The sequence below is a fragment of the Marinobacter salinexigens genome, assembly GCF_008370345.1.
Classification (GTDB): Bacteria; Pseudomonadota; Gammaproteobacteria; order Pseudomonadales; family Oleiphilaceae; genus Marinobacter; species Marinobacter salinexigens.
The window spans coordinates 402586-516856 of the sequence record NZ_VTUU01000001.1 but is presented as its reverse complement, the minus strand read 5'-3'; the positions used below and the strand labels follow the sequence as shown (position 1 = coordinate 516856).

The 114271-nt window shown below is 56.5% G+C and carries 109 protein-coding genes (2 of these 109 running past the window's edge); 53 read left to right on the top strand and 56 right to left on the bottom strand.

Features of this window, described 5'->3' with window-relative positions:
- From metF to FWJ25_RS02415, 4 genes are all read left to right on the top strand, one after another.
- On the top strand, positions 1-322 hold the 3' end of the coding sequence (metF, locus tag FWJ25_RS02430; RefSeq protein WP_149598646.1) for a methylenetetrahydrofolate reductase [NAD(P)H]. It extends 548 nt beyond the left edge of the window; the window shows 322 of its 870 coding nt (coding positions 549-870); its start codon lies beyond the left edge, outside the window; its stop codon occupies positions 320-322.
- 238 nt (positions 323-560) lie between these two features.
- Entirely contained in the window at positions 561-1319 is a 759-nt protein-coding gene (locus FWJ25_RS02425; RefSeq protein ID WP_149598645.1) for a transporter substrate-binding domain-containing protein, read from the top strand.
- A 91-nt stretch (positions 1320-1410) separates the two neighbouring features.
- Complete coding sequence (locus FWJ25_RS02420; RefSeq protein WP_149598644.1) at positions 1411-2082, top strand: amino acid ABC transporter permease; 672 nt, start codon at positions 1411-1413, stop codon at positions 2080-2082.
- Between the two features lie 13 nt (positions 2083-2095).
- Entirely contained in the window at positions 2096-2842 is a 747-nt protein-coding gene (locus FWJ25_RS02415) for an amino acid ABC transporter ATP-binding protein (protein WP_149598643.1), read from the top strand.
- A gap of 52 nt (positions 2843-2894) precedes the next feature.
- On the opposite strand, the gene FWJ25_RS02410 is transcribed toward FWJ25_RS02415, so the two are convergent.
- Positions 2895-3383 (bottom strand): DUF2505 domain-containing protein, encoded by a 489-nt coding sequence (locus FWJ25_RS02410; RefSeq protein WP_149598642.1) that lies wholly within the window; start codon positions 3381-3383, stop codon positions 2895-2897.
- Positions 3384-3547: 164 nt separating this feature from the next.
- Here FWJ25_RS02410 and FWJ25_RS02405 point away from each other — a divergent pair, with 164 nt between their 5' ends.
- From FWJ25_RS02405 to FWJ25_RS02390, 4 genes are all read left to right on the top strand, one after another.
- Positions 3548-4897 carry an adenosylmethionine--8-amino-7-oxononanoate transaminase gene (locus FWJ25_RS02405; protein ID WP_149598641.1) on the top strand — a complete coding sequence of 450 codons (1350 nt, stop codon included), beginning with the start codon at positions 3548-3550 and terminating at the stop codon, positions 4895-4897.
- Between the two features lie 16 nt (positions 4898-4913).
- On the top strand, positions 4914-5648 hold the full coding sequence (locus tag FWJ25_RS02400) for a 16S rRNA (uracil(1498)-N(3))-methyltransferase (protein ID WP_149598640.1): 735 nt from the start codon (positions 4914-4916) through the stop codon (positions 5646-5648).
- A gap of 277 nt (positions 5649-5925) precedes the next feature.
- A complete protein-coding gene (locus tag FWJ25_RS02395; RefSeq protein WP_149598639.1) occupies positions 5926-7155 on the top strand; it encodes a DUF445 domain-containing protein in 1230 nt (409 codons plus the stop codon).
- Positions 7156-7262: 107 nt separating this feature from the next.
- Positions 7263-8306: an HDOD domain-containing protein gene (locus FWJ25_RS02390; RefSeq protein ID WP_149598638.1), complete on the top strand. Its 1044-nt coding sequence runs from the start codon at positions 7263-7265 to the stop codon at positions 8304-8306.
- Here FWJ25_RS02390 and FWJ25_RS02385 read toward each other — a convergent pair.
- Entirely contained in the window at positions 8288-9646 is a 1359-nt protein-coding gene (locus tag FWJ25_RS02385; protein ID WP_149598637.1) for a YihY/virulence factor BrkB family protein, read from the bottom strand. The genes FWJ25_RS02390 and FWJ25_RS02385 overlap by 19 nt on opposite strands.
- 200 nt (positions 9647-9846) lie before the next feature.
- Between FWJ25_RS02385 and FWJ25_RS02380 the strand changes: the two genes are divergently transcribed.
- Complete coding sequence (locus tag FWJ25_RS02380; RefSeq protein WP_149598636.1) at positions 9847-11100, top strand: OmpP1/FadL family transporter; 1254 nt, start codon at positions 9847-9849, stop codon at positions 11098-11100.
- Between the two features lie 80 nt (positions 11101-11180).
- Here FWJ25_RS02380 and FWJ25_RS02375 read toward each other — a convergent pair whose 3' ends face one another.
- Complete coding sequence (locus tag FWJ25_RS02375; RefSeq protein WP_149598635.1) at positions 11181-12116, bottom strand: D-2-hydroxyacid dehydrogenase; 936 nt, start codon at positions 12114-12116, stop codon at positions 11181-11183.
- A 73-nt stretch (positions 12117-12189) separates the two neighbouring features.
- Here FWJ25_RS02375 and tmpT point away from each other — a divergent pair, with 73 nt between their 5' ends.
- From tmpT to FWJ25_RS02355, 4 genes are all read left to right on the top strand, one after another.
- A complete protein-coding gene (tmpT, locus tag FWJ25_RS02370) occupies positions 12190-12843 on the top strand; it encodes a thiopurine S-methyltransferase (protein ID WP_149598634.1) in 654 nt (217 codons plus the stop codon).
- Between the two features lie 530 nt (positions 12844-13373).
- On the top strand, positions 13374-15296 hold the full coding sequence (locus tag FWJ25_RS02365) for a PrkA family serine protein kinase (protein ID WP_149598633.1): 1923 nt from the start codon (positions 13374-13376) through the stop codon (positions 15294-15296).
- Between the two features lie 26 nt (positions 15297-15322).
- The gene (locus FWJ25_RS02360) at positions 15323-16612 is read left to right on the top strand and encodes a YeaH/YhbH family protein (protein ID WP_246166650.1); all 1290 of its coding nucleotides are present in this window, start codon (positions 15323-15325) and stop codon (positions 16610-16612) included.
- Positions 16609-18168 (top strand): SpoVR family protein, encoded by a 1560-nt coding sequence (locus FWJ25_RS02355; protein ID WP_149598631.1) that lies wholly within the window; start codon positions 16609-16611, stop codon positions 18166-18168. The genes FWJ25_RS02360 and FWJ25_RS02355 overlap by 4 nt, the downstream gene beginning before the upstream one ends.
- A gap of 11 nt (positions 18169-18179) precedes the next feature.
- On the opposite strand, the gene FWJ25_RS02350 is transcribed toward FWJ25_RS02355, so the two are convergent.
- From FWJ25_RS02350 to FWJ25_RS02340, 3 genes are read right to left on the bottom strand one after another with little or no spacing between them, the layout of a single operon-like run.
- Positions 18180-19529: an ATP-binding protein gene (locus tag FWJ25_RS02350; protein ID WP_149598630.1), complete on the bottom strand. Its 1350-nt coding sequence runs from the start codon at positions 19527-19529 to the stop codon at positions 18180-18182.
- The gene (locus tag FWJ25_RS02345) at positions 19529-20200 is read right to left on the bottom strand and encodes a winged helix-turn-helix domain-containing protein (protein ID WP_149598629.1); all 672 of its coding nucleotides are present in this window, start codon (positions 20198-20200) and stop codon (positions 19529-19531) included. The genes FWJ25_RS02350 and FWJ25_RS02345 overlap by 1 nt, the downstream gene beginning before the upstream one ends.
- Positions 20197-20571 (bottom strand): PepSY domain-containing protein, encoded by a 375-nt coding sequence (locus tag FWJ25_RS02340; protein ID WP_246166630.1) that lies wholly within the window; start codon positions 20569-20571, stop codon positions 20197-20199. The genes FWJ25_RS02345 and FWJ25_RS02340 overlap by 4 nt, the downstream gene beginning before the upstream one ends.
- A 152-nt stretch (positions 20572-20723) precedes the next feature.
- On the opposite strand from FWJ25_RS02340, the gene FWJ25_RS02335 reads away from it, so the two are divergent.
- The gene (locus FWJ25_RS02335) at positions 20724-21185 is read left to right on the top strand and encodes a PepSY domain-containing protein (protein WP_149598628.1); all 462 of its coding nucleotides are present in this window, start codon (positions 20724-20726) and stop codon (positions 21183-21185) included.
- A gap of 168 nt (positions 21186-21353) precedes the next feature.
- On the opposite strand, the gene FWJ25_RS02330 is transcribed toward FWJ25_RS02335, so the two are convergent.
- From FWJ25_RS02330 to FWJ25_RS02315, 4 genes are all read right to left on the bottom strand, one after another.
- Positions 21354-22712, bottom strand: coding sequence for a TrpB-like pyridoxal phosphate-dependent enzyme (locus FWJ25_RS02330; RefSeq protein WP_149598627.1), 1359 nt, complete (start codon positions 22710-22712; stop codon positions 21354-21356).
- Between the two features lie 36 nt (positions 22713-22748).
- Positions 22749-24836, bottom strand: a complete 2088-nt coding sequence (locus tag FWJ25_RS02325; RefSeq protein WP_149598626.1) for a TonB-dependent receptor family protein — start codon at positions 24834-24836, stop codon at positions 22749-22751.
- 183 nt (positions 24837-25019) lie between these two features.
- Positions 25020-25751 carry an LrgB family protein gene (locus FWJ25_RS02320; RefSeq protein WP_149598625.1) on the bottom strand — a complete coding sequence of 244 codons (732 nt, stop codon included), beginning with the start codon at positions 25749-25751 and terminating at the stop codon, positions 25020-25022.
- Positions 25744-26118 (bottom strand): CidA/LrgA family protein, encoded by a 375-nt coding sequence (locus FWJ25_RS02315; protein ID WP_149598624.1) that lies wholly within the window; start codon positions 26116-26118, stop codon positions 25744-25746. Before FWJ25_RS02315 ends, FWJ25_RS02320 begins: the two co-directional genes overlap by 8 nt.
- Before the next feature lie 233 nt (positions 26119-26351).
- Here FWJ25_RS02315 and FWJ25_RS02310 point away from each other — a divergent pair, with 233 nt between their 5' ends.
- Positions 26352-27764, top strand: a complete 1413-nt coding sequence (locus FWJ25_RS02310; RefSeq protein WP_149598623.1) for a WS/DGAT/MGAT family O-acyltransferase — start codon at positions 26352-26354, stop codon at positions 27762-27764.
- A 29-nt stretch (positions 27765-27793) separates the two neighbouring features.
- On the opposite strand, the gene FWJ25_RS02305 is transcribed toward FWJ25_RS02310, so the two are convergent.
- The gene (locus FWJ25_RS02305; protein ID WP_149598622.1) at positions 27794-28426 is read right to left on the bottom strand and encodes a TetR family transcriptional regulator; all 633 of its coding nucleotides are present in this window, start codon (positions 28424-28426) and stop codon (positions 27794-27796) included.
- Positions 28427-28617: 191 nt separating this feature from the next.
- Between FWJ25_RS02305 and FWJ25_RS02300 the strand changes: the two genes are divergently transcribed.
- Positions 28618-29721: a ferredoxin reductase gene (locus FWJ25_RS02300; RefSeq protein WP_149598621.1), complete on the top strand. Its 1104-nt coding sequence runs from the start codon at positions 28618-28620 to the stop codon at positions 29719-29721.
- Positions 29722-29772: 51 nt separating this feature from the next.
- Entirely contained in the window at positions 29773-30864 is a 1092-nt protein-coding gene (locus FWJ25_RS02295; protein ID WP_149598620.1) for a fatty acid desaturase family protein, read from the top strand.
- Here the strand turns inward: FWJ25_RS02295 and FWJ25_RS02290 are convergent.
- Both FWJ25_RS02290 and FWJ25_RS02285 read right to left on the bottom strand, forming a co-directional pair.
- Entirely contained in the window at positions 30852-31289 is a 438-nt protein-coding gene (locus FWJ25_RS02290) for an Rrf2 family transcriptional regulator (protein ID WP_149598619.1), read from the bottom strand. The two genes, FWJ25_RS02295 and FWJ25_RS02290, sit on opposite strands and share 13 nt — an antisense overlap.
- A gap of 30 nt (positions 31290-31319) precedes the next feature.
- On the bottom strand, positions 31320-31688 hold the full coding sequence (locus FWJ25_RS02285) for a YbaN family protein (RefSeq protein WP_149598618.1): 369 nt from the start codon (positions 31686-31688) through the stop codon (positions 31320-31322).
- Between the two features lie 182 nt (positions 31689-31870).
- Here FWJ25_RS02285 and moaA point away from each other — a divergent pair, with 182 nt between their 5' ends.
- Positions 31871-32860: a GTP 3',8-cyclase MoaA gene (gene moaA, locus FWJ25_RS02280; protein ID WP_149598617.1), complete on the top strand. Its 990-nt coding sequence runs from the start codon at positions 31871-31873 to the stop codon at positions 32858-32860.
- Positions 32861-32899: 39 nt separating this feature from the next.
- On the opposite strand, the gene FWJ25_RS02275 is transcribed toward moaA, so the two are convergent.
- The 15 genes from FWJ25_RS02275 to FWJ25_RS02205 all read right to left on the bottom strand — a co-directional run bounded on the left by FWJ25_RS02275 (position 32900) and on the right by FWJ25_RS02205 (position 51919).
- The gene (locus tag FWJ25_RS02275; RefSeq protein WP_149598616.1) at positions 32900-33481 is read right to left on the bottom strand and encodes a nitrous oxide reductase accessory protein NosL; all 582 of its coding nucleotides are present in this window, start codon (positions 33479-33481) and stop codon (positions 32900-32902) included.
- A 14-nt stretch (positions 33482-33495) separates the two neighbouring features.
- Entirely contained in the window at positions 33496-34326 is an 831-nt protein-coding gene (locus tag FWJ25_RS02270; RefSeq protein WP_149598615.1) for an ABC transporter permease, read from the bottom strand.
- Positions 34323-35255 (bottom strand): ABC transporter ATP-binding protein, encoded by a 933-nt coding sequence (locus tag FWJ25_RS02265; protein ID WP_149598614.1) that lies wholly within the window; start codon positions 35253-35255, stop codon positions 34323-34325. The genes FWJ25_RS02270 and FWJ25_RS02265 overlap by 4 nt, the downstream gene beginning before the upstream one ends.
- Positions 35255-36520 (bottom strand): nitrous oxide reductase family maturation protein NosD, encoded by a 1266-nt coding sequence (locus tag FWJ25_RS02260; RefSeq protein ID WP_149598613.1) that lies wholly within the window; start codon positions 36518-36520, stop codon positions 35255-35257. Before FWJ25_RS02260 ends, FWJ25_RS02265 begins: the two co-directional genes overlap by 1 nt.
- A 223-nt stretch (positions 36521-36743) precedes the next feature.
- Positions 36744-38639: a TAT-dependent nitrous-oxide reductase gene (nosZ, locus tag FWJ25_RS02255; protein WP_149598612.1), complete on the bottom strand. Its 1896-nt coding sequence runs from the start codon at positions 38637-38639 to the stop codon at positions 36744-36746.
- 61 nt (positions 38640-38700) lie between these two features.
- A complete protein-coding gene (gene nosR / locus FWJ25_RS02250) occupies positions 38701-40830 on the bottom strand; it encodes a transcriptional regulator NosR (RefSeq protein WP_149598611.1) in 2130 nt (709 codons plus the stop codon).
- Between the two features lie 139 nt (positions 40831-40969).
- Complete coding sequence (locus tag FWJ25_RS02245) at positions 40970-41371, bottom strand: ribonucleotide reductase subunit alpha (RefSeq protein WP_149598610.1); 402 nt, start codon at positions 41369-41371, stop codon at positions 40970-40972.
- A gap of 30 nt (positions 41372-41401) precedes the next feature.
- A complete protein-coding gene (locus FWJ25_RS02240; protein WP_149598609.1) occupies positions 41402-41788 on the bottom strand; it encodes a putative zinc-binding protein in 387 nt (128 codons plus the stop codon).
- Positions 41789-41829: 41 nt separating this feature from the next.
- Entirely contained in the window at positions 41830-42579 is a 750-nt protein-coding gene (locus FWJ25_RS02235) for a Crp/Fnr family transcriptional regulator (protein ID WP_149598608.1), read from the bottom strand.
- 312 nt (positions 42580-42891) lie between these two features.
- Complete coding sequence (locus FWJ25_RS02230; protein WP_149598607.1) at positions 42892-43698, bottom strand: peptidylprolyl isomerase; 807 nt, start codon at positions 43696-43698, stop codon at positions 42892-42894.
- A 60-nt stretch (positions 43699-43758) separates the two neighbouring features.
- Complete coding sequence (gene narI, locus FWJ25_RS02225; RefSeq protein ID WP_149598606.1) at positions 43759-44436, bottom strand: respiratory nitrate reductase subunit gamma; 678 nt, start codon at positions 44434-44436, stop codon at positions 43759-43761.
- A gap of 19 nt (positions 44437-44455) precedes the next feature.
- Positions 44456-45196 carry a nitrate reductase molybdenum cofactor assembly chaperone gene (narJ, locus tag FWJ25_RS02220; RefSeq protein WP_149598605.1) on the bottom strand — a complete coding sequence of 247 codons (741 nt, stop codon included), beginning with the start codon at positions 45194-45196 and terminating at the stop codon, positions 44456-44458.
- A 10-nt stretch (positions 45197-45206) separates the two neighbouring features.
- Positions 45207-46784: a nitrate reductase subunit beta gene (narH, locus tag FWJ25_RS02215; RefSeq protein ID WP_149598604.1), complete on the bottom strand. Its 1578-nt coding sequence runs from the start codon at positions 46782-46784 to the stop codon at positions 45207-45209.
- Entirely contained in the window at positions 46781-50521 is a 3741-nt protein-coding gene (locus FWJ25_RS02210) for a nitrate reductase subunit alpha (protein ID WP_149598603.1), read from the bottom strand. The genes narH and FWJ25_RS02210 overlap by 4 nt, the downstream gene beginning before the upstream one ends.
- Positions 50522-50650: 129 nt before the next feature.
- The gene (locus FWJ25_RS02205) at positions 50651-51919 is read right to left on the bottom strand and encodes an MFS transporter (protein ID WP_149598602.1); all 1269 of its coding nucleotides are present in this window, start codon (positions 51917-51919) and stop codon (positions 50651-50653) included.
- A 151-nt stretch (positions 51920-52070) separates the two neighbouring features.
- On the opposite strand from FWJ25_RS02205, the gene FWJ25_RS02200 reads away from it, so the two are divergent.
- The 3 genes from FWJ25_RS02200 to ubiT all read left to right on the top strand — a co-directional run bounded on the left by FWJ25_RS02200 (position 52071) and on the right by ubiT (position 55279).
- Positions 52071-53930 carry a histidine kinase gene (locus FWJ25_RS02200; RefSeq protein ID WP_149598601.1) on the top strand — a complete coding sequence of 620 codons (1860 nt, stop codon included), beginning with the start codon at positions 52071-52073 and terminating at the stop codon, positions 53928-53930.
- A gap of 20 nt (positions 53931-53950) precedes the next feature.
- Positions 53951-54610 carry a two-component system response regulator NarL gene (gene narL, locus FWJ25_RS02195; protein WP_149598600.1) on the top strand — a complete coding sequence of 220 codons (660 nt, stop codon included), beginning with the start codon at positions 53951-53953 and terminating at the stop codon, positions 54608-54610.
- 90 nt (positions 54611-54700) lie between these two features.
- The gene (gene ubiT / locus FWJ25_RS02190) at positions 54701-55279 is read left to right on the top strand and encodes a ubiquinone anaerobic biosynthesis accessory factor UbiT (RefSeq protein WP_223163211.1); all 579 of its coding nucleotides are present in this window, start codon (positions 54701-54703) and stop codon (positions 55277-55279) included.
- Between the two features lie 57 nt (positions 55280-55336).
- Here the strand turns inward: ubiT and FWJ25_RS02185 are convergent, their stop codons facing one another.
- From FWJ25_RS02185 to ubiU, 9 genes are all read right to left on the bottom strand, one after another.
- The gene (locus FWJ25_RS02185) at positions 55337-55525 is read right to left on the bottom strand and encodes a hypothetical protein (RefSeq protein ID WP_149598599.1); all 189 of its coding nucleotides are present in this window, start codon (positions 55523-55525) and stop codon (positions 55337-55339) included.
- A gap of 10 nt (positions 55526-55535) precedes the next feature.
- Entirely contained in the window at positions 55536-55853 is a 318-nt protein-coding gene (locus tag FWJ25_RS02180; protein WP_149598598.1) for a cytochrome C oxidase subunit IV family protein, read from the bottom strand.
- A 27-nt stretch (positions 55854-55880) separates the two neighbouring features.
- Positions 55881-56513: a cytochrome c oxidase subunit 3 family protein gene (locus FWJ25_RS02175; protein ID WP_149598597.1), complete on the bottom strand. Its 633-nt coding sequence runs from the start codon at positions 56511-56513 to the stop codon at positions 55881-55883.
- A gap of 125 nt (positions 56514-56638) precedes the next feature.
- Positions 56639-57127 carry an iron transporter gene (locus tag FWJ25_RS02170; RefSeq protein WP_368732299.1) on the bottom strand — a complete coding sequence of 163 codons (489 nt, stop codon included), beginning with the start codon at positions 57125-57127 and terminating at the stop codon, positions 56639-56641.
- 76 nt (positions 57128-57203) lie between these two features.
- Entirely contained in the window at positions 57204-58394 is a 1191-nt protein-coding gene (locus FWJ25_RS02165; RefSeq protein WP_149598596.1) for an FTR1 family iron permease, read from the bottom strand.
- Positions 58394-58819: a hypothetical protein gene (locus tag FWJ25_RS02160; RefSeq protein WP_149598595.1), complete on the bottom strand. Its 426-nt coding sequence runs from the start codon at positions 58817-58819 to the stop codon at positions 58394-58396. Before FWJ25_RS02160 ends, FWJ25_RS02165 begins: the two co-directional genes overlap by 1 nt.
- A 34-nt stretch (positions 58820-58853) precedes the next feature.
- A complete protein-coding gene (locus tag FWJ25_RS02155) occupies positions 58854-60287 on the bottom strand; it encodes a 4Fe-4S binding protein (RefSeq protein WP_149598594.1) in 1434 nt (477 codons plus the stop codon).
- Between the two features lie 117 nt (positions 60288-60404).
- The gene (locus FWJ25_RS02150) at positions 60405-61295 is read right to left on the bottom strand and encodes a U32 family peptidase (RefSeq protein WP_149598593.1); all 891 of its coding nucleotides are present in this window, start codon (positions 61293-61295) and stop codon (positions 60405-60407) included.
- Positions 61296-61306: 11 nt separating this feature from the next.
- On the bottom strand, positions 61307-62302 hold the full coding sequence (ubiU, locus tag FWJ25_RS02145; RefSeq protein ID WP_149598592.1) for a ubiquinone anaerobic biosynthesis protein UbiU: 996 nt from the start codon (positions 62300-62302) through the stop codon (positions 61307-61309).
- Between the two features lie 288 nt (positions 62303-62590).
- Here ubiU and FWJ25_RS02140 point away from each other — a divergent pair, with 288 nt between their 5' ends.
- Both FWJ25_RS02140 and FWJ25_RS02135 read left to right on the top strand, forming a co-directional pair.
- Positions 62591-64618: a methyl-accepting chemotaxis protein gene (locus tag FWJ25_RS02140; RefSeq protein WP_149598591.1), complete on the top strand. Its 2028-nt coding sequence runs from the start codon at positions 62591-62593 to the stop codon at positions 64616-64618.
- 100 nt (positions 64619-64718) lie between these two features.
- Entirely contained in the window at positions 64719-66776 is a 2058-nt protein-coding gene (locus FWJ25_RS02135; protein ID WP_149598590.1) for an autotransporter outer membrane beta-barrel domain-containing protein, read from the top strand.
- A gap of 59 nt (positions 66777-66835) precedes the next feature.
- Here the strand turns inward: FWJ25_RS02135 and FWJ25_RS02130 are convergent, their stop codons facing one another.
- From FWJ25_RS02130 to hemN, 3 genes are all read right to left on the bottom strand, one after another.
- Positions 66836-67558, bottom strand: coding sequence for an anti-sigma factor (locus tag FWJ25_RS02130; protein WP_149598589.1), 723 nt, complete (start codon positions 67556-67558; stop codon positions 66836-66838).
- Positions 67555-68097 carry a sigma-70 family RNA polymerase sigma factor gene (locus FWJ25_RS02125; RefSeq protein ID WP_246166649.1) on the bottom strand — a complete coding sequence of 181 codons (543 nt, stop codon included), beginning with the start codon at positions 68095-68097 and terminating at the stop codon, positions 67555-67557. The genes FWJ25_RS02130 and FWJ25_RS02125 overlap by 4 nt, the downstream gene beginning before the upstream one ends.
- A gap of 175 nt (positions 68098-68272) precedes the next feature.
- Positions 68273-69691 carry an oxygen-independent coproporphyrinogen III oxidase gene (gene hemN / locus FWJ25_RS02120; protein WP_149598588.1) on the bottom strand — a complete coding sequence of 473 codons (1419 nt, stop codon included), beginning with the start codon at positions 69689-69691 and terminating at the stop codon, positions 68273-68275.
- A gap of 233 nt (positions 69692-69924) precedes the next feature.
- On the opposite strand from hemN, the gene FWJ25_RS02115 reads away from it, so the two are divergent.
- Both FWJ25_RS02115 and FWJ25_RS02110 read left to right on the top strand, forming a co-directional pair.
- Complete coding sequence (locus tag FWJ25_RS02115; RefSeq protein WP_149598587.1) at positions 69925-71457, top strand: cryptochrome/photolyase family protein; 1533 nt, start codon at positions 69925-69927, stop codon at positions 71455-71457.
- A gap of 58 nt (positions 71458-71515) precedes the next feature.
- Complete coding sequence (locus FWJ25_RS02110) at positions 71516-72805, top strand: transporter substrate-binding domain-containing protein (RefSeq protein ID WP_149598586.1); 1290 nt, start codon at positions 71516-71518, stop codon at positions 72803-72805.
- Here FWJ25_RS02110 and FWJ25_RS02105 read toward each other — a convergent pair.
- Positions 72747-74435, bottom strand: a complete 1689-nt coding sequence (locus FWJ25_RS02105; RefSeq protein ID WP_149598585.1) for an HAD family hydrolase — start codon at positions 74433-74435, stop codon at positions 72747-72749. The genes FWJ25_RS02110 and FWJ25_RS02105 overlap by 59 nt on opposite strands.
- A gap of 118 nt (positions 74436-74553) precedes the next feature.
- On the opposite strand from FWJ25_RS02105, the gene FWJ25_RS02100 reads away from it, so the two are divergent.
- The 3 genes from FWJ25_RS02100 to FWJ25_RS02090 all read left to right on the top strand — a co-directional run bounded on the left by FWJ25_RS02100 (position 74554) and on the right by FWJ25_RS02090 (position 76989).
- Positions 74554-75408, top strand: coding sequence for a cytochrome c oxidase assembly protein (locus FWJ25_RS02100; RefSeq protein ID WP_149598584.1), 855 nt, complete (start codon positions 74554-74556; stop codon positions 75406-75408).
- The gene (locus tag FWJ25_RS02095; RefSeq protein ID WP_149598583.1) at positions 75405-75995 is read left to right on the top strand and encodes an SCO family protein; all 591 of its coding nucleotides are present in this window, start codon (positions 75405-75407) and stop codon (positions 75993-75995) included. The genes FWJ25_RS02100 and FWJ25_RS02095 overlap by 4 nt, the downstream gene beginning before the upstream one ends.
- A gap of 64 nt (positions 75996-76059) precedes the next feature.
- Positions 76060-76989 carry a cation diffusion facilitator family transporter gene (locus FWJ25_RS02090; protein ID WP_149598582.1) on the top strand — a complete coding sequence of 310 codons (930 nt, stop codon included), beginning with the start codon at positions 76060-76062 and terminating at the stop codon, positions 76987-76989.
- A 34-nt stretch (positions 76990-77023) separates the two neighbouring features.
- Here the strand turns inward: FWJ25_RS02090 and FWJ25_RS02085 are convergent, their stop codons facing one another.
- From FWJ25_RS02085 to FWJ25_RS02070, 4 genes are all read right to left on the bottom strand, one after another.
- The gene (locus tag FWJ25_RS02085; RefSeq protein WP_246166629.1) at positions 77024-77491 is read right to left on the bottom strand and encodes a MerR family transcriptional regulator; all 468 of its coding nucleotides are present in this window, start codon (positions 77489-77491) and stop codon (positions 77024-77026) included.
- Positions 77492-77780: 289 nt separating this feature from the next.
- Positions 77781-78452 (bottom strand): copper resistance protein B, encoded by a 672-nt coding sequence (locus FWJ25_RS02080; RefSeq protein ID WP_438616551.1) that lies wholly within the window; start codon positions 78450-78452, stop codon positions 77781-77783.
- A gap of 68 nt (positions 78453-78520) precedes the next feature.
- Positions 78521-80296 carry a copper resistance system multicopper oxidase gene (locus FWJ25_RS02075; protein ID WP_149598580.1) on the bottom strand — a complete coding sequence of 592 codons (1776 nt, stop codon included), beginning with the start codon at positions 80294-80296 and terminating at the stop codon, positions 78521-78523.
- A 79-nt stretch (positions 80297-80375) separates the two neighbouring features.
- A complete protein-coding gene (locus FWJ25_RS02070; protein ID WP_149598579.1) occupies positions 80376-80933 on the bottom strand; it encodes a cupredoxin domain-containing protein in 558 nt (185 codons plus the stop codon).
- Positions 80934-81131: 198 nt separating this feature from the next.
- Here FWJ25_RS02070 and FWJ25_RS02065 point away from each other — a divergent pair, with 198 nt between their 5' ends.
- From FWJ25_RS02065 to FWJ25_RS02050, 4 genes are read left to right on the top strand one after another with little or no spacing between them, the layout of a single operon-like run.
- Complete coding sequence (locus FWJ25_RS02065; RefSeq protein ID WP_149598578.1) at positions 81132-81791, top strand: response regulator transcription factor; 660 nt, start codon at positions 81132-81134, stop codon at positions 81789-81791.
- The gene (locus FWJ25_RS02060) at positions 81784-83112 is read left to right on the top strand and encodes an ATP-binding protein (RefSeq protein WP_246166628.1); all 1329 of its coding nucleotides are present in this window, start codon (positions 81784-81786) and stop codon (positions 83110-83112) included. The genes FWJ25_RS02065 and FWJ25_RS02060 overlap by 8 nt, the downstream gene beginning before the upstream one ends.
- Positions 83113-83136: 24 nt before the next feature.
- Complete coding sequence (gene cadR, locus FWJ25_RS02055) at positions 83137-83619, top strand: Cd(II)/Pb(II)-responsive transcriptional regulator (RefSeq protein ID WP_149598577.1); 483 nt, start codon at positions 83137-83139, stop codon at positions 83617-83619.
- A 54-nt stretch (positions 83620-83673) separates the two neighbouring features.
- Positions 83674-84321, top strand: a complete 648-nt coding sequence (locus FWJ25_RS02050; RefSeq protein ID WP_149598576.1) for a cation efflux transmembrane domain-containing protein — start codon at positions 83674-83676, stop codon at positions 84319-84321.
- Here the strand turns inward: FWJ25_RS02050 and FWJ25_RS02045 are convergent.
- Entirely contained in the window at positions 84318-85235 is a 918-nt protein-coding gene (locus tag FWJ25_RS02045; RefSeq protein ID WP_149598575.1) for an AEC family transporter, read from the bottom strand. The two genes, FWJ25_RS02050 and FWJ25_RS02045, sit on opposite strands and share 4 nt — an antisense overlap.
- A 190-nt stretch (positions 85236-85425) precedes the next feature.
- On the opposite strand from FWJ25_RS02045, the gene FWJ25_RS02040 reads away from it, so the two are divergent.
- The 6 genes from FWJ25_RS02040 to FWJ25_RS02015 are packed head-to-tail and all read left to right on the top strand — an operon-like array spanning position 85426 to position 90978.
- Positions 85426-85875 carry a c-type cytochrome gene (locus tag FWJ25_RS02040; RefSeq protein WP_149598574.1) on the top strand — a complete coding sequence of 150 codons (450 nt, stop codon included), beginning with the start codon at positions 85426-85428 and terminating at the stop codon, positions 85873-85875.
- A 10-nt stretch (positions 85876-85885) separates the two neighbouring features.
- Positions 85886-87301, top strand: a complete 1416-nt coding sequence (locus FWJ25_RS02035) for a cbb3-type cytochrome c oxidase subunit I (protein WP_149598573.1) — start codon at positions 85886-85888, stop codon at positions 87299-87301.
- A gap of 57 nt (positions 87302-87358) precedes the next feature.
- Entirely contained in the window at positions 87359-88309 is a 951-nt protein-coding gene (locus tag FWJ25_RS02030; protein WP_149598572.1) for a 4Fe-4S binding protein, read from the top strand.
- 12 nt (positions 88310-88321) lie between these two features.
- The gene (locus FWJ25_RS02025; protein WP_149598571.1) at positions 88322-90145 is read left to right on the top strand and encodes a nitric oxide reductase activation protein NorD; all 1824 of its coding nucleotides are present in this window, start codon (positions 88322-88324) and stop codon (positions 90143-90145) included.
- Positions 90146-90147: 2 nt separating this feature from the next.
- Positions 90148-90726, top strand: a complete 579-nt coding sequence (locus tag FWJ25_RS02020; RefSeq protein ID WP_149598570.1) for a cytochrome c oxidase subunit 3 — start codon at positions 90148-90150, stop codon at positions 90724-90726.
- A 12-nt stretch (positions 90727-90738) separates the two neighbouring features.
- Positions 90739-90978, top strand: coding sequence for a cytochrome C oxidase subunit IV family protein (locus FWJ25_RS02015; RefSeq protein ID WP_149598569.1), 240 nt, complete (start codon positions 90739-90741; stop codon positions 90976-90978).
- A gap of 173 nt (positions 90979-91151) precedes the next feature.
- Here the strand turns inward: FWJ25_RS02015 and FWJ25_RS02010 are convergent, their stop codons facing one another.
- The 5 genes from FWJ25_RS02010 to FWJ25_RS01990 form a co-directional block, all read right to left on the bottom strand.
- Positions 91152-91526 carry a hypothetical protein gene (locus FWJ25_RS02010; protein ID WP_149598568.1) on the bottom strand — a complete coding sequence of 125 codons (375 nt, stop codon included), beginning with the start codon at positions 91524-91526 and terminating at the stop codon, positions 91152-91154.
- Entirely contained in the window at positions 91492-92280 is a 789-nt protein-coding gene (locus FWJ25_RS02005) for a CbbQ/NirQ/NorQ/GpvN family protein (RefSeq protein WP_149598567.1), read from the bottom strand. Before FWJ25_RS02005 ends, FWJ25_RS02010 begins: the two co-directional genes overlap by 35 nt.
- Positions 92277-93047, bottom strand: a complete 771-nt coding sequence (locus FWJ25_RS02000; RefSeq protein WP_188093546.1) for a PhnD/SsuA/transferrin family substrate-binding protein — start codon at positions 93045-93047, stop codon at positions 92277-92279. Before FWJ25_RS02000 ends, FWJ25_RS02005 begins: the two co-directional genes overlap by 4 nt.
- Complete coding sequence (locus FWJ25_RS01995; protein ID WP_149599046.1) at positions 93037-94188, bottom strand: cytochrome D1 domain-containing protein; 1152 nt, start codon at positions 94186-94188, stop codon at positions 93037-93039. The genes FWJ25_RS02000 and FWJ25_RS01995 overlap by 11 nt, the downstream gene beginning before the upstream one ends.
- 121 nt (positions 94189-94309) lie before the next feature.
- The gene (locus FWJ25_RS01990) at positions 94310-94657 is read right to left on the bottom strand and encodes a c-type cytochrome (RefSeq protein WP_149599045.1); all 348 of its coding nucleotides are present in this window, start codon (positions 94655-94657) and stop codon (positions 94310-94312) included.
- 223 nt (positions 94658-94880) lie between these two features.
- Here FWJ25_RS01990 and FWJ25_RS01985 point away from each other — a divergent pair, with 223 nt between their 5' ends.
- The 10 genes from FWJ25_RS01985 to trhA all read left to right on the top strand — a co-directional run bounded on the left by FWJ25_RS01985 (position 94881) and on the right by trhA (position 103998).
- On the top strand, positions 94881-96605 hold the full coding sequence (locus FWJ25_RS01985; protein WP_149598565.1) for a nitrite reductase: 1725 nt from the start codon (positions 94881-94883) through the stop codon (positions 96603-96605).
- A gap of 26 nt (positions 96606-96631) precedes the next feature.
- Positions 96632-97096 (top strand): AsnC family transcriptional regulator, encoded by a 465-nt coding sequence (locus tag FWJ25_RS01980; RefSeq protein ID WP_149598564.1) that lies wholly within the window; start codon positions 96632-96634, stop codon positions 97094-97096.
- The gene (gene ahbB / locus FWJ25_RS01975; protein ID WP_149598563.1) at positions 97093-97632 is read left to right on the top strand and encodes a siroheme decarboxylase subunit beta; all 540 of its coding nucleotides are present in this window, start codon (positions 97093-97095) and stop codon (positions 97630-97632) included. Before FWJ25_RS01980 ends, ahbB (FWJ25_RS01975) begins: the two co-directional genes overlap by 4 nt.
- Positions 97616-98107, top strand: a complete 492-nt coding sequence (locus tag FWJ25_RS01970; RefSeq protein ID WP_149598562.1) for an Lrp/AsnC family transcriptional regulator — start codon at positions 97616-97618, stop codon at positions 98105-98107. Before ahbB (FWJ25_RS01975) ends, FWJ25_RS01970 begins: the two co-directional genes overlap by 17 nt.
- A complete protein-coding gene (gene ahbB, locus FWJ25_RS01965; RefSeq protein WP_188093545.1) occupies positions 98082-98615 on the top strand; it encodes a siroheme decarboxylase subunit beta in 534 nt (177 codons plus the stop codon). Before FWJ25_RS01970 ends, ahbB (FWJ25_RS01965) begins: the two co-directional genes overlap by 26 nt.
- Positions 98616-98628: 13 nt before the next feature.
- Entirely contained in the window at positions 98629-99825 is a 1197-nt protein-coding gene (gene nirJ, locus FWJ25_RS01960; protein ID WP_149598561.1) for a heme d1 biosynthesis radical SAM protein NirJ, read from the top strand.
- A gap of 11 nt (positions 99826-99836) precedes the next feature.
- Entirely contained in the window at positions 99837-100673 is an 837-nt protein-coding gene (cobA, locus tag FWJ25_RS01955; protein WP_149598560.1) for a uroporphyrinogen-III C-methyltransferase, read from the top strand.
- A 43-nt stretch (positions 100674-100716) separates the two neighbouring features.
- Entirely contained in the window at positions 100717-102243 is a 1527-nt protein-coding gene (locus tag FWJ25_RS01950; RefSeq protein WP_149598559.1) for a nitrite reductase, read from the top strand.
- Positions 102244-102514: 271 nt separating this feature from the next.
- Positions 102515-103225 (top strand): Crp/Fnr family transcriptional regulator, encoded by a 711-nt coding sequence (locus FWJ25_RS01945; RefSeq protein ID WP_149598558.1) that lies wholly within the window; start codon positions 102515-102517, stop codon positions 103223-103225.
- A gap of 107 nt (positions 103226-103332) precedes the next feature.
- Positions 103333-103998, top strand: coding sequence for a PAQR family membrane homeostasis protein TrhA (trhA, locus tag FWJ25_RS01940; protein WP_149598557.1), 666 nt, complete (start codon positions 103333-103335; stop codon positions 103996-103998).
- Here the strand turns inward: trhA and FWJ25_RS01935 are convergent, their stop codons facing one another.
- A complete protein-coding gene (locus FWJ25_RS01935; RefSeq protein WP_149598556.1) occupies positions 103999-104562 on the bottom strand; it encodes a Yip1 family protein in 564 nt (187 codons plus the stop codon).
- Positions 104563-104939: 377 nt separating this feature from the next.
- Between FWJ25_RS01935 and FWJ25_RS01930 the strand changes: the two genes are divergently transcribed.
- Entirely contained in the window at positions 104940-106571 is a 1632-nt protein-coding gene (locus FWJ25_RS01930; RefSeq protein WP_149598555.1) for an MFS transporter, read from the top strand.
- Between the two features lie 64 nt (positions 106572-106635).
- Here the strand turns inward: FWJ25_RS01930 and FWJ25_RS01925 are convergent, their stop codons facing one another.
- The 3 genes from FWJ25_RS01925 to FWJ25_RS01915 all read right to left on the bottom strand — a co-directional run bounded on the left by FWJ25_RS01925 (position 106636) and on the right by FWJ25_RS01915 (position 109828).
- The gene (locus FWJ25_RS01925) at positions 106636-107697 is read right to left on the bottom strand and encodes a DUF2157 domain-containing protein (protein ID WP_149598554.1); all 1062 of its coding nucleotides are present in this window, start codon (positions 107695-107697) and stop codon (positions 106636-106638) included.
- A gap of 122 nt (positions 107698-107819) precedes the next feature.
- The gene (locus tag FWJ25_RS01920; protein WP_149598553.1) at positions 107820-109322 is read right to left on the bottom strand and encodes an MFS transporter; all 1503 of its coding nucleotides are present in this window, start codon (positions 109320-109322) and stop codon (positions 107820-107822) included.
- Between the two features lie 44 nt (positions 109323-109366).
- Positions 109367-109828 (bottom strand): universal stress protein, encoded by a 462-nt coding sequence (locus FWJ25_RS01915; protein ID WP_149598552.1) that lies wholly within the window; start codon positions 109826-109828, stop codon positions 109367-109369.
- 277 nt (positions 109829-110105) lie between these two features.
- Between FWJ25_RS01915 and FWJ25_RS01910 the strand changes: the two genes are divergently transcribed.
- The 3 genes from FWJ25_RS01910 (at position 110106) to FWJ25_RS01900 (ending at position 112892) form a co-directional block, all read left to right on the top strand.
- The gene (locus tag FWJ25_RS01910) at positions 110106-111458 is read left to right on the top strand and encodes an MFS transporter (protein WP_149598551.1); all 1353 of its coding nucleotides are present in this window, start codon (positions 110106-110108) and stop codon (positions 111456-111458) included.
- 105 nt (positions 111459-111563) lie between these two features.
- On the top strand, positions 111564-112019 hold the full coding sequence (locus FWJ25_RS01905) for an EVE domain-containing protein (RefSeq protein ID WP_149598550.1): 456 nt from the start codon (positions 111564-111566) through the stop codon (positions 112017-112019).
- A 48-nt stretch (positions 112020-112067) separates the two neighbouring features.
- On the top strand, positions 112068-112892 hold the full coding sequence (locus FWJ25_RS01900) for an ion transporter (RefSeq protein WP_149598549.1): 825 nt from the start codon (positions 112068-112070) through the stop codon (positions 112890-112892).
- A 15-nt stretch (positions 112893-112907) separates the two neighbouring features.
- On the opposite strand, the gene FWJ25_RS01895 is transcribed toward FWJ25_RS01900, so the two are convergent.
- Positions 112908-113285 (bottom strand): SirB2 family protein, encoded by a 378-nt coding sequence (locus FWJ25_RS01895; RefSeq protein ID WP_149598548.1) that lies wholly within the window; start codon positions 113283-113285, stop codon positions 112908-112910.
- Between the two features lie 127 nt (positions 113286-113412).
- Here FWJ25_RS01895 and FWJ25_RS01890 point away from each other — a divergent pair, with 127 nt between their 5' ends.
- Positions 113413-114271 carry the 5' portion of an NnrS family protein gene (locus FWJ25_RS01890; RefSeq protein ID WP_149598547.1) on the top strand. 326 nt of this gene lie beyond the right edge of the window, so the window shows 859 of its 1185 coding nt (coding positions 1-859); its start codon is at positions 113413-113415; its stop codon lies off the right edge, out of view.

Sequence of the window (114271 nt, the reverse complement as noted above, 5' to 3'; positions counted from 1 at the left end):
TGTAGACCGGCTGGAAAAGATGGGCGTTACCATTCCGGTGGTGCCCGGCATCATGCCCATCGTCAACTTCTCCAGCCTGGTACGCTTCTCTGACATGTGTGGCGCGGAAATCCCCCGCTGGATCCGCAAGCAACTGGAAGCCTACGGTGACGACACCGACAGCATTCGCAAGTTCGGTGAAGAAGTCGTGACCCAGATGTGTGAAACGTTGTTGAAAGCCGGTGCACCCGGCCTGCACTTCTACACATTGAATCAGGTAGAACCGAGCCTGAGCATCTGGAAGAACCTCGGCATCAGCGACCGCGAAAAAATCGCATTCTGAGCGCCTCCCAAACGGCCAGAGTCCGCACTCTGGCCGTTTTTCTAACACCCCAAAGCACTACGTCCGGCCTTCCACTCCCCCCATCCAAGCGCTTGATTTCCTGAAATTCTCATAGCATTAGTCTATGGTATACGGGGTGTAGTCCCATTAACGCTCCCTGGAAATCATCGTCACCAGCAGTGTTTTCCGGCTTGCCTTACCCGGCAGATGGAGCCTCACAAAAAGCAAAGGAGAAAGCATGAGCACGAAATGGCTAAAAACCGTTGGCGCCAGCCTGGCACTCACCGTTGCAGCAGGAACCGTCAGCGCAGAGACCCTGCGCGTGGTTACTGACCCGAGCTTCGTACCCTTCGAAATGATGGATCAGGAAACCGGTGAAATGATCGGTTTCGACATGGAAATCATCCGTGAAGTCGCAGATCGTGCCGGTTTCGAGATTGATCTCAACACCATGGACTTCAACGGCATTATTCCGGCACTGCAGACCGGTAATGTCGACATCGCTATCGCCGGCATCACCATTACCGACGAGCGGGAGAAAATCGTCGATTTCTCTGATCCGTACTACGACTCCGGCCTCCGCGTTCTGATCAGCCAGAACGACAACAGCGTAAAGGCATTTGAAGATCTGGAAGGCAAGAAAATCGGCACAAAAATCGGTTCCACCAGCTATGACTACCTGGTGAAGAACCTGGAAAAAGACGACGGCGTAACCCCCTACCCGGGTAGCTCCGATATGTACATGGCGCTGATGTCCGGTGCTGTGGACGCTGTTTTCTATGACGCCCCGAACGTGGGTTACTTTGCCCGCACCAAGGGTAAAGGCAAAGCCAAGACCGTAGGCCCCCTGTATGAAGGCCAGCAGTACGGAATTGCGCTGAAGTCAGGCAGTGAGTGGGTTGACGACGTTAACTCAGCCCTGGCCTCCATGAAGGAAGATGGAACCTACAAAACCATCTACGAGAAGTGGTTTGGCCCGATGCCGGAAGGCATGTAACGGCCACCGGATACATCCGGTCAGACTCTTCGATCCGGGGCGCACGCGCCCCGGTCGTTACTGACTCCAATTCCCTTCGGAGATCCTCACTGTGGAATTCCAGTTTCAGTTCGACTGGCAATCAGCCATCGACTCAATACCTTTCCTTCTCAAGGGTATTCCCTATACCCTGCTCATCTCGTTTGGCGGCCTGCTTATCGGCTTTGCACTAGGCATTCTTTTTGGCCTGCTAAGCATCAACAAAAAGTGGTTCCTGCGTTGGCCCGCCACGGCGTACATTGAAATTTTCCGGGGTACGCCGATCCTGGTCCAGGTGCTTTTCATCTTCTACGGCCTGCCCGATCTGGTCGGCGGCCCCATTGACCCCCTGACCGCCGGTATCGCTGCGATCGCCCTGAACTCAGGCGCCTACATCTCAGAAGTGGTGCGGGGTGGCGTTCAGTCCATCGCCAAAGGCCAGACCGAAGCCGGCCTCTCTCTGGGCCTGTCCAGAACCCAGACATTCTGGTCCATCATCTGGCCCCAGGCCTTCCGCCGCATGATTCCACCCCTCGGCAACCAGGCTATTGTCAGTATCAAGGATACCTCCCTGTTCTCCGTCATCGGCGTGGGCGAACTGGTTCGCCAGGGACAGATCTACATCGCCAACACCTTCACCGCCTTTGAGGTGTATTTCGTGGTTGCGATCCTGTATCTGGCCATCACACTCTCATTGTCGCTGATGCTGCGCATGCTTGAACGGCGCGGACTTGGTTCTGTCTGAAGGAAAGGTACCCATGACTCATATTGTTGAAATGAAGGGCATGAACAAGTACTTCGGCAAACTGCATGTCCTGAAAGATATCGACCTCACCGTCGAAAAAGGCGAAGTGGTGGTGATCATCGGCGCCAGTGGCTCCGGTAAATCCACCCTGATCCGCTGCGTGAATGGACTCGAAGAATTCGAGTCCGGCCGCCTTGATGTGGATGGCCATGCCCTCGCACCCAAAGGTGGCAATCAGAAAAACCTGAACGAGATCCGCAAGGAAGTCGGCATGGTGTTCCAGCAGTTCAACCTGTTCCCCCACCTGACGGTGAAAAAGAACATCATGCTGGCCCCCATGAAGGTAAAGAGCACTGCCCAGACCGTGGCGAACGCCACCGCAGAGCGCCTTCTGGAGCGGGTCGGCATTGGCAACCAGGCCGACAAGTACCCGAGCCAACTATCCGGCGGTCAGCAGCAACGCGTGGCCATCGCCCGGGCACTGGCTATGGAACCCCGGCTGATGCTGTTCGACGAGCCTACCTCGGCCCTTGATCCGGAAATGATCGGGGAAGTGCTGGACGTAATGCGTGAACTGGCAAAAGAAGGCATGACCATGATGGTCGTCACCCACGAAATGGGCTTTGCCCGCGAGGTGGCCGACCGGGTCATCTACATCCACGAAGGCCAGATCGTGGAACAGGGCAAACCCGACGACGTGTTCGACAACCCGGAAAGCGAGCGCACCCAGGCGTTCCTGTCCCGGGTGCTTGGGCACTAGCAATCTGACTCCGCCGGGGACGGAATCACATTCCGTCCCCCAGGGCACTGCGCTACAACAACTCGCAGGTGGTTTGATATTCCCGCTCGATCTTGATGTTTGAATCATCCGCCAGGAAGCGGGCAATCTTCTTGCCCAGTAGCGGCACATCACAGCGTACATCCAGAATCACGTGGTTAACACAGGTGTCTCCCTGGCCCTGAAGTTTCATCATGCCTTTGATCTTGGCGGGCACACTCTGAATGTGTACGCGAAACTCACAATGCCACTCGTCCTCACTTTTGCGGACCCAATGCTCTTCTTGCCGCACATGGTTCCACTCACGGTGAAAGCTCGAGAGTACCCCGGGAACATCAATGGATGAGCCCATTTCCCGTTCAATAACCAGCTTTCCGGAGCAATCATCCCGGAAAATCTCGGTTACACGCACATTCCGTGCGCCCAAACGCTCATTTTTGTCCAGAATGTGCTGCTCACTGAAGAATGCGCCCAGAACCCGGTCGAGGTCCGCCTGATACGCGTGTTTCTGTTCGAGTTGCATGACTGATCTCCATTTGTTTAACCAGAATTCTGCGACTCAAAGCGCCTCCCATCATTGGCCCGCCAATCAGCGACAAAAGGCACGGTGGTCAGATACCGCTGTTAACTGTAATATCCACTTCGGTTAACAGCGATACATTCCCAACAGCCAGACCGGAGACCAACATGCGAAACGCCGATCTCGTCGCCCGCGATCTCAAATCTGTGTGGCACCCCTGCACCCAGATGAAAGACCACGAATCCCTGCCGCTTATTCCCATCAAACGTGGGAAAGGAGTCTGGCTGGAAGATTTCGAGGGTAACCGCTACATCGACGCGGTCAGTTCGTGGTGGGTCAACCTGTTTGGCCACGCAAATCCTCGTATTAACGCAGCCATCCAGGAGCAGATTGGCCGGCTTGAGCACGTTATCCTGGCCGGATTCAGCCACGAACCCGTGGTTAACCTGTCGGAACGGCTTATCGAAGTCACCCCGGAGGGACTCAACAAATGCTTCTACGCAGACAACGGCTCATCAGCCATCGAAGCTGCGCTGAAGATGAGCTATCACTACTGGAAAAACCAGGGAAAACCGGGCAAGAAAAACTTCGTCAACCTGTCCAACAGCTACCACGGAGAAACCCTTGGGGCTCTGGCACTCGGTGACGTGGCCCTGTACAAGGACACCTACCAGCCGCTGCTGATGGAAGTGCTCACCGCTCCGTCCCCGGATGCCTACCATAAGGAAGCCGGAGAAACCGATGAGGAATACGCCCTGCGCCAGTTCGAGGCCATGGACAAACTCCTCGCGGAAAAGCACGATGAGATCTGTGCCGTGGTTGTCGAGCCTCTGATCCAGTGTGCCGGTGGCATGCGCATGCATCATCCCATCTACCACACCAAACTGCGCGAAGCCTGTGATCGCTATGGTGTTCACCTGATCGCTGATGAAATCGCTGTGGGCTTTGGTCGCACCGGCACCCTCTTCGCCTGTGAACAGTCGGGCATCACACCGGACTTCATGTGCCTCTCCAAAGGGCTGACTGCCGGTTACCTGCCACTGTCCGTCGTACTGACAACCGATGACGTGTACAACGCCTTCTACGACGACTACGAAACCCTGAGAGCCTTCCTGCATTCCCACAGCTACACCGGCAACCCGATTGGCTGCGCCGTTGCCCTGGCGACCCTGGACATCTTCCGGGACGACAACATTATCGAGAACAACCGCAGACTCTCCGCCTGCATGGCCGACTCCCTGGCACACCTGCAAGACCACCCAAACGTGGGAGACGTCCGCCAGCACGGCATGACCATGGCGGTGGAAATGGTAAAAGACAAAGCCAGTAAAACCCCGTTTGCCTGGCAGGAACGCCGGGGTATCCGGGTATATCAGCACGCATTAACGCGAGAATCCTTGCTTCGCCCCCTGGGTAATGTGGTTTACTTCATGCCGCCCTACGTCATCACCGAAGAGCAGATCAGACACCTGGCTCAGGTGGCCACGGAGGGCATCGACATTGCCGTTCGGGACTGAAGTAAGGTAACCACTCATGCGCATACCCAGGATCTACACTGACTCACCACTGGCGGAAGGATTCACCGCCGAACTGGACGAAAACGCCGCCCAGCACGTGGGGCGGGTACTGCGCATGCAACCTGGCCAGGAACTCCGCCTGTTTAACGGCGACGGTCAGGACTATCCCGCCACCATCACCGTGGCCGGGAAAAAGAACGTGGAAGTCATGGTTGGCGCTCCCGAAGCCAACCACACCGAATCACCTCTGGAAATCGTCCTCGGGCAGACCCTCTCCAAGGGGGACCGCATGGACTACGCCGTCCAGAAAGCGGTGGAAATGGGCGTTACACGGATCGTGCCCCTGAGTACCGAGCGCTGTGACGTAAGACTGAAAGGCGACCGCGAAGACAAACGCCTTCGTCACTGGCAATCCGTCGCCATCAGCGCCGCCGAACAATCCGGCCGCGCCCGGGTTCCTGACATACTCCCGGTAATGACCGTGGAACAGTGGCTGGAAAACAGCCGTGACTGTGACCTGAGACTCGTCCTCCACCACCGCACCGAACAATCCCTGCAATCCATGGACAAACCCGCCCGGGTTGCCCTTATGATCGGCCCCGAAGGCGGCCTCTCTGCCGATGAAATCGCCCAGGCGGAACAAGAAGGCTTCCTCCCCGTCGCCCTCGGCCCCCGCGTACTGCGAACCGAAACCGCACCTGTCGCGTCTATAGCATTGTGCCAATGGTTATGGGGCGACATCGGCAACTGAGGCGTCATCGACCGTGACGCCGGAATTTACCGGCATGTCAGTCATTGACAGAAAACCGCCCTGCAAACATTATCCGATTTCATTAAGAGTCTTTGGAAAGGCAACGCCATAGTATAGGGCGAGCCTTGGGATGCTGTTTTCGAAAACTGTGCGGAGCCAGGGATGGCGCAGCTCAAGCGCCACATGGATGTGCCGCCAGGAGCGGGTTTTCGAAAACAGCATCCCAAGGCTCGCAAACTCCAGGACCAACAAAAAAACGACAACGCGCGAGTACCAGATGACAAGCCTGTTCACGAACCCTGAATTCTGGCAATACCTCAGCATCCCCGTCATTGCTGCCCTGATTGGCTGGAGCACCAACTGGCTCGCCATCAAGATGACGTTTTATCCCCTGGAATTCATCGGCAAACCACCATTGCTGGGCTGGCAGGGCATCATCCCCTCCAAAGCCCGGAAAATGGCTGCCATCAGCGTAGACGCCACCATCTCTAAAATTGGTACCGTCGACGAGATTTTCCAGCAGATCGACCCCAAAGTCCTCGCCACCTACATTATCCATTCCGTCGACCCTCGCATAGAAGAATACGTTGACGAAATGATGCTCCGGGAATATCCGACCTTCTGGGAAAACCTCCCTACGTCCGCCCGGAAAATGGTCTACGAGCGAGTCCGGAAATCCACCCCACAACTGGTCGACAACCTGGTGGACGACATTTCCGAGAATATTGAAGACCTGCTCGACATCAAAGGCATGGTCATTGAGCGCCTGGCCAAAGACAAACAACTGCTGAACCGAATATTCCTGGAGTGTGGCGAAGTCGAATTCCGCTTTATTGTAAATTCCGGCCTGTACTTCGGATTCCTGTTTGGCCTCATCCAGATGGGCGTCTGGTACTTCTACCAGAGTTGGTGGGTGCTGCCGTTCTTCGGCCTGCTCGTTGGCTATGCCACCAACTGGATTGCCCTGAACGTAATATTCCGCCCCTTACATGCGAAGAAAGTCGGGCCCTTCAAAATTCAGGGACTGTTCCTCAAGAGGCAACCCGCCGTCGCAGAGTCCTTCTGCCACATCGTCACACACGAGATTCTGACCGTCGGCAATATCATCAATGCCATCATGGAGGGCCCCAAAGGTGACCGGGCCCGCAACATGGTCAAGAAACACATTAAACCACTGGTGGATGAAACCACCGGCATGGCTAAAGCCCTGACCCAGGTTGCCTTTGGCCCCACCGGATTCGCCACGCTTAAAAGCCAGGTTGGCGAAAAGGCGATCGAAATTTCCCAGACATCCTTCGACAACCCGGTCTTCGAACAGGACCGGGCCCGAGCCGTTGAGTCCATCATGGTGGAACGGATGATTGCCCTATCATCAGAAGAGTTCCAGGACCTGCTCCGCCCTTGCTTCCAGGAAGACGAAATCAAGCTCATTCTGGTGGGCGCTTTCCTCGGCATGGCCGCGGGTATCGGGCAGTTGGTCCTGGTATTCGGGCAAAGCCTGGGTTGAGCAGTCCGGGGATCAAGCCGGTTAGCATCTATAAAATAGTGTAGCTAATTACTATACTGCGTTGAATTGGATGCATTACCCACGACTGATCGGCCCGGAGGCATCGGATGCCAGGCTTTTTTTCCTGGATTTCAGGCCTGTTTGCCAGCAAGCCCGCGAAACCATTAGCAAAAGAAACACGACTCTTCAATCCCGCAGGCCACCGTCAGGAAGCCAACGCGGATACGAGTCATCAGCTCGCCCGGCAACTGGAAGAGCATCTGTTCTGCTGGCTACTTGATGCAGAGCCGTCCGACATTCGTAAAGACTCGAGCACTGCCACCGCAATACTGGATGAGCTGCTCAACCGGTTGAACAACAGGCACATGGAGGAGCTGCCCCGGCAGCCTCTCAGCTTGCCGATGCTGATGCGGGCGCTGTCCGACGAAACCACCGACCGCCAGGAGCTGACCGACATTATCCTGCGAGATCCAGCGCTTACCGATCAGCTTCTCCAGATTGCCAACAGCCCCTATTTCCGCACCAGTGAACACACCATCGAATCCGTAGATCAGGCCGTCTTCATGCTGGGGATCAACGGCATCCGCAATGTTATTTCCGCAGCCATAATGCGACCGATGATGGCCGCCCGGAACAGCCGGGAGGCGCTTTTCGCGCAACGGGTCTGGCGCTGGGGATTAACCTGCGCCCGATCCTCAGAACAGATTGGCAGGTTGCAGGGCGCAGACAGCAGTTCCCTGTTCATGGTGGGACTGTTGCCCGCACTCAGCTACATCATTGTGTACCGGGAACTCCAGCGCATCAGCAAGGTTCTCCCGGATGGTACACCACCTGGCCCTGCACTGATCCACCATGCTATGGCACGCTATCACTGGACGGTTTGCCAGCTTCTTGCCAACGAGTGGAGCCTGCCCCCGAAGTTCCATGCCTCACTGATGGCGGCTGAACGTCCGGTGCCCGGCATGCAGCACACACCGCTGGCCGACGGCATGGTCATCGGTACCCGGGAAGTGCTTCGTCACGCCCGGCAGCGCAACCTCAGTGATGAGGACCTTGCCAGAATCGTCCAGCTGCCGCCAAGCCAGATCGAGCAGATTCACGGGATAATCAAAACCATGCTGCAGAATAACAGTCAGTCATCCTCGGCCTGAGCCGCAAGTTCGGCACCCATTCCTGAGGCAGCACTGGCGTTCGGGTCCCGTAGCAGTTCAGAAAATGTCACCGTCAGACCGGAGCTGGTAACCTGTAGTCGCTCCATCGGCACACCTCGGGGCAGGCGATCCACAATCCGGTCTTCGTCCCTGCGAACCACCCGTAGCACGTCTTCTACGGTAATGCGGTCAAGGGTTCTCCCCGGCACAAGGTGATCCCCATTCCGGCCCGCCAGGCTCAGCAGGCCGGCGCGAATGAGTTTATCGCTCACCCCTCGCGTCACCTCCCCTGGCACCCGCATCTGGTGTTCGAGAACTTCCTGCTGCGGTGCCTCCTCCCCGTCGTGGAACGGCTTGGCCACCAGCCACATCAGCGCGATTGCCACTTTTTCCTGGAGTTCCGGCGCCAGCTGCACCTCCCGACGCTTGGAGACAGCCCCCGGGTTTTGCAGATAGAAGGCCAGGCTGGCCCCGAGCAACAGAATCATCCAGTTCAGGTAAGTCCAGATCAGCAGAATGATGCCAATGGCAAAGCTGGAATAGATCGCGGCGTATTTTGCAGAGCCCGCCACAAAGGAGGCGAACAACATGCCCCCAGCCTGCCATGAAACACCTGCAATCAGACCGCCCACAAAGGCATAGCGAAGCTTGACCCGCGTATTGGGCATGAAGACATACACAAACGTGAAAGCGCCCACCACCAGGAAAAACGGCGTAAAGCTGCTCACAGCAACAATCAACGAACCAAACGGCTCGATTTCAAGCAACGCCTGAACCGCCGTCGAGGAAAAGATCGTGGCACTGACCCCGATGGCCGACACCATCAGTAGCGGGCCGACCATGATCACACTCAGGTAATTGCTGAACCGCTGGCTCATCGACCGCATATCCGGCACACGCCAGATCATATTGAACGACCGTTCGATCTTCTGCAGCAGCGACACTACCGTGTAGACCAGCAGTGCCAGACCCACCGAGCCGAGGACCCCCACCTTCATGTTATCCACGAAACCGAGAATCTTTTCCGCAACCTCGATGCCCTGGGGGCCCATCGGCTGAAAAAACTGGAACAAAAACGGTTCCATTCGCTGGTGCACCCCCAGCGCTTTCAACACCGAGAAGCTGAGTGCGAGCAAGGGCACAATGCTGAGCAGCGTTGTATACACCAGACTCATGGCGTGCAGGGTAAGCTGACCACTGACAACATCCCGGACCATGGCGTACGCCGTCCTCCCCACTTTGTATAGCCATGTCCATGGCCAACTCGAAGGCGGGTTAGGGTTGGAGAGGATCCAGTCTTCAGCGGCCTGAAGTCGTTCTTTCAGTTGGGAAGAAGCCACGCAACATCCTGTGTGTCAGTGTTTTATACAGGTTATCAGCCAGATACCCGGCAAAACAGAGTATGGCTGATTGGTATTTTTTTGCGAGGCCCAATAAGACAATATAACCATATCAACTTTTGTAACTTCTTTTTATAACCGAATTCCTGTATAAAAGTGCGCCATATGAATGACCCACTTTTACTTACAGGTGTTCCATCATGCGTTTGACGCTCCCTCTCGCTATCGCTGCAGCCACTGCACTGGCACCGACAGCCGCGTTTGCGACCAACGGATACTTCAGCCACGGATACGGCACCATCAGTAAAGGCATGGCAGGCGCAGGCACGGCCCTGTCTCAGGACAGCATCACTGCAGCGACCAACCCCGCCGGTATGGCCTTTATTGGCAACCGCGTGGATGGCGGTTTCGAGATCTTTTCCCCGCGACGTGAATATACCGTCGATGGTAATCCGGCCCAGGGCGATATGTTTCCCCTGCAGCCCGGCACCTATGAAAGCAGTCGGGATGGGTTTGTCATCCCTCACTTCGGTTTTAACACTCAGCTGTCAGAGGTCACCACGTTCGGTGTATCCGTCTTTGCCAACGGCGGCATGAACACCGACTATCCGGGTGGAACCGGCGGTCCTTTCTACGGTGGTCGCACCGGGGTGAACCTGGAGCAGCTGTTTATTGCTCCTACCTGGTCCTGGGAGTTCAGTGACAACCAGGCCATCGGGGTATCCCCGGTGATTGCCTACCAGCGTTTTGAAGCCAAGGGCCTTCAGAGCTTCAGCGGATTTTCCTCCGCCCCCGATGCAGTGTCCAACAACGGCACTGATGATGCTTGGGGCTATGGGTACCAGATCGGCTGGCAGGGCGAGATCACCGATACCCTCCGCGGCGGTGTCAGCTGGCGCAACATCCTGAAGATGAACGAATTCGACAAGTACCGCGGCCTGTTCGCGGAACAGGGTGATTTCGACATTCCGCAGATGTTCAATGCCGGGATCGCCTGGTCCGGGATCGAAAACCACTGGTTGTTACTGGACGTTCAGCACATCCGCTACAGCGAGATCAACAGCATCGGGAACCCGCTGCTGCCCAACCTGCAAACCGCCCAACTGGGTAGCGATGACGGTGCAGGCTTTGGCTGGGATGACATGACCATTGTGAAGCTTGGCTGGCAATGGCAACAAACTCCGGAGCACGCCTGGCGTGCGGGCGTAAGCTACGGCGAGAGCCCGATTTCGGACGAGGATGTTCTGTTCAACATCCTGGCCCCGGGCGTTCAGGAGTGGCACTTTACGGGTGGATTCACCCATCAGTTCACGGACTCCCTGGCATTGTCTGGCATGGCTTTCTACTCGCCGGCCAAAGAGGTTTCCGGAGCGAACCCTCTGGCCCAGAACCAGATCATCACCGTGGAAATGTATCAGGTAGGCGCCTCGGCCAGCCTCGGCTGGACCTTCTGATCGTCCTGATCGCGTAAACAACAAAGCCCCGGTAAACCGGGGCTTTGTTGTTTCTGGCCAAGGCGTTTTGTGTGCGCGACTCAGCCAACCGCAGCGAGATTCTTCGCGGTGATGTCTGCAATACGTTGCCTCGCTTCCCGGCTTGCCCAGGCTGAATGCGGGGTAATGATCAGGTTGGGAATGTCATCCGCCAGCAGAGGGTTACCGTTGCGTGGAGGTTCCTCGGTAAGCACGTCAAATCCGGCACCTCCGATTTCTCCCGCCCTGAGCGCATCCGCCAGCGCCTGCTCGTTCACCAGACCGCCGCGGCTGGTGTTAACCAGCAGGGAATCCGGCTTCATCATTTTCAGTTCCCGCTCGCTGATCATATCCTTTGTGTCGTCGGTCAGCAGACAATGAAGGGACAGTACATCCACCTGCGGCAACAGTTCATCCAGCGGGATACGCGGGTACCCGTCGACGTCACCCGCTTCCTGGCCCGGGCGGGCCCCCAGCACGACTTTCATACCGAAAGCCTCAGCCCGCTCGATCACACCTTTACCCAGATCGCCGTAACCCACAATACCCAGCGTCCGGCCTTCCAGCTCCAGAATCGGGTGATCCATCAGGCAGAACATATCGCTCTTGCCCCAGCGGCCCGCTCGCACATCCCGGTCGTAGTCCAACAAGCGTGTCGCCAGCGCCAGAATCAGAGCCATGGTGTGCTGGGCAACAGTAGAACGACCATAATTGATGACGTTCAGGACCTCGACACCGTGGTCCTTGGCCGCAACCTTGTCGATGTTATTGGTGCCGGTTGCTACAACCGCAATCGTCTTGAGTTCAGGGCATTCTTCGAAGTGTTCCCGACCGAGGACCACTTTATTGACCAGAACGGTATCAAAGCCCTTGATGCGCTCCAGCACCTCATCCGGCGCCGTTTTCTCATATTTCTTCAAGCCCCCGGTGACGTCTTCAATGGAAGACAGATCAACATCATCACCAAGTGTTTTCGCATCTAGGAATACCGCTTTCATACTTTCCTCCTGAGTTCAGACCGGGACAGATTAGGGTAGACTGGCATAAATAAACAAGTAGGAGGTGGATATCATGGAACATGAATTCTGGCATGAACGGTGGGCCAAATCGGAAATCGGCTTTCACGAAGGGTCCGTTAACCAGTTTCTTTATGACCACTGGCCAACCCTGGCCGGACATTCCACCGACGCCGTTTTCGTTCCGCTCTGTGGTAAGGCCCACGATATGTGGTGGCTCAACGATCGCGGCCACCCGATTATCGGTGTGGAACTGAGCGAGATCGCGTGCAAGGATTTCTTCGAAGAAGCCAGTGAAAAAGCCAACGTTCACCCCGGCGAGCCCTTCACCAAATTCTCCCACGATGATCTCGAACTCTGGTGCGGCGACTTTTTCCAACTGGTTCCCGATGACCTGAAAAACATCCGTCTGGTCTACGACCGCGCTGCCCTCATCGCCCTGCCTCCGGAGATGCGGAAAAAATACGTCGACCATCTGACAGCGGTCATTCCAGACGGCACGAAAATCCTGCTGGTGACCCTCGACTATAAAACCCGGATCAGCGCTCCGCCGTTCAACGTCAGCGACGAGGAGGTGATGGAGCTCTACGGTGACGATTACGACATTGAGCATGTCATTACCAATACGATCGAGAATGACCACTTGTTTGCCAAGCGGCGGGGGCTTGTTGGCGGGACTGAGAGTGTATTTCGGTTGACCAAGCGGTAGGCGTTACGGCTATCGCTGAGCGGAGTTACGGCTGTTACGGGTGGTAGGTCTTTTGAAAAGGCTTGTTGAAACTCGCTTCGCTCAGACAAACAAGCTTTTAAAAAGACCTACCACCCATACCAGCCTTGACCGGGCTAACAACTTGGCCTGCTGTTTACCCATTTCAAATCCGGCGTTTTCCCGGATGCCTGATCGGAATGTATGGGGGTACTCTCTGGAAATGGTTGTTTGTCTGAGCGCAGCGAGTTTCAACAACCGTTTCCAGAGAGTACCCCCATACGTTCCAGCCCCCACCAAAAACAAAAAAACGCACCCCATAACATATTTTAATGAACCTAATACACACACCGGCTGTCTATCTTTCCGAGCGTGAACTAAGCTCAAATTAAACGAGCCGCCGGACGGCTTGTCGTAAGTATCCATAACTTCCACCCATGACCAAACCAGAGCCGCCCGGAACGGCGGAACCGATGCAACGGGGATATTGCGTGAACTGAGAGCGACTTAAGAGAGCAAGCGAGGGGCCATCTATGAGCATCGTGCAGCATTTCAAAGATCGGTATGAGAGTACCCAGGAAGAAGAATACACCCTGGAGGAATACCTGGAGATCTGCAAAAAAGATCAAACGGCTTACGCCACAGCCGCTGAGAGAATGTTGATTGCCATCGGCGAACCAGAACTCATTGACACCTCCCGTGACCCCCGCCTGTCACGCATCTTTTCCAACAAGGTCATCAAAAGCTACCCTGAATTCTCCGAGTTCTACGGCATGGAAGATGCTGTGGAGAATATTGTTTCGTTCTTTCGTCATGCCGCTCAGGGTTTGGAAGAGAAGAAGCAGATTCTCTACCTATTGGGGCCGGTTGGTGGTGGTAAATCATCCCTGGCAGAGAAGCTCAAGGCGCTCATGCAGAAGGTGCCGTTCTACGCTATCAAGGATTCGCCGGTCAACGAGACGCCGATGGGGCTGTTTGACCCCAAAGAGGACGCCCAGATTCTTGAAGAGGAATATGGCATCCCCCCCCGTTACCTCAAGTCCATCATGTCACCATGGGCCGTGAAACGCCTGCACGAGTTTGGCGGCGACATCAGCAAGTTCCGGGTGGTCAAGAAGTATCCCTCGGTGCTGGATCAGATCGGGGTTTCCAAGACTGAGCCCGGTGATGACAACAACCAGGATATTTCGGCCCTGGTGGGTAAGGTCAATATCCGGATGCTGGAGGACTTTTCGCAGGATGATCCGGATGCCTACAGCTTCAGTGGTGGCCTGTGTAAGGCCAACCAGGGGTTGATGGAATTTGTCGAGATGTTCAAAGCCCCTATCAAGGTGCTTCATCCGCTGCTGACAGCCACTCAGGAAGGCAACTACAACACGACCGAGGGCATGGGCTCGGTGCCGTTTGATGGGGTCATTCTGGCTCACTCCAATGAATCCGAGTGGCAGACGTTCCGTAACAACAAGCACAACGAGGCTTTCCTCGACCGGGTCTATATCGTCAAGGTGCCTTATTGTGTTCGGGTTTCCGAAGAGAAGGAAATCTACAAGAAGCTGCTGAGTAACAGTTCCCTGTTGGGTGCTCCCTGTGCGCCGGACACTCTGGACATGCTGGCTCAGTTTTCAGTGCTGTCGCGCATCAAGGATCCGGAAAACTCCAGCGTATTCTCGAAGATGCGGGTTTACGATGGTCAGAACATCAAGGATACCGACCCGAAGGCCAAATCGATTCAGGAGTACCGGGATTCCGCCGGTGTGATGGAGGGCATGGACGGGCTCTCAACCCGTTTTGCATTCAAGATTCTCTCCAAGGTATTCAACTTCGACACCAGCGAGGTCGCTGCCAACCCCGTTCACCTTCTGTATGTGCTGGAGAAGCAGATTGAGCAGGAACAGTTCCAGACTGAAATACAGGAGAAGTACCTGCGTTTCATCAAGGAATACCTGGCCCCTCATTATGTTCAGTTCATCGGCAAGGAAATCCAGACAGCCTATCTGGAAAGCTACAGCGAATACGGTCAGAACCTGTTCGATCGCTACGTGACCTATGCCGATTTCTGGATACAGGATCAGGAATACCGGGATCCCGAAACCGGCGAAATTCTCGACCGTTCGTCCATCAATGACGAACTGGAGAAAATCGAGAAGCCAGCTGGCATCAGCAACCCGAAGGATTTCCGCAACGAGGTGGTTAACTTTGTACTGCGGGCCCGGGCCAACAATCAGGGCCGGAACCCATCCTGGCTCAGCTACGAGAAGCTGCGCAGCGTGATCGAGAAGAAGATGTTCTCGAACACCGAGGATTTGCTGCCGGTCATTTCCTTCAACCCGAAAGCAAGTCAGGAAGACCAGAAGAAGCACAAGCAGTTCGTCGAACGGATGGTCGATCGAGGCTACACGGAGAAACAGGTACGCCTGCTGGCAGAGTGGTACCTGCGTGTTCGTAAGTCCCATTAACGGCCAACGGGAGCAGTACCATGGGCATGACCCACATTGTCGACCGGCGACTGAATGGTAAAAACAAAAGCGCGGTGAACCGGGAGCGGTTCCTGCGCCGTTACCGGCACCACATCAAGAAAGCGGTGTCGGATGCCGTCCAGCGGCGTTCCATCACCGATATCGAACGGGGGGAAAGCGTCAGCATTCCCAGCCGGGATATCGACGAACCTGTTTTTCACCATGGTCAGGGCGGGCGCCGGGAAGTCGTCCATCCCGGCAACCAGGAGTTTTTGGCGGGTGACAGCATTGCCAAGCCGCCAGGCGGCGGCGGGCAGGGCCAGGGGGATGGCCAGGCCAGTCCCGATGGCGAAGGCATGGACGAATTCGCCTTCCAGATTACTCAGGAAGAGTTTCTGGACTTCCTGTTCGACGACCTTGAATTACCCAATCTCGCTCGCAAGAAGCTCAAGGACACCGAAGCCTTCAAGTACGTGCGCACAGGCTTTACCACTCAGGGTGTACCAGCCAAGTTGGATGTGGTGCGTTCGCTGCGTGGGGCACACGCCCGCAGGCTTGGCCTGGCCGGGGCACGGCGAAAGAAAATCAAGGAACTGGAAGCACAACTTGCAGCGCTGAAGTCGGCACCGGATGACCTGGATGCAGCCTTCAGTCACAAAGACCAGATCGAGGTACTGGAAGCGGAAATTGCCCGCCTGAAAGCCAATGTGCGCCGAATTCCTTTCATTGACGAAATCGACCTTCGGTACCGGCAACATCAGAAACACCCACAACCGGCCACAAGTGCGGTGATGTTCTGTCTGATGGACGTGTCCGGCTCAATGACCCAGATGCATAAGGACATCGCAAAGCGCTTTTTTATCCTGCTTTATCTGTTCCTGAAAAAGAACTACAAGAAGATCGATGTGGTCTTCATTCGCCATCACACCAGCGCCAAGGAGGTGGACGAGGAAGAGTTTTTCTATTCCCGGGAGACTGGTGGCACTATCGTGTCGAGTGCCCTCAAGCTGATGCATAAGATCATCGAGTCCCGTTATTCCCCATCAGAATGGAACATCTACGCTGCCCAGGCCTCGGACGGCGACAACTGGAATGACGACTCGCCGGTGTGCAGCAAGATCCTGGCAGATCATGTTCTCCCGTTGGTTCAATACTATTCTTATGTGGAGATTACGCCCCAAGACCACCAGATGCTTTGGTACGAATACGAGAAGATCCTGGAGCGTTTCCCCCAGAGCTTTGCGATGCAACAGATAGCGGATGCCGGTGAGATTTACCCCGTATTCCGTCAACTGTTTGAGAGGAAAGCCGCATGACTGATATTGCCGATCGCCCGAGCACGCCCGACAGTGATCAGCCAAGGGCCAGTGAACCCATATCCACCAGCTCTGAGTGGACATTCGAGCTGATCCAGCAATACGATGACGAGATCGCAAAGTGTGCCGCCGAATTCCGGCTGGACACTTACCCAAATCAGGTCGAAGTCATCAGTGCCGAGCAGATGATGGACGCCTACAGCTCCGTGGGCATGCCCGTGGGCTACCATCACTGGTCTTTCGGCAAGCAATTCCTGAGTACTTCCAAGGGTTACCAGCGAGGCCAGATGGGGCTGGCTTATGAAATCGTGATCAATTCCAACCCCTGCATCGCTTACCTGATGGAGGAAAACACGCTGCCCATGCAGGCCCTGGTGATCGCTCACGCCTGCTACGGCCACAACTCCTTCTTCAAGGGCAACTACCTGTTCCGGACCTGGACCGACGCCAGTGCCATCATCGATTACCTGGTTTTTGCCCGACACTACGTAGCCGAGTGCGAAGAGCGTTACGGCGTGGATGCGGTGGAAGAAATTCTGGATTCCTGCCACGCGCTCATGAACTACGGCGTAGACCGCTATAAGCGCCCTGCCCCCATCTCAGCAGTGGAGGAGCAGCGAAGACAGCAGGAGCGGGAGGAATACCAGCAGCGGCGGATCAACGACCTCTGGCGCACTATCCCGAAACCAGAGGGCGACGATGATGCCATCAAGCTGAAAAAACGGTATCCCGAAGATCCCCAGGAGAACATCCTCTACTTCATTGAGAAGAACGCGCCATTGCTGGAGACGTGGCAGCGGGAAATCGTGCGCATTGTCCGCAAACTCGCACAGTATTTTTATCCACAACGCCAGACCCAGGTCATGAACGAAGGCTGGGCCACCTTCTGGCATTACACGCTGCTGCACCGGATGTACGACAAAGGCCTGGTAAACGAAGGCTTCATGCTGGAATTCCTTCAGAGCCACTCCGCAGTCATCTACCAGCCACCGTTCAACAGTCCCTGGTATTCGGGTATTAACCCCTACACCTTAGGCTTCTCGATTTTCACAGACCTGCGGAGGATCTGTGAGAACCCAACCGACGAAGATCGGGAGTGGTTCCCGGATATTGCAGGCTCGGACTGGCTGGAAACGCTTCATTTCGCCATGAAGAACTTCAAGGACGAAAGCTTCATCCAGCAGTTCCTGTCGCCCAAGGTGATGCGCGACCTCAAGCTGTTTTCCATAGAGAACGACGATCAGGAGGATCATTACCTGGTCACGGCTATTCACGACGACCCGGGCTACCGGCCACTAAGGGAAAAGCTGGCCCGGCAATACAACCTCAGCTACCGGGAGCCCAATATTCAGGTGTGGAACGTGGATGTGCGCGGTGATCGCTCCCTGACACTCAGGCATATTCCGGTAGATCGGGTGCCTCTGTCGGAGGATACCGAGGAAGTGCTGCGCCACGTGCACCGGCTCTGGGGGTTTGATGTCCATCTCGAGAGTGTGGATGACGGGGCTGTTGTGGAGGAATTCCACTGCCCGCCTAAAACCGTGGACGAGCAATGACCAGTCGGAATTCAGGAGTTCCCGGACGGGAATACCAGCGCCACAAGGAGACCGCCCAGGGGTGAAGGCTTTAGCTCAAGTTGGCCGTTGTACAATTCAACCAGGTCACTGACGATAGCCAACCCCAACCCTGAACCCGACCGTTCCTCATCAAGACGGCCACCGCGCGCCAGAGCCTGAACGCGTTCTTCTGCGGTCATGCCTGGCCCGTCATCATCCACTTGAATGCGCAGTTCCCCGTCCCGTTGGCTGATCGATACGGATACTCGCTGGTCAGCCCATTGAATAGCATTTTCAAGGATGTTACCAACCAGCTCCTGAAAATCCTGAGGCTCGAAACGAACCGGCGCGGGGCAATTTACTGATGATTCAAAACGTGTACCGCGCCGGGACGATAATGTGTTGAGGGCCCGCAGCACAGGGGCAAGCGCCACCTGAGCATCAATGCCCTGCCCAATGACCGATGGGCCGGCGGTTGATGCGCGAGCCAGATGATGACGTATCGCCTCGTTCAGTCGGCTCAACTCGCTCAGGAAAGCCTCGCGCTGTTCGTCCGGCAACTGTTCACTCAACGAGGTGAGTACCGCTGTCGGTGTTTTCAATGCGTGGGCGAGGTTGCCGGCGGCTGTCCGACCACGTTCAATCAGCTTCTGATCTCTTTCGAGCACCATATTCATGGTTCTCGCCAGGCGTGAGAGTTCCTCCGGTAAATCGGTATCCAGTGCTGACTGGCTACCCGCCTCTACCCGCTTCAGACTGCGCTCAATCCGCCTCAGCGGCACCAGTCCCCAACGGATCTGAAACGCAATCAGCAACAGCAACAGCGCACCAAGCGTCGCCAGAGAGACCGCCAGCAGCGCCTGAAATCGTGATTCTTCTCTGCGGACACCAGAGAGGTCTGCTGCGACCGACACATGAACCGGAGCCGCCAACAATGGTAAATGGACACGCTGTTCCAGCATTCGTAACTGCTGGCCGACGGGCCCCTGAATGTCTTTCCATCCGGGCCCTGGCACCACCGACTCCTGCAGCCTCTGATCCCAGAGCGACCGAGACGTTACCGAGCTGCCATCCGGCAGTGTCACCTGCCAGTACCAGCCGGAATATACCCGCTCAAACCGGGGGTCGCCCAGATCCGGCGCAGGCAAGGCCCCTGCCGCCCCAGTCACCGGTTGGTCGTCCAGGTTGGCGATCACCACGTGCAACAGGGACTCCAGCTGGCTATCAAATGAGTCGTTCACCGCCTCCCGAAAATTCCAGGCCAGCAACCACCCCGCTACCGGAAGCACAACTGCGATCAGGACCAGCGCCGAAATCAGCATCCGAACGGCAATGGGCCAGCGCCGGAGTTTCATCCCCATTAATTCAACCCACCCGCACTCTGCATACGGTAGCCCTGGCCCCGGACGGTCTCGATGTTCGCCTTACCAAGCTTTCTGCGGAGCCGGCTGACCTGCACATCAATGACATTGGAATCCGGCTCCTGATCACCGTCATAGACATGTTCAGACAGCTCTGTCCGACTGACAATCCGTGGGGCCGCGTGCATCAGGTGGGACAACAAGCGGTACTCCTGTGCGGTCAAAGACACCGGCAGCCCGGAGCAGGTCACCTGACCAGCGTGGGTATCGAGCGCAATCTCACCGACTCTGATCACCGGATGGGCATGCCCGTGTGATCTTCGCACCAGGGCCCGCAGTCGGAACAACACCTCGGCGGTTTCAAACGGCTTGGTCACGTAATCATCTGCACCCGCGGAAAATCCGGCAGCCTTGTCAGACCAACGCTCCCTGGCGGTCAGAATCAGCACCGGCAGTTGGATGCCCCGCTCCCGCCAGCCTGAGAGCCATTGCACACCGTTTCCATCCGGCAACCCCAGGTCCAGAATCACTGCATCGTATCGCTCCGTACTGATCAGATAATCACCCGTGCTGCCATCAGCAGCCACTTCTACCAGTACTCCGGCATCCCGGAGCGCTCTGGAGAGACTGTCCGAAAGCGGCTTGTCATCTTCAACAAGCAGGATCTTCATCGACGTTCCATCTCGCGAATATTCTGTCCTTCAATCTCAAGCACTTCACCGGTACGGGCATCGATCTCGAACTCAACCACCTGTCCCTGAGGGCCCAGGAGTTCGATCTCATAAATCACTTTTCCGTCATCCCGTTCCAGCTCCACGTCAATCACATCCCCGAACCAATGCTGAGACAGTGTGTCCAGTATTTCGCCTAATGGCCGGATTTCCCCGCGCTCTACCTGTTGATGAAGGTCCCGCCAATCATCGTCGGCATAGGCACAACGAAGAGAAAGGGTCAGCAGTGCGATCAGAACGCCCAAAAAAAGCATGCCCCGAATAAACGGATCCCGGGGTAGCAGCGATGATGTTTGCGCATGAATGTTCATGACACCATGGTGACAGATTGAAAATGAATGGATTATGAACGAACAGCTCACGCTGCTGTCAGCTTTCCTGTCCTAGGATGGCCTCAAGGTAACGGGAAAGGCAATCCCGTTATGCCTTGACTGACTTCCAACAGGTAAATGAGGACTACCCTATGAACAAGCTCACAGTATTCATGCTGGCCGCTGGTGTGATTGCAGCCCCCATGGCTGGCGCAGCAAACCTCGAAGACGTACGGAAAACACTGGCCTCCGGATCGGACTACGGCATTCAGGAATTCCGCAAAATCGAGTTCGATGACGACCATCGCGGCGAAAAGGAAATTGAAGGCTGGATGGATGACGAGTGGTATGTCGAACTGGATCTGGACAACGATGGCCAGATCCGGAAAGAGCAGCGAAATCGCGACCGGGGCGAGCGTTATGGCCTTCCATCGTCAGAGATAAGCGCCTATCTCGAAGCCGCACAATCCGAAGGTATGTCTTCCTTCGAGGAGTTCAAAGTCAACCGCAGAGGCCATATTGAAATCGAGGGACGCGACGACCAGGGAAGAGAACTGGAAGTGGACTTCCGCACTGGCAGCCTGGATGTCGTCCGGATCGGGAGAGATGATTGAATTCGGATTTCCCCGCGCTTGCCGGAAGGGCGGGATGCAGGCGAAAGGCTTTGGAACCACGCCGGAATCGGCGATGTGAGGCTGGATAATAGCGGCGCACCCACCGCCATCCGGCAACTGAATGCCGAAGGCGGTGGTACGGTCTTTCATCCCGGCAAAGAAGAATGATCAGACACCGACAGAGGGCAAACCGGAGAGTGCCATGGCCAGCTCCTGCTCATCGTACTCATGGTCGCTGAGTTCACCGGCGAAATACGCCGTGTATGCCGCCATATCGAAGTGGCCATGCCCACTGAGATTGAACAGAATGACCTCTTCCTTGCCCTCACGCTTGCAACGCAGCGCCTCATCAATGGCGCCTTTGACTGCGTGGTTAGCTTCCGGTGCCGGCACAATGCCTTCGTTACGGGCAAACAGAACGCCCGCTTCAAAGCATTCACGCTGGGTATAAGCCACAGCCTCAAACAGGCCAAGTTCCTTGGCATGGGAGACCATTGGTGCCATACCATGATAGCGGAGCCCACCGGCATGGAAGCCCGGCGGGGTAAAGTGGGCACCCAGGGTGTGCATCTTGGTGAGCGGTGTCATCTGGGCGGTATCGCCGAAATCGTAGGCATACTTGCCCCGGGTCAGGGTCGGACAGGCTGACGGCTCAACCGCCACAATCCGGGACTTCTCTCCGCCACGGAGCGCGTGCCCCATGAACGGGAACGCCAGGCCGGCAAAGTTGGAGCCACCGCCGGTGCAGCCAACAATGACGTCCGGCCAGCAATCTGCCATTTCCATCTGTTGCATGGCTTCCAGACCAATCACCGTCTGGTGCAGCATGACGTGGTTGAGCACAGAACCCAGAGCGTACTTGGTATTCGGGTCCTGCACTGCCAACTCAACGGCTTCAGAAATGGCGATGCCCAGGCTTCCGGTATGGTCAGGGTTCTCTGCGAGCACTTTGCACCCGAACTCCGTCAGTTCCGAAGGTGAAGGCACACATTTGGCACCGTAGGTCTCCATGACGGCTCGTCGGTAAGGCTTCTGGTCGTAGGAGACCCGAACCTGGAATACAGTGACATCAATGTCGAACAGCGAGCCCGCAAACGACAGGGACGTGCCCCACTGTCCTGCACCAGTCTCAGTGGTGAGGGTACGGATACCCGCCTGCTGGTTGTAGAATGCCTGGGGGATCGCAGTGTTCGGCTTGTGGCTACCCGCTGGGCTGACACCTTCGTACTTGTAGAAAATTTTGGCCGGCGTACCCAGTGCCTTTTCCAGACGATGAGCCCGGTACAATGGAGCCGGCCGCCATAGCTGGTATACGTCACGCACTGGCTCGGGTATGTCGATCTCCCGCTCAGTAGTCATTTCCTGCTCAATCAGGGCCGCAGGGAACAGCGGCTCCAGATCCGATGCTCCTACGGGTTGCTGGGTTCCCGGGTGCAGCACCGCAGGCAGCGGCTCAAGAAAGTCTGCCTGCAGGTTGTACCAGGCTTTCGGCATCTGGCTCTCGTCCAGAAGGAACTTGGTTTTCATGTTCTGAAGCCTCTGTTTTTCAAGTTGTTAGAGCGTTCAGAATACCCATTCCAGGCCAGCATAAAAAGTTCTTCCCGGTCCCGGCTCGAAATAGCCGCGCTCGTCCACCGGTCGGTTGGCATTGGCGTTGATTCGCACATTGGCGAAGTAGTCCTCGTCCAGCAGGTTTCGGACTCCCCCGTATAAATTCAAGGTCTGCTCAGACCACTGGAACGAACCTCCGGCCCGCAGCCCCACCAACCAGTATGCGTCCACCTCCGTCTGGTTACTGTTCTCTGCGTACAGGTCTCCGACGTACTGCCATTCCAGCGCTGCGAAACGACCTGCCAGGCCACGCCATTCCATTTCATTCACCCAGAGTTCTCCGGGCAAACCGGGAATATCGTTGCCATCGGCATCATTACCCTCTTCGTCGGTGAAATTGCGCAGTTCATAGTCCGCTAGAGTGAGGGCGCTGGTCAGCCGCCAGGCATAGGAAATATCCCACGCCAGCCCGAGCTCCAGACCGTTGCGGCGAGTTTCTCCGGCATTTTCATAAAAGGTCTGGCTGCCCAGGTTATAGGGCAATATTTCGTCATCAACCCGTATTGAGAACACAGCAATATCGTAACTTACCCCCTGACCGAGCAATCCCCTCATACCCAGTTCCCGGTTAAGGGCTTGCTGGGGTTCAAGGTCCGGGTTAAAGCCTCCCCCGTTCGGGTTGGCAAATTCCGTGAAGGTCGGAGACTCAAACGCGGTGCCGATCGAGCCATAGACCTGGTGGACAGGTGTGATCCTGTAGCTGATGCCTGCAACACCGCTGACCTCTCTGAAATTCCGGCTTCCCGAGTCATTGCCGTCGGTCAGCCAGTGATCGTCAATCGACAACCGGAGGTAATCGTATCGGGCTCCCAGTGACACTGTCAGTTGCTCGGAGAGCGCCAGGTCACCCTGACCGAACATCGCTGTACTGGTCGCATTCTGGGTTTCTGCCTGGCTCTGACCGGTCACCTCACCGTTGATCGAAATCAGGTAGCGCCTCCGTTTATCGGATTGTCGGTGCACATCCAGGCCCGCAACCCACGTCAGCGGCATACCCACCAGATTGCTGGCTTGCTGGTATTGCGAACTGACGCCATAGAAATCGCGGTCATAGGCAATGCGGCTGCTGCCCGGAAACGGTAATTGCTGCGCAAAATCCCGGTGTGTATAGAAGCCAGTGACCGAGTAGTGACCGGGTAATGCCAGGGAATCATCGAACTGCAGGCCGAACGTTTGTTGGTTAACAGCCTGGCTGCTGTCGAGGCTCTTTGCCAGCGTCGTGGCCTGCTCCGGATCATCCTCGCTCTGGGCCAGGTTTAAGCCGCCGGGGTCCTCGGCTTTGGGGTTGTGTAGCGCATTGAGCGTTGCTGTAAGTTGGCGCCCGGCCGAGAAATCGTGGGACACACGGGCGTTCAGTAGCCCCTTTTCTGCGGCGCTGTGTTCCCGATGCCCATCGACATTCAACCAGGACAGGGTTGCAATCGCGCTGGTGTCGTCCCGGCTACCGTTCCCCTGAAACGCAACCTTCCGATACCCGTGGCTCCCTCCGTCAAGACGGAGGCGGCTGGCCTCCGGCAACTCGTCTCCCAGTGCAGTAGAGATATCCACTACCCCGCCGGCGGCGTTGCCGTACTGAACCGATGAGGGCCCGCGAATGACTTCAATACGCTGCGCCGAGTCCAGATCGATTGCGTCTATCTGGGACTGGCCATCCGGGAGTGTGTAGGGAATGGCGTCCACCAGAATCCGGATACCCCGAATGCCGAACGGGGATCTCGCGCCAAAGCCGCGTGTGGAAAGGCGGAGGTTCTGCGCAAAGTTGTACCGGTTCTGGAAAAACAGGCCAGGTACCGTGTCCAGGGATTCATCCAACTGCTGGCGCTGCTGCCCTTTCTGAATATCCGGGGCATCTATGACCGAGACTGCAGCCGGGGTTTCATAGAGGTTACGGGTGAGGCGGGGTGCGGTTACCTTCAGCACCAGGTCTGAGTCAGATGATCTAGCTTCCTGGACTGCTGCTTCCTCAGCGACTACTGGTGCGGACACCGCCAGGGGCATGAGCGACACTAATATTGATTTTAAATACTTGTTATTAGTCAAGACAATCTCCTCCTCGGCCTGAGCTCAGGTAACCAGCCTGAATGCCCGGACGAAACAGATTTTCAGGGCAGCGGGTTACCTCCATTCAAACCAGAACAGGCAAGTCAGAAAATGATCATTTAATTTGCTTATTATTGTTCGTTAGTCGTAAGCCCCAGGTAGCAAGAGCCCCGGACTGTACACCTAGACCCATGTCGAAATCAGGTCTACCAGCCATGGAACCACCAACGCCGTTGCAAACGCTGAAAGCGCCATCGCGAGCCCGGAAAAAGCGCCCATCTGAGTGCTGACCTGAAACGCCCTCGCCGTTCCAATACCGTGAGCAGCCACCCCCATGGCAATGCCTTTAGCGGTATCGTCCTTTATCCGGATCCACTCAAAGAGCTTGGTGCCCAGCACGGCCCCGGTAATGCCGGTCACCACAACCAGCACTGCAGTCAGTGATGGCAGGCCACCGATTTTTTCTGAGATGCCCATGGCAACCGGGGCCGTTGCTGATTTGGGAGCCAGCGACATCTGGATTTCAGTCGACCCGCCGAACAACCAGGCAAGACCAATGGAACTTCCAGCTGCAATGATAACGCCGGAGATCAGCGAGATAGTCACAGGAAGCCATAGCTCCCGCAGCCGGGAAAACTGTTGATACAACGGAACGGCCAGAGCCACGGTGGCGGGTCCAAGCAGGAAGTGCACGAACTGCCCCCCTTCGAAGTAGTCTTCATAGGGTGTGTCGGTGAGCAGCAGAAGTCCGATCAGCATGGCAACCGACGTGACAACCGGGTTCGCTAACGGATTGGAGTTGGTCCGCAGGTACAGCCGGTAGGCCAGGCCATAGGCAACCAGCGTAATGGTCAGTCCCAGCAACGGCGAGGCCGCCAGGTATACCCAGATATCCTTGAGCCCGGGATCATTCATCGCCCTGACCTCCGGTAGAACGGCCCAGCCAGCGCGTCGTGAACTGCATGATCAATGCCGTCGCCACCATGGTTATGATCGTGCTGAGCAACAGCGCCAGCGTAATCGGAATCCATTCATCTGCAATCCGGCTGAAATGCGCCATCATGCCGACACCGGCCGGCACAAAGAGCAGAGACAGATGTGAAAGCAATGCTGAAGAAGCGGTACCCACCGATTCCGGGACTGCCCCACGGATCCACAAGGTCAGAAACAACATCACCATGCCCAACACCGGTCCGGGGATGGGGACCCCTGCCAGGCGGACAGAAACCTCACCTACCAGCTGGTAAACGAGCAACAGGGTAATTCCATTAAGAAACTGCATACCGGAAACTCCACCCATTACGAGACGATCAATTCCCAAGCATAGCCAGATACAACGATCACGAATACTGAACAGAAGTCGGGTTCCCACGATAATCGTGATCCACAGCAAAAACACTGGAACCTTTCGATGGGTCACATCGTTAACTGTTCACTAACCTCGTATACTTGCAAGCTACAATCAAAAGAAGCCTTATTCAAAAGAACCCTTACACCCGTGGAGCACAACAAGGAATGAAACGCCTAGGAACACTGGACGCCTCGTGGCTGGCCGTAGAATCTGACGATACCCCAATGCATGTGGGCACTCTGCAGATTTTCTCCCTCCCGGATGAAGCTCCTGATACTTTCCTGCGGGATATGGTCGCCCGTATGAAAGAAGCCGGCGACGTTGCCCCGCCCTGGGGCTCGAAGCTGGCGTGGTCCGGTTTTCTCGGACGACTGCTGGCGCCAACATGGAAAGTCGACAAGAACATCGACCTGGATTACCACGTCCGCCATTCTGCCCTGCCAAAGCCCGGTGGCGAACGCGAGCTGGGGGTGCTGGTTTCCCGCCTGCATTCAAACCCGCTGGACTTTGATCGTCCACTCTGGGAATGCCACGTTATCGAAGGGCTGGAAAACAACCGGTTCGCACTCTATACCAAGATGCATCACTCGATGATTGACGGCATCAGCGGCGTTCGCCTGATGCAACGGGTGCTGACCACCGATGCAGACAAGCGAGACATGCTGCCGCCGTGGTCAGTGCGGCCTGAACGTCGTCGGGGTAACAAGTCTGATTCCGAAGCCACGATTCCCGGCGCCTTCTCCCAGGCCATGGAAGCGCTGAAACTTCAGGCGGATATGGCACCCCGGCTCTGGCAGGCGGGTAATCGGCTGGTGCATTCCGTGCGTCATCCGGAAGATGGCCTGACAGCCCCCTTCACCGGCCCGGTATCAAAAATCAATCACCGGGTGACCGGCCAGCGCCGCTTTGCTACCCAGCACTATCAGCTTGAACGCCTCAAAGCACTGGCTCATGCCTCCGGCGGTTCATTGAATGACATTGTGCTGTATCTCTGCGGCACGGCCTTACGGCGCTTTCTGCTGGAGCAGGATGAAGGTCTTCCAGATACGCCTCTCACCGCCGGCATTCCTGTAAACATCCGTCCCTCTGATGATCAGGGAACCGGCACACAGATCAGTTTCATGATTGCGTCTCTGGCCACCAACGAACCGGACCCGCTGAACCGCCTCCAGCACATCAAGACATCCACCCGGCGGGCAAAGGAACACCTGCAGAAACTGCCGAAAAGCGCCCTGACCCAATACACCATGCTGCTGATGTCACCCTACATTCTACAGCTGATGTCTGGCATGGGTGGCAGGATGCGTCCGGTGTTCAATGTCACCATTTCGAACGTACCGGGGCCTCAACGCACGCTCTATTACGAAGGGGCAAAACTGGAAGCCATGTATCCAGTGTCGTTGATTGCCCATGGCGGTGCGCTCAACATCACCTGCCTGAGCTACGCGGGATCGCTGAACTTCGGGTTTACCGGTTGCCGGGACACCCTGCCCAGCATGCAGAAACTGGCGGTCTATACCGGAGAAGCTCTCGATGAGCTGGAAACCCTGATATTGCCGCCAGACGGGAAGAAGTAGAAGGTTATCCCAGAGATGGGATAATTTGATTACGCCTTGTCACTCTGCCAGTTGGCTGCGCCAACAAAGATCAGTTGCAGGAAGTGGGTTGTCCGCTTCCTGATCTGATCCACCTGATAATCGTCCTCTACCGCAACGCCAAGCAGATCGGTCAGACTGAAAGCCACCGTCCGGACCACCAGATCACAGGTAACATCCAGATCCTTGTCCGAGAGGTGTTCAGCCAGGCGAAGCCGTCGCAGGTCGTTGGCCAGTTCGCTGGCAAAGAAACGCATCTCGCTGCGAATGCCTTCCTGCACTGCCCGACTCTCACCAGCCAGACCCTGCGCCATAAACAGAAAGAAGTTCCGGTTTGACTGGGCATGGTTAATGAAAATGCCAACGGACTCTTCAATCAGCTTGTCGGCCTGAAGTACATTTCCCCTTGCTTCTCGCATCATCCGCCGGAGAACCAATCCCAGCTCATCCACCAATTGCAGTCCCAGATCGTCCATATTACGGAAATGACGATAGAAGGACGTAGGGACAACCCCCGCCTGGCGCGTGACTTCCCGGATGCCCAGACTGGCAAAGTGCCGCCCCTTACCTACCAGCTCCAGCGCCGCGTTCATAAGCTTCTCGCGGGTTTCGCCCGGTTTTCTGCGTTGTCGGTGATCTGCCATGGCTCGCCTGTGTTCCCTCCTGACTACAGGACAACAAGTGTACACATTCAAAAAATCCTGAGCACAAATAATTTGTCATTTTGAGCCAACAAAGAACTCTGCATTGCCCGAACCAGAACTCGTGTGTACAGTCGTACACATTAGTGAACAACTGTACACATTAGTGCAGATGACGCAGTGGAGAAAACACCATGCTAGCAAGACAGACCCAGAACAAAGCGCTCCAGTGGCTTGGCAGGCAGCTTTTTAACCGGGATGACCCGGCTGCCTTTTTCGATCCGCTTCTGGAACAGGTCAATCCAATGTGGGTACAACAGTACACACCGGCGCTGGTAAAGCAGATCATCAACGAAACATCCGATACGAAAACCCTGGTTTTGAAACCAGCTGCACACTGGGAAGGTTTCGAGGCCGGCCAGCACGTGAACATCTGTGTCGAAATCGACGGTGTTCGCCATGACCGCACCTTCAGCCTTTCCAGCGCTCCTGCCCTCTGGAAAAAGCAGGGACTGGTTACCCTGACCATCAAGCGGCTTCCGGGCGGCCTGGTGACGAACTGGATCCACGACCGTCTTGAGGCCGGCACCACTATCGGCCTTAAGGAAGCCTTTGGAGAGTTCCGTCTGCCTGCGACACCCCGCCCAATCCTGTTCATTGCGGGTGGCAGCGGCATTACCCCCATCCTGAGCATGCTGGAAACCATGGCAGCGGATGACTACCGCGCACCAGTAACGCTGTTGTACTTCGTTCGTACCAGCAGCGACATCATCGCTCGGGAAAAGCTTGAGGCCCTTGCATCTCGATACCCGGCGTTGACCCTTACCATCATTATTACCCATGAGAGCGATGAGCCCCGCTACCTCCGGGAAAGTGATTTGCAGGCGGTACCGGGCCTGAAAGCACGCGACGTTTATATGTGCGGCCCCGGTGGCCTGATGGACCTGGCAGGATCCCAACTCCAGAACCTCGGAGTTAAGGAAGACAGCATTCACAAGACCTTCTTTGCAGCTCCGGCGACAGTACTGGACGGCGGGGCGGTGGGCGGCACCGTGCAATTCGCAAAAAGCCAGGTGGAAGTCAGCTCCGAAGGTGACGCCAATCTGCTGGAGATGGCTGAAGCGGCAGGGCTGTCGCCCCGCTATGGCTGCCGGATGGGCATCTGCCACCAATGCAGCTGCCGGAAAACCAGCGGCACAGTGATCAACCGAATCACCGGTCAGTCCTCCGGCCCCGGCGAAGAGAACATCCAGCTTTGCGTGTCCGTGCCCCAGGGGCCGGTGTCCGTCGAAGCCTGAACAAATTCCGAACAGATACATGCCGGCTGAGCCGACATGAGGAGCAGAATCATGATCAAGATGAATGAACAGCAACTGGCTGAACTGGAAAAAGACCTGAATGCGATCCGGGATGAAGTCCTGGCTGATCGCGGTGAGCGGGATGCCCAATACATCCGCTGGATTGTACGCCTGCACAGGACACTGGAAGTGAGTGGCCGGGTGATGATGCCTTTCGGTTTTATCCCACCGGTTTTTGTGGCCGCCACCGCCGCCCTTGGCCTCTCCAAGATCATCGAGAACATGGAGATCGGACATAATGTGATGCACGGCCAGTATGACTGGATGAACGATCCGTCCCTGCACTCGCAGACCTACGAGTGGGATACCGTGTGCACCAGCGACTCCTGGCGCCGCACCCACAACTATGAACACCATACTTACACCAACGTCATCGGCAAGGACCGCGATTACGGCTACGCTGTTCTGCGCCTGAGCGACGACGTGAAATGGCACCCGGGCCACCTGTTCCAGTTCGTCAACTACATCCTGCTGACGGTTCTGTTCCAGTGGGGCGTTGGCGTTCATGAGCTGGAGAGCGAACGTCTGCGCCGGCGGGAAATCACTTGGAAATCAAAACTGCCCTTCCTCAAGGACTTTTTCCGCAAGGGCGGACGCCAGGCCTTCAAGGATTACGTCTTCTTTCCACTGATCACTTTCCCGGTTGCACCGATCGTGCTGGCAGGAAACATTGGAGCTAACCTGATTCGTAACCTGTGGTCATCCACGGTTATCTTCTGCGGCCACTTCACTCAGGATGCGGAGACATTCACCGAAGAGGAATGCGAGAACGAAAGCAAGGGACACTGGTACCTGAGACAACTCACCGGCTCATCCAACTTCACCGGTGGTAAGTGGGTACACCTGTTAAGCGGGCACCTGAGCTACCAGATCGAACACCATGTGTTTCCTGATCTGCCGGCACACCGCTATCCGGAAATCTCAGAAAAGGTACAGGCTGTATGCCGCAAACACGGCATCCACTACAACACCGGCAGTTTTGCCCGCCAGTACGGCACGGTACTGAAACGAATCATGACCTACTCACTGCCTGACCGTATGCGCCAGAAGCTGACTGCACCACAGCCCGCTCAGGTAATGTGAAGTAAGCGCAGCAACTGAGGCCGATGCTGATCCTGGATCACATCGGCCAACGTGTATTTATCAAGCGCCGAAAGAAAGGCCTGAAGCGCCTCGGAAAACATCGACTTGAGACCACAAACGGGCGTGATCCGGCATGAGTCACTGGACGCCTGACATTCAACGATACTCAAATCCTGCTCGGTCTCCCGAACCAGAATCCCGACATTGATATCTTTCGGAGCCATGTGCAGGCGCATACCGCCCTTCTTTCCCCGAACCGTTTCGATGTAGCCCTTTTTATTGAGCTGATGCACCACTTTCATCAAGTGGTTCTTGGATATACCGTAACTGTCAGCAATTTCCTGGATGGTCGCCAGGCGGTCACCCTGAACTGCCAGATAAATCAACACTCGCAGAGAGTAGTCTGTATAGCGGGTGATATGCATGTATTACTCCAGTTCGTCACAAGGCATAGTTCAACGGGATGGTCGAGTGAGCAAATAGCTGGCTGATCCGACCAAAAACAGAGCAACCACTGTCAGAACCACCGCAGATGAGCCCATCACAAAAAGCAGGCCCCAGCTCAGAGTCATCATAGTGCAGGCCAGGATTTTAGCGTTCAGCGGCACCACCCGATTCTTCCGCCAATTCTCGATAATTGGCCCATACCTGGGATGTTCGTCGAGCCATCGGGCGAAGGTCGGAGACCCTTTACTGGCGAAAAAAGCTGCAAGGAGAACAAATGGAGTTGTAGGTAACAACGGCAGAACCACACCCGCAACCGCAAGTCCGACGGAGACATATGCAAGAATCAGAAAACTTGTTCTCCCCGACCCTTCACTCATAACAGCAGCCCCACCAAACTCTATACCTTCATTTATTCTACATTATTAGATCGCTCTCATCTCCCAGGATACCGCTTTAGAGCTTTTCGTTACCTCACCAGGGGTATCGGAATCCAGGCGCTAATCTGCAATACTTCATCTACAGTACTTATATACACGTCACGCACGCAGGATTCGTTCCCATGCCGCAAAAATTGACAGACCGCTTTGGCCGCACCGTAAACTACGTGCGCCTGTCCGTCACAGACCGGTGTGACTTTCGCTGCGTGTATTGCATGGCTGAAGACATGACCTTCCTGCCTCGGCAGCAAGTTCTCAGCCTTGAAGAGATTGCTCGCGTGGCTCGTAATTTTGTGTCTCTGGGCACCGAAAAGATCCGCCTCACCGGCGGTGAGCCCATGGTCCGCAACGGTATACTCGACCTGGTCAGAGAGATTGGCTCCTATGGTTTGCGGGACTTCGCCATGACCACTAATGGAAGCCAACTGGCGACCATGGCTGAACCGTTGCGCAAGGCTGGCATGCACCGCCTTAACATCAGCCTTGACTCCCTCGATGCCGACAAATTCCACAGCATTACCCGGACAGGCAAGCTCAACCAGGTTCTCGACGGCATCGACGCGGCCCGCAAAGCCGGGTTCCGGAGCATCAAGCTGAATACGGTGGTGATGAAAGGTCGCAATGACGAGGAAATTCCCGAGTTGATCGAGTTTGCCCGTCGCAAGCAGGTAGACATCAGCTTTATTGAGGAAATGCCGCTGGGTGAGATCTCCGAGCATGATCGCGGTCTTGCGCTGTGTACCAGCGAGGAAGTCAGAGAGACCATTCGGCAGCACCATGAACTGGTTCCTGCAACTGAGGACTCCGGCGGCCCCGCCCGCTATTACCGCATGCCGGACAGCCCGATTCGGGTCGGCTTTATTTCACCCCACTCCCATAACTTCTGCGCCACCTGCAACCGTGTGCGGGTGACGGTGGAAGGCAGGCTGCTGCTGTGTCTGGGTAACGAACATTCCGTTGATCTGCGCAGGGTACTGCGGGCTAACCCGACATCGGACAACAAGCTCCGCCAGACCATCATCAACGCCATGGACCTGAAACCTGAACGCCATCATTTCTCAACCAATGGCGACGTCCAGATCCTTCGTTTCATGAACATGACGGGGGGGTGACACCCCAGTTCCCCGATCTTTCATCTTTCCCTTTCCGGCTCATTGCTCCGTGTGCATTGAATCCATGCGGCTATGATCCATTGACTCCATCAGCAACTCTCCGGAATCACTCGCCGGCATCGGACTGTTCAGGTGTCCCAGAGTTACTTCGCTGAATTTGAGAACGTTCCCGCCATATTCACTGGCAAACGCTTCAGCACTGTCCCGGCTAGCGAACGACGCCAGTGTTGGCCCCATGGCTCCCATGCGATTCGAGCCAGCCACGTAAAACGCATCCCGGGCATCAATCAGGTCCGTGTCGTCAGGCTCTGTCCACTCGCTTTGTGCCATGTCATGAACATAAAGCGTGTGTTCCCGGTTGATGTTTTCCGGCTGCAGGACCCAGGCAAACATGTCTTTGGTGGAACAGAACTTGTGAACCTGATGTTCCTTTTCGGTGATGGCCTCTCCTTTCGGTCCCGGGAAGCCACTGATCACCATGCCGCAGACATGGCATTCGTCGCCACTCTGGAAGTTCACCGGGACCGGTTTGCTGGCCACTGCTTCTTCGGTACCACCGCAGGCTGCCAGCGTCATGGCCGCCAGCAGTACCAACAACCCACTGAGATTTGATGGTTTCATCAGGAAAACTCCATTCAGATTCGACGATTTCGGAACAACAACAGGGCACCGGCCAGCGGGATGACAAACCAAAGCACCAGAGCAAACCAGAGGCCGACGGCGCCAACAGGAAGATCAGCTCCCAGACTCAATACACCGCTGAGCTGAGCTCCATCCCCGAAGGCAACGATATTGAGCAGACGGTAGATATCGGTTGGGTTGAGCATCAGCAGCCAGGGCAACAGCTCTGCGTTGAATTTGCCTTCACTGGCAACCAGAGTGCCCAGCAGAACCAGGTCAAAAATCAGCACAAAGAAGAACCAGATCGCCAACGCAAGGCCCGCGGCTACCGGCTTTTCACTGACTCTCACGCTGATAACATAGGCCAGGGCAATAAATCCCCAGCCCAGAAGAACGGTAGAGGCGATAAAACGCAGCATGGCAATCGCCAGGCTAACGATCGCAACATTATCCACCAGCAGTGCGATGGCAACACCGGCCACTCCAAACCCGATCAGCGTAGCCAGGGCCAGCGTCAGACCGTGCCCCAGAAACTTCCCGAGCAGCAACTGACTGCGGCTGAGCGGATAGGTCATCAGCAGCAACAGGGTTCCGCCCTCCTCTTCACCGACAATCGCATCGTAAGCCAACAACAGCGCAATCAAGGGAATCAGGAAAATACCCAGGCTTGCCAGACTGGCAATGGTAGCCGGTGTCGAGGCGTAGCCCACCTGGCCCGACGCTGCTGCGCCGAACCAGGCAATGCCCAGGGCGAGACTGGCAAAGACCAGAGAGATCGCCATCAGCCAGCGGTTACGCAGGCTGTCACTTAACTCCTTGCGGGCGATGGTCCAGACGCTACTCATCGGCCACCTCCCCGATGGGCCAGACCACCCGACCCGATAAAATGCACATAGATGTCTTCCAGGCTGGGTTGGTGAATGCTTACATCCGCCACTTCACCAGATTTCATAACACTTTCCAGCAATGCCATTTTCTCCCTGGGTTGCACATCCACCCGCAGTTCCCCCTGTCCGGTTTTGGTCATCAGCCCGGTGCTTGTCTGGGCAGCATCAATCACTTTTTCCAGAGCGGAGACGCTGTTGGCAGGCTTCAGCGATAGCGTGACAGGCATGTGAGCCTGCTGGCGCAAGGCTGCCAGGTTACCTGAAGCCTTCAGCGCACCATCGGTCAGAATGGCCGCTCGGTCAATGTAGGGTTCTACACCCGGCAACACATGGGAACACAGCACAATACCGGTGCCTTCGTCCCGCAGTCCCTGCAACAGACGATACAAATCAGCAGTGGCCACCGGATCCAGCCCGACGGTGGGCTCATCGAGCATCAACAATCTTGGTTTCCCGAGAAGAGCCTGCGCCAGCCCCAGACGCTGGCGCATGCCTTTCGAGTAAGTTCTTGTGCGGGAATCCATGGCATCGCTCAAACCAACCTGATCCAGCAGTTCCGGCACCTGGCGGAGAGAGGCCCCTTTGAGACGGGCGAAGTGCCTGAGAATTTCCCGGCCGGTGAGCTGGGGATAGAACATCACATTCTCCGGCAGGTAACCAATATGCTGGGTTACCTGCGGGTCCCCCGCCTGACCACCCAACACCGTAACCTGACCCTGTACAGGCTGCATGAGCCCGAGGATCAGCTTGATCGATGTTGTCTTGCCCGCACCGTTATGGCCGAACAGCCCGAGGATTTCTCCCTCTTCCAGGCTCAGATCAATACCGTGCAGCACCGGGCGTTTGTCATAGCGGTAACTGACATTATCCAAACGAAAACAGCTCATCAGCGCTCCGGTTGCAGTTCAGGGGGAATATTCATCAAAGGATGAGAATCAGCGACGCCTGCTGCCTTGACGACAGGAAAGGCATCCTGAACCCAGCGCAAGGTATCCACTGCCGGGCTGAACATCAGAATCTTCGCCTCCGGGTACTTCCATAGCAGGCGATCCACATTGTCGTTGGGCTCATAGGGCACATCACCCTGTCCGTCCTGATCCCTGTCCCAGCCCAGGTAATCGCTCCAGTAATTACCTTTGCCGTCTTCCGACCACTCCTGAGTTCGGGTGGCGACATACTTCACCTGGCGCTGGTTGTTCACAAAGGCATTACCAAACACCTTGTTCTCCTCGGAACCTGCCGTCAGGTGAATGCCGATATTGCTGTCCCCGAAATAGTTGCCCTCAAAGGTGTTGTAGAGCGAGTTGTAAATAAACACCGCCTTGCCTTCGGCACCGGAAATAACCACCCCGGCTGTCTGCCCCTGTGACACTCCGTTGATCACATTGCCCCGCAATTCCGACTGGGTAATAAAATTCATCAGAATCCCGTAATTTTCATCGTTTTCGGAGCGATTATTCAGCACTTTCAGCCGCTTACTCTGCATCAACGCATACCCGGTCCGGGTCCCCCGGGTCACATTGTTCTCCAGCAGATTATTCATCGAGTACATGTAATGGATGCCGTAACGCAGATCCGTCATCACATTGCCGCGAATCGTATTACCGTTGGCGGTCTCAATATAAATGGCATCCCGGGTTTGACTGATGTCGTTGCCTTCAATCAGCGCCCCGGTGGTATTGAACAGATGCACCCCGTTGCCCCGGTCCTGGGAACGAAGTGTCGTGTCACCACGGATGACATTGTTCCTGACCGTCACATCCGGTGTCGCATCCAGCCACACACCAAACGCCGGCCCCTGAAGGTGTGACTCCTCGATGACCGCGCCCCGGGCGTCCCGGGCCACAAAAATACCGGCATCCAGCTTATTCAGATCCCGTCCCCAGTTACGGACGTCACACCCCGAGAGCGTCACCTCCGGCGCCTGAATCTCCACCGCATTCCCTTGCCCGCCACCATCAATAACCGTCCCCGCAGCACAGGACACGGTGACTCCGGGCACACGAATAACCAACGGCGAGAGTTGTTCGGCAGGAAGCTCGAAAGACGCACCCGGCTCCAGTGCATCCAGCTTTTCTTGAAGGTCCGCATGTGCGGCAAGCGATAAAAGAGCGACTGACAGGGCCACCCCATAACGCAAATGTTGATACATCAATAACTCTCTTAGAGATGTTTTCTATCAGGCCACTCCAGATCTCTGGCAAGCCGGGAGGAGAGTCCTTTCCAAAACTGTGCGGAGCCATGGATGGCGAAGCCCAAGCGCCCCATGGATGGGCCGCCAGGAGCGTGTTTTGGAAAGGATTCTCCTCCCGGTTTGCTCCCCCGACATTCGGGAGAGCACCGGAGCCCGACAAGCAAGCCCCGGTACAAGAAGGTCAGGCCTTCTCGACAATCATCCGACCACCCATCTCCATATGGAGCGCATGACAGAACCAGTTACAGTAGTACCAGTAAACCCCCGGTTTGCCCGCCGTAAAGGTCACAGAAGAGGTCTGCTGCGGACTGATCTCCATGCTTACACCATGGTTAACCATACAGAAGCCGTGAGACACATCCTCGATGGTGTCCTGGTTGGAGACATACACCGTCACCTCATCTCCTTCCTTGACCTTGAACTCGGTCATACCGTACTGAGGTGCAACAGACGTCATGTAAACACGCACCTTGTTGCCATCACGGATCACCTTGTTATCGGCCTCCAGAGTTACACCATCCTTCTTGGCCTGCTCAACCGCCGAGGCAAAGAAAGGATCGTTACGCTCCCAGATCTTTTTGGTCTTGATCTGATCACGACGAACCAGGATACAGTCATGGGGCTCGGCATAGGTCGGACCATCGTGCACCAGCTTCATTTCCTCACCGGAGATATCGATGAGCTGATCATTCTCAGGATGCAACGGACCAACCGGCAGGAAACGGTCCTTGGAGAACTTGGAGAGCACCACAAGCCACTTGCCATCCGCATCCCGGGATTCCGTCAGGGACGCATGGTTGTGGCCCGGCTGATAGTGCACATCCAGTTTCTGGCGAATGTAGTTCACCTTCTCGCCATTGTAGTGCTTGATCGCATCGGCAATGTTCCACTTACACACCTGGCTGTCGATAAACAACGTGGTGTAAGCATTGCCACGGCCATCATAGGTTGTATGCAGAGGCCCAAGACCCAGCTCCGGCTCACCCACCACCGGATCACGCTCGCCGATCTTGTCATCAAACAGATCATCCAGCTTGTCGATGGCAATAATGGAAACCGTAGGTGACAGTTTACCGTTAGCAACGAAGTACTTGCCGTCAGGTGAGGTATTCAGACCGTGAGGATTCTTCGGCACCGGAATATAGCGGGTCAGATCAGAGCCGTGACGACCATCCACCACAGGTACTTTGGAGTCGCCAATGGTCTTGAACTTACCAGCCTTGACTGCAGCTTCGATACGCTCGACATTGAACACCACCACCCAGTCGCGGTCGTTACGCATAGTGCCTGCGAGGTCGACGGCCTTCTCCGAGTTGTAGCAGGTAGATGCCGCGTACTTGCCGGTGTAGTCAGCGTCGGTGTTGTCCAGGTTGCCATCGACGATCACCTGCCAGGCCACCTCCATGGTCTCAGCATCCAGTGCGTTGAACATGGTGTAGCTTTTCTCAAGGCTGTACTCGCTGCCATCGTTCGGCTGCGGAATCACAAACTCCGCGTTACAGAATACGTAGTTGGTTTTCGGTACCTTCTGCAGACGCAAGCCGTGAATGGCCTGGACATTCGGGATATGTGTAATTTTGTCCGTCTTCATGATATCAAGACGGATCCGGGCAACCCGGGTGTTAGCCTTGTCGTTGATGAAAAGATATTTGCCGTCATAGCGGCCATCGGTCATGGAAATATGGGGGTGGTGACAGTCGCCGTTGAGGTAGGTCTTGTCACGGCCCAGTACGTCCTTACTTTCGTTGGTCAGACCCCAACCGGTGGCAGAATCCACATTGAATACCGGAATACGCATCAGCTCCCGCATGGACGGAACACCCAAAACCCGGACTTCACCCTGGTGTCCACCACTCCAGAAACCGTAGTACTCGTCCAGCTCACCCGGATGAATGACAAACTTGTTCCGGGCTTCTTCAGCGGCTGCAGCAAACGCTTCCCGCGACATCACGGCTGAACCAAGGCCGGTAGCACCGGCAACACCCGCAATGGCTGCCGCACCCATAAAGCGGCGGCGACTCAGGCCGCCTTCTGGCGCTTCGGACTGTTCCCTGGTCAGATCTTCTTGCTTCTTCATAGCATCCAACTCCGTTGTTGATTATGGCGGTTTTGCTTCTCAGTTTTTTTATAGGGACTACTCAGTTCACCTGGGTGACCGGGATCTCTTCCGGGTGTCCAGGAGCGTTATGACCACGGCGCTTGCCGCGACGCTTGACGATCAGCGGCGGGCACTTATGGTCATCGAAATAGGTCATCTGGCAATCCAGGCAGTAATGGCATTCCATGTAGTTGATGTGCCCGTCCGGGTGGATCGCCTGAACTTCACATTCGTGGTCGCACAGACGGCACGGGTTACCACACTCCTTCCGGCGTTTGAGCCAGTCGAACACCCTGAGTTTGGTTGGCAGCGCCAGTGCGGCACCGAGGGGGCAGATGTAGCGGCAGTACACCTTGCGGGTAAACAGGTTCACCACCAGCAACAACACGGCGTAACTCACAAAGGGCCAGCTGCGGTCGAAATGCAGGGTGATCGAGGTTTTGAAGGGTTCAACTTCTGCCAGCCGCTCAGCGGTAGCCATGGATTCCAGCGAAACCCCGAACAACACCAACAGGACAATGTATTTGATCGCCCACAGGCGCTCATGCCAGGAAAATGGCACGGTGTACTGGGGTATTTTCAGCTTTCGGGCAATTTCGTTCAGCAGTTCCTGAAGCGCCCCGAAAGGACACAGCCAGCCGCAGAACACGGCCCGCCCCCACAGCAGGACGATGCCGGCTACCACCGCCCAGAGCACGAACAGCATCGGATCAATCAGGAAGGTTTCCCAGGTGAATCCTTTGATGAGGCTGTTGACGAAAGTAAGCACATTCACAATCGACAACTGACCCAGCGCATACCAACCAATAAAGACGAGGGTGTAGACAAGGAAACCGTGCCGTATCCAACGCATCATCTTCGGTTTCTGCACCAACCAGTCCTGGAAGAACAGGATAAACAGCAGCACCCCGAGCCCGATGCAAAGCACGACAATCTGGAAGTCCTTCTGATACCAGACCTGCACCCACATGGGCTGGTCCGCCAACATGTCCTCTTCTGTCAGCACCGGCTCGGCGCGGGTAAAATACTGATCCGGCAACTGATAGCTGAGAGGGAATACCTGGAATTCACTATCCAGCGGACCGGTCTGACGTTTTACGGTCAGTTCCAGGCTCCATTCGGTACCGGGATCAAAGTTGTACTGCTGCCGCACGATGAAGATGGCCATCTCGCCAAAAGCGGGCATGCCCTCGGCATAGACATCACTCAGGCGGTAATAATCGAGATCTCTGAAATTGAAGGTATCGCCAAACTGACGGATCTGGACCCGGTCGAAAATGCCGCCACGAACATAACCTGAGCCCTTGAAGGAATAATCCCCGTTGGCGACCACCGCCATGGCGTGCTCACCGTCTTTCAGCTCAGACATCAGCCACTGGTATTGCTTGTCTCCGAGCAGGTTCCGGCCAATGGTAGGAACATTGAGATAGGCCGCGTAGAGATCAATCAACGGTTCATCACGTGCTTCAGGGGCTGCAGCGTCCACCCCCTCAGCTGGTGTACCTTTGAAGGCATCATCCACCTGACCGCGGGTCAGCATCATATGGCGAATGGAGCCTTCCCCGGTCAGGGTCTGCCAGCTCGCGGGCTCGAATCCATCAGTCTGTACCTCGGCAATCGGCGGGCGGGTCTTACCGGTGTTCTTCACGAGCCCTAGCTCCGCACCTACCCGGTGAGCCGTTTTCATGATGACTTCGTTAACCACCATCACAGTGACGGTAGCACCGGAAAGACCATCAACCGCCACCCGGGTCTCGGTTGAAGTGCCACCGACGGTGACTCGTTGATCGGCCTTTAACCCGATGTACTGATCGGTAAAGTCATGCAGTTTACTTTCGGGGATGCCCACCAGAAGAATGGGTTCGTGGTGCTCGATGACGTGGGACTTGATGATATGCCCTTCGGTGTCGAGAACGACAACGATGTTCAGCGGCTTACCGGAATAAGCAGGCGTTTGCAGGAAATCGAGGCTCTGATAGGCGTAGCCCTTGAGTTCTCCGTCGCCATAGAGTTCCTGAATGGCCCGGTTGCCCTCACGAGGCTTTATTTCGGTAACACCAGGCACCGCCGCTTCAATCACCTGACGAGCAGCGATCGGCTCATACTCGCCGACCGGCGCCGCCGATGTCGTTGAAACAAAAGCGCTTCCGAAGATAACGCAAAGACACATCAGGATTCCGAAGATCCGGTTCACCAAGGCCCCCAAGGCACGAGAATGTGTGGAAAAGGTATTAAGAAACAGGCTAGTGAAACTTAACGAAAATCAAATACCTCTAAGTGGATAGGTTCCGACCGTTGACTCAAGTCATTCAGGCCAGAGCAACAGCCTCACCAGCCGAATTGAGAGGAAGGAATTGGCCAATATTCCCCAGCCGGATGGATTCCACCATCATGGTCAGTGGCTGCTGTGCTTCATCACTGGACGGAGATACACCCCCACGCCCCGACATCGCACCCACAAACACCAGATCCCAGTCCTGCCCTGTTGAACGGGACTCTTCTACTAACGCGGCAAAATCCGACGCTTCCTCCGGGTTCTTGTCGACACAGATAACCGGGGTGAGTGCTCCGCCTTCACCTCGTTCAAACGCCGCGCGTTCCATGGCAGAGGCCTCGTCAGGCAGTTCGGCCCGGCAGAAAACGAACAGAAGCCGCTGCGGCTCTGACTGTTGGCGGGAGGCCTGAATAAGGTCGTTATAGCTGCTGATCATGATGCATTCCTTGGTAGCGGCAAGTCGGGCTCAGGCCTGGCGTGCAATCAATTGGTGCTTGTTCCAACGCTTTCGAACTTCGTCACACACGTCCTCGACGGCACTGTCGTCGTAAGATTTGCCGTAATGCTTTTTGAATCCGAATTCGTAAAGGCGCACATGTTCATCCAAATGGACACCGATGTTTTCCAGGCAGGCCCTGGCACAATGCAGGGGACAGCCATCAATCACCGTAATGGGGCGACCTGACTGCGCAATACTGACCAAAGTTGGCACCTTTCCTCCGACGCCGGAAATGCAGGACATTTCGAACTCCCCCGCGTGATCCAGCCGAACCGCGGCGTTATTCGCCAGCTGCGCCACATCTGAGCAGCCAGAGCAGGAATAGATCAGCGGCCTTTGTCTTCTCGGTTTCATGGAGCCTCCCATTCTTTGCCCCGGAGGTGTTCTTCTGTCCGCTACTGGCTGATCTGAATCAGCCGCTGCGGGTCTGAGATAAACAGCTTGCTTCGGTTAACCCGCAGCAGTCCGTTAGCTTTCAGGTCTGCCAGAATCCTGGAGAATGTCTCCGGCTGCATGGCCAAACGAGAGGCAACCAGGCATTTCGGAAGAGGCAGTTCTACTTCGCCCCCTTCTTCAGCGCCATTGGGCAGCAGATCGATGAGGTATCGGATCAAGCGGTCCCGGGCATTCTGAACAGTCATGATTTCCAGGTCGTGGAAGCGGTTCACTGCGCGCCTGGCATAGTGTTCCAGTGCTGCCTGAGCGTATTCAGGGTTGCGGTCCAGCAGGTCACGATAAGCCTTGACTGGAATCATCAATACTTCGCTGGATTTCAACGCCTCGGCGTAGCAGGCGTAGCGCGGGGGATCGGCGTAGATCATGACTTCCGCAAAGCAATCGCCCGGGGCGATGCTGTCCAGGGTGCGGTCGATGCCGGAGGAATCCAGGCGATACAGGCGCAGCCGGCCGGAAATAACGAAGAAGAAGTGATGCGCCGGCATGTCCTGACGGTACAGCAACTGATGGTGGCCGAGGCGCAGGCGTCGGGACTGGTGAATCAGGTCTTCGAGATCTCTGGACCGGATGTTGCGAAACAACGGATGGCTGCGCAGCGCCTGGAGACCATCTTCATCGTCAAAAGGCTTGTTGACGGCGACCAGTATCGGTTTGCTGTATCGGGTTCCGGTGGTTTGCATGAGTCCCATGGTGAGTCCCTCCTGGTAAATACATGCATCGAAAATCTTTTTTTAAATACTATGCGGGTACTGGTCAAAAATCGCTCCCCCGATGGAGGTAGTTCGGGGGTTATTCCGGAGTAATTGACCTAACTCAAAGATTTGTTTTGCTAATTAGTAGCCTGAGATTCATGGTGCAAGGCCAAAGCGGCACAGCACCCCAAAACCCGCTCCTTGCGGCACATCCATGTGGCGCTTGAGCTTCGCCATCCCTGGCTTCGCACAGTTTTGGGGTGCTGTGCCACTTCGGCCTCCAGACTAACGTACTGGCCTCGCGGATCTTCACTGCATCAATGGCGAATCCGGGATCTCCAGGTCCACGCCTTGTACACCGATTTCTGCCGCCAGCACTTGCAGGTACTGACGGAAGGCCCGGCGGGTGACGCTTTCGCTCAGGTATTGGCGAATCTTGGGTTTGACGTGGTCGTAGGGCAGCTGTTCTCCATCGATTCGTTGATCCACCAGTACGATGTGCCAGCCGTAGCGGGTTTCGATGAGTTCCGGGTTCAGGCCTTCTTTGAGGTTGAGTACCGGGCGTTCGAACTCTTCAACGGTCTGGCCTTTGCTGATCTGGCCCAGGCTGCCGCCCTGGTGTCGGGATTCGCAGGCGGAGTACTGTTTGGCCATGTCAGAGAACCGGGAGCGGCCATCCAGGAGGGCGCCAAGGAGCTGGCGTCCGGCTTCTTCCTGGCGGATGCGTTCCTGGACGTCGTCCGGGGCTGCGGCCAGGAGGATGTGACTGACGGCCATCAGGGTCGGGCTGGTGAAGCGTGCCGGGTTGGCCGAATAGAAGCGTTCGCAGTCGGTGTCTGTTGGTTCGGGAACGTCCAGCTCCTGTTCCAGCAGTTTGGCGATACGTTCTTCTTCCTTCAGATTTTCCGGCAGGCCCAGGCGGTTCGCACGAGCCACGAGTAGTTCGCGAATCACCAGACTTCTGGCAGCCTCCAGCCAGGCTTCGGTCATTTCCCCGGCCGGGTGGTGTTGCAGTTCACGGGCTATGTCCTCTTCGGAGATGAGGGTGTCACCCACGCACACCGGAGGGAACTGGTTTCTGGGTTTTCCGGCATCGCCGGTCGGAATGAGTTGCATGTTCGGCACCTCTCAAAAAGACCGGGGCCACAGCACGGAGTAGCCCCGGTTAAGGTCAGGTCATGCGCGTTTTCGCACGACTTGGTAACGACGTGTGAAGTATTCCGCTGGAACACTGAGAATGTGGACCAGGCGGGTGAACGGAAACAGCACGAAGATGGTCAGGCCCAGGAAGATGTGGGTCTTGTAGATCCAGTGCACACCCAGCAGATGATCCGCAGAGCCGCCCTGGAAGGTGAAGATCCCCTGTGCCCATGCTGAGAACTTGAGCATGGTGCCGCCATCCAGGTGGCCGAGTGTCGGCAGGATGGTGAGCAGGCCCAGAACGACCTGGACCACCAGAACCACGATAATCAGGTTATCAGCGGTACTGCTGCTGGCCTGAATGCGCGGGTCGGTCAAACGGCGCCAGGCGAGCATGGCGCCGCCAATCAGCGCCATCACGCCGGCAATGCCACCAACCACAATGGCCATCACCTGTTTCTGACCGGGAGTAATGAGCCAATCGTAGGCCCAGTGGGGTGTGAGCAAACCGACAAAGTGACCGAAGAAGATTACCAGCACACCCACGTGGAACAGCACGGACGCCAGCACCATGTTTTTCTTGCGCAGCATCTGGCTTGAGTGGGCTTTCCAGGTGAACTGGCCATGGTCATAACGCGCCCAGGTACCGACAAACAGCACGATCAGGGCGATGTACGGGTAGATTCCAAACAGTAGCGTGTTTATAAAGGACATCGTCATTTCCTCCTGCGCCTCAGGCGCGCCCTGCCTGACGGGGTGTTGCATCCGCCATCAGTTTGTCGCTCAGGTGGATGGTCTGGGTTTGTTCCAGCTCACGGCGGCGCTGTCCAACAACGCCACCGGTGCTGCAGGAGCTGCCCTGGTCATCCACGAATTTCACCATTTCCTCTTCCCAGACTTTGTCCAGGGCTTCCGGAGTATCATCCCGCTCCTCCGAGGCAACGATTTTCGCCAGCTCCTGGCGGTCAACCTTGCGCCCGGCAATGGCCAGCAACGCATCCATCGCAATGTGGTAATGGCTCTGGCGCTGGAACAAGCGCTCTCCCAGCAAGCCGAGAATGTGGTGGATATCCTCAAGCCAGTTCTGGATTTCCTCTGCGGGCCTCGTTGCGAGGTATTCCAGGAACAGCGGCAGGTAATCCGGTAGTTCCCGGGCGTCAATCTCAAGCCCGTTGCGTTCGTATTCATCCATCAGATCGACCATGGCCTGCCCCCGGTCCCGGGACTCGCCGTGCACGTGTTCGAACAGTAGCAGGGACGTCGCCCTGCCCTTGTCGAAGGTGCCGACGTACTCTTCTTGCAGATCCAGCAAGTCGCCGTCGCACAAGCGGTCCAGACAACTCAGCAGCTGCTGCTTGTTCTTGCGTGGCAGTCGGGTGTCCTCCAGAACAACCGCCACCAATGCATCCCTGGAGGCCTGTAGTTCTTCAGTGGGGTATTCCAGAACCCGCGCCAGTACTTTCAGAAGTTGCATGTTGGCCTCCTTATTCCTGCAGTTGCTTCGGGTCCACCTGCTTTACGGTGGCTAATTTGCTGACCATGCTGGTGGTCTGCTTGCGGCCTCCGAACAGGCTGAACTCGCTGTCGCCCCCATGGCAGCCATCACCGAAGCTGAATCCGCAACCACCACGTTCGCCATAGGCAGTGGCTTCCGGGAACGCTTCCTTAGCCAGTTCTCTATGGCTGGTGGGAATCACGAAGCGGTCCTCGTAATTCGCGATCGCCAGGTAGCGGTACATTTCGTCTGCCTGTTGCTTGGTCAGACCCGCTTCCTGAAGGGCTCGCAGGTCTTCCCGGTTTTCAACGGTTTCGGCCCGCTTGTACAAACGCATGGCCAGAATCCGCTTGAGGGCTGTGACAATCGGTTTCTCATCGCCAGCAGTCAGGAGGTTGGCGAGATATTTGACCGGGATCCGCAGGCTCTCAATTTTCGGCAGTACACCATCAAACTCGACCTTGCCGGCTTCAGCAGCTGACTGAATCGGGCTGAGGGGTGGCACATACCAGACCATCGGCAAGGTGCGGTATTCCGGGTGCAGCGGCAGTGCCAGTTTCCAGTCCACCGCCATCTTGTACACCGGGCTCTGCTGGGCGGCCTCGATGACGTTCATCGGGATGCCGTCTTTCTTCGCCTGCTCGATCACTTTCGGATCGAACGGGTCCAGGAAGATTTCCAGCTGTTTCTCGTAGAGATCCTGTTCGCCCGGTGTGCTGGCCACTTCCTCGATCCGGTCGGCATCGTAGAGCAGCACGCCCAGGTAGCGAATACGGCCCACACAGGTCTCGGAGCAGACCGTAGGCATGCCGGCTTCGATCCGGGGATAACAGAAGATGCACTTCTCGGACTTGCCGGTTTTCCAGTTGAAGTAGATTTTCTTGTAGGGGCAGCCGGAGACACACATCCGCCAGCCACGGCACTTGTCCTGGTCAATCAGGACGATGCCGTCTTCCTCGCGCTTGTAGATGGCGCCGCTCGGGCAGCTGGCAACACAGGCCGGGTTCAGGCAGTGCTCGCACAGACGCGGCAGATACATCATGAAGGTGTTTTCGAACTGGCCGTAGATATCCGCCTGCACCTGGTCAAAGTTCTTGTCCTTGCGGCGCTTGGCAAACTCGGTGCCCAGGATTTCTTCCCAGTTGGGGCCCCATTCGATTTTCTTCATACGTTCGCCGGAGATCAGCGAGCGCGGCCGTGCTATTGGCTGGTGCTTGCTGTCCGGTGCGTTGTGCAGGTGCTGGTAGTCAAAATCGAACGGCTCGTAGTAGTCGTCGATTTCCGGAAGGTCCGGGTTGGCGAAAATGTTCGCCAACACCCGGAACCTGCCGCCGATGCGGGGCTTGATCTTGCCGGAGCTGTCGCGCATCCAGCCGCCTTTCCACTTATCCTGGTTCTCCCACTCTTTCGGGTAACCGATACCAGGCTTGGTTTCGACGTTGTTGAACCAGGCGTATTCCATGCCTTCGCGGCTGGTCCAGACGTTTTTGCAGGTAACTGAACAGGTATGGCAACCAATGCACTTGTCCAGGTTCAGTACCATGCCGACTTGGGAGCGGATCTTCATTTTACAGCCTCCTGAACTGAGTCATTGCCTTCGCCATCGAGCCAGTCCACGTTCTTCATCTTGCGAACCACCACAAACTCATCCCGGTTCGAACCTACGGTGCCGTAGTAGTTGAAACCGTAGGAGTACTGGGCATAGCCACCAATCATATGGGTCGGTTTCGGGCAGGCCCGGGTGACCGAGTTATGAATACCACCCCGGGTACCGGTAACTTCGGAGCCCGGAATATTCACCAGTCGTTCCTGGGCGTGGTACATCATCGCCATGCCAGGCATCACGCGCTGGCTGACCACAGCCCTGGCAGCAATCGCACCGTTGACGTTAAACAGCTCGATCCAGTCGTTGTCCTCAATGCCCAGATCTTTGGCGTCATCTTCACTCAGCCACACGATGGGGCCACCACGAGACAGCGTCTGCATCAGCAGGTTTTCGCTGTAGGTGCTGTGAATACCCCACTTCTGGTGCGGTGTGATCCAGTTGAGGGCCTTTTCAGGATTCCCGTTGCCCTTCTTGCCCAGCATCGGCGCAGCAGCCTTGGTGTTGATGGGCGGACGGTAGACCAGCAGGCTCTCGCCAAAGGCACGCATCCATTCGTGATCCTGATAGAACTGCTGACGCCCCGTCAGAGTCCTCCAGGGGATCAACTCGTGGACGTTGGTGTAACCCGCGTTATAGGACACATGCTCATCTTCCAGGCCAGACCAGGTCGGGCTGGAGATGATCTTGCGCGGCTGAGCAACAACATCCCGGAAGCGGATTTTTTCTTCTTCCTTGTTGGTCGCCAGATGGGTGTGGTCCAGGCCGGTAAATTCAGAGAGCGCTTTCCAGGCCTTCACCGCCACCTGACCGTTGGTTTCCGGGGCCAGAGTCAGGATGACTTCCGCCGCATCAATCGCGGTTTCGATCTTCGGGCGACCGGCATTGGCACCCTCGATGTGGGTGTAATTCAGTTCCTTGAGGAAATTGACTTCTTTCTCGGTATTCCAGTTGATGCCCTTGCCACCATTACCCAGCTTGTCCAGCAACGGACCAAGTGAGGTGAAACGGGCGTAGGTGTTCGGGTAATCCCGCTCAACGGTGATGAAATTGGGTGCGGTTTTGCCCGGAATCAGATCGCACTCGCCTTTCTTCCAGTCCTTAACGTCGAATGGCTGCCCCAGTTCCGCTGGCGCGTCGTGCAGCAGTGGCAGGGTGACGACGTCTTTCTCGACGCCCAGATGACCTTTCGCCGCCTCAGAGAAGGACTTGGCAATGCCCTTGTAGATTTCCCAGTCACTGCGCGCTTCCCAGGCTGGATCAGTAGCCGCGGTCAGCGGGTGAATGAACGGGTGCATGTCGGATGTATTCAGATCGTTCTTCTCGTACCAGGTGGCGGTCGGCAGAACGATGTCGGAATACAGGCAGGTAGTGGACATGCGGAAGTCCAGAGTCACCAGCAGGTCGAGCTTGCCTTCCGCACCCTGGTCCTGCCAGGTCACTTCCTGCGGTTTAGCGCCGCCCTCTTCGCCCAGGTCCTTGCCCTGCAGGCCGTTCCTGGTGCCCAGCAGGTACTTGAGCATGTACTCGTGCCCCTTACCGGATGATCCCAGCAGGTTGGAACGCCAGATAAACATGTTACGGGGGTGGTTTTCCTTGGCATCCGGGCTTTCAGCGGCAAAGGCCAGGGAACCCTCTTTCAGGGACTTGGCGACGTAGTCCGGCACTTCCATACCGGCCTTTTCAGCCTCGGCAGCAATGGTCAGCGGGTTGCGGTTGAGCTGAGGCGCAGACGGCAACCAACCCATTCGCTCGGCACGCACGTTGTAGTCGATCAGACTGCCGCCGAACCTGGATTTATCCGCCAGCGGAGACAGAATTTCTTCCACATCCAGCTTCTCATAACGCCACTGGCTGGCGTGGTTATAGAAGAAGGAGGTACCGTTCATATGGCGGGGCGGACGCTGCCAGTCCAGACCGAAGGCCAGCGGCTGCCAGCCGGTCTGAGGGCGCAGTTTTTCCTGGCCAACGTAGTGGCTCCAACCGCCGCCACTCTGGCCGATACAACCGCACATGATCAGCATGTTGATCAGGCTGCGGTAGTTCATGTCCATGTGGTACCAGTGGTTCATACCGGCACCCACGATCACCATGGAGCGTCCCTTGGTCTGGTCCGCGTTCTGGGCAAATTCGCGGGCGATTCGGATCACCTTCTCGGCGGGAACACCGGTGATCTTCTCCTGCCACGCCGGAGTGTAGGGTTTGACTTCATCGTAGGATGTCGCACCGTCATCCTCTCCAAGTCCACGGCTGATGCCGTAGTTGGCGACCATCAGGTCGTAGACCGTGACCACTCTGGCTTCCGAGCCATCCGCCAGCTGCACTTTACGGGCACCCAGCTTGTGCTTGAGTACCTCATTGATCTCAACGTGCTTGAAGTGGTCATGCTCGATGCCGCCAAAATACGGGAAGGCAACATCGACAACCTCATCGTGATTTTCTACCAGCGACAGCTGCAAGTTGACGTCGTCTCCCTTCGCTGTCTGTTTGAGGTTCCACTTGCCTTTTTCACCCCAACGGTAGCCGATAGAGCCGTTCGGCGCGGTCAGATCGCCGGTATCCTCATTGATGGCGACGGTTTTCCATTCAGGATTGTTTTCTTCACCCAGCCCATCCACCAGATCACTGGCACGCAGGAATCGGCCCGGAACATAACGGCCATCCTTTTCATCCAGCATGACCAGATAAGGCATGTCGGTGTAGCGGCGCACATAGTCTGTGAAGTACTCGCTGGGCTGATCTACGTGAAACTCTTTCAGAATCACGTGGCCCATGGCCATACCCAGTGCGGCGTCAGTACCCTGCTTGGGGTTCAGCCATTCGTCGGACAGCTTGGAAACTTCGGCATAGTCCGGAGTAATGGCAACGGTCTTGGTGCCCTTGTAACGAACTTCCGTGAAGAAGTGGGCGTCCGGGGTGCGGGTCTGGGGCACGTTGGAGCCCCAGGCGATGATATAGCCGGAGTTATACCAGTCCGCAGACTCCGGAACGTCTGTCTGCTCACCCCAGGTCTGGGGAGAGGACGGCGGCAGATCACAGTACCAGTCGTAGAAACTCAGGCAGGCGCCACCGATCAGCGACAGGTAACGGGCACCGGAAGCATAGGACACCATGGACATGGCCGGAATCGGAGAGAACCCGATAATGCGGTCTGGGCCCACTTCTTTGGCGGTGTATACGTTCGCTGCACCGATCAGCTCGTTGACTTCGTCCCAGCTGGAACGAACAAAGCCGCCCATGCCACGCCTCGGCTTGTACTCAGCGGTTTTCTTTGGATCCTCAACAATGGATGCCCAGGCCTCTACCGGATCATTGTGCTGAACTTTGGCCGCCCGCCATAGCTTGATCAGGCTCTTGCGCATCAGGGGATATTTGAGGCGGTTGGCACTGTACATGTACCAGGAGTAACTGGCACCGCGGGGGCAACCGCGAGGTTCATGGTTAGGCAGATCCGGCCGGGTGCGGGGATAGTCAGTTTGCTGGGTTTCCCAGGTAACCAGACCATTCTTGACGTAGATTTTCCAGCTACACGAACCAGTACAGTTCACACCATGGGTGGAGCGCACAATCTTGTCGTGCTGCCAGCGCTGGCGATAACCGTTTTCCCATTCGCGACTAACATCGTGGGTCTCGCCATGGCCATTGGAGAATGGCTCACGCTTCTTCCTGAAGTAATTCAGCTTGTCGATTAAATGACTCATGGTCTCTCTCTCCGTCAACCCGTGTACCGGATCGTTATTCCGAGTTGAGACCATTGTGTGGGATGAAAACCCTGAAATCTGCGTGGTTACTACCAGATACCCGCCCTCTACCCACCCCGGGGTAGAGCGTCATATCCCCCGGTGGAGAAACTGCTCTCGCTCCAGGCGGCGGTTATCCCGGGCGAACATCAGCAGGCAGATGACAAGCAACAGGAAAAGAATCATGAACACTGTACTGCGGATGCCGAGCCAATGATTGGCGGCACCAAACAGCACCGGCAGTACGAACGCCACAGAGCCCGCACTCACCAGCAACAGCCCCGCGATAAAAGCTGCCATCGGACGATGCTCCCCAATCACCAGACGTTGCAGACTACCCACGGAGCATCCCAGAGCTACCCCCAGAATAACAATCAGCGCGCTCTCGAATAGCAACGGAAGAGAAAACTCGATCTCGATGACGGTATCAATACCCTGAACAAACAGGGTCATCGGAGGATAAGAGAGGACAAACAAGGCCACCAGGCAAACCACCAGCGAGCGACTCACCACCCGGGCACTACCGAACCGATCCGATAAACCGCCACCCAGTACCTGCGCCACGGCACCAGGAATCACAAACCACTGTGACAGTCGGGCGCCGGACTCGACGCCCACATCGAACTGAGAAGAAAAGTAGTCAGGCAACCAAAGTGCCAGGGCAAAAAAGCTGCCGGCAATCACCCCGAAAAACGCACACAGTTGCCATGCGCGGGCCACGTGTAACCGTCTCACAAGGACAGGAATGGACATCTCGGCAGAAGGATCAGCTTCGGCATCACCCTCTTCGGTAAGCATCATCAACAAGGCAAGCAACAGGAGAAGAACGATGAGGTAGGCCAGCGGAACCCCATGCCAGGAAAACGCCTCGTGGAACAACGGCACCAGATAATAATTAAAACCCGCACCGGTCACCCCGGCGCCAAACATGCCCAATACCAGGCCAAGGTGAGCCAGGCGGCAATGGGACGTAACGAACTGAAGTCCCGCCGTGTAAAAGCCTCCGGCCAGCCCAAGACCGGAGGCCGCGACAAGATAACCTGCGAAGGTGTCAGTCGTCAGCAGGATAACCATGCAAACAGCCAGTCCCGCCAGGCAGGTCAGCATGACAGTTCGGGCGCCAAACTTCTGGGCAGCCAACCCCGAAGGTATCGCTAGCAGTGCGCTACCCGCCATCGGCATCGCCAGTAAGAGGCCAAACTGGAGGCTGCTCAGGCTAAGCTCGCCGCGCAAGTGTACTCCAGCTACAGCGAACAGCGTCCAGCAGCCTGCAGCAACAATAAAGCCGGCAACCGCCAGCGGCAACACAACGGCCAGTGACGCCTGCCGGTCGCCTTCACGATCCGAATCAATCCTCATCCGGCCAACCCGCTTTTGATATCTATTTTTCAGTGTCGACTTTTGCCACGAACGGGGTCAAAGATTATGATGGGGGATCAACTTTGTGGGTAAATTGGCTATCCTCAAGGTGGTATCCAACTCGGCGAGGTGTCTGTAGACAATAGGCCCCATGAAACATCGTAGCCCTCTTGTAAACAGGATCGCCGTGGTTGTTGGCGCGGTGGTACTGACATCCATGGTCAGCATGGCAGCAACCCTCGTGGTGTCCCGCAGCATTGAAGGTAATGCCACGGCTATCAACCTTGCCGGAGCACTGCGGATGGGAGCATTCCAACTGCTGGCAGATTCTGCTGGCCTGAAGGAAAGTGGGTTACCCGAGGGCTCTCAGCAACAGAAACTAGACAGGTACGAAGCCCGCCTGATTGATGTAAGTACGACCAAGGCCATTCCAAGATCCGCAGACCACCCTCTGGCCATCCAATATCAGCGCATCCTCGACGACTGGAGAACACAACTACGACCGGCGCTGGAGCAGCACGCCCATGGCACGCCCATTGCGCAACAAACCTTCACCACCACCGAGCACTACGTCGACAAGGTTGATCAGTTCGTATCCATGCTGGAGCAGCGCACAGAAGCCCGCATTGATCTGCTCCACCTGATCCAGGTCATCAGTCTCATTTTCTCGGTTTTGATTATTTTTGCCCTGTTCCTGGATCTGAAAAAGCGTATCCTGCGCCCGCTGCATAAACTTGTAGAGATTGCCGGAGCTGTCGGGGAGCAGGACTTTTCCCGAAAAGCCAACATGCAGGGATCAGATGAACTGGCACAGCTCGGACATGCCTTCGACCAGATGACCAGCGAACTGGCACTCACCTACTACGAACTGGAAGAACGCGCCCGCATCAAAACCGAAGAGCTTGAAAAAAGCCATTCGGCATTGCAGTTGCTGCACTCGGCCAGCCGTAACCTGTTTGCCAATCACGACCTGTGCAGTGGCGCTGTTCCGATGCTCCAGGAACTGGAAACCCTCCTTGGCATCGGGCCCATTCACCTGTACCTGCACGACCGCAACTCATCCGAGCCGGTAAAGGCGGTGACCACCGCCACCAAAAAGCGTCCGTTCTACTGCCGGGATCATCATTGCAATGCCTGCCTGATCACTCCGGAAACCTTCGACGACTTGCCAAGCGAGAACAATGACGGCCGACGCTTGCTACTGCCGATTCGTACCCCGGGTCTGTTACTCGGTACGCTGGAAGTCTGGTATCCGGCAGACCAGGACTTGTCTGAAACCGCACGGCGACTGCTGGAAACCCTCAGCGACCAGCTGGCCACGGCCATCTTCCTGGAGCGGCAGATAACAGAGGAACAGCAGATCACCCTGGCGGAAGAACGTACCGTAATCGCGAGGGAGCTCCATGATTCCCTGGCCCAATCACTATCGTATCTGAAGATGCAGGTAGCCCGGTTACGGCGTCTGAATATCGACGGTGAACAGAAAACCGCACACGATTCTATCCTCGACGAACTCAGTACCGGCCTTAACAGTGCCTACCGCCAACTCAGGGAGTTGCTGGCAACCTTCCGGCTGAAGCTGGATACCCCCGATCTTTCAACCGCACTTCGCAAAACTGTCGAAGAGTTCTCCGAACGCCTCGGCAAACCGGTGCACCTGTCGTATGATCTTCCTCCTCAGACCCTGTCGCCCAATGAGGAAATCCATACCCTGCAGATCGTGCGCGAGGGTCTGGCTAACGCAGTCAAGCATGCAGACGCCACGGAAATTTCCGTGGATGTGCATTTTGAGTCGCCCCAGGTTCAGGTACGCATCCGGGACAACGGTAAAGGACTGCCTGGCGGCGACCAGCCGGTGAACCACTACGGCATGATTATCATGCAGGACCGGGCCCGCACCCTGGGCGGCAAAATTAACGTGGAAAACCGGGATGAAGGCGGCGTCGAAGTCGCGTTAACATTTGTTCCAAAGAGTCGTAACCTGATCCCGACAGAAGTATCCAGCGCCTGACTACCAACAAGAGAAAAAACATGTCTGAATCACCCGCAAGTATTTTGCTGATCGACGACCACCCTCTGCTACGCCAGGGCATCAAGCAGCTGGTGGATATGGAAGACGATATCGAGGTCATTGGCGAGGCCAGCAATGCGGCCGACGGCATTCGACTGGCGACCGAACTGGAGCCCGACCTGATCCTGATGGATCTGAACATGCCGGAAATGGACGGTATCGAGGCACTGAGAAAGCTTCGTGATCAGAACATCAGCTCCCGGATCGTGATGTTTACAGTTTCCGACCAGGAAGACGATGTTGTCTCCGCGTTGCGGGCAGGCGCAGACGGCTACCTTCTGAAAGATATGGAGCCTGAGGAAATGATCAGCCAGCTGCACCAGGCTGCCGTCGGAAAAATGGTGATCAGTGACCGCCTGACAACGCTGCTGGCCGAAGCCCTTCGCTCCAACAAACCACAGCAAACGTCACGCCCGGACTACGACAGCCTCACGCCGAGGGAAAAGGACATTCTCCGCCTGATCGCAGAGGGACTCTCCAACAAAATGATCGGTCGCAAGCTGGACATCAGCGACGGCACAGTGAAAGTGCATGTGAAGCATCTGCTGAAAAAGCTCAATCTCCGCTCCCGGGTGGAAGTTGCGGTATGGGCAGTGGAGGAAGGGCTGCACAAGGGGTGAGGCCGGGCACCCGGAACACCTGAGTTAAATCAAATCGGTTAAACACTCAATCCGTTATTCTGGGCAGACCCCTTTCTGCCCGGAGTACCCATGCTTTCCATATTCCCGAAACTGCCACTGCCTTCGCCACTTCCGGCTCTATCCACCCTCACAGCAATCAAGGCCTTCCCTGGCGTTGAACGCCTCACCGGACTGCGTGATCGACTTGCGGACAATGGCCTGTTTACCCAGTCGTTCAGCGTCCTCCGGGAATACCTGCCCTCGCCAGCTCCGGCGTTCGGCATGCTCGACAGCCAGGTGCCGATGCCCATCAAGCAACTCGCGGCAGAATCTCCACTGAATCGCCTGTTTGCTCAGGCCATGGCGGATGGCGAGTTTGACGACTTCGAAGGTCGCCGGATCCGGCTGGAACTGAACGGCGGGCATCCAGGCATTACCCTTGGATTCTGGGCCGGCCGGCTGCGGGTGGTTGATGGACCAGGCGAAGCCACCATCCGTGGATCGCTGGCAGCTTTCCGTACCCTGGCAGAAAGACGCCAGGACCCGGATCAGTTGTTCTTTCAACGGCGACTGGTCATTGAAGGCGATACCGAACTGGGGCTTGCCCTGAAAAATCTGCTGGACGGCCTGGAGTGGAGTGTCAGTCTCAGGGCCATACTGCTGCCATGAGAACCAGAGCTCAAAAAAACCGCTGAAACCCCACATCCATCCCAATCGAGACGCCGGTCACCGCGATGACGTGACCGGTGGTTTTGCAGAGCTTTCCGGCCCCTGTCTGGTATCAGCGGTCTGCTGCCGTTGGCGGCTCCGGTCTTTCTGTTGATTGGAGCGGCACTCATCACTGATGAGGTCCAGCCATCTCAGATGCTGATTCCAGATATCGTCTCTGATCTGCTCCGGTTTATCGCATGTCATTGCAACCTCCTCACCGAATCGTGGTTAAACTTGCCAGAGGCTCCGGGAAGAGCCAGACCAGTATGGCCAGTATCGAAAACACATAAAAATAGGCCGTTATCAGGTAGTAGATATAGGGAGAGGCACCTTTCAGCTCCATGAAGTGCACGATGATCATCCGCGCCTTGATCACGATCACAGAGGAAATAACCAGCGTAATCAGCAGGCTGGGCTCAGCCCCCTCGGCAATCACTGCGCTAAGTAGCGTTAGCCCAACCAGAATCATCCAGTGACGATCCAGATTCTTGCCCGATGACCGGGCGGACAGGCTGTTATCGGTCAGGTTCATCCCATGCCCTCCTTCGCTTGCTCCGGTTTACCGGAGCACATACATCAAGGGGAAAATCAGAATCCACGCCAGATCAATCATGTGCCAATAGCAGGCTGCTGCGATCAGACCGTCGTGGTTGGCGGAGGTGAACCCTCCGGAGCGGATGCGGAAAATGGCCCAGACAATGCCCCCGCCACCCCAGAATATGTGCAGCATGTGGTTGAAGGTTGTGTAGTAATACACCGCGAAAAAGTTGCTGCTATTAGTATGAATCCCGTGCTGCTGATTCCACAGATACTCACCGCACTTGATCAGCAGGTAGATAACACCGCAGGCAACGGTTGCTGACAGCCAACGCACAGCCTTCACAGGTTGATCGGCCCTCAGCGCGACAATGCCTCTTGCAACAAAGTAGCTACTGGTAATCAGAACCAGTGTATTGGCTGTGCCCGCCAGGGTATGAAGCTTGGCAGGGCCGGAGCTGAACTCCTCGGGATAATGAGCGCGCGCGATGAAGTAAACCACAAAGAACAGGGCAAATTCCGTCAGCTCAGAGTAGATACCCACCCAGATTGCGGGATTACCGGGAACGCGTTTGCTGTCAAAAACAGGCCGGGGCTCTGATAATTCGGGCAACGCCTCGACATAACCAAGTGATGCGTCTGCATTCAGGCTCATATCACCCTTGCCCCCATTCAAGCGCCAGGGGATGGCCAGACCATCCCCACCCTTATTAAGTCATATTATATACATCTTTTAAGCGAAGGGCTTCGTTTTTTTAACCGCACGATCACAGGAACGTGTCAGTACCCTCCCTTTTTACCCGTGCCAATGAACGCAAAGTCCCACTCAACATCGAACGGAGCCCACCATTTGCCAACACCGGTTTCCTTATCCTTGTGGCGATAGAATCCCTGATAGGGAGGCGGATCAATATGGTAGACCACGTGGTATTTCCCGGGGCCATCAAGCTTGATGTTGGCGCCATAGTGGGGGCCATCCGATGCAACCATGGGCATAAAGGCACCAGTGGACGACCAGTCTGAATCCACCTTGGTGAGCGTGTAGGTCACTCCGAGGTAAGGCACCCAGGCACCAGCGCCAAAGCCACTGTTGTTACCGGGCATTGCGGCAACATCTGCCTCCAGATGAATATCCTTGTTTCCCATCCCCGGGAGTTCAGGGGTCATCATCACCGGTTGCAGGTAAACTGCACCGATTTCCATACCGTTGATTTCAACTGGTTCGCCGATCATTACCTCGCCGGCCAAGGAATTTCCTGCCAGTAGCATACTTCCTCCTGCGAGGCAGGCTGCAGCCAAAATGCGGGAATACGTCATCATCATTTCACTCCTGTCTTTGCTGTTTTCAGATAGTTGTCATTGCACGGTGCCGGTGCCAGGCCCATACCGCGGTCAGTACCAGGGGCACCATAACCAGAGCCTGTGCCAATAGCGTTTCCAGCGTCGGGTAAATACCCAGCCATGTCAGGCGGGGGGCTCCGGTGATGGGTGTAATCCCCACCCAGCCGGCTTCCTGAAGTTCCAGGATTCCAGTACCGGCAAAGTTGAAAGCGAGATAAAACAGCAACGCGGCCGTTACGCTGAAAAACACGGGCAGCGGTAGTTTCAGGGACGCGGCTCTCATCACAAGGAAAGCTGCCAGTAGAACCGCTGCCGCTGCGCCACTTCCGAGCAGCATGGGCACAACAGGATGCCCGGACTGTCCGGCCAGTGCGTAATAGAAAAGAATGGTTTCCGCCCCTTCGCGGTATACGGCCAGAAACACCGCCAGCCCGAGCGCCCACCGTTGTCCGCCAGACAACGCACCGTCCACTTTCCTGCGAATGTACGCCTGCCACTTTTCTGCCTGGCGTTTGGCGAGCAGCCAATGGCTGACATAAAGCAGCACCACAGATGCACAGAGCATGGTGACCCCTTCCAGGGCTTCTCGAGCCACGCCGGAGGCCTGAAACAGTATATTCATACCGAATGCCGTGAGCGCACTGGCCACCAGAGCCAGGGCGATACCGGTATAGAGCGCCAACATACCTGAATCCGCAGATGACCTGCGCAGGTAGGCCGCCAGCGCCATGATTACCAGCATGGCCTCGAACCCTTCCCGCAGCAGAATCAGGAACGCCTGCAGGGCAAGCCCGCCGAAGCCGACCTTTTCGTTGCTGAACAGCGGGCCTACCTCGTTTTCCAGAACGTCACGGAGCTCTGACCAGGCTGCGGCTAACTGCTGCTTCCCGGCCCCCTGTCCCGCCAGACCAATCACAGCGCCGAACATCGACTCAACACGAGCTTTCAGCCCCGGATCCTTCACCCCGACAGCAACTTCCAGACCCGACCCTTCGAACACATCGAAATACAGGCTGGAGAAGGTATCCATGGTGTCCAGGCCGTTGCTCAGGTGATAGTCTTCGGCAGCTGCATCCCCACTCTCAACCAGTTGCTGGACGACAGCACCAGCAGCCAGAGTGTCCTCTTGAGGTATATCCGCGAGACTGCTTAGCGGGAGCAGCACCGCAACAACAAACACAAGCCATCGAGCCATTACTGGTTTACCTCGAACACATTCCGTGACACGCCGGCCTCGTTAAGTTTCCCTGCCTGCTCCCTGAGCGCCTGCTTTAGGCCTTCGGTGAGCTGTATAACGTCGCTCTGCTCCGCCCCCTGCTTTATAGCTTTGCGCAGTGCGCCAAACTGACGCTCAACAAGGAAGGCAGGCTCGATGCCGAACTGACTCCGGATAGCTGCTTCCATCTTTTCTCCTTCGAAGGGACCAAAATACGCCTGAATCACGCTCCGACGGGCCTCCTGAGCATGCCCCGCCTGGTAAGACGACAATGCAACGTCCAGCTCGCTGATCACCTGCTCCGCCACCGGGCGCCAGTCGTCATTCCCGGCCCGAACCACAACAGACACCTGCAAAATCAGCGCCCCGCACAGTACAGACAGCAACCTCATGCACTTACTCATATCCCCCTTACCTCCCCCCTGCGGAGACTCTCCGTCACAACACAGCCATCCACCAGGCCGCTGCCATGGAAGCGCTGCCCAGTGCGGTTGGAACCATCGCCAGCGCCCTTCCCCGCCTGACACCCAACCCGTTGAGAATCTGCCACGCCAGCCAAAGGCTCCAGAGCAGACCCGCCAGGATCATCAGACTCTTCACGTTACTCACCTGCGCTACCGTCATTCCCAACCCGATAAACGGTGTAAACAGTTCCGTAGCGAGGCCAATCATCAAGGCCATAAGGGCTACCGGCGCCTGGCTATACCCTAGCTGGATCGTCGCTCTCAACAGCCGACATTCACTGCCAAAATGCCTGGCCAGTGCAGCGCTTCCCAAAGAGGCCAGTCCCAGTGCGATGGCACAAAGAACCATCACGGATACCATGGTTCCGCTGATCATGAAGAAGTCGAGCCAGCGAAAAATTTCCCGGCGCTCAGGGTGCACACTCATCAACCAGTCGGGCCCGGGCTCGCCTATCCAGTACTGCCCCTGATCAATGAACCAGGTGCCCACGGACTGTCGCCAGCTGTCGTAAAACGGCATAACCAGCCAGAGAAATCCTCCAAGGGCGACTCCGGCCCCCAGAAAGATAAACAGCACTTCCCAACCGTCTGGCAGGTGATGGCGAATCATTTCAAGTTCCCTTCCCGGTCGCCGGAATGACACCGCCAGGCCAGCTCTATGGCCAGGCAATATGCAGCGCAGACACTCAATGCAGTGGCGGGCAGCCCGCTTTCTGGGCAGGTCGATGTAGGTTGGGCAGATGGTTTTCTCTGTCAGCGCGTCCAGCCCCGGCTTCCACTTCCTTGGTGACAACTGAACCGCTCCCAGGCGCGCGAAGACACCGAGTAAAAGCCCGATGGGACAGAGGTGCCGACACCAGACCCGCTTATTGCGGCCCCATAACCAACCCACCAGAATCGCTAGCGCAAAGGTACCGCCAAAGATCTCAAGAGCGGCTTCAGGATGATCCCGTACTCCGGTGGTCTGCCCCAGAATAGTAATGACGATAAAACTGACGATGGGTGTCCCCGGCCAGCGAATCCAGGCCGGTGTGACGCGCTGCAGGCCATGGCGATTGGCCAGCTCGGACGCAGCCCCCATGGGGCATAGAAAGCCGCACCAGCTTCTACCGGTTATCACCACGGAGAAGAACACCAGAGGAAACCAGACGCCCCAGAGCAGATAGTTGGCCAATACCCTGCCATCATCCAGAGAGCTGGCCTGTTCGGAGGGTTCGGGAAGGTATACAGGAACAACGAGAACGGCCAGGAAGACCACGAACATGCTCACGTGAACCCAGGGCAGCCATGGTCTCAGCCTTGCCAGCAGCCGCTCCACTCCCGGGCGTGAAAGAGCGCCGGCATCAGCCTGAGAGAACCGACTCGCCGGCTTTGCTTCCGTGATATCTGCGATGGGAATCGTTTGCATGGTGCACTCCGTGATCAACCATGCATAAGGTAACCCGACAACACACAAACAATAATGATTCTTATCAAGTTGAAGTGTTGAAAATCATTTTTATTAACGAATTTCAAAACGGAAGCTTCAAACCACCTGATCCATGCCCGGCATTCCGTACCAGTATCCGTTACAGGGAGGCGCTTCCACCAACTGCAGAGGATCTGTCTTAGGCACTTCTCCACGGCGGACCTGATCAAACCGCTGGACCACCTCCGCCATACCGTGCAGTTCCGGGCTCAGTCGGGCGGTTCCCACCCCCATAGCGGCCATCTCCGGCAGCTCTCGCATCAGGTCGTATCGAGCACCGGACAATGTGGATATGCCGTTCAGCCGAAACAGCTCCTGGGACTCCCGTGATCGCAGCTCCATGCCATCCGGATGCTGCAGACAGCGAAACTCACAATTGTCCTTCGGCAGGTTATAGTGGCGAGCGGTAAAGCACCGGGACGACCAGGCCAGCGGCAGGAAGCCCCAGGAGAATACCTCAGATGGCAGTTCCAGCCCTGTCGAGTTCACGCCTCCGATCAATTGCTTCAGGGTTTCCTTGCCCAACTCGACAGGCAGATTCCAGCCCCGCAGCCCCTGCTTTGCCAGCACCACCAACGTGGCGACATTGTAGATATTCATGGAAGGCCCTGTGACGAACGGAATCCTGTTGCGAATAGCGACCTGAAGGGCACTCTGGTCGTTGGCCTCCACGGTAAATTCGTTCTGTTCGCAGATCTTTCGTAATCGCCGTAGATCTGCTTCTGACTCGATCAGCGTCTGGGTGGACAGCACCACTTCCTTACCACACGCCTTGAGATCCCGGGCCAGTGCAAACCAGTCATCCGGTTTAAGTTCACGACGACGGGAACAGACAGCCTCGCCCAGATAAAGGGTATCAACCGGCCATTCAGCCGCTTCCGCATAGAAATCAAACACTGTCTGTTTCGACCAGAACCACAGAATAGGGCCGAGGGAAAGTTTCATCATGGCTAGCTCCCCTATTTCCACTTGCGATGATAGGCGCCCAGTGTAGTCAGGCCCCCTTCGGACAACCCCGCCAGGGTGTTACGCCACTCATTTTCGACAGTGAACATACCGGGTGTTCGCTTCAGGTTATCCAGCGCGCTACGCCAGGTCCCCGCCACGTCCGCAATGTAGGCAGGACTGCGCTGACGGCCTTCGATCTTGACCGCGCTGATACCCAGGGCTTCAAGCTCCGGCAGAAGATCCAGCGTGTTCAGACTGACTGGTTCCTCGATGGCGTGGTAAACACTGCCCTCCACCTCAAACCGCCCCTTACACAAAGTGGGGTAACCTGCGGACTCGCCGGGGCCGTATAGGTCAATCAAGACATCATTAAGCCGTGACTCCAGTCCCTGCGGGGTTTCCTGCCAGCGCACCGCCTTGGCGGGAGAGCAGGCACCGCGGGTATTCGGAGATTCATCCGTCAGATAGGAGGACAGGTAACAGCGCCCCTCAGCCATAATGCAGAGACTGCCAAACGCAAACACCTCGAGCTCTACCGGGCTGTTACGGGCAACCCCACGAACCTGGTCCAGTGACAGAACCCTGGGCAGAACAGCTCGACGAATATCGAAATTGTCCTTATAGAAAGAAAGAGCCTCATAACTGGTCGCTGAGCCCTGCACCGAAAGGTGGCGGGGTATATGAGGATAGCGGTTGGCTGCGTAATCCAGCAGGCCCATATCCGCCAGGATAATGGCATCAACTCCCAGCGCCGCCGCACGATCCACAGCTGCGGTCCATTGCGCCCAGCCATCCGGTTGCGGGTAGGTGTTGATGGCACAGAATACCCGTCTGTTGCGGCTGTGGGCGTATTCGACCCCTTCAGCCGCCCGCTTGTCATTAAAATTCAACCCGGCGAACTGGCGGGCGTTGGTACTGTCGCGGAAGCCGAAATAGACGGCATCGGCACCGTTATCCACGGCGGCTTTCAGGGCCGGAAGACTGCCGGCCGGACACACGAGCTCCATGGTGATCTCCGCTGAAAAAAATCTCCCCGGCACCTTAGCGACCAGACCTCACGCCCACCTTGACCTTTGTCACCGGAGCCGGGGAAATCCCCCGATTACCCCCAAAGAGGTATCCCCGGTACTTTTACCTATCGACAGAAAAAACAGCCAGAACTCATACCATTAACCCTAACTTACAAGCTCTTACACAACAGAAACTACCCCCTCAAATACCCCAACCTGCAAATAGAAAACACATACCCCAGACTGCAAAATACGGATATCCAAGAGTCCACGAGGTCACAGGACATGACATTCGTTACTAATCTCTCCATGCGCGGGAAACTGCTCACCCTGATACTGCCAGCACTGCTGGTCATTCTGTTTTTTGCAGGTGACAACATCCGGCGGAATACCACGCTTGTTACCAACATGAACCAGTTGCAGGCCATGGCAACGCTGGCAAAACAGGGAGACCCACTCGTTGAGGAGCTGCAACGGGAGCGAGGACGCTCCGCGGTTCTGCTTGCCAGCCAGCCGGGGAGTGATGGTGAGCAACAGGCATCCACCGCACTCGAAGCCCAGCGTGGAAACTCCGACCGGGCACTTGCGACATATCGACAAGGTATTGAAAGCCTGCTTGCGGAAACCGAGTTTGATTCCACTATTACCGGTAGCCTGGATCGGTTCCGGCAGGACATTGGCAAGCTTGATCAACTGCGCCGTGGCATCGACCGCCGGGAAGTCGCTCCGGGCGAGTCTGCCAAACGCTACACCGGCCTGATTATGGAAGTGGTCGACCGCATACCAATGCTGGTGCGCCAGGCCAGTGACCCAGAACTCTCCCGCCAGATCAGCGCCTATCATGCCCTGGCCAGTGCTGCTGAAATGGCCGGCCGGGAACGGGCAGTTGGCGCAGGCCTCGTGCGCAGTGGCAACTTTGATCTGCCGACTCTGGGCCGCACCGCAAGGCTTGCAGGCCAGCAACAGGCACTGCTGGAAACCGCTGCCAGCCGCCTCGCCAGTGGCTCCCCGATCCGGGAGAAAATCGACGCCTTCGGCAACAGAACCGAAGCCCGGGACATGCAGGACATTCGCGACACCCTGTTCAGCAGCCAGTCCGGCATGTATGCGCTGGAAAGCAGCACATGGTTTACGACAGCAACCCAACGCATCAATGCCATGAACGGCATCAGAGCCAGCCTGCTGGGTGAGATAGAAGCACTTGCTGCCAGAGACGTTGCCGATGCCCGCAACAGCCTGATGGTCTCAGCCGTTATCGCTGGCGCGGCCGTCCTGCTGGTTGTCATCATGATGGTGATGATTATCCGCACAATCCACCAGCAGGTAAGCCGTTTGCTGACCGGCGTACGCCACGCCATGGACAATAAGGACCTGACCCAGCCCATCGAAGTGCTGAGCAAGGACGAAAACGGTGTCATCGCAGAAGCCATCAATGAACTGTTCCGCCACTTCAGCCAGGCCCTGCTGCAGATTGACCGCTCCAGTATTCAACTTGCCACGGCCACCGAGGAAACCAGCTCAACCGCTGGCCAGAATGCCGACCAGGTAAGGCGGCAACAGCAACAGATCGAGCAGGTTGCAGCAGCCACCGAGGAAATGTCGGCAACCTCCGAAGAGATTTCCACCAATGTGCTTCAGGTGGCAGACGCCTCTACCCGCGCTATGGAAAAGAGTCGCAATGGTGAAAAGGTACTTCACAGCTCAGTGGCACAGATTCGCACCCTGGCGGAATCCGTTCAGGAGGTGAACCAGGTGATCGCCGAACTGGAGGAACGCAGTGGTTCGATCAGTGAAGTGGTGGATGTTATCCGCAACGTAGCAGACCAGACCAACCTGCTGGCACTGAACGCAGCCATTGAAGCGGCTAGAGCCGGTGAGCATGGTCGTGGCTTTGCGGTGGTCGCCGACGAAGTGCGTGCTCTGGCTCGCCAGACCCACGAGTCCACCACTCAGATCGAAGACATCATCAACAGCTTCAAGGGCAGCACCGACAGCGCCAGCCGCTCCATCACCGCCAGCCACCAGCTGGCCGATTCAACCAGCGAACAGGCTTCCGAAATGGAAACGACCTTCGCCGAGATCCTGATGGATGTGAACAGCATTTCCGATATGGCGACCCAGATTGCTGCGTCTTCCGAGGAGCAGGTCGCGGTCACCCGGGAACTGGCAGGCAACATGGAATCCGTCAGTGAGTCCGCCCTGCTGACCCTGACAGGCTCACAGGAAATCACTCAGGTTACCGAAGAGCAGGCTCGACTGGCCCGTCAGCTTCAGGATCTGGCCAATGAATTCAAGGTGACATCCACAAACTGATCAGCTGACTGCCTCCGATTCCGTTCATTCCCCGTAGTCCGTTACAGGGTCTGGTTTCTGCCAGCCCTGTGAGCGGATTCATAACAACGAGGAACGAGCAATGCGCAACGAACGGAAACAGAGCCTGAAGCATCCCCTTTCCAAAAACCTTCTTGCCTTGGCGATCGCGGGCGCCGTGGCAGGATTCTCCGGCTGTACACTGAATGGAGACGACGGTGACCAGGGCCTGACAGGTGCCAGCGGCCCGGACGGCAGCCCGGCGTTTCCCAGCGCCCGAATTTACGTCGCCAGCAACAGCAGCGGGGACGCCAGTGTCAGGGTGAGGGATGAAAACCTCGGCCTGCTCAACACGTACACCACGGGAGCCAACGAAGGTTTGCTGGTAACGCCGGCTTCCCGTCTGATGCAGGCGGGTGACCTGATGAGCACCGGCCGGATCGTGACCGCCTGCAATGCCCCAACCAGAACCTCAGCCGACCCGAGCTTCGAAATCACCGGCGGCAATACCACGCTCGCCAGTCCAAAGGGCATGGCCCGTATTGCTACCAGTGGTTTGACCGTGGTTGCTAACGTTGGTGCTCAAACCCTGCTGGTTTTCGGCGATTCCGCTGCCGGGAATGTCGCACCGGTTGCCACGATTGCCCTGCCGGCTAATGCATGGGATGTCGTTTATGATGCCACCAGCGATCGCCTGTTCGCGGCACTGACTGACGGCACAGTCGGTGTATTCGATGATTTCAGTGCAGATTTCGGCGTATCCGCCAACGGCCCCACCCGTACCTTCGCAATTACCGACAGCGACGGCGAGACATCGGTCAATCTTCACGGTATTGATTATGAGGCCAGCAGTGACCGATTGGTGGTATCCGATGTCGGACAGGCCAGTTCGGCGACTGACGGCAAACTCTACGTAGTCAGCAATGCCAGCACTGCAGATGGAACAGTAGCGGCCGATACCACTATCAAGGGCAGCGACACGCGCTTTGGCAACCCGGTCGACCTGCAACTTACCGGGACGGATGTTCGAATAGCCGAGAAAGCCAACGGGGGAGGAGCCATCCTCGTCTATCGTAATATTTTCGAAGTGGCGGGAGGCAACGTGGCGGCCGACCTGGTGCTGGACACACCCGCCCCGGAGTCGATTGAGGTTATTACCGAGACTACTCCGGCGGCAGGCGTCACCGACGTTTCCGACAGCAGTACCAGCTACTCATTACTCTACACCAGCAACCCCGGCGCCAACGCCAGCGTTCAGACGACTTCCCGTAACCTGGATGCCTCTGCTCTGGCATTCACCTCCGGCCTGACCAGTGTAGAGAACATCACCCTGGACCGGGATGGCAATGCCTATCTGGCTTACGATGACGGGACACAGGCGAACAGCGGTATCGCCGTGGTCGGCGCTATCGACAACCGGGACCCTGCGGGCGCACTGGATATGTCACGGGATCGCCTGATTACCGGTAGCAATACCCGCCTGCTGTCACCCAAAGGGATTGAACTCGCCGACGATCTTGGCCTGATGATTGTGGCAGAGCAAGGCGGAGCCGAAGTCCTTGTCTTCAGTCTCTGCGACAGCGGTAACGCCACACCGGTCGTGGTTAACACGGCAGCAGACCCTGTCAACAATGTCGCCCCCTGGGATAGCGACTATGCCCCCTCCGCAGACACTCTGTTCGTCGCACTGACCAACGGTACTGTCGCCGCTTACGATGACTTCTCAGCCGATATGGGAGCAGGTGGTCCTGACCGCATCATTACGCCGGCGATGGCTGGTGTGGCATTTGCGGCACCCACCAATCTCCACGGTATTCGCTATCATCAGGAATCCGATACGCTGATTGTTGCTGATGTCGGCTCCGGGGCCTCAAACTCAGACGGTGCATTGATGACGTTGCCCGGCGCTTCGTCCGCAGAGGGGCTGACCAACGTGGGCAAGCGTATCGCCAACCCGGGTACCCTGGCCGACGTGACCGGTCTGGGTAATCCTGTAGATATCGCCTTCGATGGCAAGGATCTCTTTGTTGCAGAGAAAGCCAATGGCGCTGTTCAGGTGTGGCGCGATTTCCTGACGGATTCAGCACTCGATGGCAACGTGGCGCCGAGTGACTCTTTAGCGGCAGTTGCTCCGGAATCCATCATTATCAATCTGAACTGATCCTGAACACAGGCACCAAAAAGCCCGGCAAGACGCCGGGCTTTTTGGTGCCTGAATGATCAGATTGACGTAACCGCCCGTCCAATAAACTGGATCGGCCCTGTTGGCCGACCAATTGGCGAGCCGCCATAATTCTCCAGCGTGATTTCGAACAGCTGGTTTTCTTCCAACGGCGGCAGATCATCCAACGAGATCTGAATGGGCTGCCCCGGCTCAACCAGCCCGAGCGATACCGGACCATCCCAGTCATCAGCCTTGGTCCAGAATTCTAGTGCTTTGCCCTCAGGAATTTCGAAGCTACCCAATGCTTTCAGAGTAAGCTTGCGGGACGTGCTGGCCTGAACAACCCAGCCTGGGGAATGACCCTCGGGCGTTGCCAGTACCACCATATATTTTGACGAAGCAGGCTGATACGCCACCAACGTAATGGCCAGAGCGAGCGCGCAGGCAAATCCGGCTGCTGAAAAGCCCCGCCAGAAAACGAGATTATTCCACCAGGACGACATCCAGGAGACGGGCGAGTCACCGGCCGTTTCAGGGCGCGAGTCCAGTTCATCAATACTGGCGGAGATTCGTTCCCATACACTCTCGCGTACCTCGACGGGTTCGGCGACATCGCACAGGCCAACCAGACGCTCCTGCCAATACCTGACCGCTTCCGCCAGCTGTTCATCTTCACGCATCCGATCAGACACCTCACGGTGTTCTTCTTCGGTGAGGGTTCCCAACACATAATGCCCGGCCATCTCGTCCCGGCTCATATCGTTATCGTGAGTGTTCATCCCATACACCCCCTTAACGCGACGAGACTGCGCTTGATCCAGGATTTGACGGTACCCACCGGCGCCCCGATCAGATCACCAATCTCGGACTGGGAGTAGCCATTAACATAGGCGTGAAAAATACACGCTCTGGGGATAGGTTCCAGGCGCTCCAGACATTCCTGCAGTCGTTCGCTGTTTCCACCCCAGTGAGAGGATCCGACCTTTTCGATCCAGCGCTGGGAGTTGCCCGGATCTGCAGCTGCGTCAATGTCCCCGACTTCTTCCGGCCGGTCTTCTGTACTGACCTGCTTACCCGATGACCGGATCGTATCGAGAGCCAGATTACGCGCAATCGTATAAACCCAACCCCGGCCACCGCCCCGGGAAGCATCGAAGGTGGACGCGCGCTGCCATATGCGGACAAACGCATCGTGAAGGATGTCTTCCGCGCGAGCGCGATCACGCACAATCCTGCTGACAACACCAAGCAACTGCTGGCTTTCTCGGACGTACAGTGCTTTCAGAGCCGATTTATCGCCGTCTACACACGCCCTCAGGCACCCATCATAATCAAAGGTGCCGCTGTGGCCTGATTCACTCTGCCCCCGCTCATCGGGCGCTACAACCTCCGGAGAAGTCAGGTCTCTTGATCCCACGAAATTTCCTCACCGTCTATGGTTTAAACCTACAGTCTAGTACGGAATAAACACTTAAACGGAGGCAGTTTTTACCTCAGATGATTCGTGAGAACCGCTGGCTTGCGCCTTCCTTACGATAAAGATCAAATATCTGGCAGATCGCCCGGATCAGCAGGCGTCCAGCTGGCTGCACCTGCAGTCGTGAACCATCATCCGCGACCAACTCGTCCTGCACCATCGGTTTCAGGCGGTTCAGCTCATCGGAAAAATAGCGATCAAAGTCCTCGTTCCATTCGGCGGCAAACTGCTGGCGATCAAGACGGAACTGGCAGATCAGCTGACCAATCACCCAGCGCCGGATGCGGTCATCACGGGTCAGGCTGACACCACGGGTGATAGCCAGTTGACCGGCATCAATAGCTTTCTCCCAGGATGGCAGGTCGTGATTGTTCTGGAAGTAGGCGTCATCGGTCTGGCCGATCGCCGATACGCCGAGGGATACCAGGTCACAGTCGGAGTGAGTGGTGTAGCCCTGGAAGTTCCTGTGCAGGCGCCCTTCCCGCTGAGCCACGGACAGACTGTCATCCGGTTTGGCAAAATGATCCATCCCGATGTATTCGTAACCCGCCTCCAGCAACCGGTTAATCGTGTTATGGAGGATGGTCAGTTTCTGCTGCGGTGTCGGCAGAGTATCCGACTGAATCCGCGTCTGCGGATAGAAACGATCCGGCAGGTGGGCATAGCTGAACACAGACAACCGGTCCGGTGACATTTCAATCACCGCTTCAAGGGTTTCAGCGAAGCTTTCCGGGGTCTGGTATGGCAGGCCATAGATCAGATCAAGGTTGATGGAACGAAAACCCAGTCGACGAGCTTCATTCAGCACCGCTTCGGTCATGTCCCGGGGCTGAACCCTGTTTACCGCCTTCTGCACTGCCGGGTTCACATCCTGAACTCCAAGGCTGATCCGGTTAAAGCCCAGTTCCCAGAGCGTCGGCAGAGTGTCCTGATCCACCTCGCGGGGATCGATCTCGACACTGTAGTCCCGGTTTTCATCTGACTGCAGGTTGAACAGCTCACTGTAGCCCGCCATCAGGTGCTGCATCACGTCCCGCGGCAGGAAAGTGGGCGTACCGCCGCCCCAATGCAGCTGACGGACGGGGCGGTCGGCGCCGAACAGTTTTGACTGGATCGCCGCTTCCTTGAGCACCCGTTCAACGTAAGGCATGGCCTTATCACGCTTCTTGGTGATTACTTTATTGCAGGCACAGTAGTAACAGAGATGCGCACAGAACGGCAGGTGCGTGTACAGCGACAGCGGGCTCCCGCTCGCCTTGCTCCTGCCTGCCGCTTTCACCATATCCTCCACACTGTAATTCGGCGTGAATTCCACCGCCGTGGGGTAGGACGTATAGCGGGGACCACTGAGGTCGTAACGGCGGATCAACGCATCGTCCCAGATAAACGTGGGAAGTGCAGACTCGTTGGATGAGGCAGCGGAGGTAAGAGGCATAAGCAGAACCTGAACTGGAAAAACTGATAGGAGGCCAATGGCCGGTATGTAACAAGTCTAGGTGAAGCAGATGCTATCCGCCTTGACTCGGGTCACCTGAGACCTCTTTAACAGTCTAGCAATCCCTGACCTGAACCACCTTTGCGCTCTTGGCGTATTGTCACTACCCCCAAAGGGAGAGGAAGGGGGAAAATCCGGACCAAACTCACCGACAACGGAGTATCCCGCCAGCCATGGCAAACCTGATTCTGATTCTTGGCGACCAGCTCACACCCGACATCAGCGCACTGAACGGTGCTGACCCTCGTCACGACCGTATTGCAATGGCGGAAGTTCATGACGAGGCCAGCTACACCAACCATCACAAGAAAAAACTGGTATTCATTTTCAGCGCCATGCGCCACTTCGCCCGGGCTCTCAAAGATCAGGGCTGGCAAGTTCACTACCAGCGTTACCATCCTCAGAACAGACATCAATCCATCGAAGGATTTGTCGGTGATCTGGTCAGCCTTACACAGCCCGATCGCGTGGTGACCACGGAGTGCGGAGAGTGGCGCCTCCACGAACAGATTCTTCAGTGGCAGGAACGGTTCGGAGTTCCGGTGGACATCAGATCCGATACCCGCTTCATTGCAAGCAAGCAGGAATTCGCCCATTGGGCGGCAGACAGGAAGTCACTGAGGATGGAGCATTTCTACCGGGAAATGCGCCGTAAAACAGGTCTCTTGATAACCCCGGAAGGCCAGCCCGAGGGGGGACAATGGAACTATGATGCGGACAACCGGAAAAAATGGACAGGCCAGCCACCGGCCCCTGCCCCCTTTCGGGTGGAACCGGACGCAACGACCAAAACCGTCATCTCAGAAGTTGAAGAACACTTCCCCGAACACTTTGGCACCGCTGAGGACTTCCATTTTGCGGTGACTGCCCGGGACGCAGCGCTGGCGCTGGAATACTTCATTGACTTCGCGCTGCCCTGTTTCGGGCATTATCAGGATTCCATGTCCGAGCATGAGGACTGGCTGTTCCACTCTGTGCTCTCACCCTACCTTAACTGTGGACTGCTGGACCCAGTGCAGGTCTGTGAAGCCGCAGCCCATGCCTGGTACACCGGGCAGGCACCGATCAATGCCGTCGAAGGGTTCATTCGCCAGATCATCGGCTGGCGGGAGTTTGTACGTGGAATATACTGGCTCAACATGCCGGACTATGCCCGCGAGAACCGCCTAGACAATACTCGCCCGCTGCCCTGGTTCTATTGGACGGGCGACACCCGGATGCGCTGCATGCACAAAGCGATTGATGCCACCCGGCGTAACGCCTACGCCCACCACATTCAGCGACTGATGGTCACCGGGAATTTCGCACTGCTGGCCGGGATCAAACCCGAGGAGATATGCGACTGGTACCTGGCGGTCTATGCCGACGCCTACGACTGGGTGGAGCTCCCCAATGTACTGGGCATGGTGATGCACGCCGATGGCGGATACCTTGGCTCAAAACCCTATGCCGCCAGTGGAAAGTACATCCAGCGCATGTCGGATCACTGCACTCACTGCCCATACAGCGTCAGCCAGTCGTTCGAGGACAACGCCTGCCCGTTCAATTCCCTGTACTGGCATTTTATTGATCGCCATCGCGACAGGTTCTCCGGCAACCCCCGCATGGCCATGATGTACCGGAACTGGGACCGGCAGGACCCGGTCAAACGGGCCAGAATACTCGCCCGGGCCCAAACTCTCATGGATAACATCGAGCAAATATAGCGCTGGCTGCTAAGCTGAATACCATCATGTCATTGCGCCGGCAAATGGATTGACAGTCATGGGAAAGGAAGGGCGTTCTCTTCTCGTCGGGGCCGTTGGGCTGATATGTTCGGGCACATCGTTTGGCTCTCCCCCAACGCTCAAACTCTATACATTCTCAGCACCACCGTATCAGGTGACCCATGGGACACCTGAGGACCAGCAGATCTCGGGGAAAACCACTCTGACGATAACCTGTGCGGTGGAGAAAGCTGGCTGGCGCCCCAGCATTCAGGTCACGCCACAACGCAGGGCGGTTCACTCCCTCGCCAGAAATCTCGTCGACGGTTATTTTGCGGTGGACCCGTCCTCCAGCCTCGATGCCATAGCGAAACGCAGCGATCCGGTTTCTCTGGAAAAATGGTACTTTTTCTCTCTGACGCCCCCGCCCTCACCCCGGCAGGCACGAATTGGCGTTGTGGCGGGCAGCAACGAGCACAATTGGTTGAAGGCCAACGGATACACAGTATTCCTGGAGGTCTCTTCAGCGAGCCAGCTTCTGGCACTGCTTGAAAGAGGCCGCATCGACCTGGCGTTGCTTGATGAACGGGTTATGGCCAGCCAGGAGCGCCAGAACCGTCGGCTGCATGCGACCTTTGTCCGGTACGCGCCCCTTCATCTTTACCTTGCCGAGGCGTTCACCCACCTGCACCCGGAGTTTCTGCCCGGCTTTAACCGTGCCTTGCCTGTTTGCGCAGAGGATTCGCTGACTCTGTCGGCTGAGGAACAACAGCGCATACGAGCATTGGCGACAGAGTTGGTGGAGGAACTCAATGCAGCCATCAACCTGCAACAGGCTCTGACGGCTGGACCCGGCGCTGCAACCCCGGCCGAGGTTCTAAAGCTTGATCGTCAATGGCAGGCTACGGCACCGGTCAGCGCCAGCGAACTAGCCGAGGATATTCTCGAACTCCCCGCCTCCGATGCGCTTAATGGGTGGCAACAAAGTCACCCATCGCTGGTCACCGAGGTTCTGCTGATCGACCAACTGGGGGCGATCCGGGCCATGAGCCAGTTAACATCCGATTACTGGCAAGGCGATGAGCCCAAGTTCACCCAACTGGTAAACCCGGCGGATGGTATACCTACCGACCTTTACATTTCTCCTATCCGATATGACGCATCCACCCGGCGCTTTCAGATTACCGTCAGTGCCCCGATACCGGACCGGGAGCATGGTTCTGCTGCCGGTGTAATCGCCTTCGGTCTGAATATCGAGCCGGCCCTGCAAACGGGCAATACGCCCGAAATCATGGGGGGCCAACCTCACACGCTAGAACAAGCGCCCAGAATTCTGAGAAATCGTTGACCACGACATCGGGCTTATCCGGATGTTTGTGAGTGCCGGGAAAAATCCGGTTCAGCCACGGCTGGTCCCACTGGGCACCATTGAAGAACACCGAAGTCATCCCTGCCCGCTTGGCGGCGATCACATCCGTGGTGCTATCGCCGACATACCAGACACTAGGATCCGGTGGATAATCCATCTTCTGAACGGCCAGCAGCAGCTGGTCGGGGTGCGGTTTACGCAGTGGGGTGTCATCACCGCAAACATCCACATCAAACAGTTCCGCCCAGCCGGTTCCTTCCACCGCCCGCAATTCATGCTCGAAGAACTCTCGGTCACGATTGGTAATCACACCCACCTGCATGTGCAGGCGACGCAGCCCTTCGAGCACATCACGAACCCTGGGTTCAAAGGCTTTGACGGTGCCGTAGTGGTTGCGGTAATGGAAATTGAAGACCCGGTGGGCGATCTGTTTGGCGTCCTGATCCTCACCAAACAGAACTTCAAAGATATCGGTACGTGATATTTTCCGGTCGGCTTTCACCTTTGGGTGTAGCCGCGCAAATTCGCGAACATAGGCGACAAGTCGTGCATCTTCCGGTGTTTTGCTCTCTTCCGGCGCCACCATGCGATCCATCAGATCCAGTTTGTGGAATTCCGGCAACATATCATCAACCGCGTGATACATCGCATCGAGCGTATCCACCAGGGTCGCGTGCCAGTCAAACAGCACCACCGACGGACGGATAAGCTTGACCACGGCCGGGTGCCAGTCCGCCTCCACCCTGGGTTCGGGGCGCTCTGGCGCCGGAAACGGTTTAGGTCTGACATCCGCGGGTGCCTGCCGGAAGTGCTCCGGATGACTCCGTTCAAGCAGAGCCAGAAGATCCAGCAAATCCTCAAAACTGTCGAGTACTGCCGTCGGGGCATCACGATGGGAAAACCAGCTGGCAATGCGGTCCGGTTCCCAGCAGGCACCGTTGTAGAACACCCTGGCCACGCCTGCGTTACTGGCGGTGAGCATATCCACGTAACTGTCGCCCACGTACCAGGCCCGTTCATCCGCTGGCAGGCCCAGCTTTTCGAGGGTTTTGGCGATGACTTCGGGATCAGGTTTGTATTCGGTCACATCATCTGCGCAGACCGTTGCATCAAACAGATTCTGCCAGCGGCCTTCATCAACAATCTTCAGCTCCTTATCAAGGAACTCCCGGTTGCGGTTAGTGGATACCGCCAGTTTGATGCCCATGGCTTTCATCGCTGAAAGGTATTCGTAGGCGCCGGGCTGAAAGGGTTTTACCTGGCCGAAGTATTTCCGGTAGGCCTTGTTGTATGCGTTGTGGGCAATCAGCTTGGCGTCCCGGTCATCGCCAAAGATGGCATTGAATATGTCCGTCCTCGACACCCGACGTTCGGCAAGGATTCGGGGGTGTAGACGTCGGAAAATCCGGATGTAACGCACCAGCCGGGCATCGTCCGGCGTCCGGCACTTATCTTCCGGCAGTAATCGCTCCACCAGTTCCAGCTCTTCCAGTCGCGGCAGCATCTCTTCCATGGCGCTGAACATGGCGTCGTGGGTGTCTACGAGGGTGCCATGCCAGTCAAAGATCAGTACCGATGGCGGTGGAATGGCATCGTCGAACTGGGTCATCGGGTGTCTCCGCGTCAAGTGAGGATTTACCTTGCAATCCGGAAGTCCGGGGTCAACACTCAAACCTATAATAAGAAGATAAACCCGGTTGGCCGGGTTTGCACACAGAGTGGATTCCATGCCCGATTTCGGCTTTCTGGCGCCTTATGATTACTCTCCGCTGACCATACTGGCTTTCATGCTGGTACTGGCGGGCTATGGCTATGCATTGCTGAATATGAAGCAGCAGGCGCGGCCGGGCTCGTTACGCATCGTGATCTTCGTGACTGGTGTACTGCTCTGTTACGGGGTTATGCAGACCCGGTTCGACTACTACTCCCAGTACATGTTCTTTGTCCATCGCGGCCAGCACCTGATTCTCCATCACCTGGGGCCATTCCTCATTGCACTGTCAAACCCGCTCCCTGTCTTCCGCTTCTGGCACCAGCGTATGGGACCGTCTCTTCTGCACTGGCTTTCGCCTTTGGGCTGGGCGTATCGAATCCTGCAGCAGCCGGCGCTTGCCGCATTCCTGTTTGTGGGTCTGATCTATTTCTGGCTCTGGCCTTCGATCCACTTCGACGCCATGCTGTCCCGGCCACTGTACTGGACCATGAACTGGAGCATGCTGCTGGATGGCCTGCTGTTCTGGTGGCTGATCTTTGATCCCCGTTCCCCGGTGACCACCACCGCACTTGGCTACGGCAAACGCATCCTGATGCTGGCTCTGGTGGCGGTTCCCCAGATGATTCTGGGCGCCTGGATTGTGTTCTCGAGAGGCATGGTCTATGACGTCTACGAAGTCTGCGGACGAGCCTGGCCGCTGGCACCGGAAACCGACCAGCTCCTCGGCGGCCTGCTGACCTGGATTCCACCGGCCATGATGAGCGTTATAGCGATTCTTATTGTGCTCAGGCGAGCCATGCATGAAGACGGAAAATTCGTAAAGTCCCGGTCGAAAGCCCCTTCCATGGCGGGAGAAAACGCATCATGAGGCATTGGCTCGCTGCCCTGGCATTGGTTGCCACGGGCCTACTTTTCGGCTGTTCCGGTAGTGCTGAAAACTGGCACGGCAAGGACATCAGCGGCCTGATGCCACCTCTGGAATTCGAACTCACCGATACCGACGGCGAATCCATGACCCCGGAAGCATCCAGAGGTTCGATCCGGCTGCTGTATTTTGGCTTTACTTCCTGCCCGGACGTATGCCCCACCACGCTCACCAGTCTGCGGCAATCCATCCATAAACTTCCGGAGAAATACCGGGACGATATCACCACTCTGTTCGTCAGCGTCGACCCACAACGGGACACGCCGGAACGACTTGAAAGCTACGTTCGCTTCTTTGGCGACCAGGTGGTCGGGCTGACAGGCAGCGAGAAGGATCTGCGGGATCTGACCAAACGCTACCGCACCACCTTCGGCTATGATAAGCCCGATGCCAGTGGCAACTACAACGTCTCCCACAGCAGTGCCGTCTATGTATTCGACCGGGGCGGAGAAGCCCGCCTGCTGCTTCGCCCGGGACTGACAACACAACAGATTGGTGATGACCTCGAAAAACTGGCCTCAGAGTCCTGACCTTGACCCTGAAGTAGCTACAGGGTTTTCAATAGGAGTCATATCACCCTGCGGAGTTTTGTGAATGCACAGTCACCACGATCACAGTCATGGCCACGGTCATAACCATGGCCATGCTCACCATTTCGACACCCACAATCGTTCCTTTGCGCTTGCCGTAGTCCTCAACGTGGCATTTGTGGTTATCGAGGCAATCTACGGGGTGCTCTCTGGCTCACTCGCACTACTGGCCGATGCAGGCCACAACCTGAGTGACGTTCTGGGGCTGATCATGGCCTGGGTTGCCAGCTGGCTGGCCACTCAAAAGGCCACGGACCGGAATACCTACGGTCTGAAAAAATCCACCATTCTGGCAGCCCTGTTCAATGCCCTGTTTCTGACCGCAGCGGTGGGAGGCATTGCCTGGGAAGCCATTCAGCGATTCAGTGATCCTGCTGAGGTTGCGGGCACTACAGTCATTGCCGTTGCCGGTATCGGGGTGTTGATCAACGGGATCACGATGATGCTGTTTCTGAAAGGACAGGAAGGTGATCTGAACATCCGCGGCGCCTTCCTGCACATGGCGGCAGATACCGCCGTATCGGTGGGTGTTGTCGTAGCAGGTTTAATCATCATGGCCACCGGACTGAACTGGATCGATCCGGTAGTCAGCCTGATCATTGCTGCGGTGATCTTTATCGGCACCTGGCAGTTGCTCAAGGATTCAGTGAATCTGGCGATGGACGCGGTACCCAGGAATATTGACCCAGAGGCGGTAAGGGAAAGCCTGCAGCAGCTACCCGGGGTCGACTCGGTGCACCATCTCCACATCTGGGGGCTGAGCACTACCGAGAGTGCTCTGACCGTGCATTTGGTAAAGCCCGATCCCCGCGACGATGACCAAGTCATAGAGCAAGCCACAGATATGTTAAGCCATGACTTCAATATCCGGCACGTCACTATCCAGTGGGAGCGAACCGCCAGCAACTGCCCGAATATGGCCTATTGCCACTGACCCGCCACTCCCACGTCACTGCTCTGACTGCATGTTACTTCTTGTCCAGTTGCTGCTGGTGTCGGAGCATCTGCTCCATCATCAGCTGCATCTGGTTCATCCTTTCTTCCATAAACTGCAGGCGCTCTTCGGAGCTCATATCGGCTCCGTTGCCCGGCCGCTGGTTGTTATCGGCCTGACCACCCATCATACCCTGCCCCATCATGCCTGAATTACCTGCACCTGGGCCCATCATGTTCCGGTGCATCAGCTCCATTTGCTCTTCCATAGCCTCCTGATGTTCCTCCAAAAGGCGCCGGCGTTCCTGTGCGGATTTCGTTGAAGGTACGTCCTCCATCATGTGGTTCATACGGGACCAGTTCTGGTGCATGCGATCCATTTGTTCCTGATCCATCATCATGCCCGGACCGTGGCCCTGAAATCCTCCTTCAGAGCCGTGGGCGAATCCAACAACAGGGCTTGCAGCCAGAAGTGTTACGACTGCGAGTTTTCTGAAGTTCATTATGATCACACTCCTAAATTAGTCATTCAGCATTCAAAACCATTAGGCGCTGCCAAGCTGAATTCAAACTGAATTTTCTGAAGAGTTCGGCGTGATATTGATTCCCGTCAAGTTCCCTTCAGATACAAAAAAGCCGCAGGCGAACCTGCGGCAACGTTAACCCAAGGAGACGCGTAACAACGAATGCGTCATAACCTGAGCAGTCCAGGCTCAGGACTCCATTAAAGCCCTCAAGTCTTAAATAAACCTGAACACCCACGACCGGATTTCATTGTTTTGGTCAAGAGAATCAAAATGCGATTCTGGTCCCGATGACCGCAAACCAGTCTTCGGTGCTACCGCCCTCTGCTCTGGCAAAATCGGCGGTATCACCGTATTTGCGCTCATGAACAACCCCTATGTAGGGAGAGATGGCCCGGTCGATCAGGTCATAGCGCAACCGCAGTCCGGTCTCCGTCGAGACCAGGCCTTTGCCGACGCCGATTTCCTCATCCTCACTAAACGCGACGGTGGCATCCAGTGCCGCAGAAAGAATCAGATGGTTAGTCAGGAGGAGTTCATACTCTGCGTCCAAGCCAGCGGAGGTATCGCCTTCATCACTCACGTACAGATTCGCGTCCACTTCAAACCACTGCGGTGCGAGCCCGGTGATTCCCAGCACACCGTAGGTCCGGTCAGGCCCCTCGGGTGTATCAAACCGAACGCCGGCCTTGGCATCGAAAAAGGTCGAAATGGGAGTCTGCAACACCAGTTGATTCTCCAGCGTCTCGTAGGCCTGTTCCTCGATGGCGTACTCACCTTTACCCAACCAGCGGAGCTTGAGTTCGTCAGTGCCGTAGAAGGCGTCGCCATTCCAGACTCCGAGTTCTTCATCATCATCGCTGTAACGGTACTCCAACTCCTCGAACTGAACGCCCCACAGGCGAAGCGCGTCTTTCCGGCCGGAGTCATCCAACCGCATGTCGGATGCCATAACCTGACTTGCGGACAGGGCCACGGCCAGCATCAATGCAGACAGTTTCAGGTTATTCATACATCACCTCCCACCCGCTCTTGCTCAACACCTGCAGTATTACCCTGTTCCGGCCCGCCTTCGACAATCACTTTCCGGAACATGCCAGAAGCTGCATGGTAGGAAAGGTGACAATGGAACGCCCACTGCCCTGGCGCATCCACCTCGGTTTCCATATACACAGTGGTGCCGGGCTGTACGCTGATGGTGTGTTTGACCGGATTCCATTTGCCCGCCCCGGTATCCAGGATCGACCACATACCGTGCAGGTGCATCGGATGGGTCATCATGGTTTCGTTGACGAACTTGAAGCGAACCCGCTCGCCATACTGGAGCTTGATGGCGTCAGCATCTTCGTACTTGATTCCGTTGATGCTCCAGCTATAGCGCTCCATGTTGCCGGTCAGTCGAAGCTCAATTTCACGGGTGGGCTCCCGATCCTCATACAGCGGTTTTTGTGCTTTCAGATCGGCATAGGACAGGAATTTCCCGCCGCTTGCTGCGGTCGGCACGAGACCACTTCCCTTGGCGTAGAACGGATCCTCAGCGCCGTTTCCAGACATCATCATGGAGCCATGATCCATCCCCGCCATATTTGAATGGTCCATGCCTGCCATAGCTGGCTCTTCTTGCTCTGGCATGACGCCATGGTCCATTCCAGACATGGAATCACCACCCATATCCATATCACCGTGATCCATACCGGACATGCCATCCTCGCCCATGCCCATACTGCCATGATCCATGCCGTGCATACCGCCCATATCAGCCATCGTCAGCAGGGGCGCATCCCTAAGTTCGGGAACCGGGCCTTCCATGCCTTCCCGAGGTGCAAGCGTAGCCCTTGCATAGCCCGAACGGCCCATGGATTCTGCAAAAATCGTAAAGGCTTCATCCGTTCTCGGCCTTACGATCACATCGTAGGTTTCCGCAACACCAATCCGGAATTCATCCACATTCACCGGCTGCACGTTGTTGCCATCGGCTTGTACTACCGTCATTTGAAGACCGGGAATCCGCACATCAAAATACGCCATGGCAGAGGAGTTAATAAACCGCAGGCGAATGCGCTCGCCCGGTTCGAACAGACCGGTCCAGTTCTGGTCCGGCCCCTTGCCGTTGATCAACCCGGTAAATCCCTGAACGTCTTCCACATCCGCTTTCATCATGCGCATGTCGCCCCAGGCCATGCGATCACTGAGGGCAGTCATGAAACCATGTTCGGAGACATCCGAGAAGAAATCGCCAACCGTCTGCTGTTTCCGGTTGTAGTAGTCCGGCATCATTTTCAGGTTACGCATGATCCGACCCGCATCGTGCGGGTGCTTATCGGTCAATTGAACCACGTATTCGCGATCATATCGGAAGGGCTCGCGGCCTTTCGGTTCAATCACAATTGAACCATAGGCACCATTAGGCTCCTGAAAGCCGGAGTGGCTGTGAAACCAGTAGGTACCGCTCTGCACGACCGGGAATGTGTAGGTGAACGTCTCACCTGCAGGGATACCTGCGAAACTGATTCCCGGAACGCCGTCCTGATCGAATGGCAGGATCAGACCGTGCCAGTGGATGGAAGTAGTCTCATCCAGGTTGTTGGTCACATTGATGGTGACTTCTTCGCCTTCCTTGAACCGAAGTACCGGACCCGGGGACGAACCGTTGTAGCCGATACCTTCCTTGACGAAGTCTCCGGTATCAATAATCACTCGATCAACGGAAATGTTGTACTCACCGGCGAGCGCCAGTGCTGGCATGAGGAGCCCGAGAACTCCCGCCATGAGGCTTCTGGTCATTACGAGGTTACTCCTGAAATACTGCGTTGGGAGCCACAACTGACGTGGCTCCCATTTCTACTGAAAAAAGGGGGGGCTGTCAGTGGGCACTGGCGTGGGCATCGGCACCTGCGTCAAAGTTTACGTCGCCGTACATGCCGGACTGGTAGTGGCCCGGAACATTGCACGCGAACTCCATGCTGGTTCTGGCGCTGAAGGTCCAGACAATCTCTTTCTTCTGGCCCGGCTCCAGCAGGACGCTATTGGGGTCGTCATGCTTCATGGTATGGCCGTTACCCATATCCATGTTCATCATCTCTTCATTGAGCTTACCGCCCTGGATCACGCCGTGCTCGACCATCATCATCATTTCTTTCTGATGCGCCTCATGCATTTTTGGGGTTCCGATGTTGAACTCATGCACCAGACTGCCGTTATTCTGGATCACGAAGCGCACAGTCTCACCCTGGGATACTTCGATTTCCTCAGGCTCGAAATAGTTATCGAACATTTCCACCTGAATAGTCCGGGAGACATCTTCAGCTTTACCAGCCTCGCCAAAGCCACCATCGTGACCACCACCATGGGTGCCACCCGCAAACACGGCTGCAGAGAGAGACATCGCCGCGACGGCAACACCGAACTTGGATAACTTCATCAGGTTTTCTCCTAAACTTGATTCAACAGATGCAATTCAGTTGCCCGGTAAAATTGAGCAATATCCAGAAACGGTTGCTACCATCTCGCACCAACCTGAATTCTTTCTGAAAATACCGAACTAAATGTTGTTCAGGTTGGATTCAGCTTGTTTCGCGATACTGACGCCGCCGATCACTCGCTAACCAATGGATACGCGATGCGACTTTTACTCATTGAGGACGACCGCCTGCTGGCCGACGCTCTTGGACGCCAACTCGAGAAGGCAGGCTTTAGTGTCGATAGCACCCGGACAGCGAAAGAAGCCGAAATACTCGGTAAGCAGGAAGACTATCGGGTGGGCGTTCTCGACCTTGGACTGCCCGATGGCAACGGTCTTGATGTGCTTCGGCATTGGCGTTCAAACAACGTCAGTTTTCCGGTTCTGATTCTGACCGCCCGGGGCGACTGGCAGGACAAGGTCAACGGTCTGAAGGCTGGTGCCGATGACTACCTCGCCAAACCGTTCCAAACCGAGGAGCTGATCGCCCGCCTGCACGCGATTGTTCGCAGAAGTGAGGGACGGCCACAATCCCAGGTGAAAGCTGGCCGGTTTGAGCTGGACGAAAACCGCCAGAGCCTGAAACTGGACGACGGAAGTGAACATAGCCTGACGGGAACTGAATTTCGGCTGTTGCGTTGCCTGATGAGCCGCCCGGGGCACGTCTTTTCGAAGGAACAGCTGATGGAGCAGCTCTACAACCTTAACGACAGCCCCAATGAGAACGTGATCGAAGCCTACATCCGGCGGCTGAGAAAACTGGTTGGCGCAGACACCATCACCACACGGCGCGGACAAGGCTATCTGTTCAATGCTTAGGAAACCGTCTTCGGTCAAAGCCGCCCTGCTGATGCTGCTTCTTCCCGCAGGCATTGGCCTGATGGTGCTGGCCTGGCTGGTGCATGGCCTGCTTCTGGAACGGATGGCACGGGAGTTTGTGGAAAGCCGGCTGAAGGACGAAGTAGCCTTCCTTGAACACCAGATACGTCAGTCCCAAGGTGACATAGACACCCTCCAGACCGGTGACTATTTCCAGGATGTCTTTCACCACGCCTTTGCCATACGCTCGCCAGATCAGACGCTGATCAGCCCCACCGCCTGGGCCCCCCTGCTTTCTCCCCTGCTGCGCGCCGAGCGGGACGGCAGCGTCCGACTTACCGATTCAACTGTCGCCGGTGCCCCTTCTGACATCCTGGCGTTCAGGCGGTCGTTCACCGTTGAGAGCACACCCATCGTCGTGATTGTGTCAGAAGACCTCGGCGCGCTGAAAAGCAGCCAGGCCGAACTACACGCCTGGACGGCCATCGTCTCGATACTGTTGATCCTGCTACTGGTCGCCGTTATCTGGCTGGGTATCAACCTTTCCCTGAGGCCGGTGGTCACCCTGAAAGCGGCACTGAAACGACTTCAGGAAGGCGGGATATCAAGAATCAACGTTCAGGCGCCGGATGAATTCCGCCCACTGGTGCTGCAACTGAACCAGTTGCTGGACTCCCTGGACCAGAGGCTTGAACGTTCGCGGGACAACCTTGCAAACCTCTCTCACAGCATCAAGACGCCGATTGCCGCCGTGCGGCAGACTCTGGAGGACGCCAGCCGACCGCTGGACAGCGAGCTTCGACAGGAACTGGTGACACGGCTGGGCGATATCGACCGACAACTCGAAGCAGAAATGCGCAGGAGCCGTTTTGCGGGCCCTCAGATCGGGAAAAGCGCCTATCCGGTAAACCAGGCGCGAGACCTGCTGTGGATGCTCGGCCGCCTGCACCCGGAGAAGACCTTTGAACTGTCTTCTGATTTGAATGAGGAACGCCGCTGGCCTCTGGAAGAACACGACCTGAACGAAATACTGGGCAATCTTCTGGACAACGCCGGCAAATGGTCGAAAAGTACCGTCGAGCTCTCGCTGCTGGAAGAGAACGAGCACATGAAAATTCTGGTCAACGACGATGGCCCGGGGGTAAGCCCCGAATCACTTGATTCGCTTGGCACCCGCGGTTTGAGGCTCGATGAGCAGATACCCGGCCATGGCCTGGGGCTGGCAATTGTTCGGGAAATCACCGAACGTTACGGTGGTATCCTGAGCTTTGACACAGCAGCCTGTGGCGGGCTGTCAGCGACCGTCGACATCCCATACTGACCGGAGACACCGGAGGAGTGAGCATTGAGAATTGGCGCCATCTCGAAAGCCGCGGGCATTCCGGTTGAGACCATCCGTTACTATGAAAAAATCGGCCTGTTGCCGGACCCCGATCGTGAACACAGCGGCTATCGCAGCTATCGTCAGGCGCACCTGGATCGCCTGCTGTTCATCAAGCGCTGTCGGAATCTGGATATGGCCCAGGATGAGATTCGCGAACTGATTCGTCTTGCCGATCAACCCGAGGCGGACTGCAGCGATGTGGACGCTTTACTGGCGAGGCATCTGGATCACGTTCGCGAGCGCCTCAGGGAACTCAAAAGCCTGGAGCAGACACTTGTGCGCCTGCAATCAGCCTGCACGAAAGGCCGCACCGTGAGCGAATGCGGCATACTCGGCGGCCTGGCGACAGAGCTGGGAGCCCTCGAGGACAATCAGCCCGCTAACGAAAACCATGTCCCGGGGACCCATGGACAGGGTCACCCCAAACCTGACTCTCACTCTTGACCCTGTAGCGACTACAGGGTTTTAAATGCAGACTGTCGAACCAAGGAGAATACGATGGCCTGCAGTTGCTCCGCCCCAGAACCCAAATCTCCCGCTCCGGGCTTCCGCAAGGCTCTGTGGATTGCCCTGGCAGTCAATCTCGCCATGTTTCTGGTCGAAGGTTTCGCCAGCCTGCAGTCCGGCTCCGTCTCGCTGATGGCGGATGCTATCGACTTTTTCGGCGACAGCGCGAACTACCTGTTGTCTCTGAGCGTCCTGTCTATGGGCATGCTATGGCGAGGGCGCGCAGCCTTTGTGAAAGGCCTGACTATGGCCACGTTTGGTCTGGTGGTCTGGTTCCGCGCGGTCTGGGTCGCTCAGAGCGGCATCACACCCGAACCGCTGACGATGGGCGCCGTTGGCTTACTGGCCCTGGCGGCCAACGTGGGCGTAGCCGCAATACTGTTCAGGTTCCGTGAAGGGGATTCAGACATGCGCTCCGTGTGGTTATGCAGTCGCAATGACGCTATCAGCAACATCGCGGTTATGGGAGCCGCCTTAGGAGTATTCGGCACCGGCAGCGCCTGGCCGGATCTGATCGTGGCGGCCATCATGGGAACCCTGGCAGTCACCGCGGGTGTCAGCGTTGTCCGCCATGCCCGGAAGGACATCACAGAAGCCCGTTCATGCCGCGTTCCACCGGCGACGGAGAATGCCCACTAGAACGCAATCGATACCATCACCGGGATATACAGCAGGGCGAACAACGTGCTCAGCAAAGCCGTTCCAGCTGCCTGCCGGGGGGCGATATCGAGAAGTGTCGCGATCACCACCGTATTGGCGGCAATCGGCGTAATGGAAATCAGGAATATGGCCTGATGCACGGCGGAACTATAGATGCCGAACACGTTGGCATCCAGCCACCACAGCAGCAGAGCGACCAACGGCCAGGATACAAATTTGCCGAAAAACGCCATGCCAGTAAAACGATAGTTGCCCGCCAGTCCCCGGAACGACGTGATACCCATACCGATTATCATCATGCCGAAGACGCTGTAGGCGCCTCGGAGATTATCAAACAGCGGGACAAAAATATCCGGAATGCGAAAACCGGACAGGTTCAGAGCCACCGCCGCCAGAAACGCATACACAACCGGCAACCTCACTACCCGCTTCACCGCATCCCGCAATTCGTATCGCCCCCGGGCAGCCAGATAGAAACCCAGAGAGTTTTCGAACAGGGTTGTTCCGAGCATACACACGATATAGATCGCCAGCCCTTCCTGCCCGAACAGTAGCAACGCCACAGGGATACCAAAGTACCCGGTGTTCCCCGTTCCCACGCTCAGGGGAATGATGTTGGCACTGCCATCCGTGATGACTTTTTTGGCCAGTTTCAGATGAACCAATCCCATGACCGTACAGATGGCGTACACGAGCAGCGGCAACAGCACAACTTCCGCCGTCAGCGGTGCCGCCATCACGCCGGAGAACACCACGGACGGTGTAACGATGTAAAGCATGATCCCGGCTATGTGACGCCCACTCGCCTCCAGGTAGCGTCCGGCAACCCACCCCAGGGCGACCGTTACGTAGAGGGGAATCAGCTTTAGAAATAATGCCAACGCAGCGGCCATCAGGGCTCCAGACAGAAGAAACGAGTAGAGTTTGGAGCGGAAATTCTAGCAAGTATCCCTTCGGAGGTAACTCTCCAGCTCAATGGTGAGATCGCCCGTCTTGCTTGACAATCATCAACAGCATTCAAGATGAATCTTTATATCCTAGTGCTGTAGTCAGGTATTCCAAAACGACCAAGGAGAGAGACCAATGGCCGAGCGCTTTACCAAAAGCATGGCCAGGAACATATACCTGGGAGGCAGTGCCTTCTTCGTGCTTCTGTTCCTGGCCCTGACTTTTGACACCCAATCACGGGCTATGCCCGAGCGAGATAACCGGGACCAGATTACGGAGCAGGTAGTCCGTGGCAAACACGTCTGGGAAGAAAACAACTGTATCGGCTGCCATACGCTGATGGGAGAAGGGGCCTACTTCGCCCCTGAACTGGCCAACGTATTTGACCGCCGCGGTGCTGGTGACTCTGCAGTCTTCAAGTCCTTTATGAACGCCTGGATGAACGCCATGCCAACCAACGTGCCGGGCCGTCGGCAGATGCCGCAGTTCAACCTGACGGATCAGGAAATTGAAGATCTGGCGGAATTCCTGGAGTGGACTTCCAAGATCGACGACAACAACTGGCCACCCAATATCGAAGGCTGAGGGAACTGATATGAGATATGAATCCCAAAGGGTCGCCATGCCCTACTTTATCTTTGCCCTGATCCTGTTCGCCGGCCAGATTGTGTTTGGCCTGGTGCTCGGGCTCCAGTACGTTGTGGGTGACTTCCTGTTCCCGGAAATTCCCTTCAACGTCGCGCGGATGGTGCACACCAACCTGCTGATTGTCTGGCTGCTGTTCGGCTTCATGGGTGCCACCTACTATCTGGTGCCGGAAGAAGCCCAGACCGAACTCTACAGCCCACTGCTCGCCTGGATTCTGTTCTGGGTGTTTGCCGTTGCCGGTACCCTGACCATCCTCGGCTATCTCTTCGTGGACTATGCCACTCTGGCAGACGTCACCATGAACAAGTTGCTGCCTACCATGGGACGGGAGTTCCTTGAACAGCCCACCATTACCAAAATAGGCATAGCCATTGTGGCAGTCGGGTTCCTGTTCAATATCCTGATGACAGCCCTGAAGGGCCGCAAGACGGTGGTCAACATCGTACTCATCACCGGCCTGGTCGGCCTTGCAGCGCTGTGGCTGTTCTCCTTCTACAACCCGAGCAACCTGACCCTGGACAAGTACTTCTGGTGGTTCGTGGTGCACCTTTGGGTTGAGGGTGTCTGGGAGCTGATTATGGGAGCTATCCTCGCCTACGTACTGATCAAGATTACCGGCGTGGACCGGGAAGTGATCGAGAAATGGCTGTATGTCATCATCGCCATGGCCCTCATTTCCGGCATCATCGGTACCGGTCACCACTTCTTCTGGATAGGGCCGCCGGAATACTGGCTGTGGCTGGGCTCCGTGTTCTCTGCCATCGAGCCGCTGCCATTCTTCATGATGGTGCTGTTTGCCTTCAACATGATCAACCGCCGCCGGCGTAACCACCCGAACAAGGCCGCAATGCTCTGGGCCATGGGTACCGCTGTCATGGCGTTCCTCGGCGCTGGCGTGTGGGGCTTCCTGCACACTCTCGCTCCGGTGAACTACTACACCCACGGTAGCCAGATCACTGCGGCCCATGGCCACATGGCCTTCTACGGCGCCTACGTGATGATCGTGCTGACCATCATTTCCTACGCGATGCCCATTATGCGGGGCCGCCCCTACGGCAATAGCAATACCGCCCAGGTACTGGAGATGTGGGGATTCTGGCTGATGACCATTTCCATGGTGTTCATCACCCTGTTCCTGACTGGCGCAGGCATCCTTCAGGTGTGGCTGCAGCGTATCCCCGAGAGCGGTCAGGCGTTGTCGTTCATGGCAACCCAGGACCACATCTCCCTGTTCTACTGGATGCGATTTGTGGCTGGCTGTTTCTTCCTGAGTGGTCTGGCGGTGTACTTCGGAAGCTTCTTCATCAAGGGGCAGGCATCCCCTTCTGAGGAAGTGCGTGGCCCGGCCACTGAAGACGCCTGATCTTAACTGTGCAGGGCGGGGAACACTCCCCGACCCTGCCATTACCCGGCCTTCACCATGCAAGCTCAAACCATCAATCCGAAGGACAGACTACAGACCAAACGATTGGTCACCCGCACGAGCTTCTTCGCGCTGTTCCTGCTTGCACCGGTACTCAACCTGTTTCGTTACGACCTGACCGAAACCCGATTTATTGTTCTGGGATTCCCCCTCTCCTTTAACCTCGACCTGGACTGGGTTACCCAAAGTGCACCGGTCGATGTTGCTAGCCAGATTCTGGTCTGGTTTATCCTGCCCATTCTTGTGCTGGTACCCGGTGTTCTCTGGGTTGCCTGGAAATGGGGACGAATCTACTGTGGCTGGCTGTGCCCACACTTCTCTGTGGTGGAAACCATCAATCATCTGATGACCCGGATCACCGGCCGGCCGACACTCTGGGAAGCCCTTAAAAAAGGGCGCCGCGGCAAGGCGATTCACTGGACCTGCCTGACTCTGGTGTGCGCTCTGATCGGTTTTTCCTGGGCTCTGGCCATGCTGTCTTACCTGCTGCCACCCATTCCGCTCTATACCGACCTGTTCACCGGAAACATGGGCTTTTACCCGTCCGTATTCCTGGCCGTTGCCACCACTTTCTTTACGCTGGATTTCCTGTTTGCCCGCCACCTTTTCTGCAAATACGGCTGTGCATTCGGTGTGGTGCAGAGCATCGCCTGGATGACCAATGGACGGGGCCGGATGGTGACCTTTGATACCGAACGTGCAGCCGCCTGCCGCGACTGCACCAAGGCCTGCGATGAAGCCTGCCCGATGCGTCTGCCGACCCGCAGCCACAAACGAGCCAAATTTACCTGCACCCAGTGCCTGCAATGCGTCAGCGCCTGCCGGGAAGTTCAGAAAAACAACCCGGAAGGTAGCCTCTTACACTGGGCACCAGGTAAACCCAGCAGACAGACCGTTCTGATTCCCGTCCGGCAACTGGGCAACGAACCAGCCGGTCGACGGGACTGACAAGGAGCCGATATGGAAGAATGGGTTGGCTACAAATGGCATGAATACATCACCCGTCAGGCGCTGGGAGAATTCCCTGAGCACGCTGTCATCCTGAAAGACGAAGCTCACCACCTCGGCATTCTGTTCCGGGCACTGGGTGGTGATCCGGCGCTGAGTCTGGTGACTGCGGAACCAAGGCATTTCAGACTACGCCGGCGCTTCCTCCACAAACTGGCCGGCACCCACCGGAAGTTCGAACTGGCGTGGCGGGATGAACAGAACCTGCGTTTGCCGGAACGGATCGCTCTTTTTCCAGCCCGGGAGCTGAACCGGGATCTGTACCTCTGGTTGGCCGCACTGGCAGCCTCTCCCCACCCCGAGAGCGGCAACTGGTTTGTCGATAACCAGGCCATGGTGGAATCTGTCCTGGCCCGCTGGCCAGGGCTTGAACGAATGTATCAGCGGCTGGTCAGCCACGCATTACAATGGCGACCACATCCAGATGATTTGCCCGAAGGCGAAGCCGCCCGGGAAGATGCCATACGCCAGGCACTGATTCATCCGGGTAGCATCCAGCGCTTGCCTAAAGCCGCCAATGATCCCTGGCCGGTTATCCTCTGGCTTTACCCGGCGTTGGACCTCAGTAGCAGCGCTGGCAAGATCACCAACGACGATCGCAATCAGGCCAGCCCCGGAGGCGTGCCGAAGAAAAGAAAACGTAGACAGGCCGAACGGGTCGAATCCTTCGACCGGGACCAGGGGTTGATGATCTTCCGGTTGGAAAGCCTCTTTTCCTGGACTGAGTTCATACCAGTAGACCGGGCCGGAGACGATACCGAAGAGGATGACGCGGAAGCAGTTGCCGACGACATGGACAGGATTTCTGTTTCAAGCGACCGCAGCGATACCTCCGCTTCCATCAAGTTCGACCTGGATCTGCCGTCGGAAGAGAATGACGATATTCGCCTCGGGCCCGGCATCCACCTTCCGGAGTGGGACTGGCGCAGCCAGAGCTATCGGGAGAAATTTTGCTGCCTGCAACCCATGCTGGCACGGGAGGCACCAGCAGCGGAACTGCCGGAACCTTTGCGACGCCCGGCGAAACGACTGCAACGGCAGTTTAGCGCTCTGAAGCCACTGAAACAGTGGCAAAGACGCCAGGTGGAAGGCGAAGAACTGGACCTGGATGCCTGCGTGGAACGAGCGGTACAGCACCGCCAGCGCCAGGGCGCCATCGACCAGAAGCTGTTTCGGCGCTGCCAGCAGAGTCAGCGTGACCTGGCCTGCCTGGTACTGGCCGACGTGTCGCTGTCCACTGAGTCCTACATCAACAACCACCAGCGGGTCATCGACGTTGCCCGGGATGGCCTGCAACTGCTCAGCGAAGCCCTCTCTGCCAGCCGTGATCCCTTTGCCCTGTTCGCCTTTTCCTCACGGCGCAGGGACCATGTGCGCTTTCATCACATTAAAGGCTTCGATGAAGCCTACACCGCTACTGTGCGTGGCCGGATACAGGCCCTTGAGCCCGGCTACTACACCCGCATGGGCACCGCGATCCGGCAGGCCACACGGGTGCTGCAAAGCCGCCACGAGCACCAGAAAATCCTGCTCCTGCTCACCGACGGCAAACCCAACGACCTTGACCTCTACGAGGGCCGCTATGGCGTTGAAGACACCCGTATGGCCGTACAGGAAGCCCTGAAAGCAGGCCTGACTCCTTTCTGCGTCACCATCGACGACGAAGCCAGCGAATACCTGCCCTACGTTTTTGGCAGCAACAACTACGTGGTGATCCGGGATCCAGCACAGTTGCCTCTGCAGCTACCAAAACTCTATCTGAATCTGACCAGGTGACCATGAGCACTCCATCGGCAGAAACCAAGACCCGACACCTGCCCGGCGACATCGCCGTCTGGATGTTCATCTTCGCCGAACTGGCCGTGTTCGGCATCCTGTTCATCGGCTTTACCGTCGCCCGCAGCCTCGACCCGGCCACCTTCCATGCCGGCCGTGAAGTGCTGCACCCATGGATCGGCCTGCTCAACACCGCTGCCCTGATCACCGCCAGCTATCTTGTCGCCACGGCCGTCCACCAACTCCGTCATGGGCAGCGGAGATGCCACCTGAGACTCTGGCTCGCCGTCGCGATATCCAGCATCTACACCATCGGAAAGCTCTGGGAATACGGCAACCTGTACGGACTTGGCTACAACCTCGGCACTGATACCTTCTTCATGTTCTATTTCTTCCTGACCTTCTTCCACTTCATGCACGTGGTGCTGGGCCAGATCATCCTGGTCGTGCTTGCGGTAAAGGTCGGTCGCGGCGACTACGACGGCAGCGACATGAACGGCATGGAATCCGGCGCCTCATACTGGCACATGGTGGATCTGGTCTGGCTGGTGCTGTTTCCGATGGTCTACGTACTGGCATAAGGAGGGCACAACATGCTGACGATATATTTGACTCTGATAATCTGTACCTCATTACCCGTCATTGCCATGCAGACCGGGATGGGGCCCGAGTTTCTGGTTTGGCTGGTTTTCGGACTCATCATTGTGAAAGCCATGCTACTCGTTGATCACTTCATGGAGATGCGGAAAGCCCCAACAGGCTGGCGACTGGCAGCCCAAGGCTGGGCGCCGGTTGTAGTCACTGTTATTGCAGGGTTTCATATCTGGGGCTGAGACGAAAACCACTCAGTAAAGCGATAAGCACAGAGTTCGCAAAGAGGTTTTGGAAAGGGCTGTCCAAAACTGTGCGGAGCCATGGATGGCGGAGCTCAAGCGTCACATGGACGTGCCGAAGGAGCGGGTTTTGGACAGCCCTTTCCAAAGCCTCTAACTCCTGGACAGTCAGGCTACAGCAATACAGAGGGAAACAACGGCGGCTTATCGGACATGGCGAATGCGAGGGAAACCATTCCCCACAACACGAACCCGGTGTGCAGGACAATTGCCCACACCAGAGCGAACGTCCAGAAGTGGCCGGTATTGCCAAACGCTAACCAAGGCAAAGCCACACCCGCTCCGATAAGCAAAGCACCGATGACAGACATGAAAAACGCAGCCTGTGTATGAGCCTGCCGAAGCTCACCGTTCTCACTCCGGTGAATATACAACCAGGCAAGAACGGCAAATCCGATAACCGGAATCACCAGCAAATTCAGTAGATACCAGACAACCGGAACAACAGCTCCGCTAGCGGCCTTCTCCCGGCCTCCCGAATACCGCATACACCACCTCCATGAGTGCAGCCACAGTTGCCTCGTCGTCGGACAGCGGCTCGATCATTCCCGCCCGAACGGCATCCAGCGAAGGCAGACCGGCTTTTATCATCATCGCCGTGTGAATCAGCAACCTGGTAGACGCGGCTTCCTCCAGATCGTGATCCTTCAGGTTCCGCAAAGCAGACGCAAGGTTCACCAACTGGACCGCCAGGTCACGGTCACATCCGGCCTCTTCTGCCACAATAACCTGCTCTTGAAGCTCTGAAGGGTAATCAAACCTCAGCGACACGAAACGTTGCCGGGTACTGGGTTTCATACCCTTCAGCAGGCTCTGGTAACCGGGGTTGTAGGACACCACCAGCATGAATCCGGGGGCCGCCGTGAGCAGTTCTCCCGTGCGTTCAATTGGCAACTCACGACGGTCATCCGCCAGCGGGTGAAGCACCACAGTCGTGTCCTTCCTCGCTTCCACCACCTCATCAAGGTAGCAGATCCCACCTTCGCGAACGGCCCGCGTCAGAGGGCCATCCTGCCAGTAGGTACCGTCGGGGCCGATCAGGTGGCGGCCGACAAGATCCGCTGCGGTCAGATCATCATGGCAGGCAACGGTATACACCGGCCGGTTCAGCTTCTCGGCCATGTAACGGACAAACCGGGTCTTGCCGCAGCCGGTAGGGCCCTTGATCAGGACGGGCAGGCCGTTGTCTGCCGCCGCCTGAAACAGTTCGATCTCGTTGCCAACCGGTTGATAAAACGTCATTTGGAAACTTCCTCTGAATCCAGGCCCTCAGGCCTGATAAAACCATGAACCCATTCCGGGAAAACCGCAAAAATCTGTCGATCATCAGAGCGCTTCATCGCCGCCAGGGCATCCTCACACAACACGCCGGCCAGATCCCATCCGGTTCCCCGATACCAGCCGCCAGACGTGAAGGGCTCTCCTGCCCAGATCACCACAAGATCATTCGGCTCCAGCATCTCGTCCACAAACCCCGCTTCTGAAGCAGCCGCATGGGTGTTGTTGTGCAGTACCAGCCCGAGCGACGAGCTGTAATCACCAGTTTCATAGAGCTGGTCCCGGGCCGGCACTACCCCGGCTTCCGCCAATGCCTCCAGAGGCAACCGTCTGCCCACCGGATCCGTCCCCGAGATAATGGCGAGATCCCGACCTTCCAACTCCGACAGGCTCCGAACACCAGCGGTACGACGGCTGATCCAGGCAGGCTGGGGCAACTTGCCCAGTCGGTTCACCGACACCAGCTGCGGAACCTCTCCGGGAGGCGGTATTCCCGGTCGGTAGACCAGCCCCGCACCGGCAGGTTCATCGCCGATCACCACTTCGGCCTCGCAGCCTGCACGCTGGAGATAGCCCGTCAGTCGTTGGCGGGCCACAACCGACGTCTTATTCGGCGCGATAATAGAAATCACCAACTCACCGCCCTTGGCGCCTGCTCCAGCCGACACAGCCAGCGTCAGCCCAACCAACAACCCGGCCAGTATTGCTCCTTTGCCGAACTCAGAGGCCAAGGGTCTGGGCCCTGCTGGTAAAGAAGATTCCGCTGGGTTTCTCCGCTTCCAGCACGTTGACCGGTTCAAGGGTACGGGTGCTAAAGACCGTCACCCGGTTACTGTCCCGCGCCGACACCCAGACTTCCTCGCCCCTCGGCGTAAACTCCATGTGCAGCACAGCCTTGCCCGGCTCCAGGGTTTTGATCACTTCCAGGGTCTCGCTGTCGATGACCTGAATCACGTCATTTCTGGGGTGGGCAAAACTGACCCAGATCTGGCGGTTATCCGGGCTGGCCATAACGAAGACCGGCTGTCCCTGAACATCAATCTTTTCCAGCAGCGACCAGTCATCCATGGCTGCGACCAATACCTGGTGGTGCCCCACAGCCGGGAAAAACGAGCGACCATCGGCCACCGCCCAGCCTTCAAGATGCGGCATTTTGTATACCGGCAGCTTCTGTTCGCCCTTGCCATAACCCGGCAGGATTTCGATTACACCCGACTCGGGATGCCAGAGGTCCAGCATGGAAAGCCCATCTTCGCCAAAGAGCCCGGCGATGTAATAGCGGCCATCAGGTGTGATCAGTGCGTCATAGGGCGCTTCTCCCGCCTCAAGCCTGTGGATCTGCGGGGTTGGCTCCGCCATATCGAGTGTCCAGATCTGGCCGGCATCGAACAGACTGAAAATGAACCTGTTACCCGGGGCATCCACCAACCCAACGGTTTTCGAGCGTTCCGGCCCGCCGTCTTTTCCGACGTAGACCGCCGGTACTTCCACCACCAACGCCAGGGTTTCGCTGTCGAAGACCTTCACGCCGCCGGGCTCATAGTTCGAGACGGCCACATAACGGCCATCCTGGGAAATTGCCCCACCAATGCTGTTGCCAGACTGAACCACCCGGTTGACCAAGGCCCCTGTCAGCAGGTCCACCTTGGATAGACCACCGTCACGCCCGAACACATAGCCGTACCGACCATCACGGGAATAGACCACCGAGGCATGAGACAGGTCACCCAACCCTTCAATGCGCCCCAGCACGCTATGCTGAGTGGTATTAATCACCAGCACCGAGCCGGTGGCCCGCTCGATGATCAGGCCGAGATCGCCAGTACCCATCAACGACGCCGGAGCCACGAACGCGCCCGTGCTCTCTGCCATACTCTGACATCCCACCAGACCAATAAGCCCTGTCAGCAGCATCACTCCTGCCAGCAGGCCCCTGAAATTCCGTATCAGGTACATGGCGCTCAGCCCTCCAGGTTTTGGACAAATTGGTTACTTAATTCGAGACAAGGCTGCCAGTTTTAAGTTGCTGGCTGATCCATTCAATTTCTTCAGGTGTAAGCAGAGGTTTCCACGGTGGCATCGCCGTTTTCGGAACCCCTTCACGGATAATGGCGGCAATGGCGTCGACAGATCGTTGCTCCAGATTCTCCGGTCTGAGCGCAGGCCCCAGCCCGCCTTTGAGGGTCATGCCATGGCATGAACCACAGTCCTGAAGTACCAGATTGGCCAGTTCAGACTCGGATCGGGAGTCCGCTATTGCCCCTGCTGAAAAACTGATCGCCAGGGTCCAGATCACACTGGCATACCCGTAACCCAAACCACTCTTCACAATCGCAACCATCTGCACAGTCTGCTCGCCTCCCAAGGCTTTTCCGCATCCTCGCAACGCCGGATTTCTTCAACCTTGATATTGGTTAACCACCATAGCGAACACAAGGAATCATTTGGCATACCCCTTTTCGGGTAGACGGCCAACAAACAGCCACTCTCTGATAAAAATCAATGTTTGCGGGCTCAAAGAGGCGAAACCTACAGGGACTCTTTAATCCAAGGAGAGAGACCTGATGAGAGTAACCAGCAAACTATTTCAACCACTGGCACTGGCTGCCGCTGTCGCATCGTTCAGCGTGCTTACAGCCCAGGCCGCCCCCAAGAATCCCGATCCTTCCAGTACCGCCTATGAAGGAGCACCCAGCGCGGTCGAGCCTGAATCAGCCCGGATCGTCCGCTCCCCCGGTGCTCCCGACCTGACAGATGCGGAGTTCGAAAAAGCCAAGGAGATCTATTTCCAGCGCTGCGCGGGCTGCCACGGCGTACTCCGTAAAGGCGCGACCGGTAAGCCGCTGACTCCAGACATTACTCAGGAGCGCGGCATCGACTACCTCAAGGCCTTCATTACTTATGGCTCGCCCGCGGGTATGCCGAACTGGGGTACATCCGGTGACCTGACCGAAGACGAAGTGGAACTGATGGCCAAGTACGTCATGCACGAGCCACCTCAACCGCCCGAATTCAGCCTCGCGGATATGAAGGCCACCTGGGAAGTGATCGTTCCACCAGAGGATCGTCCCAAGAAGCAACTCAACGATCTCAACCTGAAGAACCTGTTCAGCGTGACCCTGCGAGATGCCGGCCAGATTGCGCTGATCGATGGCGACACCCACAAGATCGCGAAGATCATTCCCACCGGCTATGCGGTGCATATTTCCCGGATGTCTGCGTCAGGCCGCTACCTGTTCGTCATCGGGCGGGATGCCCTGATCAACATGGTCGACCTGTGGATGGAAGAGCCGGATACCGTTGCCAAGATTAAAGTCGGCATGGAGGCTCGCTCGGTAGAGACATCGAAGTACAAAGGCTACGAGGACAAATTCGCGATCGCCGGCACCTACTGGCCACCGCAGTTCGTGATCATGGATGGTGAGACTCTGGAGCCGAAGAAGATCGTGGGCACCCGGGGCATGACCGTGGATACCCAGGAATATCATCCTGAGCCTCGTGTTGCCGCCATCGTTGCTTCCCACGAAAACCCCGAGTTCATCGTCAACGTGAAGGAAACCGGCAAGATCATGCTGGTGAACTACGAAGATCTGGACAACATGGACATCACCTCCATTGACGCTGCCCGCTTTCTGCATGACGGTGGCTGGGACAGCAGCATGCGGTACTTCATGACCGCAGCGAACCAGTCCAACAAAATTGCGGTGGTGGACTCCAAGGACCGAAACCTGGAAGCCCTTGTCGACGTCGGCAAGATTCCTCACCCGGGTCGTGGCGCCAATTTTGTTGATCCGAAGTTTGGACCGGTCTGGGCAACCAGCCACCTGGGCGACCATACCATTCAACTGATCGGCACTGACCCTGATGGTCATCCGGACAGTGCATGGAAGGTGGTACGCACGTTGGATGGCCAGGGCGGTGGTTCCCTGTTCATTAAAACCCATCCCAAGTCCAAGAACCTCTACGTGGACACTGCGCTGAACCCAGCGGAAGCCGTCAGCCAGAGCGTAGCGGTGTTTAACGTCGACAATCTGGAAGGCGGTTACGAGGTTCTGCCAATCGCAGAGTGGGCAGACGTAGGTGAAGGTCCCAAGCGGGTCGTGCAACCGGAGTACAACCTGGCAGGCGATGAGGTCTGGTTCTCCGTATGGAACGCCAAAGACCAGAAATCTGCCATCGTGGTTGTGGATGACAAGACACGTAAGCTGAAAACAGTGATCAAGGACGAGCGGCTGGTAACACCAACCGGCAAGTTCAACGTCTACAACACTCAGCACGACGTGTACTGATCGGATCCGGCCCGGAGGAAAAACCCATGAGACTGGATACTACTGACAAGCAACTGATCAACCTGTACCAGCGGGATCTGTCTGTTTGCGAGCGTCCCTATCAGGAGATGGCCAGGCGACTGGACATCCCGGAGGAAGAGGTTATTGATCGCCTGCAGTCACTCCGGAATCACCACGTGATCAGCCGGGTCGGGCCGGTGTTCGAACACCATCGGGCTGGCGCCAGCATCCTTGCAGCGGTGGCAGCACCGCCGGAGCAGCAGGATCTGGTGGCCGCCCGCATCAACCGTGCTCCGGGTGTCAATCATAACTACGCCCGCGAGCACACCTACAATCTCTGGTTCGTCATGACCGCGCCCGATGAGGACACCCTCGACGAGCGCCTGGACGAGCTGGAACACCAGCTCCGGTTACCCATGCTCAGATTGCCCATGGTGGCGCAGTACCACATCGATCTGGGTTTCGATATTGATTGGGAGGCTCTGGCATGAACACTTCCACCGACTACCTGGCGGTGGTGCCAGAGATATCAGGCCGGGGCGCCATCAGCGCCTGGGGATTGCTCAGACTGCGACAGCACCTGGAAAAGGGGTTACCGCTCACGCCCCGCCCTTACCTGACCCTCGCAGAACAAACCGGACTGACTGAACAGGAAGTCATGACCGCTGTTGATCAATGGCAGGCCCAGGGGTTGATCAAGCGTCTGGGCCTGGTAGTAAAACACCGGACGCTGGGCTATACCGCCAACGCGATGGTGGTGTGGGACGTTCCAGATAGCTGGCTCCGCTCCGTTGCAGAGACCATCTCCGGAGCACCTTTCGTAACCCTGTGCTATCAACGGCCACGCCGGCTACCGGACTGGCCCTACAACCTGTTCTGCATGATCCATGGAGTTGACCGCCAACGGGTTCTGGCCCAGATCGACAACCTGATTGCCAGTGCCCATCTGGAAGCCTTCCCCCACGCGGTACTGTTCAGCACAAAGGCCTACCGGCAATGTGGAGGGCGGTATGTCAGTAATGACTGAACGAGCCATCGGAAACATTGAAATACCGGATTTCAGCGATCTTGAGCGCAAGATTATCAACCGCCTGCAACACGGACTGCCAATGGTTCGCCACCCCTATGCTGCCGTTGCTGAGGAACTGGGCACCTCTGAACAAGCCCTGCTCGATACCCTTAAATCGCTGCTGGATCGCCGCATACTGAGCCGCTTTGGCCCTATGTTCCACGCTGGAGAAATGGGGGGTGGTCTGTCGCTGGTGGCGATGCGAGTGCCTGAAGAGACGTTCGACAGAGTTGTCGGGCAAGTCAACGCATTTGACGAAGTTGCCCACAACTACCGGCGCGAACACGAACTGAACATGTGGTTTGTGGTGGCAACCGAAACCCCCGAAGGCGTCGACGAAGTTCTTCGCCAGATTGAGGAAACCACCGGTTTCCCGGTCTACAACATGCCCAAGGAGGAGGAGTTCCATGTCCGTCTCCACTTTAAAATCTGACGCACCCCATGTTGACAATTACGTGCTTTGCGACAGGGATCGGCAGTTGATCCTGGCGACCCAAGGCGGTTTGCCGTTGGTGCCCGACCCTTGGCAAGCGCTTGGTCAACAACTCGGTATGCCCGCCGACGAAGTGCTCGCCCGCTTCCAGCGTATGCAGGAAATGGGTGTTGTGCGCAGGGTGGCGGCAGTCCCCAATCACTACCGCCTGGGGTATCGCTTCAACGGTATGACAGTCTGGGATGTGAAGGATGAAGCGATCGGACGCCTCGGACAGTTGGTGGGCAACCTACCTTTCGTCAGCCACTGCTACCGCCGCCCCCGACACCTGCCCTACTGGTCCTACAACCTGTTTGCCATGGTCCATGGCACCAGCCGTGAGGAAGTGGAAAAGAAAGCCGGTCTCATCCGCGATGTCCTGGGAGAGGACTGCCATGGCAACACCATTCTGTACAGTTCGGCGATCCTGAAAAAGACCGGACTGCGATTAAAAAAAGACGGCTCCTGAAGAGAGAATCACTATGTTTCGAATGACACGGTATATAGAGAGCCTGATGCACCCCACCCCGGTGCGTCCTGTCCCGAAACCCAAAGGACCGGTGGTTATCTGGAATCTGATCCGCCGGTGCAACCTCACCTGCAAACACTGCTACTCGATCTCTGCAGACATCGACTTCAAGGGTGAACTGGACACCCGGGAAGTCTACACCGTGATGGACGACCTCAAAGAGTTCGGTGTTCCGGTGCTGATCCTGTCCGGAGGGGAGCCCCTGATGCGGCCCGACATCTTCGACATCTCGGCCCGCGCCCGGGATTTGGGATTCTATGTTGGCCTGTCCACCAATGGCACCCTGATCAATGAAGACAATATCGATCAGATCGCCCAGGCAGGTTACGACTATGTCGGCATCAGTATTGATGGTCTGGAAAAGACCCACGATGAATTCCGCCAGAAACAGGGCGCATTCGCCGCCTCGATGGAAGCCGTGCGCCTTTGCAAACAGGCCGGCATCAAGGTGGGCCTGCGTTTCACTCTGACTCAGGATAACTTCCGGCAACTACCGGATATCCTGGACCTGCTCGACGAGCACGACATCGACAAGTTCTATCTGTCCCACCTGAACTACTCCGGCCGCGGCGGCCGTAACCGTAAACGCGATGCCTGGTACGACATGACCCGCGAGGCCATGACCCTGCTGTTTGATCACTGCCACGACGAACTGAAGCGAGGCATTCAGCGTGAGTACGTAACCGGCAATAACGATGCCGATGGCCCCTTCCTTCTGCAGTGGGCGCAGCAGCACTACCCGGATCAGGTTCCGGCACTCGCGCAGCGCCTTGAAAACTGGGGCGGCAACGCCTCCGGCGTCAATATCGCCAACATCGACAACCTGGGCGTCGTGCATCCGGACACCTTCTGGTGGAACTACGACCTGGGCAATGTACGGCAGACACCGTTCTCGAAGATCTGGTCCGGGACGACCGACGGACTGATGCAGGGCTTCCGCCAGAGCCCGCGTCCGGTGAAGGGCCGATGTGCAGACTGCCGTTACCTGACTATCTGCAACGGCAACACCCGTGTCCGGGCCTACAACGTCTCCGGCGACTTCTGGGAAGAAGACCCCGGCTGCTACCTCACCAATGAGGAGATTGGTGTTGCGGAAGTACCCAGACGGATTGCCGCAGCCGCCGTCGAAATCCCGGTCAACAACCTGTGAGGAACTGCGACATGTCCCCTATTCAACGGAAGAAGTGCCTGGTCGAGTTCCAGTTGGCTGAGCAACCACTGCGCCCGGGCGAAGTGGCTATTGTCGGTGCCGGCCCAGGCGACCCGGGGTTATTGACCCTGCGCGCCCTGATGCTCATTCAGCAATCAGACGCTGTGGTTTACGACCGGCTGGTTTCACCCCAGATCATGGAGCTGGTGAACCCAGGGGCAGAACGAATCCACGTCGGCAAAGCCAGCGGCTGCCATTACGTACCTCAGGATCAGACCAACGAGCTTCTGGTTCAACTGGCCATGAAACAAAGGCGTGTCGTACGCCTGAAAGGAGGTGACCCTTATATTTTCGGCCGCGGCGGTGAAGAAGCCGAGTTCCTGGTAGATAACGATGTGGATTTTCAGGTGGTGCCTGGCATCACCTCCGCCGCAGGCTGTGCCTCATACTGCGGTATTCCCCTCACACACCGGGATTATTCCCAGAGCGTGACGTTTGTGACCGGGCACCGGAAGGCCGACCAGTCCCTTGAACTTAACTGGTCCGTACTGGCTGCGCCGGGACAGACCCGGGTGTTCTACATGGGCCTGCATAATGCGCCCACCATCGTCAGGGAGCTCACCGCCCATGGTCTGAACGGCGATTGTCCTGTCGCCTTGGTGGAACGAGGAACAACGCCATTGCAACACATGACCGTCACCACACTGGAAAACCTTGAGGACACTATCCGCCAGGAAGACTTCCAGCCGCCGACCCTGATCATCGTCGGCGAAGTCGTGCAACTAGCCAACAAGCTGGCCCGTCCCTCGCAGGCAGGCTGGGACAGCGCACTGACACAACAGGCCTGATGTCAGCCGGATGGAACCCAAACAACAGGAGCAGTCACCGCCGATGCAACACAGACCAAATCCAGCCCGGGTACTTGCTTCCCGGCTGGCACCTTTGCTGGCCCTTGTTACCTGCACCCTGAGTGCGTCACTGACTCTGGCGGACGAAACCGGCGAAGCCGAAAAGCTCTACCAGCAACACTGCGCCAGCTGCCACGGCACAGACCGCCTGGGAGGCATGGGCCCGGCCCTGCTACCGGAAAATTTGTCCAGATTACGCAAGGCCGACGCCGAACAGACCATCCTCAATGGTCGTGCGGCAACCCAGATGCCGGCGTTTGCTGACACTCTGGACCAGACCTCCGTCGCAGCGCTGGCCGAGTTCATCTACCAGTCGCCAGCCGTTGTACCTGACTGGGGGAGCGCCGAAATCCTGTCCAGCCACCTGCTGCCCCATCCGGAGGGCAGCCTGCCGGATGAACCGGTGTATGAGGCGGATATGATGAATCTGTTTCTGGTAGTGGAAATCGGCGATCACCATGTCACCCTTCTCGACGGTGACAACATGGAACCAATTCACCGTTTCGCCAGCCGCTATGCACTTCACGGTGGCCCCAAATACAGCCCGGATGGCCGTTATGTGTATTTCGGCTCCCGGGACGGCTGGATCACCAAATACGACCTGTACAACTTAAAGGTGGTGGCTGAAGTCCGTGCCGGTATCAATATGCGTAATATTGCAGTCTCCTCTGACGGCAACTATGTGATGGCCGCCAACTACCTTCCTCATTCGCTGGTGTTGTTTGATGCGCAGAACCTGGAACTGATGGACGTGCTGCCGGTTGAAAATGACACTGGCGACAGCTCCCGGGTCAGCGCTGTGTATGCCGCGCCCCCCAGAAACAGTTTTATTGCTGCCCTGAAGGATATCCCGGAAGCCTGGGAAATCACGGTGAGCGACGGCAAAGCCACGGTTCGCCGGATGCAGACCGACACCTGGCTCGACGACTTTTTCTTTGACCCCGGTTACCAGCACGTCATCGGCGCAGCCCGGGACGGGAAGCACGGTTATGTGATCAATCTGGATACCGGAAAAACCGTTGCCGAACTCCCTCTTCCGGGCATGCCCCATCTGGGATCAGGCATCACCTGGGAATCCCAGGGCCGCCGGGTAATGGCGACACCGCATTTCCGCACCGGCGCGGTATCGATCATCGACATGGATACCTGGAAAGTGATCAAGACCCTGAAAACTGATGGCCCCGGTTTCTTCATGCGAAGCCACGAAAACTCCCCTTATGCCTGGGTTGATGTGTTCTTCGGCCCCAACAAGGACAAGGTCCACGTCATTGATAAGCAAACCCTGGAAATCGTCAAAACCCTGCAACCTGCACCGGGAAAAGTGGCGGCCCATGTGGAGTTCGACCGTTACGGCAAGAAGCTGTTACTGAGCATCTGGGATGAAGACGGCGCGGTGATCGTTTACGACGCCAACACGCTGGAAGAGGAAAAACGGATACCCATGAACAAACCGTCCGGCAAGTACAACGTCTGGAACAAGACCCACTACGAAGAAGGCACCAGCCACTAGACTTGTCAGACAAGCACAATGGTCGGGGCCGCAGGTTGGTGCGCCCTGCCAAAACTGTGCGGAGCCATGGATGGCGGAGCTCAAGCGTCACATGGACGTGCCGCAAGGAGCGGGTTTTGGGAGGGCGCACCAACCTGCGGCTATCCCCCTTTCTCGATAACCCGAGCAACCATTGATCGACTTAGTCAAATAGCGTTAATGATTTAAGTCATTTCAGAAGATGCCTCACTGATACGATAATGACCTGAATTAATTCATCAGGGTCAACGCTATGAACTCCCATTTCAGGCCCGAAATCAGCTCGTCTCCCTGCCTGCTTGGGGAACAGAACCCGGACATTACGCTTCCGGACCCCGCGCCCGGCTCTGCAGCACTGCTGAATGGCCTAAGCCGTGTTTTTGGCATTCGTCTGAGTGACAACCCGGACAATCCGGAAACCCGGATGCTTAACGATCTTGCACGCCTGTTCCATCAGCAACGGGTTGGCATGGAAAGCACTCTGGAAAAGCACGATGCGCCATGGAGGAACGTGTATCTCGTCCAGCACGGCATATTGAGGCTGTTCAGAGAAGCACCCAGCGGCAAGGTTTCCGTTCATCATTTCTTTACCGAAGGCGATATTGTCTGGCCGGTGTTCGGGCGTACCCGCACTGTTCGCAATACTCTTTGCCTGACCTCCGTTACGCCGGTTACCACCTGGGTCGCTGATTTCTCTGCCTTCCGCTCCGCAATCCGCTCCCACGGTGAAGGGCTCTGGCCGACGTTTGCACTGGCCCTGACCGAAGAACTGGCTGAGCTTACAAGTATGCGAGAATTCAGGAAGCAGACGATGTCCGCAAAAGAGCGTTACCAACTGCTGATTGAAGAATATCCCGAGTTGGTCAAGCGCGTGCCGGACAATCAGCTAGCCTCGTGGCTCGGCGTCGTTCCAGCGACATTCTCTCGTCTGAAAACCGGAGCCGCAAAGGCAGCTGATCGCTAGAACGGGTGATTCCGCCAGACGCTGTCTGAATATTCACAAAAGAACATTTGCGTACACGTGTACGCTGAAGTACCGTACGACCTATGGCTAATATGGATACTTCAGCAATGACACACGCAAAACAGACATTTGACTCCATTCATCACCGTATTGAGGAGTGGCTGAACAGTGCCACCCACGGCATTGGCGCCCTCCTCAGCGTCATCGGCACCATTGCACTGATCGCCGGTGCCAGTCAGTCCGGTGATGTCTGGAAAATTGTCAGCTTCAGCATTTTTGGGGCGTCCCTGATCCTGCTCTACCTGGCATCCGCTCTTTATCACAGTGCCCGCGAACCGGCACTGAAAGGCATTTTCAAAACCCTCGACCACTGCGCTATTTTTCTGCTGATCGCAGGAACCTACACCCCCTTCCTTCTGGTCAATATGCGGGGAACTGTAGGCTGGACGCTGTTTGCGATCATCTGGTCTCTGGCTTTAACAGGCGTGGTACTGAAGGTCATCTTCAAAAACCGCTTCAAGCTGGCACGGGTCGGCATATACATCGCCATGGGCTGGCTGATTACCTTTGCATCATCGGATCTGGTCGCCAACCTCAGTGACACCGCGCTCAACCTCACGATAGCCGGCGGTATCGTATACACCGCTGGTGTGGCGTTCTACCTGGCAGACCGTATTCCGTATATGCATGCCATCTGGCATCTGTTCGTGATTGGCGGCAGTGCCTGCCACTTCAGCGCCATTTACTATGGCGTGCTGCCACATACTGTCTGATCAGAAAGCCCATACCATCGCCATCAATATCCCCCAGGCCAGCAGGGACGCGGCCATGATGGTATATGTGGCGGACATCGCAACCACATCGTTATCGGTCCGCTGACAAATGGCCCTCACGCCCTGATACACCAAAGCGCAGGACAGGAACATTCCGGCGAATACCGCCACCACGCTTACAGACAAAGCCGGCACCAACAAAGCCAGCGATGACAGCCACAAGGGCAACGGCGCGATGGCCGCCACCAGATAGGCATCCTGGTAGCTGACATGGAGATCGTCGGCATCAAGCACCGAGTGTATCAACCAGCCCATCACGAAGAAGGTCAGCAGCTCGGCCAGGAACAGAATCGTGGTGATGAAGCGCCATTCCTTGCCTCCAAAGCCGGCCACAAAGCTGTCGCCATATAACGTGCCAGCGTAGTAGAGCAACACCGGTGGAAGGAATGACATGGGCACCACGATGACCCACGCCAACAACGGAATGGACAGATTCATTCTACGCAATTCGCTCCAGCTGCCGTCGCTGGAAAACGGTAAGCACAGCAGGTTGGTTATGTTCATATCAGCCTCCGTTCTGAAGGGCAGAAGTAATGCCTTCTATCTATTTCTTTTAGAATCAATACAACAGGTGGTCAAGAATGCCAGATGACCTTGGACAACCCGGTCAACGCTCCGGAAATGATTGGCTACCTCCAACGCGCCAACACACCCCGGGACTACCACCTTGGACATATCACCGACACAACCAGTTGATTTTAAATAAATTTAAACTTAGAAACTTAACGTGCCCAACGGGCGATCACCGTTGATACCATTTCAACCACTCCTTCCTTGATGATTCTCAAGATTCCCCCACCCCAATGATTTGCACAATGACTCCAAAGCCCAAACGTTGTGTTTACCACAGCTCCGGGTGCGTAAAATGAGGAGTGTGAACCATGGCCAGCAGCACTGCAGGCGCCAGCCCGATCGGCGCCAAACAAAAGACCAATGCCGACATCGAGCACTGGGATGCCGAAAACGAACAGTTCTGGGAACAGGAAGGCAAGCGGATAGCAACCCGCAATCTCTGGATTTCGATTCCGAGCCTGTTAATGGGGTTCGCCATCTGGCTGATGTGGGGAATGATCACCACCCAGATGAAAAACCTGGGTTTCCCTTTTTCAGTTGAGCAATTGTTTACCCTGAGTGCGATTGCAGGACTTTCCGGAGCAACATTGCGGATCCCGGCCTCGTTCATGATCAAGATTGCCGGTGGGCGTAACACCGTTTTCCTGACCACCGCGCTGCTGATGCTGCCCGCTTTTGGTACCGGCCTTGCCCTGATGAACCCGGAAACGCCGTTCATCGTATTTCAGGCGCTGGCGCTGCTGTCAGGTATTGGCGGCGGTAACTTCGCCTGCTCCATGAGTAACATCAGTGCTTTCTACCCCAAGAGCAAGCAGGGCTATGGTCTTGGCATGAACGCAGGCCTCGGCAACTTTGGCGTCACCACCATGCAGATTCTCATTCCTCTGGTGATGACGGTAGGGCTGTTCGGTGCTCTGGCAGGCGACCCGATGCAACTGACCAGCCCAAGCGGCACCCTGATTGGACGGATTGAAGCAGGCACAGACACCTGGATTCAAAATGCAGGTTTCATCTGGATGCTGTTCCTGATTCCCCTGGCGTTTGCCGGCTGGTTTGGCATGAACAACCTCAAAGTGGTCACCCCCAACCCGGGCAATCCCATGTCCGCCTTCGGCAAGATTCTTGGCCTTTACGGCGTAGGCATTCTGACCTCAGCAGCCGGTGTCTGGGCGTTGAGCGTGATGAATATGTGGCTGGCACTGCCGGTGACTATCCTCCTGACACTTGCACTGCTCAGGATGATCCCCGGCGACATCAAGCCCAACATCAAGAACCAGTTCAAGATTTTCAGTAACAAGCACACCTGGTCCATGACCGTGCTCTATATCCTGACGTTTGGCTCCTTCATCGGGTTCTCCGCGGCCCTGCCATTGTCCATCAGTGTCATTTTCGGAAACATGATGGATGTGGCAGCAGACGGTACGGTAACCCGGGTGGTGAACCCCAATGCCCCGAGCGCGCTCACCTGGGCCTGGATGGGCCCCTTCGTCGGCGCTCTGATTCGCCCGGTCGGCGGTTGGATTTCAGACAAGATGGGCGGCTCGATCGTTACCCAGATCATCTCGGTGATCATGGTGGTCGCCTCCGTTGCAACCGGCTATGTGATGATGCTGGCCTACAATTCAACCGACCCTGACAGTTACTTCGCCCTGTTCCTGATCCTGTTCATTGTTCTGTTCGCAGCATCAGGCATTGGTAACGGCTCCACCTTCCGCAGCATCGGCTTCATCTTCGATCAGCAGCAGAAAGGCCCCGTACTGGGCTGGACCTCTGCAGTCGCGGCCTACGGCGCCTTCATCGCTCCGAGGGTTATGGGACAGCAGATTCAGGCAGGTACCCCCGAACTGGCGATGTATGGTTTCGCGGTTTTCTATGCCGTGTGCCTGGTGGTCAACTGGTGGTTCTATCTGCGCAAGAACGCCTACATCAAGAACCCTTGAACAGCCCTGACAATGACGTTTCCTGCGGCTCCCTCAGTGGGAGCCGCTCTTTCTCCTTTCGCGATCACCTTTCATCATCCTGAGTCCATTTCCGAACAGGATTCATGCGCCAGATCCGTTCCGCATGGGAACCCAGATACCAGAAGCTGGCCGCAAGCAAGGCAAAGAAGATGGCCTTGTGTGTGGTATCCCAGAAGTACTCGAAAAAGCGGGTGTACAGATTAATGAACAGAAAGGTCAACCCGAATCCCCGAGTAACCCCGTCTTCAAACCGGACACCATGGTAGATAGCGGCTACAGACGCCAGGGCGAACAACACGGACCAGTGCAGCAACTCTATTTGCCTCACCTCAAACCAGGCCTCACCATCGCCATAGTTCCCAAAGATCGACAGGATCCACAGGGCAACGAACAGGTAAAGCAGCCCCATAACACGGGTTGGTTGCAGGAAATCCCGTCGGGATGGCCACTGCCTGAACACCACAGAACCGGCCAGCAGAAGCACCAGCCCGAACAAGACGAAGCGTAGCGGGTAGTTCATCCCCAGATAGTAGGCGCCCCACCCCGATGCATAGCCCGTTTCCGCGCCAAACCAGCTTCCCAGGGACAGAAGGGCAAATACCCAGATCAGTTTTGACGAGAACCACAACCCGAGAGCGGCGTATATCAGGGCCGCAAGTAACAACAGCAGGGAAAAATGCCCGGAGCCGGTATCAATCGCAGCGCCCAGGAACATCACTGAAAAAGCGGTTGCGACCACGCCGAGAAAAAGAACGGCCTCGTTACTGAACAACTTATCCGGATGTTTGCGCCGGCGCCGCAAGCCTGCCAGATAGAGTAAACCAGCCACAACAGCGAAAGCGGCACTCTTGACCGATGCCGGAGCCGAGAACAGGCGTTCAAACAATTCCAACAGCCAGCGATCTGCCAGCACGGCTGACACCGAGATGACAATGCAGGCAACCGCCATCCAGAACGAGTATTTCGCTACCCGCTTCCAGTCAAACGAGGTGACATTCAGGCTACCCTGGAGCTGATCCGCCTGCCCTGCATTCAACAACCCCGTCCCTTCCCATTCCCGGATAGCCTGGGTAAGCAATTTCCCTTCTTTCCTCGATACCTGCATAACCCGTTCCCTGCCCTGCGATAAAAAGAACATTATTGATCGGATTGTTCCACAAATCCTGGCCTCAACAAAAAAGCCCACAGGGACAGAATCCCTGCGGGCTTTCAGCGCTCCCGAAAAGGTCAGCTGGTCGCAGTCGCTTCCCGCCGACGTTCTTCCTCTTCAATCTGGAGGTCGACCGAGGACACCTGATATTCGTCAGCAAAGCCGGACTCCGGCTCTTTCAGCCACATCACGCACAACACCCAACTGATAAACGCCCCGGCAGCAATTATGTAGAAAAACTGGGTTGGGGTAACAAAGGTAAAGATAGTCAGATACACCACTGCGCCCACATTACCGTACGCACCCGCCATGCCAGAGATCTGCCCGGTGAGACGACGTTTAATGGACGGGATGATACCGAAGGTCGCCCCTTCTGCTCCCTGAACAAAAAAGGACGTGAACACAGTGATTCCCACCGCGATGATCAATGGCCAGTTAGAATTCATCAGCCCCATCAGGGCAAAGCCTACAGCGATCCCAAACATGTAGCTAAGCATCACAAAACGGCGGTTACCCAAGCGATCCGACACCAGTCCACCCATAGGACGGGCCACCAGATTCACGAATGCAAAGGACGCTGCAATCAGGCCTGCGGCCGTGGCACTCAGGCTCCAGGTTTCCTCAAAGAACATGGGCAACATGGATACTACCGCCAGTTCGGCACCAAAATTGGCGAAGTAAGTGCTATTCAGGGCCGCAACACTGTTGAACGGGTACTTGTCATCCTCGGGTACACCTTTTTTGAGGATAGGCACATTGACTCGCAGGATCTGAACAACTTGATAGCAGACAATGGCAATAATTACTGCGTAGCAGACAAGGGCCCCGGTGGCCCCCAGGTAGCCCATGTTCTGGATGCGCCAAACCAGAATGCCCAGCACCCCGACCAGAGGAATGGTCCAGAGGATGAGTTTGATCATATCCCCCCAGGTACTGACTTCCAGAGCTGACGCCTTACGTGGTTTACGGTGCACGGTGCCAGCAGGGCCGTCTGTAATGGCAAACCAGTAGTAAACACCATAGGCCGCCATGACTACGGCACTCTGGGCGATAGACCATCGCCAGCCATCTTCACCGCCATACATGTGCAGAGCAATCGTTGGCAGCGAAATGGCCGCCGCTGCAGAACCGAAGTTTCCCCAGCCTGCATAGAAACCTTCTGCGAACCCGATGTCCTTGGGCTTGAACCACATGGCCGTCATATGGATTCCGACGACAAAGCTTGCTCCAATAGAGCTGAGCACCAGCCGGCTCACCAGCAACTGGGTCATGGTATTCCCGAAAGCAAAGGTCAATGCCGGGATGGACATCAACACCATCAGTACAGAAAACACCCGGCGTGGGCCGAACCGGTCAAGGGCCATCCCGACAATAATCCGGGCCGGGATCGTCAGCGCCACGTTGCAGATCGCAAACAGGCGGATGTCATCGGTAGTCAGCCAGTCCACACTCTTGAGCATGCTGGATGCCAGAGGGGCCATGTTGAACCACACATAGAAGGTAATAAAGAATGCAATCCAGGTCAGGTGCAGCGCCTTGATTTCGTTATTCCTGAACCGGAAGACGTCAGCGACTTTCATGTCAGCCTCCTTGGGCGATCAGTCAAAACTCATTGCGGGCCGGCTTACCGGCTGGGCAGTATCAGGAGCGGGCACTGGATCCGGCGTGCGAGGAATGAGCTCACACTGCCAAACGTCATGTAATCCAGTTCATCCACGAAATAGGTCAGGGAACGCGCAATAAACCCGCCATCCGGCTCATGGCTGTGGCGTGCGATCACCAGCATGTCCGGGCGGATCTTCTTCTCGGCGGCATAAAGCAGCATTTTGCGGGCATCGCCATCAAGCAGCATGGTTTCCGCTACAACCGCCTCTTTGGCGCAAACCTCCAGGGCTTGTTCAAGGTGCAGCTTCAGTTCGGAAACCTCCTGTTGAAACAACTCTTCATTTCCGGAGGTAATGTCACGGGGGTTCTCGGCCACGGCCACCAACACAATCATCGGATCAAGGGCACGGAACATGGTTATGGTCTGAGCCAGAGCCAACCTGGCATTCCGCGATCCGTCATAGGCGATCATTATTTTCATGGGCATCTCCCAAGACTGGTTCAGGCCCTCGGTGGAGGGACTGTATTGATATCTGTCAGCCATTAGCCCACATTCCGACACCCCCAATAATTGAGTTAAATCAACGTTTTCGGCACGTACCCCACGAGAGAAATCAAGCGCATATCCCCACGCAGACATTTCCCTCTTGTTTTGTACCACCGCCCACTCCAACTGGAGGTACCCCTAATGCCCCGCATGAAAAAACCTTGGATTTGATATGGTTAAAGCATCATTCATGGCTGGGATGGAGACAGGAATGAGCACGACTCCGACACAATCACAGCAGTACCGCGCCCTGGGCTTATCGACGTTCTCGTTCACCCTTTGCTTTGCGGTCTGGACCATCTTTTCCATCATCGGGATTCGCATTGCCGAGGATCTATCGCTATCGGACACCCAGCTGGGTCTTTTGATGGCCACTCCGATTCTCACTGGCTCCATAAGCCGTCTGTTTCTGGGAATCTGGACCGACCGCTATGGTGGCCGGTGGGTATTCGGCATCCTGATGCTCACCACGGCGACCTGTGTCTACCTGCTGACCTTCGCCACCACCTACTCCATGTTGCTGGTTGGCGCACTCGGCGTTGGCCTGGCGGGGGGCTCATTCATTGTTGGGGTGGCCTATACCGCCGCATGGTTTGAGCCCAAACGACAGGGTACGGCCCTCGGTATTTTCGGGGCGGGGAACGTCGGCTCGGCGGTCACCAACTTTGGGGCACCGTTTCTTCTGGTGGCCTTTGGCTGGGAGCAGACCGCACAGATATACGCCACCGTTCTTGCGGTGATGGGGGTTGTGTTCATCCTGCTCGCCAAAGAGGACCCTCTGGCATCAGAGCGAGGTGGTGAACGCGCAAAATCGTTCATGGAGCAAATGGAGCCCCTGAGGGAACTCCGGGTGTGGCGCTTCGCGTTGTATTATTTCTTTGTGTTCGGCGCGTTTGTGGCACTGGCGCTCTGGCTTCCCCACTTCCTGATCGGCGTCTATGGGCTGGATATCAAGACTGCGGGCATGATCGCTGCCCTGTACACCATTCCGGCATCGCTGTTCCGTGTTCTCGGCGGCTGGCTGTCTGACCGTTTCGGCGCCCGGCGGATCATGTACTGGACCTTCGGAGCCTCGGTGCTGTGTACCTTCCTCCTCAGCTACCCGCCCACGGACTACATAATCCACGGCATCGAAGGCGACATCCGCTTTACCCTCGACATGAGTCTGCCCATGTTCGTGGTACTGATTTTTACCCTTGGCTTTTTCATGTCGCTCGGAAAAGCCGCCGTCTACAAACACATTCCGGTCTACTACCCGCTGCATGTAGGTGCTGTTGGTGGCGTCGTCGGAATGATCGGCGGACTCGGCGGCTTTATCCTGCCTCTGACGTTCGGTGCCCTTAACGATCTCACGGGTATCTGGCAGAGCTGTTTCATGCTGATGTTTGTGATCGTTGCCTGCGCCCTGATCTGGATGCACTACGCCATTCGCGCAGCAGAGCGGGTGGAGTGGGCTGCCAACGAGGAACGCACCGATCTGCCGGAACTATCCTCGCCACACCTGTTCTTCCCGCTTAACCGGCAGGACCACAAGGATTCTATGATCTCGCCCCCCAAAACCTGATCCCATCCTCCGTGCAAGGGATAACTTGCGCCTCTCTGCCCCCGTTCGCGGGGGCTTTTTTCACGTATAATCCAGCCTGACTTTTGATGTTTACTGGAACCGATCATGGCAAAGTGGCTGGTCAAATCAGAACCGTCCGAATGCGGCATCGACGATTTTGCGGAATCACCGGGCAAAGTGATTCCCTGGGATGGCGTGCGCAATTACCAGGCTAGAAATTTCCTGGCGCAAATGCGGGAGGGTGACGACGTTTTCCTCTACCACTCCAGCTGCAAGCACATAGGTATCGCGGGCATCATCCGGGTGGTCCGAAGTGCTTATCCGGATCCGACCCAGTTTGACCCGGAGTCACACTATTACGATCCGAAAAGCTCTCCTGAAAACCCCCGCTGGCAAGCGGTGGATTTCACCCTGGAGCGGAAGCTGAATCAGCTGATGCCACTTGACCAGATCAAGCAGCTACCCGGTCTCGAAAGCCTGCCTCTGGTTCGACGTGGGAACCGATTGTCCGTTATGCCTGTCTCTGACGACGAATGGCAGATCATCCTCAGCCAGACCTGATCGTTCCTGAACCTCAATTTCTGTCTTAACCTGATCTGGAGTATCTGAATGTCCCCGGAAATGAATCCTGTTGCAGGTTTCAACCAGCTGAGACGCATCGAGTCCAGCAAAGTGTTTCAGGGTATCGTCATTGCGATCATTATCCTGTCCGCACTGACCATCGGTGCCAAGACCTACGATCTGCCGCCGCTTGTAGAACAGACCCTGACAGTCCTGGACAACGCTATCACGATGTTCTTCCTGGTCGAGATTCTGTTCCGTTTCGCTGCCTGCGCAGAGAAAAGGCGCTTCCTCTTTGACGGCTGGAACCTGTTTGACACCCTGGTGGTCATCGGCAGTCTCATCCCTCTGGACAACTCTGAAGCTGTGCTGTTAGGCCGACTGTTAAGGGTGTTCCGGGTGCTGCGACTGGTATCCGTAGTTCCGGAGCTGCGTTTCCTGATCAACTCCCTGCTCAAAGCCATCCCGCGCATGGGGTATATCGCATTGCTGATGTTCATCATCTTCTACATATACGCGGCCATGGGCGCTCTGTTCTTTGCCGGGGTAGATGAAGAGCTCTGGGGTGACGTTGCTATTGCCATGCTCACCCTGTTCCGGGTGGCCACCTTCGAGGACTGGACGGATGTCATGTACGCCACCATGGAACAGTACCCGCTGAGCTGGATCTACTACCTGACCTTCATATTCCTGACTGCCTTCGTATTCCTGAATATGATGATCGGCGCTATCCTGGAAGTCATGAGCGAAGAGCAGAATGCCGAGCAGGCTAAGAAAGCCCATGACGAACGGGACGAGATCGCCCGCCAGCTCAGCGCGGTACAGGATCAGTTACAGGAGCTGACCCGTCAGATCACCGACCGGCGCCCCTGAGCAGGTATGGGCCGGTCAGGAAAAGACCGGCTTGGTCATCGCCAGGTGGAAAATTGCAGAGACCTGCACCAGAGCGATCAGGGCAGCAGCGACTCGTACCGGTGTTTTGACCGTAGCTTTGAGGGCAAAAACACCAGCCACGATGTAGCCAATGAGCAGGAAGATCTTGGCGGTCAGCCAGCCATGAACAAAGGGCATCCAGGGCGTCACGAACAGCAGGCTGATCGCTGCAACCAACAGCACCGTATCGTTAGCATGGGGAATCCAGCGTAACGGCCCCAGCCGCCAACCGGGCTTTCCCACCGCATCCAGCAGTAACCTCAGCACAAACAGAGTGACGGTCAGATAGGCTGCGGTCATGTGAATGTGCTTGAGAACAAGATAGGCACTCATAAATCTTTCCTTAGTGAATCAAGACTATACTGCCATTGTACGCACATGTACCCGGTTGGGGGTATGTTCTCCGAGTGCCTTTCCTAATAACATATAATGAAAATATATGTATTAACCGGAGGCCATCATGCAGGCTATTCCAACATCTTCGGCCGAGCAACCGGCCAGCATCAGCCAACTATACAGCTACCCCTTCCGCATTTTCTTTTTATCGATGAGCGCGCTTGGGCTGCTGGTTGTTCCTGCCTGGGTACTCGAAGTGAGCGGAGCCATTCGCCTGCCTTCAGCCCTTCCGGGCTTGTTCTGGCACCAGCATGAAATGCTGTTTGGCTTTCTCAGCGCCGCCATTGCCGGCTTTCTGCTGACTGCCGTGTGTGTCTGGACCCAGACCGAACGCACCCACGGGCTGCGACTGGTATTGCTCTGGGGCGTCTGGTTGGCCGGGCGGTTGCTGCTGGCATTTGGCGCAGGACTTCCCGAATGGCTGGTTCAGGGCTTCAACCTGGCGTTTCTTCCGCTGGTGATGGTGGATGCTGGCTGGCGTATCTGGGCGGCGCGGCAGAAACGTCAACTTCTGATTCTTGTGGTACTCGGACTGCTCTGGGCAATGCAGATCAGCTTTGTAGTTTCGCTGGACATGACGTTCACCTATGGCGCCCTGATTATGGCCATGGCTTTGATCAGCATTATCGGTGGGCGGATTACACCAGCCTTTTCCGCCAGTTGGTTGCGGCAGAACGGCGGCGATGCCTCTGCCGTCCGGATCATCCCGGCACTGGATCTGGCAACCCTGGCCAGTCTCGTACTGTTGATGGCATCACTGTTGACCGGCTGGGCAAACCTGACCGGAGCTGTTGCTATCCTGGCCGGATCGCTGATGCTGGTTCGACTGGCCGGCTGGAAGGGATGGCTGGTTCGCAGCGAACCGCTGCTGTGGATTCTGCACCTGTCGATTCTCTGGGTGCCGATTGCGTTGTTTCTGCTTG

What these genes read in the sequence shown, in the direction of transcription:
- trhA (WP_149598557.1), top strand. Translation starts at nt 103,333, where the DNA reads ATGACACACGCAAAACAGACATTTGACTCCATTCATCACCGTATTGAG.
- ahbB (WP_149598563.1), top strand. Translation starts at nt 97,093, where the DNA reads ATGAACACTTCCACCGACTACCTGGCGGTGGTGCCAGAGATATCAGGC.
- FWJ25_RS02270 (WP_149598615.1), bottom strand. Translation starts at nt 34,326, where the DNA reads ATGAGTAGCGTCTGGACCATCGCCCGCAAGGAGTTAAGTGACAGCCTG.
- FWJ25_RS01945 (WP_149598558.1), top strand. Translation starts at nt 102,515, where the DNA reads ATGAACTCCCATTTCAGGCCCGAAATCAGCTCGTCTCCCTGCCTGCTT.
- FWJ25_RS02230 (WP_149598607.1), bottom strand. Translation starts at nt 43,698, where the DNA reads ATGCAACTCATTCCGACCGGCGATGCCGGAAAACCCAGAAACCAGTTC.
- nosR (WP_149598611.1), bottom strand. Translation starts at nt 40,830, where the DNA reads ATGTGTCTTTGCGTTATCTTCGGAAGCGCTTTTGTTTCAACGACATCG.
- FWJ25_RS02180 (WP_149598598.1), bottom strand. Translation starts at nt 55,853, where the DNA reads ATGAACCTGACCGATAACAGCCTGTCCGCCCGGTCATCGGGCAAGAAT.
- FWJ25_RS02065 (WP_149598578.1), top strand. Translation starts at nt 81,132, where the DNA reads ATGCGACTTTTACTCATTGAGGACGACCGCCTGCTGGCCGACGCTCTT.
- FWJ25_RS02415 (WP_149598643.1), top strand. Translation starts at nt 2,096, where the DNA reads ATGACTCATATTGTTGAAATGAAGGGCATGAACAAGTACTTCGGCAAA.
- FWJ25_RS02135 (WP_149598590.1), top strand. Translation starts at nt 64,719, where the DNA reads ATGCGCAACGAACGGAAACAGAGCCTGAAGCATCCCCTTTCCAAAAAC.
- narJ (WP_149598605.1), bottom strand. Translation starts at nt 45,196, where the DNA reads ATGCAACTTCTGAAAGTACTGGCGCGGGTTCTGGAATACCCCACTGAA.
- ubiT (WP_223163211.1), top strand. Translation starts at nt 54,701, where the DNA reads ATGCTTTCCATATTCCCGAAACTGCCACTGCCTTCGCCACTTCCGGCT.
- FWJ25_RS02155 (WP_149598594.1), bottom strand. Translation starts at nt 60,287, where the DNA reads ATGCAAACGATTCCCATCGCAGATATCACGGAAGCAAAGCCGGCGAGT.
- FWJ25_RS02165 (WP_149598596.1), bottom strand. Translation starts at nt 58,394, where the DNA reads ATGGCTCGATGGCTTGTGTTTGTTGTTGCGGTGCTGCTCCCGCTAAGC.
- FWJ25_RS02010 (WP_149598568.1), bottom strand. Translation starts at nt 91,526, where the DNA reads ATGCGGTATTCGGGAGGCCGGGAGAAGGCCGCTAGCGGAGCTGTTGTT.
- FWJ25_RS02080 (WP_438616551.1), bottom strand. Translation starts at nt 78,452, where the DNA reads ATGCGGTTGGATGACTCCGGCCGGAAAGACGCGCTTCGCCTGTGGGGC.
- FWJ25_RS02090 (WP_149598582.1), top strand. Translation starts at nt 76,060, where the DNA reads ATGCACAGTCACCACGATCACAGTCATGGCCACGGTCATAACCATGGC.
- FWJ25_RS02035 (WP_149598573.1), top strand. Translation starts at nt 85,886, where the DNA reads ATGAGATATGAATCCCAAAGGGTCGCCATGCCCTACTTTATCTTTGCC.
- FWJ25_RS02060 (WP_246166628.1), top strand. Translation starts at nt 81,784, where the DNA reads ATGCTTAGGAAACCGTCTTCGGTCAAAGCCGCCCTGCTGATGCTGCTT.
- FWJ25_RS02400 (WP_149598640.1), top strand. Translation starts at nt 4,914, where the DNA reads ATGCGCATACCCAGGATCTACACTGACTCACCACTGGCGGAAGGATTC.
- FWJ25_RS01915 (WP_149598552.1), bottom strand. Translation starts at nt 109,828, where the DNA reads ATGAAAATAATGATCGCCTATGACGGATCGCGGAATGCCAGGTTGGCT.
- FWJ25_RS02390 (WP_149598638.1), top strand. Translation starts at nt 7,263, where the DNA reads ATGCCAGGCTTTTTTTCCTGGATTTCAGGCCTGTTTGCCAGCAAGCCC.
- FWJ25_RS02315 (WP_149598624.1), bottom strand. Translation starts at nt 26,118, where the DNA reads ATGCAGTTTCTTAATGGAATTACCCTGTTGCTCGTTTACCAGCTGGTA.
- FWJ25_RS02130 (WP_149598589.1), bottom strand. Translation starts at nt 67,558, where the DNA reads ATGAACACTCACGATAACGATATGAGCCGGGACGAGATGGCCGGGCAT.
- FWJ25_RS02150 (WP_149598593.1), bottom strand. Translation starts at nt 61,295, where the DNA reads ATGATGAAACTTTCCCTCGGCCCTATTCTGTGGTTCTGGTCGAAACAG.
- FWJ25_RS02175 (WP_149598597.1), bottom strand. Translation starts at nt 56,513, where the DNA reads ATGAGCCTGAATGCAGACGCATCACTTGGTTATGTCGAGGCGTTGCCC.
- FWJ25_RS02030 (WP_149598572.1), top strand. Translation starts at nt 87,359, where the DNA reads ATGCAAGCTCAAACCATCAATCCGAAGGACAGACTACAGACCAAACGA.
- FWJ25_RS02265 (WP_149598614.1), bottom strand. Translation starts at nt 35,255, where the DNA reads ATGAGCTGTTTTCGTTTGGATAATGTCAGTTACCGCTATGACAAACGC.
- FWJ25_RS02330 (WP_149598627.1), bottom strand. Translation starts at nt 22,712, where the DNA reads ATGAAAACCAAGTTCCTTCTGGACGAGAGCCAGATGCCGAAAGCCTGG.
- FWJ25_RS02425 (WP_149598645.1), top strand. Translation starts at nt 561, where the DNA reads ATGAGCACGAAATGGCTAAAAACCGTTGGCGCCAGCCTGGCACTCACC.
- FWJ25_RS02395 (WP_149598639.1), top strand. Translation starts at nt 5,926, where the DNA reads ATGACAAGCCTGTTCACGAACCCTGAATTCTGGCAATACCTCAGCATC.
- FWJ25_RS02275 (WP_149598616.1), bottom strand. Translation starts at nt 33,481, where the DNA reads ATGAAACCATCAAATCTCAGTGGGTTGTTGGTACTGCTGGCGGCCATG.
- FWJ25_RS02025 (WP_149598571.1), top strand. Translation starts at nt 88,322, where the DNA reads ATGGAAGAATGGGTTGGCTACAAATGGCATGAATACATCACCCGTCAG.
- FWJ25_RS02300 (WP_149598621.1), top strand. Translation starts at nt 28,618, where the DNA reads ATGCTAGCAAGACAGACCCAGAACAAAGCGCTCCAGTGGCTTGGCAGG.
- hemN (WP_149598588.1), bottom strand. Translation starts at nt 69,691, where the DNA reads ATGCCTCTTACCTCCGCTGCCTCATCCAACGAGTCTGCACTTCCCACG.
- FWJ25_RS02210 (WP_149598603.1), bottom strand. Translation starts at nt 50,521, where the DNA reads ATGAGTCATTTAATCGACAAGCTGAATTACTTCAGGAAGAAGCGTGAG.
- narH (WP_149598604.1), bottom strand. Translation starts at nt 46,784, where the DNA reads ATGAAGATCCGCTCCCAAGTCGGCATGGTACTGAACCTGGACAAGTGC.
- FWJ25_RS02070 (WP_149598579.1), bottom strand. Translation starts at nt 80,933, where the DNA reads ATGAAGTTATCCAAGTTCGGTGTTGCCGTCGCGGCGATGTCTCTCTCT.
- FWJ25_RS01995 (WP_149599046.1), bottom strand. Translation starts at nt 94,188, where the DNA reads ATGGCAGAGAGCACGGGCGCGTTCGTGGCTCCGGCGTCGTTGATGGGT.
- FWJ25_RS02345 (WP_149598629.1), bottom strand. Translation starts at nt 20,200, where the DNA reads ATGAAGATCCTGCTTGTTGAAGATGACAAGCCGCTTTCGGACAGTCTC.
- FWJ25_RS02290 (WP_149598619.1), bottom strand. Translation starts at nt 31,289, where the DNA reads ATGCATATCACCCGCTATACAGACTACTCTCTGCGAGTGTTGATTTAT.
- FWJ25_RS02375 (WP_149598635.1), bottom strand. Translation starts at nt 12,116, where the DNA reads ATGAAAGCGGTATTCCTAGATGCGAAAACACTTGGTGATGATGTTGAT.
- FWJ25_RS02110 (WP_149598586.1), top strand. Translation starts at nt 71,516, where the DNA reads ATGGGAAAGGAAGGGCGTTCTCTTCTCGTCGGGGCCGTTGGGCTGATA.
- FWJ25_RS02100 (WP_149598584.1), top strand. Translation starts at nt 74,554, where the DNA reads ATGCCCGATTTCGGCTTTCTGGCGCCTTATGATTACTCTCCGCTGACC.
- FWJ25_RS02200 (WP_149598601.1), top strand. Translation starts at nt 52,071, where the DNA reads ATGAAACATCGTAGCCCTCTTGTAAACAGGATCGCCGTGGTTGTTGGC.
- FWJ25_RS02205 (WP_149598602.1), bottom strand. Translation starts at nt 51,919, where the DNA reads ATGAGGATTGATTCGGATCGTGAAGGCGACCGGCAGGCGTCACTGGCC.
- FWJ25_RS02075 (WP_149598580.1), bottom strand. Translation starts at nt 80,296, where the DNA reads ATGACCAGAAGCCTCATGGCGGGAGTTCTCGGGCTCCTCATGCCAGCA.
- FWJ25_RS02005 (WP_149598567.1), bottom strand. Translation starts at nt 92,280, where the DNA reads ATGACGTTTTATCAACCGGTTGGCAACGAGATCGAACTGTTTCAGGCG.
- FWJ25_RS02105 (WP_149598585.1), bottom strand. Translation starts at nt 74,435, where the DNA reads ATGACCCAGTTCGACGATGCCATTCCACCGCCATCGGTACTGATCTTT.
- FWJ25_RS02045 (WP_149598575.1), bottom strand. Translation starts at nt 85,235, where the DNA reads ATGGCCGCTGCGTTGGCATTATTTCTAAAGCTGATTCCCCTCTACGTA.
- FWJ25_RS02140 (WP_149598591.1), top strand. Translation starts at nt 62,591, where the DNA reads ATGACATTCGTTACTAATCTCTCCATGCGCGGGAAACTGCTCACCCTG.
- FWJ25_RS02350 (WP_149598630.1), bottom strand. Translation starts at nt 19,529, where the DNA reads ATGGGGATGAAACTCCGGCGCTGGCCCATTGCCGTTCGGATGCTGATT.
- FWJ25_RS01910 (WP_149598551.1), top strand. Translation starts at nt 110,106, where the DNA reads ATGAGCACGACTCCGACACAATCACAGCAGTACCGCGCCCTGGGCTTA.
- FWJ25_RS02365 (WP_149598633.1), top strand. Translation starts at nt 13,374, where the DNA reads ATGAGCATCGTGCAGCATTTCAAAGATCGGTATGAGAGTACCCAGGAA.
- FWJ25_RS02015 (WP_149598569.1), top strand. Translation starts at nt 90,739, where the DNA reads ATGCTGACGATATATTTGACTCTGATAATCTGTACCTCATTACCCGTC.
- FWJ25_RS01905 (WP_149598550.1), top strand. Translation starts at nt 111,564, where the DNA reads ATGGCAAAGTGGCTGGTCAAATCAGAACCGTCCGAATGCGGCATCGAC.
- FWJ25_RS02020 (WP_149598570.1), top strand. Translation starts at nt 90,148, where the DNA reads ATGAGCACTCCATCGGCAGAAACCAAGACCCGACACCTGCCCGGCGAC.
- FWJ25_RS01990 (WP_149599045.1), bottom strand. Translation starts at nt 94,657, where the DNA reads ATGGTTGCGATTGTGAAGAGTGGTTTGGGTTACGGGTATGCCAGTGTG.
- FWJ25_RS01950 (WP_149598559.1), top strand. Translation starts at nt 100,717, where the DNA reads ATGCAACACAGACCAAATCCAGCCCGGGTACTTGCTTCCCGGCTGGCA.
- FWJ25_RS01900 (WP_149598549.1), top strand. Translation starts at nt 112,068, where the DNA reads ATGTCCCCGGAAATGAATCCTGTTGCAGGTTTCAACCAGCTGAGACGC.
- FWJ25_RS02380 (WP_149598636.1), top strand. Translation starts at nt 9,847, where the DNA reads ATGCGTTTGACGCTCCCTCTCGCTATCGCTGCAGCCACTGCACTGGCA.
- FWJ25_RS02355 (WP_149598631.1), top strand. Translation starts at nt 16,609, where the DNA reads ATGACTGATATTGCCGATCGCCCGAGCACGCCCGACAGTGATCAGCCA.
- narI (WP_149598606.1), bottom strand. Translation starts at nt 44,436, where the DNA reads ATGTCCTTTATAAACACGCTACTGTTTGGAATCTACCCGTACATCGCC.
- FWJ25_RS01925 (WP_149598554.1), bottom strand. Translation starts at nt 107,697, where the DNA reads ATGCAGGTATCGAGGAAAGAAGGGAAATTGCTTACCCAGGCTATCCGG.
- FWJ25_RS02360 (WP_246166650.1), top strand. Translation starts at nt 15,323, where the DNA reads ATGACCCACATTGTCGACCGGCGACTGAATGGTAAAAACAAAAGCGCG.
- FWJ25_RS02085 (WP_246166629.1), bottom strand. Translation starts at nt 77,491, where the DNA reads ATGAACTTCAGAAAACTCGCAGTCGTAACACTTCTGGCTGCAAGCCCT.
- FWJ25_RS02335 (WP_149598628.1), top strand. Translation starts at nt 20,724, where the DNA reads ATGAACAAGCTCACAGTATTCATGCTGGCCGCTGGTGTGATTGCAGCC.
- ahbB (WP_188093545.1), top strand. Translation starts at nt 98,082, where the DNA reads ATGTCCGTCTCCACTTTAAAATCTGACGCACCCCATGTTGACAATTAC.
- FWJ25_RS02340 (WP_246166630.1), bottom strand. Translation starts at nt 20,571, where the DNA reads ATGAACATTCATGCGCAAACATCATCGCTGCTACCCCGGGATCCGTTT.
- FWJ25_RS02240 (WP_149598609.1), bottom strand. Translation starts at nt 41,788, where the DNA reads ATGAAACCGAGAAGACAAAGGCCGCTGATCTATTCCTGCTCTGGCTGC.
- FWJ25_RS02185 (WP_149598599.1), bottom strand. Translation starts at nt 55,525, where the DNA reads ATGACATGCGATAAACCGGAGCAGATCAGAGACGATATCTGGAATCAG.
- nosZ (WP_149598612.1), bottom strand. Translation starts at nt 38,639, where the DNA reads ATGAAGAAGCAAGAAGATCTGACCAGGGAACAGTCCGAAGCGCCAGAA.
- FWJ25_RS01930 (WP_149598555.1), top strand. Translation starts at nt 104,940, where the DNA reads ATGGCCAGCAGCACTGCAGGCGCCAGCCCGATCGGCGCCAAACAAAAG.
- FWJ25_RS02160 (WP_149598595.1), bottom strand. Translation starts at nt 58,819, where the DNA reads ATGAGTAAGTGCATGAGGTTGCTGTCTGTACTGTGCGGGGCGCTGATT.
- FWJ25_RS01985 (WP_149598565.1), top strand. Translation starts at nt 94,881, where the DNA reads ATGAGAGTAACCAGCAAACTATTTCAACCACTGGCACTGGCTGCCGCT.
- FWJ25_RS02115 (WP_149598587.1), top strand. Translation starts at nt 69,925, where the DNA reads ATGGCAAACCTGATTCTGATTCTTGGCGACCAGCTCACACCCGACATC.
- FWJ25_RS02040 (WP_149598574.1), top strand. Translation starts at nt 85,426, where the DNA reads ATGGCCGAGCGCTTTACCAAAAGCATGGCCAGGAACATATACCTGGGA.
- FWJ25_RS01970 (WP_149598562.1), top strand. Translation starts at nt 97,616, where the DNA reads ATGTCAGTAATGACTGAACGAGCCATCGGAAACATTGAAATACCGGAT.
- narL (WP_149598600.1), top strand. Translation starts at nt 53,951, where the DNA reads ATGTCTGAATCACCCGCAAGTATTTTGCTGATCGACGACCACCCTCTG.
- FWJ25_RS02095 (WP_149598583.1), top strand. Translation starts at nt 75,405, where the DNA reads ATGAGGCATTGGCTCGCTGCCCTGGCATTGGTTGCCACGGGCCTACTT.
- FWJ25_RS02410 (WP_149598642.1), bottom strand. Translation starts at nt 3,383, where the DNA reads ATGCAACTCGAACAGAAACACGCGTATCAGGCGGACCTCGACCGGGTT.
- cobA (WP_149598560.1), top strand. Translation starts at nt 99,837, where the DNA reads ATGTCCCCTATTCAACGGAAGAAGTGCCTGGTCGAGTTCCAGTTGGCT.
- FWJ25_RS02260 (WP_149598613.1), bottom strand. Translation starts at nt 36,520, where the DNA reads ATGTATCAACATTTGCGTTATGGGGTGGCCCTGTCAGTCGCTCTTTTA.
- moaA (WP_149598617.1), top strand. Translation starts at nt 31,871, where the DNA reads ATGCCGCAAAAATTGACAGACCGCTTTGGCCGCACCGTAAACTACGTG.
- tmpT (WP_149598634.1), top strand. Translation starts at nt 12,190, where the DNA reads ATGGAACATGAATTCTGGCATGAACGGTGGGCCAAATCGGAAATCGGC.
- FWJ25_RS01920 (WP_149598553.1), bottom strand. Translation starts at nt 109,322, where the DNA reads ATGAAAGTCGCTGACGTCTTCCGGTTCAGGAATAACGAAATCAAGGCG.
- FWJ25_RS02170 (WP_368732299.1), bottom strand. Translation starts at nt 57,127, where the DNA reads ATGCTACTGGCAGGAAATTCCTTGGCCGGCGAGGTAATGATCGGCGAA.
- nirJ (WP_149598561.1), top strand. Translation starts at nt 98,629, where the DNA reads ATGTTTCGAATGACACGGTATATAGAGAGCCTGATGCACCCCACCCCG.
- FWJ25_RS02050 (WP_149598576.1), top strand. Translation starts at nt 83,674, where the DNA reads ATGGCCTGCAGTTGCTCCGCCCCAGAACCCAAATCTCCCGCTCCGGGC.
- FWJ25_RS02310 (WP_149598623.1), top strand. Translation starts at nt 26,352, where the DNA reads ATGAAACGCCTAGGAACACTGGACGCCTCGTGGCTGGCCGTAGAATCT.
- FWJ25_RS02295 (WP_149598620.1), top strand. Translation starts at nt 29,773, where the DNA reads ATGATCAAGATGAATGAACAGCAACTGGCTGAACTGGAAAAAGACCTG.
- FWJ25_RS02235 (WP_149598608.1), bottom strand. Translation starts at nt 42,579, where the DNA reads ATGGGACTCATGCAAACCACCGGAACCCGATACAGCAAACCGATACTG.
- FWJ25_RS02245 (WP_149598610.1), bottom strand. Translation starts at nt 41,371, where the DNA reads ATGATCAGCAGCTATAACGACCTTATTCAGGCCTCCCGCCAACAGTCA.
- FWJ25_RS02405 (WP_149598641.1), top strand. Translation starts at nt 3,548, where the DNA reads ATGCGAAACGCCGATCTCGTCGCCCGCGATCTCAAATCTGTGTGGCAC.
- FWJ25_RS02285 (WP_149598618.1), bottom strand. Translation starts at nt 31,688, where the DNA reads ATGAGTGAAGGGTCGGGGAGAACAAGTTTTCTGATTCTTGCATATGTC.
- FWJ25_RS01935 (WP_149598556.1), bottom strand. Translation starts at nt 104,562, where the DNA reads ATGAACATAACCAACCTGCTGTGCTTACCGTTTTCCAGCGACGGCAGC.
- FWJ25_RS01895 (WP_149598548.1), bottom strand. Translation starts at nt 113,285, where the DNA reads ATGAGTGCCTATCTTGTTCTCAAGCACATTCACATGACCGCAGCCTAT.
- ubiU (WP_149598592.1), bottom strand. Translation starts at nt 62,302, where the DNA reads ATGGAGCTCGTGTGTCCGGCCGGCAGTCTTCCGGCCCTGAAAGCCGCC.
- FWJ25_RS01980 (WP_149598564.1), top strand. Translation starts at nt 96,632, where the DNA reads ATGAGACTGGATACTACTGACAAGCAACTGATCAACCTGTACCAGCGG.
- FWJ25_RS02305 (WP_149598622.1), bottom strand. Translation starts at nt 28,426, where the DNA reads ATGGCAGATCACCGACAACGCAGAAAACCGGGCGAAACCCGCGAGAAG.
- FWJ25_RS02320 (WP_149598625.1), bottom strand. Translation starts at nt 25,751, where the DNA reads ATGAATGATCCCGGGCTCAAGGATATCTGGGTATACCTGGCGGCCTCG.